The organism is Sphingomonas oligoaromativorans, from assembly GCF_011762195.1.
Lineage (GTDB): Bacteria > Pseudomonadota > Alphaproteobacteria > Sphingomonadales > Sphingomonadaceae > Solisphingomonas > Solisphingomonas oligoaromativorans.
Map to the genome: position 1 here is coordinate 169,789 of NZ_JAASQK010000002.1, position 109,785 is coordinate 279,573.

Consider the following 109,785-nt stretch of genomic DNA (forward strand, 5'->3'; position numbering starts at 1 on the left):
AGCTGGTCCTTCGCGACCTGACCGATGAAGGCGCAGCGCGCGCCCATCATCGCGGCGCCCGCGACGGTGTTGCCGGCCGAACCGCCCGAAATCTCACGGCCCGGCCCCATGCGACCGTAGAGCGCGGTCGCCTGCGCGGCGTCGATGAGCTGCATCGCGCCGGCGGTCAGGCCCTCTCCGGCGAGGAAGGCATCGGTGGTGGGCGAGAGCACGTCCACAAGGGCGTTGCCGATCGCGATGATGTCGAGCGTGGTGTCGGTCACGAAAATCTCCTGGAGAATTGGCGCGCGGTTAGCGGGCGACGGGCCGGCGCGCAATCTTTGCGACTCGCGGAGCCCGGACAGCTCCCCGGTTTGCGCGCGCGATTTCCCGTGGCAGATCAGGCGCATGATTCGTCGCGGCCCTCTCCTCCTTCCGCTCGTGCCGGCGCTTTTGCTCGCTGGTTGCGCCACGCCCGCGCCCAAGCCGGCAACCGCGCCGCCGCCCGTCGCGCCGAAGCCCGTGAAAATCCACGAGGCCGGGCTGGAACGCGTGATGGGCAAGACGAAGGCGCAACTCGTCGCCCTGTTCGGCGAAGCCGATCTCGACGGACATGAGGGGCAGGCGCAGCGGCTCCAGTTCGTCGGCCCGGCCTGCGTGCTGGATGCCTATCTCTATCCGGCCAGGGCGGGAAGCGAGCCCGTCGTCACCTATGTCGACGCGCGCACGCCATCGGGCGAGGACATGGACCGCGCTTCCTGCATCGCCTCGCTCAGCCGCCGCTCGGCCGCGCCATAAGCGCCGCCGCCCACTCCTCACGCACGCTCTCGTCGGTTTCGGCCCCGGCCCGCGCGGCGTAAGGCTCCAGCGCACCGAGCCGATCCAGCGCCCACACCGCCGCGCCCCGCACCACCGGCGCCTCATCCTCGAGCAGCGCCGCGAGCGGAGCGGCCAGCGCCCTCTCCCCGCTATTGCCCGCGACGATCGCGGCGTTGCGGACCATCCGATCGCGCCCGATGCGCTTGATCGGCGAGCCCGAGAATATCTGGCGGAAGCTCGCATCGTCGAGCGCCAGCAGGTCCGCGACATCCGGCGCCGCCAGCTCCGCGCGCGGCGCGAAGGCGAGATTGGCGTGTCCCGCCACGGCGAATTTGTTCCACGGGCAGACCGACAGGCAATCGTCGCAGCCATAGACATGGTTGCCGATCCCCGGCCGCAGATCGCGCGGGATGGGACCATGCAGCTCGATCGTGAGATAGGAGATGCAGCGCCGCGCATCGATCCGATAGGGCGCGGGGAAGGCCCCGGTCGGGCAGGCCTCCTGACAGGCGTTGCACGAACCGCAAGTGTCGCGGGAACGCGCATCCGGCTCCAGCTCCAGCTCGGTGAAGAGCATTCCCAGCAGCAGCCAGCTCCCATGCTCGCGGCTGACCAGATTGGTGTGCTTGCCCTGCCAGCCGAGCCCGGCGGCCATCGCCAGCGGCTTTTCCATGACGGGCGCGGTGTCGACGAACACCTTGAGCTGCCCGCCCCCTTCCGCCACCAGCCAGCGGGCGAGCGCCTTCAACGCCTTCTTGACGGTGTCGTGATAGTCCTGCCCCTGCGCATAGACCGAGATGCGCGCCGTCTCGGGGCTGTCCGCCAGCCGCAGCGGGTTCTCGGGCGGGGCGTAGCTCATGCCGAGCGCCACCACCGATCGCACCTCCGGCCACAGCGCGGCGGGCGAGCGCCGCCAATCGGCGCGCGCCTCCATCCAGCCCATGTCGCCATGCGCGCCTTCGCCCAGCCATTGGTGCAGCCGCTCGCCGGGCAGCGGGTCGTCCACCGTCCGCGTCACCCCGCACGCGACGAAGCCGAGCCGCGCGGCTTCGGCTTTCAGGCGTTCGGTGAGCGCGGAATCGGGCATCCCACCCAGATAGCGCCCCGAGCGCCGGCGCCAAGGGGCGGCGATCATCCCGCCGCCCCCGAAGTCCCCATCATTCGCAGACGAGCTGGCCCTCGCGATTGCCCGCACGCCCGCTGCGGCAGCTCCGCATGTTGAGGCGCGTATCCTGCCAGCGCTTCAACCCCTTGCACTCGGCATAGAGGGTGGAGCCACGCATCCCGGAGTTGCGGCAGCTCCGCGTCCACGAGCCGCCCGGCAGCGAGGCATTGCCACCCCAGCCGTCGCCCGGACGCCCATCATTCCATCCACCGCCATTGCCGGGGCCGCCATGGTCCCAGTCATTTCCGGGCCGGCCGTCGCCGCCACCCCAGCCCCCGCCATTGCCCGGACGTCCCCCGGTGCAGGTGAGCCGGCCATCCTGATTGCTGATCTCGCCCCGGCAGTCACGATAGCGAAGCGAGCTGTATTGATAGCGGCCGTCGCGATCGCGGCACTGGGCGCTCAGCGTCCGGCCGTCATCGCGGACATTCTGGCAACTCTGCATGTAGCTGCCTCGCGGAGCGGCGCTTGCCGGCATGGCGGGAAGCACGACGGCCATCGCAGCCGCGGCGAACCAGAGCGAAACACGCATTCGGACCCCTCCCCTTTTCAGGTGGCACACCGTCTCATGACGGCCGCGCAACGGCAAGGCCGGCACTCGCTCAGCCGAACGGCAGCAGCGCCTCATAGGTCGCCAGATCCGGCTTGCCCGCCACGGGCGCGCCCTGCCGCATCAGGAAGGCGTGGCGGACGATCTCGGCCTGCTGCTCGACGCCGTAGCGTCCGAATGGCCGCCCCGGCACCAGTTCGTAGCGATAATGGCAGAAGGGATGGCGCGCGAGCGGCAGGAACCAGCGCCCGCCGCGCTGCGCCTGCCAGACATGGGTCAGCTCGTGGATCAGCAGCCCCTGCGCCGAAAGCGGCGCCTCGGCGAAATCCTCGCACCAGACGCTATCGTCCGGGTGGAACCAGATGTCGCCGTCGGGCGCCATCACCACGCCGTTGGGCTGGAACGGCCACCAGCAGGCGCGATGGAGCCGCACCGCCGAGCCGTCGATCGCATCCCCGAACATCCTGTCCGCCAGCGCCTGCTCGCCGGAGGTCAGCGGTCGTCCGGGATCGCGCGCCATCGGCTCAGTAGGGCGCGTCTTCGCCCGCGCCGACCACCTTGGCGTCGAGGGTGAGCGGCGGCCCCTTGGCGAAGCGGACGGTGAGGCCGATGCGGCTGCCCGGCTTCACCTGCGGATTCACGCCGAACAGCATGACATGATAGCCGCCCGGCGCGAACTTCAGCTCGCCCTTCGCCGGCAGGTCGACCCCGTCGAGCCGCTGCATCGACATCACGCCGCCCTGCATGGCCATGCTCTGATGCAGCTCGCTGGAGCCGGCTTGCGGGCTTTCGACCGCGAGCAGCCGCGCGGGTTCCGGCCCGCCGTGGATCGTCAGATAGGCCGCCGCCGGCCGCCCCGGCACCGCCGCCAGCCGCACCCAGCCATGATCCGCGTGCAGCGCGTCCCCCTTGCCGTGGCACGCCGCCAGCGCGAGCAGAAGGGCGGGTGAGGCGCGAAGGGCGTGGGAAAGGCGCATCGACAGATATGTCCCCGATCGTGGCAGTTTCAGGATTAGAACGGCCACCCGCTTGCAGCAAGCGCAGGCATTCTTATATCGCCGACCGGAGCATTCCGTCGGCCGCCTGCTTGACGAGGGGGGGCAGGCGGCTCGTCGAACGATTCGAGAGTTTGTGGGGATAATGAATGGCTAAGGTTATCGGTATCGATCTCGGCACCACCAATAGCTGCGTCGCAGTGATGGAGGGCGGCAAGCCCAAGGTGATCGAGAATGCGGAGGGTGCGCGTACCACCCCGTCCATCGTGGCGTTCACCAAGGATGGCGAGCGTCTCATCGGCCAGCCGGCGAAACGCCAGGCTGTGACCAATCCGGCGAACACGGTCTTCGCGGTGAAGCGCCTCATCGGCCGCCGCTTCGACGACCCGATCACCCGCAAGGACACGGAGCTGGTCCCCTATCACATCGTGAAGGGTCCGAACGGCGACGCGTGGGTGCAGGCCGGCGGCGAGGATTATTCGCCCTCGCAGATCAGCGCCTTCACCCTTCAGAAGATGAAGGAAACCGCCGAGAGCTATCTCGGCGAAACCGTCACGCAGGCCGTCATCACGGTTCCGGCCTACTTCAACGACGCCCAGCGTCAGGCGACCAAGGACGCCGGCAAGATCGCGGGCCTCGAAGTCCTGCGCATCATCAACGAGCCGACCGCGGCCGCGCTCGCTTATGGCCTCGAGAAGGACAACAACAAGACGATCGCGGTCTATGACCTCGGCGGCGGCACGTTCGACATCTCGGTTCTCGAGATCGGCGACGGCGTGTTCGAGGTGAAGTCCACCAACGGCGACACCTTCCTCGGCGGTGAAGACTTCGACGCCAAGATCGTGTCCTACCTCGCCGAAGGCTTCCAGAAGGAAGAGGGCATCGATCTCACCAAGGATCGCCTCGCCCTTCAGCGCCTGAAGGAAGCGGCCGAGAAGGCGAAGATCGAGCTGTCGTCGGCCCAGTCGACGGAAGTGAACCTCCCCTTCATCACCGCCGACCAGAACGGCCCGAAGCACCTCGTCAAGACGATCACCCGCGCCGATCTGGAAAAGCTCGTCGAGGATCTGATCCGTCGCACGATGGAGCCGGTGAAGAAGGCGCTCGCCGATGCCGGCATGAAGGCCGACCAGATCGACGAGGTCGTCCTCGTCGGCGGCATGACCCGTATGCCGCGCGTCCGCCAGGCCGTGAAGGACTTCTTCGGCAAGGAGCCGCACACCGGCGTGAACCCCGATGAGGTGGTCGCGATCGGCGCCGCCGTGCAGGCGGGCGTGCTCCAGGGCGACGTGAAGGACGTGCTCCTTCTCGACGTCACGCCGCTGTCGCTGGGCATCGAGACGCTGGGTGGCGTGTTCACCCGCATGATCGATCGCAACACCACGATCCCGACCAAGAAGTCGCAGACCTACTCGACCGCCGAGGACAATCAGAACGCGGTGACGATCCGCGTTTTCCAGGGCGAGCGCGAGATGGCGGCCGACAACAAGATGCTCGGCCAGTTCGACCTGATCGGCATCCCGCCGGCCCCGCGCGGCGTGCCGCAGATCGAGGTGACGTTCGACATCGACGCGAACGGCATCGTCAACGTCCACGCCAAGGACAAGGGCACCGGCAAGGAGCAGCAGATCAAGATCCAGGCCTCGGGCGGCCTCTCGGATGCCGACATCGACACGATGGTGAAGGACGCCGAGAAGTTCGCCGAGGAGGACAAGAAGCGTCGCGAGGCGGCCGAGGCGAAGAACAACGCCGAAGGCCTGATCCACTCGACCGAGCGCCAGCTCGAAGAGCATGGCGACAAGGTCGATGCGTCGCTCAAGTCCGAGATCGAGGCCGCCGTCGCCGAGGCCAAGACCGCCGTCGAGGGTGGCGATGCCGCCGCGATGTCCGAGAAGGCGCAGGCCCTCGCGCAGGTCGCGATGAAGCTCGGCCAGGCGATCTACGAGAAGGAGCAGCAGGCTCAGGCCTCGCCCGGCGCCGAAGCTCCGAAGAACGACGATGTGGTCGATGCCGAGTTCTCGGAAGTCGACGACAACAAGGCGTAAGAAGTTGGCGTCCCGCGCGCATCAGGCTCCTGTCGGGGCTGGGCGCGCGCGGGCACCCACGGGGGCTTGAGCTTGGATATCGATTATTACGAACTGCTCGAATGCGAGCGTACCGCCGACGACAAGACGCTGAAGACGTCCTATCGCCGGCTCGCCATGCAGTTCCACCCGGATCGCAATCCCGGCGACCATGAGGCCGAGGCGCGCTTCAAGGCCATTTCCGAGGCTTATGACTGCCTGAAAGACCCGCAGAAGCGCGCGGCTTATGATCGGTTCGGCCATGCCGCCTACAAGAATGGTGGCAATGGCGGCTTCGGCGGCGGCGCACAGGGCTTCGAGGGCTTCTCGGACATTTTCGAAAGCGTGTTCGGCGAGTTCATGGGCGGCGGCGGCCGTCAGCGCAGCGGCCCGCGGCGCGGCGCAGACCTGCGCTATGATCTGGAAATCACGCTCGAAGAGGCCTTCCACGGCAAGAGCGAGACGATCCGTTTCGATGTGGCCGCCAATTGCGAGCCGTGCGGCGGCTCGGGCGCCAAGCCCGGCACCGCGGCCCGCACCTGCCAGACCTGCGGCGGACGCGGTCAGGTCCGCGCGCAGCAGGGCTTCTTCGTGGTCGAGCGCGCCTGCCCGTCCTGCCATGGCGCGGGCCAGGTGATCGCGGACCCCTGCCCCAATTGCCGGGGCGAGGGCCGCATCGACCGGGAGAAGACGCTCGAGGTGAAAATCCCCGCCGGCGTCGACGAGGGCACGCGCATCCGCGTGACCGGCGAAGGCGAAGCCGGGGGTCGTGGCGCGCCTCCGGGCGACCTCTACATCTTCCTCCATGTGAAGCGGCATTCGATCTTCGAGCGCGACGGCACGACGCTGGCGGCGCGTTGCCCGATCAGCTTCACCACGGCGGCGCTCGGCGGCGAGATCGAGGTGCCGGGGCTCGACGGCGAGATCATCACGGTCAAGATTCCGGCGGGCATCCAGTCCGGCAAGCAGCTCCGCCATCGCGGATCGGGGATGCCGGTGCTCAACAGCCGCGGCCGCGGCGATCTGGTGATAGAGATCGCGGTCGAGACGCCGACCAGGCTCTCCGCCCGCCAGAAGGAGCTTCTCGCCGAATTCCGCGAGACCGAGACGGGCGAGGAATGCCCCGCCTCCAGCGGCTTCTTCGCCAAGCTCAAGGGCATGTTCGGGGAGTAGGCGATAGGCCGCTCCCCCTCTCCCCTTTCCCGAAAATCAGCCCGCGTCGTGCGGCGCGCGTGGGGTGAAATCGAAGCGGATACGCACCCACGCGCCGACCTGCGGCCTGCCCCCGATACGGGGCGGCCGCACGAGGAACTGCCACGCCGCCTCCCGCAGCGCGCGGGCGAGGCCGGAGCCCGGCGTCTCACCCAGCTCGTGGCAATTATCGACATGATAGCGCTCGATCGTGCGGCAGGCGATCATCGCCCAGCCGGTCGAGGGGCCGCTCTTGGGCATGTAGAAGGCCAGCTCGGCGTCGCTCGGCCGGCGATACCATTCCGCATTGAAGAGCTGTTCGCCGCCCGGCCCATCGCCGGGGCCGTAGGTCGCGACGCTGTCATGGCCGCTGTCGTCGCTGTTGGCGCCCTGCGTGGCGGCATCGGCGGTCTGCGCACGCGTCGGCTTGTTGGAGATGTCCGCCGAGGTCATCTCGTCATGGGTGAGCGGGATGACGTTCCACGGCACCGGCGGCGACGGCGTCTTCGCCTGCTCGGTGGGCTTGGGCTGCGGCGTCGGCGCGCGGGGGGAGGCGCCGCTCGCGGCGTGGCTGGTCTTGGCGACCGAATGTTTGGGGATCGGCGAGGCCTGCTCGGGGAAGAGCGTCAGCGTGATCGCCTTGTGCGCGTCCTTCAGCACGGGCGGCAGCGCGCCCATGGCGATCAGCATCCATACGATCAGCAGCGCGAAGCCGAACGCCAGAAGGAAGGAAACGGCCCGACTCTGGACCGACGCCTCGGGGCGATACGACGAGGACTGATAGGACGCCGAACGCATGAGGCCCCCATCTATAGGCCGACATTACCGGCGGCAATCCGAATGGTGTCCGCCCGGTAATGTTCACGCCGCCCCGGCCGAAACCGGGGCGGCGGAACGGGAAATCAGGCCTTGATGTCGATGCCGACACCCTCGGGCGCCTTGGCGACGCCGACCATCGCGGGGCGGAGCAGACGATCCTTAATCATCCAGCCGGACTGCATCTCGTGGATCACGGTGCCCGGCGCGGCATCCGCCGATTCCATCTCCATGATCGCCTGATGCTTGTTGGGATCGAGCGCCTGCCCGATCGCCTCGATGCGGGTGATGCCGTTGCGCTGGAAGACGGTCTCCAGCTCCTTGCCGGTCATCTCGATGCCGGTGACGAGCGGCTTCAGCTTCTCGTCGGCGCGCAGATCGGACGGGATCGCCGCCAGCGCGCGGACGAGATTGTCCGCCACCGACAGCAGATCGCGCGCGAAGCCGGTGGTGGCATAGGCCTTGGCATCCGCCATCTCGCGCTCTGTGCGGCGGCGGAGATTCTGCATCTCGGCCTGCACATAGAGCACCTGGTTGCGGGTCTCCTCCAGCTCGGCCTTGAGCGCGTCATGCTCGGCAAGCTCGGGCGCGACCGCCGCCGTTTCGGCGCGGAGGGTGTCGTCGGTTTCGTTCATCTTGTTTTCGTCAGTCATGCCATCAACCTGGAAAGCGCGTGCGCGGTGAAATCCACCATGGGAACCACGCGAGCATAGTTCAACCGGGTCGGGCCGATCACGCCGACCACGCCCACCACCCTGCCCTCGCGGGCTCTGTAGGGGGCGGCGATAATCGAGGAACCCGACAGGGAAAAGAGCTTGTTCTCCGATCCTATGAAGATCTTGGTCGCCGATCCGTTCCGTGCGCCGTCGAGCAGACGGGAGATTTCCTCCTTGCCCTCCAGCTCGTCGAGCAACTGGCGGACGCGCTCCAGATCCTCTGCGGCGCCCGGATCGATCAGGTTCGCCTGACCGCGCACGATCAGCACCGGTCGCTCGGCGCCGTCGGTGGACCAGACGGCGAGCCCGCGCTCGACCAGATCGCGGCTGACGCGATCGAGCGCCGCGCGGCCGAGCCCAATCTCGGCGGAAAGCCGCGCCTGCGCCTCGCCGAGCGTCAGCCCGGTCATCTCGGCGCTGATATAGTTGGCCGCCTCGATCAACGCGGAAGATGTCGTCCCCGGCGGCACCGCCACCACACGGTTCTCGACCGATCCGTCCGCGCCGACCAGCACCGCAAGCGCCTGCGTCCGGCTGAGCGGCACGAAGGCGAACTGGCGCAGCACCGGCTCCTGCTTGGGCACCAGCACCAGCCCGGCGCAGGCCGAGAGCCCGGAGAGCACCGCCGAGGCCGCCGCCAGCGCATCCTCGATCGGGCCGTTCGTGCCGATCCCGCGCTCGATCGCGGCGCGCTCCTCGTCGGAGGGCTCGTCCGCCTGCATCATGCCGTCGACGAACAGGCGCAGGCCCACCTCGGTCGGCATCCGCCCGGCGGAGATGTGGGGCGCCGCGAGCAGGCCCGCCTCCTCCAGATCCTGCATCACGTTGCGAATCGAGGCCGGCGACAGGTTCAGCCCCGAAAGCTGCGAGATCGTCCGCGAGCCCACCGGCGCGCCCGAACGCAGATAGGATTCGACCACCACGCGGAACACGCTCCGCGCGCGGTCTGACAGTTCGGGGACGGCGGGTCCGGGCATCACGGGGAATGTAGGGAGAAGCGGCGTGATGCTCAACAAATTGGTGTCTTTCTTCCGCAACGGTGGCGCTCGGGGCCTCGTGCAGCTAAAGCGCCCGCACCCATTTCACAGGAGCTTCCATGCGTCCCTCCGGCCGCGCGCCCGATCAGATGCGCCCGATCACCATCGAGCCCAACGCCACTCGCCACGCCGAGGGGAGCTGCATCATCTCCTTCGGCGACACGAAGGTGCTCGTCACCGCCTCGGTGGAAGAGCGCGTGCCGCCGTTCCTGCGCGGCAAAGGCCAGGGCTGGGTGACGGCGGAGTACGGGATGCTGCCCCGCGCCACCCACACCCGCGGCAACCGCGAGGCGGCCAAGGGCAAGCAATCCGGCCGCACGCAGGAAATCCAGCGCCTGATCGGCCGCTCGCTGCGCGCCGTGGTCGACATGACCGCGCTCGGCGAGCGCCAGATCACCATCGACTGCGACGTCCTCCAGGCCGATGGCGGCACCCGCACCGCGTCGATCTCGGGCGCGTGGGTGGCGCTGCGCCTCGCGGTGGACAAGCTGCTGGCCGACGGCAAGCTCGCCACCGATCCGATCAGGACGCAGGTCGCCGCCGTGTCGTGCGGCGTGCATGAGGGCACCCCGGTACTCGACCTCGATTATATCGAGGATTCGGCCGCGCATGTGGACGGCAATTTCGTGCTCCTCGCCGGCGGCAACCTTGCCGAGGTGCAGGCCACCGCCGAGGGCGCGGCCTATGACGAGGAAGCGCTGCTGCGGATGCTCCGCCTCGCGCGCATCGGCTGCGACGAGATCTTCGCCGCCCAACTCAAGGCCACCGGACGGTGAAGCGCAAGCTGGAGCCCGGCAGGCTGGTGATCGCCAGCCACAACAAGGGCAAGATCCGCGAGATCGCCGCCCTGCTCGGGCCGTATGGGATCGAACCGGTGTCCGCCGGCGATCTCGGCGTGCCCGAGCCCGAGGAGACGGGCACCAGCTTCGCCGCCAATGCGGAACTCAAGGCCCGCTTCTCGGCCGACCTGACCGGCCTCCCCGCGCTCGCCGACGATAGCGGCCTGTGCGTGGAGGCGCTGGGCGGCGATCCGGGCATCTTCTCCGCCCGCTGGGCCGGGGAGACGAAGGATTTCGGCCTCGCCATGGAGCTGGTCGAGAAGAATATCGCCAAGCAGGGCGCCAATGCCGGCCGCGACGCGCATTTCGTCTGCGCCCTGTCGCTGTGCTGGCCGGATGGGCATATCGTCACGGTCGAGGGCCGGGTCGACGGCCACCTCGTCTGGCCGCCGCGCGGGGACAAGGGCTTCGGCTATGATCCGATGTTCCAGCCCTGGCATCACGACATCACCTTCGGCGAGATGGACCCGGAGAAGAAGCACGAGATGAGCCACCGCGCGGATGCGTTCCGCAAGCTGGTGGCCGCGGTGTTCTGAGGCCGCATGGCCCAATCTGAAAAACGTCGCTCCCGCGCAGGCGGGAGCCTATCTCTGCATCGGCAAACGATGTGACCGATAGCGAAAGACATGGGCTCCCGCCTGCGCGGGAGCGACGGACAATGGAAAACGACACCGCAAACCCGCTGGCGCTCTACGTCCACTGGCCGTTCTGCGTCTCCAAATGCCCCTATTGCGACTTCAACAGCCATGTCCGCGCCGAGATCGACGAGGCGGCGTGGCGGGACGCGTTGCTCGCCGACCTCGCGCATGAAGCCGCGCTGACGCCCGGACGGCCGCTCGGCTCGATCTTCTTCGGCGGGGGCACGCCTTCGCTGATGGCGCCCTCGACGGTCGCGGCCGTGCTGGACGCAGCAGAGCGCCACTGGGGCTTCTCCGACGACATCGAGATCACGCTGGAGGCCAACCCCTCCTCGGTCGAGGCGGCGAACTTCCATGCGCTGGCGTCGGCGGGCGTAAACCGTGTCTCGCTGGGCTTGCAGGCGCTCGACGACGAAGCGCTGCACTTCCTCGGCCGCGCGCATGGCGTGGCGGAGAGCCTCGCCGCGCTCGATGTCGCGCAGGCGGCGTTCGGGCGAGTCAGCGTCGATCTGATCTATGCGCGGCCGTACCAATCCGAGGCCGAGTGGCTGGCGGAACTGAACCGTGCGCTCGGCTTCGGCACCGAGCATCTCTCGCTCTACCAGCTCACCATCGAGCCCGGCACGCGCTTTGCGGCGCTGGCGGCCAAGGGCGAGTTGCCGACGCTCGACACCGACGAGGCGGCGCATCTCTTCGAGCTGACCCGGCAGGTGACGACCGAAGCGGGCATCCCGGCCTATGAAATCTCCAACCACGCCCGCCCCGGCGCGGAAAGCCGGCATAACCTCGCTTACTGGCGCTATCGCGATTATCTCGGCGTCGGCCCCGGCGCGCACGGTCGGCGGGGGCAACTCGCCAGCTTCCGCCGCAAGAAGCCCGAGAACTGGCTCTCGGCGGTCACCCGCAACGGCCATGGCATCGAGAGCGAGGAGCCGCTCGACGGCCCCACCCGCGCCGAAGAGGCGCTGCTGATGGGCCTGCGCCTCGACGATGGGCTGGACCTCGCGGCCGTCTCCGCCGCTACCGGCGTCGCCATCGACGCGATGGTCGACGCGGCGGCGATCGACCGCCTCGCCGGCCACGGACTCCTTGCCCGCGAAGGCGATCGCCTCACCGTGCGCGAGCCCGGAATGCTCCTCCTCGACGGCATCCTCGCGGAGATCGTCCGCTAGGCGCTCCGTCGTCGCCCCGGCGAACACCGGGGTCCAGAGCTGCGAACGGAAACGCCTGAAGCCCTGGATCCCGGATCAAGTCCGGGATGACGAGGAACGCGGGATGAAGAGGAAAGGCGGAGAAAACCTCATCCCTCGTCAGTATCGAAGATCGGCTCGAACCCGCCGAAGATCATGCGCTTGCCGTCGAAGGGAATCGGCTCTTTCGGCTCCATCCGGGGATCGGCCATCATCTTCGCGTGAGCCGCTTCCTGGGTCGCCTTGTCCGGCCAGACGATCCAGGCGAAGACCACCTCCTCGCCCTCCTGCGCCTGCACCGCCTTGCGGAAATCGGTCAGCTTGCCGTCGGGCACGGCGTCGCCCCAGCACTCGACGATCCGCTCGGCGCCATAGTCCCGGAAGAGCGGCCACACCTTGGCGCACATCGCCCGATAGGCCTCCTTGTTCTCTGCGGGGACCGGGATCACGAAGCCCTGAATATAGCTCATCGCGTCACTCCTCCTGGCCCCCGCCCGAGATCAGTCCTCGAAGCCCCTCGCCGCCGCGGAGACGACCGTGACGCCGCCCGCTCCGATCTGCTTCACCTCCAGCACGCGATCGGCGACGCCGTCGCGATCGAAGCGGAAGGCGCCGTCCACGCCCGAGAAGCCGCCCTTGTCGGTGAGACGCCCCTCCGGGAAGGGCGTGCCCGGCTTCCAGTCCGCCGAGATGCGGACCGCCAGCAACACCGAATCATAGCCGAGGCTCGACAGGCGGAACGGGCTCTTGCCGAAGCGGGCGCGGTATTTCGCCGCGAACTGGGTGTAGAGCCCGTCCGACACGGCGGCGAACCAGCTTCCGCTCAGCGCCTTGGCGGCGGCGAGCTGCGGCTCGGTGTTCCAGAGTTCGGTGCCGAGCAGGCGCGCGCCGCTGCCCGACTTGCGCACCAGCGGCGCCGCCACCAGCGCGATGCGGCCACTGTCCGCGATCAGCAGCGCGTCATAGCCCTTGGGATCGCCCAGCTTGCGGATCGCCGTGCCCAGCGAGGCGGCGCTACGGTCATAGCCCTGCATCGAGACGACGGTGCCGTGCGCCTCCTGCGCCGCCTTCAGCATCGCGTTGGAGGCGCGGCGGCCGTAAAGCCCGTTGGGCACCAGCGCCGCGAAGCGCGTCAGCCCGCGCGACTTGGCATAGTCCACCACGCGCTCGATCGACTGGGTGGGCGTGAAGCCGAGCAGATAGACGCCATGCCCCGCCACGTCGATGTCGTTGGAGAAGGACAGCACCGGCACGTGCGCGGCCCCGGCCACCGGCGCGACCTGCCGCACATCCTCGGATAGAAGCGGCCCGAGGATGAGCTTGTTGCCCTCCGCCAGCGCGGTGCGGGCAGCCTGCGCCGCGCCCGTGCCGGTGTCGTACATGGTGAGGCGCACGCCCGCGCCGCCGCTGTCGATCAGCGCCATGTTGGCGGCGTTGGCGATCGACTGGCCCACCGCCGCGTTCGGGCCGGAGAGCGGCACCAGCACGGCGACGCGATCGCGCGCTTCCTGCGGCAGGCGCCCTTGCTGCGGCACGGGCTTCTGCGGCACAGGCCTGCCCGCGCCCGTATTGGGCTTGTGCGGCACCACGCCGGCGCAACCCGCCAGCAGCATCGCTGCCATCAATCCACCAAAGCGCACCGTCTTCGAGGCGATCCCCGGTTGCGATGCGCGTAAGCCCTCTGCCATGAGATCCCCTATGACCGATCCTCTCCCTCCCGGGCTCTACATCGTCGCGACCCCGATCGGCAATCTTGGCGACCTGACGCCCCGTGCGGCAGACGTGCTGAGCCGCGCGAACCTGATCGCCGCGGAAGATACGCGCGTGACCGCCAAATTGCTCCGTCACATCGGCACGGAAACGCCGATGACCCCTTATCATGACCATAATGCCGACCGGGTGCGCCCCGGATTGGTCGCCCGACTCGGCGGGGAGGCGATCGCGCTGGTGTCGGACGCCGGCACGCCGATGATCTCGGACCCCGGTTTCAAGCTGGTCCGCGATGCGCGCGCGGCGGGGCATCGCATCGTCACGCTGCCCGGCCCGAGCGCCGCCATCGCCGCGCTGACGCTCGCCGGGCTTCCGACCGATCGCTTCCTGTTCGCGGGCTTCCTGCCGCCGAAGGAGAAGGCCAAGAGCGAAACCCTCGCCGAGCTGAAGGCGCTCCGCGCGAGCCTCGTCTTCTATGAGAGCGGCCCCCGCCTCGGCGCGACGCTCGCGGTGATGGCGGCCGTGCTGGGCCGACGCGACGCGGCGGTCGCGCGCGAGATCAGCAAGGCGTTCGAGGAATGCGTCACCGGCACGCTCGAAGAGCTGGCCGCGCGCTATGCCGAGCACGCGCCCAAGGGCGAAATCGTGATCGTCGTCGGACCGCCCGGCGAGGCGCCTCCTCCGCAGGCCGCGGACATCGACGCGATGCTGACCGATGCCCTCTCCCGCCTGCCCATCGCCAAGGCCGCGCGGGAGGTGGCGGACGCCACCGGCATCCCGCGCCACGAGCTTTACGAGCGCGCGCTGGAACTCAAGGGTCAGGCATGAAGCGTCAGGCGGCGGAAGCCAGCGGCCGGCAGGCCGAGGCGATCGCCGCCACCTTCCTGCGCGGGAAAGGCTGGACCATCCTCGCCGAACGGGTCCGCACGCCGCGCGGCGAGGTGGACCTTGTGGCGCGCCGCCCCGGCCTCCTCGCCTTCGTCGAGGTGAAGGCCCGGCGCGACGCCGCCGCGCTCGCCCTGGCGCTCGACCGGCAGCGACTGGTCCGCGTCGCGGCGGCGGCCGAGATTCTCATCCCCCGCTATGCCGAGCCCGGCGACGATATCCGCATCGATGCCGTGCTGATCGCGCCCGGCCGCCTGCCTGTTCATCTGGAGCATGTCTGGCAGGGGTGAGCCGTCTCCCGTCATCCTGACGAACGTCAGGATCCAGGGCTCCATGCGGCACGCCTGAAGCCCTGGATCCCGGATCAAGTCCGGGATGACGCAAAGGCGGGAGGTGACGAACGCGCGTCGGCCCCCTATCTGCTGGTGGCATAATCTCAGGAGCGTAATGACATGGGCCTTCGCGTCGCCGTCCAGATGGACCCGATGGAGACGATCAACATCGCGGGGGACAGCACCTTCGCGCTGATGCTCTCGGCGCAGGCCCGTGGCCACACGCTCTTCCATTATGCCGCCGGTGATCTGAGCTACCGCGACGGGCGCGTCACTGCGCCGGTGCGCCCGGTGACGGTGCAGCGCGTGGCGGGCGGGCATTTCCAGTTCGGCGATGTCGAGACGTTCGATCTCGGCGCCGACACCGACGTGGTGCTGATGCGGCAAGACCCGCCGTTCGACCTCGCCTACATCACCGCGACGCACCTGCTCGAGCGCATCCAGCACGAAACGCTGGTGGTGAACGACCCGGCCGCCGTCCGCAACGCGCCGGAAAAGCTGTTCGTGCTCGATTATGCCGAGTTCATGCCGCCGACGATGATTACCCGCCGCCTGGAGGATGCCCGCGCCTTCCATGCCGAGCATGGCGAAGTCGTGGTGAAGCCGCTCTACGGCAATGCGGGTTCGGCGGTGTTCCATGTCGGGCGCAAGGACGCCAACCTCGCCGCGCTGACCGAGCTGTTCGGTCAAGTGTGGCGCGAGCCGTTCATGGTGCAGGCCTTCCTCCCCGACGTGTCAAAGGGCGACAAGCGCATCGTGCTGGTCGACGGCAAGCCGGCCGGCGCGGTCAACCGCCTGCCCAAGGCGGGCGAAATCCGCTCCAACCTCGCCGTCGGCGGATCGGGCGCGCAGACCGAGCTGACGCCGCGCGAGCTGGAAATCTGCGCGAAGCTAGGCCCAGAGCTCGCCAGGCGGGGTCTGGTCTTCGTCGGGATCGACGTGATCGCGGGCTACCTCACCGAGATCAACGTCACCTCGCCCACGGGCATCGTCGCCATCGACAAGTTCAACGGCACCGACACCCCCACCCTGATCTGGGAAGCGATTGAAGCCCGCGCGGCGGCGCGGGGCTGAACGCTTCGTCTTCTCGCGCCTGTCAGGCGTCGGCGTCCTCGCCGCGACCGGGAAAGTCGAGGGCCAGCATCTTAGCCGCGATAGCGTGCTCATCGATGGGATAGGCGCCGGACGCGATCAGCGACCGGATGACCTCGACCTTCTTGGTGTCGATCGGCGGCGCCGAGCCCGCCAGAAGCGAGATGAGGTTCGCCACGTCGCTCGACGTCACCGGCTTTTCCGGCGTGGCGGGCGCCACGGGGGCCGCCGGCGTCGTCGACGAAACAGGCCGAAGCCGGATCGGCTCAGCTCCTCCCGCCTTCTCGATGCCATCCATTGTCGTGCTCCAGTCCCGTGGGTGCTTCACGACGGGTAACGACCGCTTCCCGGCAAACTTAAATCGGCTTCAGCAAATTTTTACGCTCGGGGATGCGCCGCCCTGTAAACGTCCATCAGGCGGGCAGCGTCGACGGCCGTGTAGATCTGCGTGGAGGAGAGGCTCGCATGGCCGAGCAGCTCCTGCAACTGGCGCAAATCCGCGCCTCCGGCCAGCAGATGGGTGGCGAAGCTGTGGCGCAGCGCGTGCGGCGTCGTCCGCTCCGGCAGCCCCAGCCGCACGCGGGCGGCACGCACCGCCCGGCGGACGATCCCGGCATCGAGCCCGCCGCCCCGCGCTCCCCGGAACAGCGGCGTGCCGGGGGTCAGCGGATAAGGACATTCCTGCACATATTCCGCAATCGCCTCCCGCACGACGGGCAGCAGCGGAACGACGCGCTGCTTGGAGCCCTTGCCCGTCACCATGATCGTCTCGCCGAGCGGGAGGAGACGCGCGTCGAGCGCCATCGCCTCGCCCACGCGAAGCCCCGCCCCGTAGAGCAGCAGCAGCACCGCGAGGTCGCGCCTGGCAAGCCAGGGCTTGTCCTGCGCGTCGGCGGCGTCATGGGCCAGCGCCTTCGCCTCAGCGGGCGCGATTGGGCGTGGCACGCCCTTCTTGACGCGCGGCGCGCGGATGCGGGGCGTCGCCGCCGGGCTCCCGTTGGCGAAATCGAGAAAGGCACGCACCGCCGACAGCTCCCGCGCGGCCGACGCATTGGTGAGCCCGCCGACATCGCGCCGCCGCGCCAGATAGGCCCGCAGGTCCGCCGCGTCGAGCGCGGCGAGCATGGCCGCGTCCACCGCCTCGCCGCGATGCTCGCCGAGGAAGGCGACCAGCCGGTGCGCCGTCGCGAGATAGGCGCGCACCGTATGCGCCGAGCGCAACCGGGTGCGGGCGAGATGTTCTCCGAAGGCGGCGGCGATGAGGCGGGCCGGATGATCGGCTAGGGTCAGGGAAGCAGCCACCGCCCCACCATACGCGCCAGCGTCGCGCCGAGGAAGGCGAGCAGCTCGGACCCGTGGCGCGTCTCGAAACGCTGCTCCGCCCGCTGGCCGAGCGCGATCAGGCCGCAGGCGTGCGGCGCCGGATGATCGAGCCGCACCAGCGCCTCCGCCCGGATCAGCGGCGCGGCCGGGCCGAACAGCGGATGCCCCTGCTCGACGCCGCGCAGGACGACCCCCTCCAGCCCGCGCATGATCCGCCCGATCACCCGCCGGTCGACATAGTTGAGCCCGTTGGAATCGGCGCGCAGCCCCGTCTCTCCGACATGCAGCGCCAGTGCGACGGCATCGACGCCGAGAATGTCCGGCCAGTCCTGCGTGACGATGTGGACGAGATGTTCGAGGCTGTCCGCCTCGATCGCGGCGAGCACGGCGGCATGGATCGCCGCCACCGCGCCCGAATGGCCGCGCGCGAAGGCGATGAGATCCTGGTTCGCCTCCTCGACCTCCGCGACGCGCGCGCGAAGGCTCGCGACGGTCCAGTCCTGGAAATCGATGACGATACCCATGAGAGGAGCTTAGCGCAGGCTGGTTAAAAGGAAATGGCCCCTCTGGGCGGCGGCCTAACCTTCCACGAACAGGCGGCTTTCCCCACCGTGCTGGGGCAATGTCACCCGCCCCTCCTCGCGAAAGCCGAGCCGCAGGAGCAGCGCCGCCGACGCCGCGTTATGAGGCGCGGTGATCGCCAGCAGCGGGCCGATATGCAGTTCGCGCCGCGCCCAGGCGATCAGCGCCTTCGACGCCTCGCGGCCATAGCCCTTGCCGGTATGATCGGCGAGGAAGGCGAAGCCGAGATCCGGCCCGTCCAGCCCCTCGCGCCGCACGAAGCCGACGGTGCCGACCGGCTCGTCCCCCTCCTTCAGCGCGACGCGGAACATGCCGAAGCCATGCGTCTCGTAGGAGGCGAGCACCCGGACGCGGATATATTCCTCCGCCTCCGCCACGGTGCGGACGCCGCGATCGCCGATATTGGCGAGGAATCCCGGATCGTTCAGGATCGCCAGCATGAAGGGCGCATCCTCCAGCCCGATCCGCCTGATCGTCAACCGCTCCGTCTCCAACATCCGCCTCTCCCTGTCCCGCGACAATGAAGCATCTCCCGGCGCGGCGCGAAAGCCCTCCCCTGTTGCGCGGCCGCCTTCGATCCTAGATGGGAGGGAGCGATGTCCCGTGCCCGCGTCCTGCTCCTCAACTCGGCCCTCGGCCCGCTCGACTATCGCGTGCCGCACGGCATGGCGGTGGAGCCGGGCTCGATCGTGCTGGCCCCGCTCGGCCCGCGCCAGCTCGCCGGCGTGGTGTGGGAGGCGGAGCGGATGCCCTCCGACGCGGAGGTGGGCGACAATCGGCTGCGCAATCTGCTCTCGGTCTACGATCTGCCCCCGATCGCCGCGCCGCTCCGCCGTCTGATCGAGTGGACCGCCAACTATTATCTCGCGCCGCCCGCGGCCGTGCTGCGCATGTCGCTGGCGTCCGCGAGCGCGCTGGAGGGCGGGCGCACCGTCGTCGAATATCGCGCGACGGGTGTGGTGCCCGATCGCCTCACGCCCCAGCGCGCTCAGGCGCTGGAGCGGATCGGCGAGCGGCAGGGGCTGGTCCGCGAGCTGGCCGCCATTGCGGACGTCACCGACGCGGTGATCCGGGGCCTTGTGAAGACGGGCGCGATCGAGGCGGTGGAGGTGGCGGTGGACGCGCCCTTCATCGATCCCGATCCGTCCTTCGCGCCCCCCGAACTCTCCCCCGAACAGCGTGAAGTGGCGGACAGCATCGTCGAGGCGGTGGACGCCCATCGCTTCGACCCCATGCTGCTCGACGGCGTGACGGGATCGGGCAAGACCGAGGTCTATTTCGAGGCGGTCGCGGCGGCGATCCGGGCGGGGCGGCAATCGCTGATCCTGCTCCCCGAGATCGCGCTGACCGAGCCTTTCCTCAAGCGTTTCGAGAAGCGTTTCGGCCATCTTCCCGTGGCGTGGCATTCGGACCTGCGCCAATCCCAGCGCCGCCGCGCATGGCGCGCCATCGCGACTGGCGAGGCGAAGGTGGTGATCGGGGCGCGCTCCTCGCTGTTCCTGCCCTATCGGAACCTCGGCCTGATCGTCGTCGACGAGGCGCACGAGACCAGCTTCAAGCAGGAAGAAGGCGTGATGTACCACGCCCGCGACGTCGCCGTGATGCGCGGGCATTTCGAGAGCATCCCGGTGCTGCTCGCCTCCGCCACGCCGGCGATCGAGACGCGCCAGATGGTGGCGGCGGGGAAGTATCGCGAGCTGAAGCTCCCCGGCCGCTACGGCCCGGCGCAGATGCCCGCCATCTCGATCATCAACCTCACGCAGGATGTGCCCCCCAAGCAGCGCTGGATCGCGCCGACGCTGGTCGCGGCTTTGCAGGAGACGATGGAGAAGGGCGAACAGTCGCTGCTCTTCCTCAACCGGCGCGGCTATGCGCCGCTAACCTTGTGCCGGACCTGCGGACACCGCTTCCGCTGCCCGAACTGCACGGCGTGGATGGTGGAACACCGGCTGATGGCGCGGCTCGCCTGTCACCATTGCGGGCATGTGATGCCGCCGCCCGCCGCCTGCCCCGAATGCCATGAGGAGGACAGCCTCGTCGCCTGCGGCCCCGGCGTCGAGCGCATCGCCGACGAGGTGGCCGCCATCCTCCCCGACGCGCGCACCGCCGTGGTGACGTCCGACACCATCTGGTCCCCCGCCAAGGCCGCCGAGTTCGTCAACCGGATGGAGGCGGGCGACATCGACGTGGTGATCGGAACCCAGCTCATCACCAAGGGCTATCACTTCCCCAACCTCACGCTGGTCGGCGTGGTGGACGCGGACCTCGGCCTGTCGGGCGGAGACCTCCGCGCCGCCGAGCGCAGCTTCCAGCAGATCGCGCAGGTCGCCGGGCGCGCAGGTCGCGGGGCCAAGCCGGGGCGCGTCTTCCTCCAGACCCGCGAGCCGCAGGCACCGGTGATCCAGGCGCTGGTGACGGGCGACGCCGACAGCTTCTACGAGGCCGAGACGGACAGCCGCCGCGAGGCCGGCGCGCCGCCCTTCGGTCGCTACGCCGCGATCATCGTCTCCGCCGAGAAGCAGGACGAGGCGGTCGCCACCGCCCGCCTGATCGGCCGCAGCGCGCCGGAGGTGGAGGGGATGATGGTGTTCGGCCCCGCCCCCGCCCCGCTCGCCATGCTGAGGGGGCGGCATCGCCAGCGCCTGCTCGTCCACGCCCGGCGCGCGCTCGACGTGCAGGACGTGATCCGCGGCTGGCTCGGCGCGCTCGAATGGCCGCGCGGGGTGCGCGTGGCGGTGGACGTCGACCCGTACAGCTTCATGTGAGCCGGCGCATTCCGCTTACCTCGCCGGGGTTCCATACCCCTTTGGCGACAAACCCATACGGTGAAATTCCTCTGGTAATGTAGGATTTCCGCTGCCAGCATCCGGGCGATTGCGCAGGGAGGGGGCCGGCGATGGCGACGAAACACATGCACGCGTGTCAACTTCGCCGCTGGCGGATGCCGATCGCCGCCGCGCTGCTGCTGTCGACAGGGCCTGCCTTCGCCGAACTGCCGATCGCCGAGACGCGGATGATCGTGACGCTGCCCGAAAGCTGGAAGGGCGATGCGTCCGGTCGGCTGCTGGTCTTCGCCAGCCCGGTGAAGCCGGGCGAGGCCGATCAGGCGGATGTCGACACCTCCACCTTCGATCCGCAGGCCGTCTCGGTCGCCGCGCGGGACGTGGCCACCTTCGGCGTGGCGCGCACCGTGCAGATCAACACGCAGGAAACCGCCTTCCCCGCCGGCTTCGCGGCGCTGCCCGCCGGCGACTATCGCGTGCAGGCGGTGCTCGATCGCAACGGGGATTATAATTATGGCGGGCGCGGCCCCGGCGATCTCGTGTCGAAGGTGGTGACGATCCACTGGCCCGAACAGTCCCCCGCCACGCTCCCGCTCGACCGGACGATCCCGGACCGGGCACTGTGGGATTTCTCGGATGCGCCCAGGGACGTGCAGCAGGCCGTCGCCGATGCCAAACCGCATCTCCACGAGGAGTTGTTCCAGAGCCCCGCGCTCAGCGTCTTCTGGGGCCGCCCGATCACGATCAAGGCGTGGGTACTCACCCCGCCCGGCTACAGCCCCGACGCGCGCCAGACCTACCCCACCGTCTACGAGACCGGCGGCTTCGGCTCGACGCACAAGCGCGACATCGCGATGGCGGGCCGCATCTGGGGGCTGGAGGCGACCAAGGACATCCCGCCGATGATCTGGGTGTTCCTCGATCAAAGCTCGCTCGGCACCGGCACCACCGAGTTCGCGGACAGCGTGAACAACGGGCCATGGGGCCACGCGCTCACCGCCGAGCTGATCCCCTCGCTGGAGAAACAGTACCGGATGGACGGCAAGGCGTCCGGCCGCTTCCTCACCGGGCACAGCTCGGGCGGCTGGGCGACTTTGTGGTTGCAGGTGCGCTACCCCAAGGTCTTCGGCGGCACATGGTCCACCTCGCCCGATCCGAGCGACTTCCACGATTTCACCGGCGCCGATCTCTACGCGCCGGGCGCCAATTTCTATCGGGATGCCGCCGGCAAGCCACGCCCGCTGATCCGCGACCATGACAAGCTGATCGCCACCATCCCGGATTTCGCGAAGCTGGAGGCGGTGCTGGGCCATGACGGCGGCCAGTTCCGCTCGTTCGAATGGGTGTTCAGCCCGCGCGGGGCGGACGGCACGCCGATGGAGATGTTCGACCGCACCACCGGCGCGGTGGACCCGGCCGTCGTCTCCTACTGGCGCGATCATTACGACATCGCCCATATGATCGAGACGCGCTGGCCCGAGCTGAAGCCCGATCTCGACGGCAAGGTCCATCTGATCGTGGGGACGGCGGACACCTTCTATCTCGACGGCGCCGCCCACCGGCTGGACGCCGCGATGAAGAAGGTCGGCGCGCACGCGCAGATCAGCTTCCTGCCCGACAAGACGCATTTCGATCTCTACGAACGGGGCGGAGACAAGCGCGCGCTGACCAGGGATATCGCCAGGGCGATGTACGCGACGGCACGCCCCGAAGCGGCGCCCGCGAAGAAGCGGCCGGCGCGGAAATCTTCCCGGCGGCACTGATATAGCCCCGCTCCGGGGCTATATTCCGCATCACCGGACTGGCACTTCCGGGCATGAGGATGGAAGGATGCGCGATGCGAAAGCGTCGTGGGGGGGGGGCTGTAATGCGTAAGCCGTTCATGGGGATATTGCTGGGCGCGGCGGCCGCGCTCGGCGCGCCGGCTCATGCCGCGTGGTATGAGGCCAGCACCGATCATTTCATCATCGATGCGAATAGCAGCCCGGCGCGCATCCGCGACTTCGCGGTGAAGCTCGAGCGCTTCGATGCCGAAATGCGGACGCTTTACGGCGTGCAGGACGATCCCAGCCGCCGCTCCAACCGCATCCATATCTACGCGACCGATGTCGGCACGATCCAGAGCCTGTGCAACTGCGGAAGCTCGGTGCGGGGCTTCTACACGCCGCGGGCCGGAGGCTCAGCGATCTTCACGCTCTCGCTGTCGAATCCGGGCAGTAATGATTCCTATGACCTCACCGCGCAGGACGCGCTGCTCCACGAATATAGCCATCATTTCATGTTCGCGAATTTCACCGCCGCCTATCCCATGTGGTACATGGAGGGGTTCGCGGAATTCAACGCGAACGTAAAGTTCGAGGACGATGGCTCGGTGCTGGTCGGCCGACCGGCCGATTATCGCGCTTACGGCCTGTTCTCGCACACAACGCTGTCGATCCGCGAATTGCTCGATCCGCCGCCGCGCATCCTGCACGACCCCGCGATGCTCGACATGATCTACGCGCGCGGCTGGCTGCTCGTTCACTACCTCATGATGAACAAGGATCGGCGCGGCCAGCTCGACACATATCTGGCCGAGATGAACAAGGGGAAATCGAGCATCGATGCCGCGACCCTCGCCTTCGGCGACCTGCACAAGCTCGACGGGGAACTGAGCGCCTATCTCGCCGAGAACCGCTTTGCCGAGATGCGCGTCCCACCGCCGGCCACGACTCCCACCGTGGACGTGCAGCCCCTTTCTCCGGGCGCGGCGGCAATGATCTTCGTCCACATGCGCTCCACCAGAGGCGTCGACGAGAAACAGGCCAAGGCGCTGCTCCCCGAAGCGGAGAAGCGTGCCGCGCCCTATCCCGGCGATCCGCGCGTGCAGGTCGAGCTGGCCGAGGCCGAATTCGATGCCGGCAATGACGATGCGGCGGAGGCCGCCGCCGATCGGGCACTCGCGGCCGATCCCCATCAGCAGCGGGCCATGCTCTACAAGGGCAGAGTGGCTGTCCGCCGCGCGGTGAAGGCTCATGCGACCGATGCGCAGACCTGGTCGGCCGCGCGAAGCTGGTATGTGAAGGCCAACCGCGCGGACACCGAGGCGGCGTTGCCGCTCATCCTCTATTACGAGAGCTATCTGGCGCAGGATGTGCGCGCGCCCGATCTCGCCGTGCAGGGGCTGCAAAAGGCGGAAGCGCTCGCGCCCGAGGATTCGGGCGTCCACTTCCTGCTCGCCGGGCGGATGCTCGACGATGGCAAGACCCAGGCGGCACGCGCGCTGCTGGCTCCCATCGCCTATTCGCCGCATGGTATGCGCGGCGCGGGCGCAGCGCGCACGTTGATCGACCTGATCGACAGCGGCAAGATCGCGGACGCCAGGACGAAGCTGGCGAACGGCCGGCCCACCAACGACGACAAGGCCGCCGGGAACAAGAGCGGCAAGGATCAGCCGAAAAGCTGAGCCTGCCGCCCCTCGCCCGCTTCGCGCTCCAGCAGCTCGGCCTTCATCGCCAGCCCCCACGCATAGCCGCCCGGACTGCCATCTCCGCGACGGGCGCGGTGGCAGGGGATGAGGATCGCCACCGGATTCGCGCCGCACGCCGTTCCGGCCGCACGCGCCGCGCCCGGCTTGCCGGCCCGCGCCGCGAGTGCCGCATAACTCACGCTCTCCCCCGCCGGCACGCGGGAAAGCTCGCGCCACACCGCTTCCTGGAAGGCGGTGCCGCGCACGTCGAGCGGCAGGTCGTGCGCCCGCCCCGGCTCCTCCACCACCGCGACCGCGCTCGCCACCAGCGCCGCCATGTCCGCGCCGCCCGGCTCCAGCGTCGCGTTGGGGAAGTCGCGACGGAGCACCTCCTGCGGATCGCCGAAGGTGAGCCGGCAGATGCCCCGCTCGGTCGCGGCGACCAGCATCCGGCCGAAGCTGGTCGGCGCGGTGGCCCATCGGATCGTGGCGCCCCGGCCGCCGTCGCGCCAGGCGGACGGCGCCATGCCGAGCCGCCCCTCGGCCTCCTCGTAGAAACGGCCCGGACCCGAATAGCCCGCCTCGTAGATCGCGTCGGTCACCCTGTCCTCCTGTCGCAGCGCCTGTTCCATCCGTCGCGCGCGGACGCCGCGGGCATAAGCGGCGGGCGTCACCCCGGTCCGCTTGCGGAACAGGCGATGGAAATGATGCGGCGCATATCCGGCCGCCCCGGCCATCTCGTCGAGCGTGGGCGGCGTGTCGGAGCGTTCGATCAGCGCCACCGCACGGGCCACGCCCTCGGCATCGCGGGCCACCGCGTCGGGCTTGCAGCGCAGACAGGGCCGCAAGCCCGCCGTCCGCGCCGCCTCACCATCGGCGAAGAAGCGCACATTCTCGCGCTTCGGATGCCGGGCCGCGCAGGACGGGCGGCAATAGATGCCGGTGGAGAGCACGCCGGTGACGAAGTCTCCATCCGCCGCACGATCGCGGCGCAGCACGGCCGCCCAGCGCTCCTCGTCCCGATCAGGCATCATCGCTCCGCTCCGCCCGCGCCAGGAAGCATCCCCACGCGGCATTATGGACATCCACATAAGCGATCTCCCGATCGTCCAGCAGCCCCCGAATCCCCGCATCCGCCTCACCCGGCTCCGCGACCGTCGCCGCGCGCAGCATCCCCACCGCATCGAAGGCGCGCAGGCTCAGCCTCCGCCGTTCGAGCAGCGGCGGCGCGACATCCCGATAGCGCGGCGCCCGAGCGGCCCCCTCGCGCACGAAGATGGCGTGCGAGGCACGGAACGGCGTCGCCACGTCGGCCGAGACATGGTTGACGAGCAGCACGCTCTCGCCCGGCTCGGCATCCTCCAGCGTCACGCGACAGGGGAAGGCGCCCGGCTTGTCCACCGTCATGCGAATCGCCCCGGCGGAGAGCAGCGCCTCCACATTGGCGAAGCGGGCGGGGTCGAGCCCCTCGATGCGATAGGTCATGATCGTCACTCCTTCGTGGCCATGGCTCCTTATTCCGCAGATCCACGCCGGCCCGCATCCCGCCGCTTGCTCTCAAACCGCTTTCCGCCCGGAAGCCGACGATCGGCCGCGCTACGCTTGCATCATCCCCCCTCCCCTGCTAACCGGCCGGCGACCCATGCGGGGACGTCTCTGGGCGCCCCCTTTTTTTACATGGGCTTTGCAGCTTCCGGGGGATTGAGCGCGCGTGGACATTTCCGGCGGTATTCAAGCCAGCCTCAGCGGCCGTTATGCGATGGCCCTGTTCGAGCTGGCGCGCGACGAGAAGGCGATCGACGCCGTCTCGGCGGATCTTGACCAGGTGAAGGCCGCTCTGGCCGAAAGCGCCGATTTCCGTGCCCTGACCCAGAGCCCCCTCGTCGACCGCGCGGCCGCCAGCAAGGCGATCGCCGCGGTGGCCGAGGCGATGAAGCTCGGCAAGATCACCAGCAACTTCCTCGGCGTCGTGGCGCACAATCGCCGCCTCGCCGATCTCGCGGCCATGATCCGCGCCTTCAAGGCGCTGGTGGCCCACCATCGCGGCGAGACGACCGCCGAAGTCACCTCCGCCCATCCGCTCGACGCCGGGCAGATCGGCGCGCTGAAGGACAAGCTGCGCACCCGCTTCGGCCGCGATGTCGCGATCGAGGCGAAGGTGGACCCGGCGATCCTCGGCGGCCTGATCGTGAAGATGGGCTCGCAGCAGATCGACGGCTCGATCCGCACCAAATTGAACACTCTCGCGCACGCGATGAAAGGCTGAACATGGATATCCGCGCCGCAGAAATCTCGAAGGTCATCCGCGACCAGATCGCCAACTTCGGCACCGAAGCCGAGGTGTCCGAGGTCGGCCAGGTGCTGTCCGTGGGCGACGGCATCGCGCGCATCTTCGGCCTCGACAACGTCCAGGCGGGCGAAATGGTCGAGTTCGCCAACGGCACGCAGGGCATGGCGCTCAACCTCGAGGCCGATAATGTCGGCGTCGTGATCTTCGGCTCGGACGCCGAGATCAAGGAAGGCGACATCGTCAAGCGCACCGGCACCATCGTGGACGTACCGGTCGGCAAGGGCCTGCTCGGCCGCGTGGTCGACGGCCTCGGCAACCCGATCGACGGCAAAGGCCCGATCGAGTTCGAGAAGCGTTCGCGCGTCGAAGTGAAGGCTCCGGGCATCATCCCGCGCAAGTCGGTGCATGAGCCGGTGCAGACCGGCCTCAAGGCGCTCGACGCGCTGGTGCCCGTCGGCCGTGGCCAGCGCGAGCTCATCATCGGCGACCGCCAGACCGGCAAGACCGCCGTCGCGATCGACACCTTCATCAACCAGAAGACCGCCAACGCCGGCACCGACGAGAAGCAGAAGCTCTACTGCATCTACGTCGCCGTCGGCCAGAAGCGCTCGACCGTCGCCCAGATCGTCCGCCAGCTCGAAGAGAATGGCGCGATGGAATATTCGATCGTGGTCGCCGCGACCGCGTCGGACCCGGCGCCGCTCCAGTTCCTCGCGCCCTACACCGGCTGCGCGATGGGCGAGTATTTCCGCGACAACGGTATGCACGCCGTGATCGTGTATGACGATCTCTCGAAGCAGGCCGTCGCCTACCGTCAGATGTCGCTCCTGCTGCGCCGTCCGCCGGGCCGCGAAGCCTATCCGGGCGACGTGTTCTATCTCCACTCGCGCCTGCTGGAGCGCGCCGCCAAGATGTCCGACGCGCATGGCGCCGGCTCGCTGACGGCTCTCCCGGTCATCGAGACGCAGGCGGGCGACGTGTCGGCCTACATCCCGACCAACGTGATCTCGATCACCGACGGCCAGATCTTCCTTGAGACGGACCTGTTCTATCAGGGCATCCGTCCGGCCATCAACGTCGGCCTCTCGGTGTCGCGCGTCGGCTCGGCCGCGCAGACCAAGGCGATGAAGAAGGTCGCGGGCTCGATCAAGCTGGAGCTGGCCCAGTATCGCGAAATGGCTGCGTTCGCGCAGTTCGGCTCGGATCTCGACGCCTCGACGCAGAAGCTGCTCAACCGCGGCGCTCGCCTCACCGAGCTGCTGAAGCAGGCGCAGTTCTCGCCGATGCCGTTCGAGGATCAGGTGGCGTCGATCTTCGCCGGCACTCAGGGCTATCTGGACGCGCTGCCGGTCAGCGAAGTGACCCGCTTCGAGGCTGCCCTGCTCGCCGACCTCAAGGCGAACCACCCCGACGTGCTCAAGACCATCCGCGAGACCAAGGATCTCGGCGACGAGGTCAAGAGCAAGCTCAAGGCGGCGCTCGACGCGTTCGCCAAGACGTTCGGCTGATAGGTTCGAGCCCCCGCTCCGGCGGGGGCCAACGGGGAAGTAGATGGCCAACCTCAAGGCTCTCAAGATCCGCATCGGCTCGGTGAAGTCGACGCAGAAGATCACCAAGGCGATGAAGATGGTCGCCGCCGCCAAGCTGCGCCGCGCGCAGGACGCGGCCGAGGCCGGTCGCCCCTACGCCGAGGAGCTCACCAAGGTGATGGCCCGCCTCGCGTCGGGCGTCACCGTCGGCCCGCAAAGCCCGAAGCTGCTCGCCGGCACGGGCAAGGATCAGGTCCATCTGATGGTGGTCGCCACCTCGGAGCGTGGCCTGGCGGGTGCGTTCAACTCCAACATCGTGCGTGCGGCCGTCCGCAAGGCGCGCGAGTTGGAGGCGCAGGGCAAGACGCTGAAGTTCTACCTGATCGGCAAGAAGGGCCGCGCGGTCATCAACCGCCTGTTCCCCGGCAAGATCGTCCATCAGGTCGACCAGTCGCACATCAAGAACGTCTCGTTCGACGATGCCCATGTCGTGGCCGAGGACGTCATAGCGCGATACGAGGCGGGCGAGTTCGATATCGCCCACCTGTTCTACGCCAAGTTCCAGTCGGCGCTGGTGCAGATCCCGACCGAGCTTCAGCTCATCCCCGTGCCGATCCCGGCAGCCGAGGGCGAGAAGCCGAACGGCCCGGTCGCCGCGTTCGAATATGAGCCCGACGAGGAGGGAATCCTCGCAGCCCTGCTGCCGCGCAACGTCGCGGTGCAGCTCTTCCGCGCGTTCCAGGAGAATGCCGCGTCGGAGCAGGGCAGCCGCATGACCGCGATGGACAATGCGACGCGCAACGCCGGCGACATGATTAATCGCCTGACCATCGAATATAACCGCAGCCGTCAGGCCGCGATCACCACCGAACTCGTCGAGATCATCTCGGGCGCTGAAGCGCTCTGATAGGCTAAGAAGGCAAGGAACCCGTCATGGCCACCGCCACCACCACCAATAATGTCGGCCGCATCAGCCAGGTGATCGGCGCCGTCGTCGACGTCGCCTTCGAAGGCCCGCTGCCCGCGATCCTCTCGGCGCTCGAGACGCAGAACCAGGGCAACCGCCTCGTTCTCGAAGTCGCGCAGCACCTCGGCGAGAACACCGTCCGCACGATCGCGATGGACGCCACCGAAGGCCTCACCCGCGGCCAGGAAGTGCGCGACACCGGCGCGCAGATCCGCGTGCCCGTCGGCCCGAAGACGCTCGGCCGCATCATGAACGTCGTCGGCGAGCCGATCGACGAGCGTGGCCCGATCGGCACCGATCTCACCGGCCCGATCCACGCCAAGGCGCCCGAGTTCATCGATCAGGCGACCGACACCTCGATCCTCGTCACCGGCATCAAGGTGATCGATCTCCTCGCGCCCTACGCCAAGGGCGGCAAGATCGGCCTGTTCGGCGGCGCGGGCGTCGGCAAGACCGTGCTCATCCAGGAGCTCATCAACAACATCGCCAAGGGCCATGGCGGCACCTCGGTGTTCGCCGGCGTCGGCGAGCGCACCCGTGAAGGCAACGACCTTTATCACGAGTTCCTCGACGCGGGCGTCATCGCCAAGGACGCCGATGGCAACGCCATCTCGGAAGGCTCCAAGGTCGCCCTCGTCTACGGCCAGATGAACGAGCCCCCGGGGGCGCGTGCCCGCGTCGCTCTCTCGGGCCTCGCGATCGCCGAATATTTCCGCGATCAGGAGGGTCAGGACGTGCTCTTCTTCGTCGACAACATCTTCCGCTTCACGCAGGCGGGCGCCGAGGTGTCGGCTCTGCTCGGCCGTATTCCGTCGGCCGTGGGCTATCAGCCGACGCTCTCGACCGACATGGGCGCGCTTCAGGAGCGCATCACGTCGACCAACAAGGGCTCGATCACCTCGGTGCAGGCGATCTACGTTCCCGCCGACGATCTTACCGATCCGGCGCCGGCCACGTCCTTCGCCCACCTCGACGCGACGACCGTTCTCAACCGCGCGATCTCGGAGCTGGGCATCTACCCGGCGGTCGATCCGCTCGACTCGACCTCGCGCGTGCTGACCCCGGCCGTCGTCGGTCAGGAGCATTACGACACGGCCCGCGCCGTTCAGGAGACGCTCCAGAAGTACAAGTCGCTTCAGGACATCATCGCGATCCTCGGCATGGACGAGCTTTCCGAAGAGGATAAGCTCACCGTCAGCCGCGCCCGCAAGATCCAGCGCTTCCTGTCGCAGCCGTTCCACGTCGCCGAGGTGTTCACCGGCATCTCGGGCAAGTTCGTGTCGATCGAAGACACGGTGCGCTCGTTCAAGGCGGTCGTGAACGGCGAGTATGACCATCTGCCGGAAGCGGCGTTCTACATGGTCGGCTCGATCGACGAGGCGGTCGAGAAGGCCCAGAAGCTGGCCGAAGCCGCCTAAGCCTTACGACCCGGAACTTCCCCTCTCCCGCATCCCGTGCGGGAGAGGGTTCAGGACAAGACCATGGCCGATCTGAACTTCGAACTCGTCACCCCGGAAAAGCGCCTCTTCTCGGAGAGCGCCTACATGGTCGTGGTTCCCGGCACCGAGGGCGACTTCGGCGTGCTGGCCGGCCACGCGCCCTTCATGACGACGGTGCGCGACGGCGAGATTCTCGTCTATTCCGCGCCGGCCACCGTGATCCAGCGCGTCCGCGTGCAGGGCGGCTTCGCGGAAGTGACCGCCAGGGGCCTCACCGTGCTGGCGGAACATGCGTCAATCGTCGGCTGACGACATCGGACATTGCCGGCAAGCCTGAAGGCGTCGCGCCATCGCGGCGCCTTTATGCGTAACGGGCCATTAAGCAAAACCGCATAAGCCGAAGCCCTGTTCACCGGGGCGTCGATGACTTTCTTCCTCCAGGATATTGGCGGCTTTCTTCTCGGCACCCTGATGACGCCGTTGCTCGGGGTGCTGCCGGGCTTCGCCCTGCTCGCGCTGCTGGAGCGCGCCGGTGGCTGGCGCGGCGGGCAAGGCTGGGAGCGGACCGGATGGGCATTGCTGCTGGCCTTCTCGGCTCTGCCGGCCATCGATGCGCTGGCGATCCGCTTCCTCGGCGTTCCGGCGGCCTTGGCCCTGCGGATCGTGCTGGCGCTCGTGGCGCTCCACCCGCTGATCGGGGCCTTCCGCCCATTCGACCACATCCCTCGCCCGATACTCGCATTCGCCGGTCTGTGGTGGCTGGCGGTGGCCATCGCCTATGTCGATGTCGACTGGCGGGGCAGCCTCTACCAGAGCCTTCTCGTCGTCGATCTCGTCAAACATGCGGCGGTGGTGGAATCGATCGCGGACCACGGCCTGCCGCTGCGTGACAGCTTCTTCGCCCGCGCCCAGCCGGCGGGCTATTATTACTATTTCTACTGTCTTCCCGCCGAGATTCGCTGGATGGTGGGCGGCCTGATCGGCGCGCGGATGGCGTTCGCCTCCACCCTGTTCTGGACGGGTTTCGCGCTTCCCGCCATTCTCTGGCGTGTCGGCGCGGAAGCCGGGCTGATCGCCGAGGGCCGCGAACGGCGCTTCCTGCTGGCGGCCACCTTCCTCTGCTTCATCGCGGGCGCGGACGTGCCGCTGGCGCTGATCGAACATGCGCTCAACGGCTACACCCTCTCCCAGGTCGAGCTGTGGAGCGAGGAGGTCCGCTTCGCGCTGACCTCGATGCTGTGGGTGCCCCACCATATGAGCGCGCTGATCGCCTGCTGGACGGGCGCGGTGCTGATCTGCCGGCGGGAAGAGGAAGGGCCGCGGGCGACCATCCTTCGGATCGTCACGGCGGGGCTCTGCTTCGGCTCGGCCTTCGGGCTGTCGCTCTGGATCGCGCTGACCGCCGTGCCGATCCTTGCCGTCTGGAGCCTCACCCGCCTCTGGCGCGGGGAGCGCACTCTGGCGGCATGGCTCGTCCTCGCGGGTGTCGTGGCCGTTCTCGTCTGCCTCCCGCAGATATCCGACATCCTTCAGGGGCGGAGCGATCAAGGCTTCCCCGTCGGGCTGACGGTGCGCAGATTCGCCTTCTGGTGGATCGCCCCCGGCCAGCCGAACGTGACGCTGGCGCTGATCCTGCTTCTGCTGTTGCCGGTCGGCTATGCCATCCAGTTCGGCGCCTTCGCGGTCGGCGGCCTCCTTTTCCTGCGCGGGCATCCGGGGGAAATCCGACAGGCGAACGCCATGCGCTCGCTTCTCCTGATCGCCGCGGTCGTTTCGCTCATCGTCGCGAGCTTTTTCCAGTCCACGATCATCAACAACGATCTGGGATGGCGATCGATCTGGTTCGCGCAGTTCGCGGCGATCGTCTGGACGGCGAGCGTCGTCCACACGCTTCCCAGCCTCTTCATGCCGCGTGCGGGCTTCCGCATCCTCCTGATGATCGGCATCGCCGGAAACCTGTGGGACATGGCCGGGCTCCGCATCATCCGGCCATCGCTTTTCCGAATGCATGGCCTCACGCCCAACACCCACCCCGCCACCGATCTGGGCGAACGGGAAGCCTATGACTGGGCCACCCGCCATCTCGACGGGAATGCGGTGATCCAGCATAATCCCGGCCATCGTCGTGCCTTCAATTTCGGGCTTTATGGGCGCAACCGCCCGGCCATCGCCGACAAGGACGCCAATCTCTTCGGCGCCAGCCGGCAGCAGGTCGCCCAACGCCTCCATGCATTGCAGCCGATCTTCGATATGCCCATGCCGCTCGCGGACATGCAGGCACGGGCGCAGGCGCAGGGCGTCGATTTCCTCCTGATGGCCGACAGCGATCCGAGCTGGCGACGGCAGGGATCGCCCTCCTTCCTCGGGCACTGCGCCTATCGGAACATGCATGTCTGCCTGCTGCCGACAAAGGGGACGACATCATGAGCCCGCTTCTCCGCACGCTCGCGCTGCTGGCCTTCGCGCCGCTCCTCGGCTTCGCGCTCTATCTGGGCCTTACCTGGACGCCGCTGTTCGCGGGCGTTCACATCCTCTTCTATCGCGGGCTGTTGCTGTGCGGATCGAGTGCGGTGCTGCTCGGCCTCATCCTCGCCCTGATCGGCAGATGGCGGCCGATCGAACCCGTCGCGATCGTCGCGGCGGCGGCGATCTCGCTCAGCGCCAATCTCATGTTCCTGATCGTGCTGCCCGTCACCATCGACCGGTCGATCAGCGTCTTCCTGCTGGCCGAGATCGACGCGCATCGCGCGTCTCCGCTCACCACGGCGCAACTGGAGCAGGCCTTCGTCCAGCATTATGTCCGCGACATGCACCAGATCGACCGCCGGGTGGCCGAGCAGACGACCTCCGGCACCATCTCGACCGAGGGCGGCAAGATCCGCCTCACGCCGCGCGGAGAACGCTTCCTGCGGCTGGCGCGCACCCTGTCGGGGCCGTTCCGCACGGACCCTCGCTTCGTCGGCCTCCCCGCCGATCCAGCGCCGCCCGCCCGAGTGGTTAAGTAATTTTCAAACCTTGCCGCCTAAGCCTGTGAGCATCCGGCGACATCATGAAGAGCAGCCACCAAGATGAACGCGTTCGGCAAGCGAAATGGTATCGGCGGCCCCGGCCAGAGGCCCGCGTTCGGCGTGGCCCGCCCGATGCATGGCCCTGACGGCGGCGCCGTTCCGGCCGTGGTCGAACCCGCTCCGCCGCCGCCCGAACCCGCCCCCACCGGCGATGCCATGGCGCGGCTCGCCAGCCGTCAGGCCGGCTCCGGCGAGGCCGCCTCGCACAAGGCCGAGGGCTTCGATGCCTCGGTCCACAAGATCAAGGAGCAGGTGCTCCCGCGCCTGCTGGAGCGCGTCGATCCCGAAGCCGCCGCCACGCTCACCAAGGATGAGCTGGCCGAGGAATTCCGCCCGATCATCTCCGAAGTGCTGGCCGAGCTGAAGATCAACCTCAACCGCCGCGAGCAGTTCGCGCTGGAGAAGGTGCTGGTCGACGAGCTGCTCGGCTACGGCCCGCTCGAAGAGCTGCTGGCCGACCCGGACGTCAGCGACATCATGGTCAACGGCCCGGAGCAGACCTTCATCGAAAAGAAGGGCAAGCTCCAGATCGCGCCGATTCAGTTCCGCGACGAGCAGCACCTGTTCCAGATCGCGCAGCGCATCGTGAACAAGGTCGGCCGCCGCGTCGACCAGACGACGCCGCTCGCCGACGCCCGCCTGCCCGACGGCTCTCGTGTGAACGTCATCGTGCCGCCGCTGTCGCTGCGCGGCACCGCCATCTCGATCCGCAAATTCTCCGCCAAGCCGATCACGCTCGACATGATGGCGGGCTTCGGATCGATGTCGGCCAAGATGGCCACCGCGCTCAAGATCGCGGGCGCGAGCCGCTTCAACATCGTCATCTCGGGCGGCACGGGCTCAGGCAAGACGACGATGCTGAACGCGCTCTCCAAGATGATCGACCCCGGCGAGCGCGTGCTGACGATCGAGGACGCGGCCGAACTCCGCCTCCAGCAGCCGCACTGGCTGCCGCTCGAAACCCGCCCGCCGAACCTGGAGGGTCAGGGCGAGGTCTCGATCCGCGATCTCGTCAAGAACGCGCTGCGTATGCGGCCTGATCGCATCATCCTCGGCGAAATTCGTGGCGCGGAATGTTTCGACATGCTCAGCGCCATGAACACCGGCCACGACGGATCGATGTGTACGCTCCACTCCAACTCTCCGCGCGAGGCGCTCGCCCGTATGGAGAACATGGTGATGATGTCGGACATCAAGGTGCCCAAGGAAGCGATCAGCCGCCAGATCGCGGACTCGGTGGACCTCATCATCCAGGTGAAGCGCCTGCGCGACGGCTCGCGCCGCGTGACCAACATCACCGAGGTGATCGGCATGGAAGGCCCGGTGATCGTCACGCAGGAGCTGTTCAAGTTCGAATATCTCGACGAGAGCGCGGACGGGAAGATCGTTGGCGAATATCGCTCGATGGGCCTGCGCCCCTACACGCTGGACAAGGCCAAGCAATACGGCTTCGACCAGCCCTTCCTCGAAGCCTGCCTGTAACGCGAGACGGCTTGTCTTCGGATCAAGGGCGCGCCAGCATCGGCGTATCCCGTTTTTCGGAGACGAGCCACCATGCGTTCCGCCCTGATCGTACTCCCTGCCCTCGCGCTCGCCGCCTCGCCCGTGCTGGCGGCCAAGGCGCCGGTGCGCCATGCCGCCCCCAAGGCGGCCGTCCAGCACGTCACGGTCGATCCCGACATCGCCAGGGCCGTCGCGGACACCGGCCGCAAGGCGGAGAACCGCGCCCGCGACAAATATCGCCATCCCGCCCAGACGCTGAGCTTCTTCGGCCTCAAGCCCGACATGACGGTGGTGGAGATGCTGCCGGGCGGCGGCTGGTACAGCGAGATTCTCGCGCCCTATCTGGCGGCGGACGGCCATTTCGTCGCGGCGGTGCCGCCGGGCAAGTCGACTGACAAATATCAGGAGCTGCTCGCCTCCGACGCGGTCCGTTACGGCAAGGCGCAGGTGACGCCCTTCATCGACGGCCAGCCCAACCAGCTCGTGCCGGACGGCACCGCCGACATGGTCGTGACCTTCCGCAACATCCACAACCTCCTCGGCTCGCCCGAGCAGGCCGGCGACGGCAACGCCCCGCAGGCCTTCGCCGACTGGTTCCGCGTGCTCAAGCCCGGCGGCGTGCTCGGCATCGAGGAGCATCGCCTGCCGGAGACGATGGACAGCGCGCGCGAGAAGACCACCGGCTATGTGAAGCGCTCCACCGTGATCCGGCTCGCGATGGCGGCGGGTTTCCAGTTCGCGGGCGCCAGCGACATCAATGCCAATCCCAGGGACGATCACGATCACCCCAAGGGCGTGTGGACGCTGCCGCCCACCTATGAGCTGGGCGATCAGGACAAGGCCAAATATGCAGCGATCGGCGAAAGCGACCGCATGACGCTCAAGTTCGTGAAGCCCGATCCCAACGCGCCCGCCCCGGCCGCCCCGGCGCCCGAAGCACATTGAGGCGGCGACCGCCGTGGCCACGTCCGGCCACGGCGCGTCATGCCGCAATGTTCGCGCCGCTTCTTCAGCCTGTAACAATCCGGCGTGATGAGGGGGGCCATGGCCCTCCCCTTCGACGATCGCGCTCAGTGGCTCGCTGACTGCATCCTGCCCCACGAGCGTGCGCTCCGGGACTGGCTGGCCCGATCCGCCTTCCTGAGCGGGGATCGGATCGACGATCTGGTGCAGGAGACCTACGCCGTCCTCGCCCAGCGCGCCGACGTGGCCTCGATCCGCAACCCGCGCAGCTATGCCTTCCAGGTGGCCAAATCGATCCTGTTGCAGGATCTGCGACGCTCGCGCGTGGTGGCGATCGGATCGGTCACCGATCTGGAGATGCTCGACCAGCCCGCCGACATGCCGAGCCCCGAGCAGCAGGCCATCGGGCGCGACGAGCTGGCCCGTGTCGCCACCGCCATCGCCGCCATGCCGCGCCAGACGCGCCGCGCCTTTCAGCTCCGCCGCGTCGAAGGCCTTTCGCAACGGGACGTCGCCGCCGCGCTGGGCCTTTCGGAAAGCACCGTGGAAAAACATATCGTCCGCGGCATAAAATTGCTGATGCAGCAGTTCGGCCGTGGCGGAAAAGCATCGTCCGATGCATCCATATCGAGTGATGAAGGACGAGCGTTTGCCGAAGACCGGGCGCGAAACCGCGCAGAGCATTGACGAGGCGGCCGCCATCTGGACCGCGCGGCTCGATCGCGGCCTGACGGAAAGCGAACAGACCGAACTGGAAGACTGGCTCAGCGGCGACAGCCGCCGCATGGGTGCGCTCGCCCGCGCCAGGGCGATCTGGGCTCATGCCGACCGCGCCCGTTCGCTCGGCGCCCTCGCCACCGAAGCGCCGCCGCCCGAACCCGTCTGGCGACGCATCGACCGCCGCACCGTGATGATCGGCGGTGGAGCGCTGGCGGCGTCGATCGTCGCGGCCGCCTCGATCCCCGCTTATCTGCACCGGCCCAAGCGTCTGGTGACGGCGATGGGGGAGATTCGCCGCGTGCCGCTCGGCGACGGTTCGGTGGTGACGCTCGACACCCACAGCGTCGTGGAAGCCTCGTTCAGCGAGCAGAAGCGCTCGATCCATCTCGTCTCGGGCGTCGCCTATTTCGAGGTGGCGCACGATCCCTCCCGCCCCTTCGTGGTGGAGGCGCGCGACACCAGCGTGCGCGCGGTCGGCACGGCCTTCTCGGTCCGCAATATCGAGGGTTCGCCCGTGGCGGTGGTGGTGAGCGAAGGCAAGGTCGCGGTCGGCCGCCTCGCCGCGCCCGGCGCGGACGAGGTGCAGCTCGCCGCCAACATGCAGGCCGAGATGCCGGACATCGCGCCGCTCGCGCCCGTCAATATCGCGCGGCCGCTATCGCCCGACGATCTCAGCCGCGCGCTGTCGTGGCGCGACGGGATGCTGGCGTTCGAAGGCGACACGCTGGCGGAGGCCGCCCATCGCTTCGGCCGCTATGGCGGGCCGAAGATCGAGATCGACGGCGCGGCGCTCGCCCGCCAGCCCATCTCCGGCCTGTTCGCGGCGAGCGATCCGCGCGGCTTCGCGCGCGCCATCGCGGTCAGCCTCGACGCCACCGTGGACGATGAGGGCGACATCGTCCGCCTGAGCCCGGCCCGCCGCTCCTAGAAGATCGATGTAAAAATTCACGGCGCGGGTGGAGGAGATTGCCGCCCGCCGCATCTACCCCATGAACGGCCCGTCAGCGGCGCCGCCAAAAGAGTGGGAAAAAGACTCATGCGTTACAAGGGCTTGACCGCCGTTTCGGCGGTTGCGATCGCGTGCGCCGCGCAGGCGGCCTCGGCACAGGAGCGCAACTTCGATGTGCCGGCGCAACCCGCCGTCACCGCCATCCCCACCTTCGCGCGCCAGGCGGGCGTGCAGATCGTGGCGCCCGCCGCGCGCCTCAAGGGCCGCATGGCGCAGACTGTGAAGGGCCAGATGGAGGTCGACGCGGGCCTCGCCCAGCTCCTCGCCGGCACGGGCCTCAGCGTCGCCGCGCGCACCGGCCAGACGATCAGCCTGCGCGTCGCGGACGAGGCCTCTGCCGCCGATGCCAGTCCTGACGGCGAAGCGGGTTCGGCCGCGGACAACAGCATCATCGTCACCGGCCGCGCCGGCACGGGCGGGCGCACCAAGGCGCAGACCAGCTACGCCGTCTCCACGCTGAGCGCCGACTTCCTGCGCACCCGCGCGCCGTCGAGCGTCACCGAGGCGTTGAAGTCGGTCCCCGGCTTCTGGGTCGAGGCGTCGGGCGGCGAGGCCAGCGGCAACATCCGCGCGCGCGGCATCCCGGTGGACGGCTTCGGCTCGATCAACCTGCTCGAAGACGGCCTGCCCGTGCAGCATGACCCCGCGCTCGGCTATCTGAACGCGGACCAGACATTCCGCGTCGACGAATCCATCGATCGCGTCGAGGTGGTGCGCGGCGGCCCGTCGTCGATCTTCGCGTCGAACGCGCCGGGCGGATCGGTCAACTTCATCATGCGCAAGCCGGGCGACGAGTTCTCCGGCCTCGCCAAATATGAATATGGCCCGACGGCCAATCTCAACCGCTTCGACGGCTGGTTCGGCGGCCCGATCGGCGACGGCTGGAAGTTCGACGTGGGCGGCTTCTACCGCACCGAGGACGGCGTGCGCGATCCGGGCTTCACCGGCAATCGCGGCGGCCAGATCCGCGCCGATCTCACCAAGGATTTCGCGCGCGGCCATGTGAGCCTCAGCTTCAAGCGGCTCGACGATCACACCATCCTCTACACCGGCATCCCGCTCACCAAGAATGCGAATGGCGACATCGTGGCGGTCAACGGCTTCGGCGGCCATTACGGCACGCTCGCCAGCCCCGAGACGGCGCATCTGACGCTGCGCGACGGCCATGGCGGTTTCGTCAGCTACGACAACACCGACGGCACGCGGGTGAAGCTCAACCAATATTCGGCGATGGCCGATTATGAGATCTTCGACGGCTGGACGCTCTCGAACAAGGCGCGCTACCGGACGAGCGACACCGTCCGCAACGGCATCTATCCCTCCGCGCTCGCCAAGGCGACGGACTATGTGGGTTCGGTCCAGAACGCGCTGCTCGCCGCCTATCCCGGCGCCACCAGCGTGCAGCTCCGCTACACCGATACCGGCCAGGCCTTCGACATGGCGAACCAGAACGGCAACGGCCTGATCGTCCAGAACAGCGCCCGCCCCGTGACGATCAGCGAAAACGAGTTCGTCGACGATCTGCGCCTGACGCACGAGTTCGAAATGGGCTCGATGAAGCATAATTTCGCGATCGGCGGCTATTTCGCGCACATCAAGGAGCATTTCGGGCGCTATTCCGCCGCCACGCTCCAGGATGTCTCGGACGATTCCCGCCTTCTCGATCTGGTCGCGCTCAACGCCGCCGGTCAGGTGGTGGGCAGCCTCACCCAGAACGGCGTGACGCGCTACTCATCGGAGTTCGCCAACGGATCGGGCACCAGCGACACCTTCGCCTTCTATGCCTCGGACGAGTGGCAGATCACCCGCCAGCTCCGCCTCGACGGCGGCCTGCGCTACGAGCATGTGAACCCGACCGGGGCGGCCGAGGGCTCCGCCACCGTCGATCTCGGCGATCCCTCGACGCTCGCCGACAACAGCGCGCTGATCGGCAACGGCGTGTTCAGCCGCTTCAACCGCAACTTCCACCATCTCGGCTGGACGGTGGGCGTGGATTATCAGTTCACCCCGCGCATGGGCGTGTTCGCGCGCTATACCTCGGCCTTCCGCCTGCCGGGCGTGGGCGACTTCATCACCAACGCCACCGCGACGCCCGTAGTGCAGAAGATCAAGCTCTCCGAAGGCGGGTTCAAGCTCTCGTCGGACAAGATCAATCTCTACCTGACCGGCTTCAACACCGATTATTCGAGCTACGCGATCGGCAATTACACCTTCAACCCGGTCACCGGCATCATCACCCAGAGCACGCAATATGCCGACACGCGCACCTACGGCGTCGAGGTGGAGACGGTGGTGCGCCCGGTCCATTGGTTCGACCTCGCGCTCGAAGGCACGTTCCAGCAGCCGAAATTCCGCAACCTGAAATATTCGGAAGTGGTGAACGGAGCGCTCGTGGCGCGGGATTATGACGGACACCAGTTGCTTCGCGTCCCCAAGGTGTCGCTCCGCGCGACGCCGGAAGTGAACCTGTTCAACGATCGCTTCCACGCGCAGATGGACGTCGAGCATTATGGCAGCCGCTATGCCGACGCCGCCAACACGCAGAAGCTGCCGGCCTACACGGTCATCAACGCGAGCGTCCGTTTCGCGCTGACACCGAAGATCACGCTCTATGCCTATGGCGACAATCTCAACAACTCGCTGGGGCTGACCGAGGGCAATCCGCGCTCGGGCGAACTGACCAGCGGGCAGGCGAGCGACCAGTTCTTCATTGGCCGCCCGATCCTCGGCCGGTCGTTCCGCTTCGCCGCCATGTATCAGTTCTAGGGATGACGGCGGCTTCCCCCCCGGCCGCCGTCCTGGTGGCGGCCATCGCCTTGGTTGCCACCCCGGCAGCCGCCACGCCTCGCGGCGTGGCGGCGCCGGATGTCGTCCTCACCGGCGACATCACCGGACAGGACCACCAGACCTATCGCGAGGCGCCCTTCACCGTTCCGGCGGGCGTCACGCGGATCACGCTGCGCTTCGAGTATGACAGGAGCGCCCACACCGTCATCGACTTGGGCCTGCTCGACCCGGAGCGTTTCCGGGGCTGGAGCGGCGGGTCCAAATCGCTGGTGACGATCGCGCCGAGCGACGCCACCCCATCCTATCTCCCCGGCCCGGTCGTGGCCGGCCGCTGGCGGCTGCTGATGGGCGTACCCAACGCGCGGCCAGGCAGCCGCAGTCATTACACCGCGCGCATCTGGTTCGATCGAGGCGACCGCCACGCCGCCACCGACGCCGCCACCCCGCCGCCGCTCCGCACCGGCTGGGGCTGGTATCGCGGCGACCTCCACATGCACGGCGCCCACAGCGACGGAAGCTGCGCCAGCCAGTCGGGCGTGCGCGTGCCCTGCCCGACCTTCCGCACGGTGGAGGCGGCGGCCGCCGCCCGCCTCGATTTCATTGCGCTCAGCGATCACAACACCGTCTCGCAGATGGACGACATCCGCGAGCTTCAGCCCTGGTTCGACAAGCTGCTGCTGATGCCCGCGACCGAGATCACCACCTTCCACGGCCATATCCAGGCGATCGGGCTGCGCCGCTTCGTCGATTTCCGCCTCGGCACGCCGCATGTGCCGACCATGGCCGCCCTCGCCGACGATGCCGCGAAGGCCGGCGCGATCCTTTCGATCAACCATGCAGACCTGCCCTCGGGCGAGCTTTGCATGGGCTGCGGATGGACGGCGCCCGGCACGCCCTACGATCGTCTCGCCGCGATCGAAGTGGTGAACGCGAAGAATGCCGAAGGGCCGCTCTCCGGCTTCGCCTTCTGGTACGCGCGGCTGAACGAGGGCCACCACCTCACCGGCATCGGCGGCAGCGACAGCCACGACCCCGATGCGCCGGACGGCCGCGCGCCGGTCGGCCGGCCGACGACGGTGGTCCATGCCCGCGAGTTGTCTGAGGAGGCGATCATCGAGGGCATCCGCTCGGGTGACGTGTTCATCGATGTGGAGGGCAAGCCCGGCCGCCTGCTCGAAGTCGAGGCGGAGGCCGGTGCGACACACGCCTCGATGGGCGGCACGATCGCGCTCGGGGAGGGCGCGCTGACGCTCGATATCCATGCGGCCGGCGTCGACGGCGGCGTGGTGGAGATCGTCCACAAGGGCCAGCCGCTGCCCGAGACCATGCCCGTATCCGGCGCTGACGCCCGTACCCGCGTGACGCTGCTTCGCGAGCAGGCCTGCGGGTGGGTCGCCGTCAATATCCGCGACGGCAAGGGCGCGCCGCTGCTGGTCGGCAATCCCGTCTATGTGGAGTGCCGATAGCGCTCAGAGTTCCTGTGCGATCAGGCGAAGCTGCCGCTCGAACTCCTCGGGCGGCTGCCCGCCCGAGATGAGATAGCGGTTGTTGACGATCACCGCCGGCACGCTGTTGATGCCACGCCCCTGCCAGAGATTTTCCTCCGAGCGGACGGCATCGGCATAGCGATCCGATTCCAGCACCGCGCGCGCCGCCTCGCCGTCGAGCCCGGCCTTCCCGGCCGCCGCGATCAGCACGGCATGGTCGCCGGGATCGCGCTGGTCGGTGAAGTTGGCGGCGAACAGCGCGCGCTTCAGCTCGATCTGCCTGCCCTCTTCCGCCGCCCAGGCGAGCAGCCGGTGCGCATCGAACGTGTTGTAGATGTGGCTGGTGTCCGACGTGTTCATCGTGAAGCCGACCGAGGCCGCCCGCGCCTTGATATTCTCGCGGTTGGTGCGCGCCTGATCGGCGGAGATGCCGTATTTCTCGCCGACATGCTCCAGCATGTTCTGGCCACCGGCGGGCATGTGCGGGTTCAACTCGAAGGGATGGAAGGCGATATCCGCCTCCACCGCGTCCCGCGCGTTGTCGAGGGCGCGCTCCAGCCCGTTGAGCCCGATCACGCACCAGGGGCAGGCGATGTCGGAAACGAAATCGATCTTGATCTTCTTGGCCATGAAGCGGCTCCTCAGGATTCCATACGACCCTTCTAGGCCCGGCCGCGGCCCGCGCGAATAGCCGCCTGCCGATACCCACTCTTCCATCGAACGAAAGGGCGGACGGGAATTTCCCTCTACCCCCTTCCGATTCTATCGCATCCGATCTATATGGAGGTGGCAGCTTATGAGGACAGCCATGGCCCGTACCGATCCCCCCTCCCCCGCCAGCTCCCGCAAGCTCGGGGATTTCCTGTGCTTCGCCACCTATTCCGCCAATCTCGCCTTCGGACGCGCGTACAAGCCGATCCTGGAGGAACTGGGCATCACCTACACCCAGTGGATCACGATCGTAGCCCTGTGGGAGGAGGACGACATCACCGTCGGCACGCTCGGCGAGAAGCTGTTCCTCGAATCCAACACCCTGACCCCGCTGCTCAAGAAGCTGGAGACGCTGGGCTATATCAGCCGCCGCCGCGATCCTGCCGACGAGCGGCAGGTTCGCATCCTGCTCACCGACGCCGGCCGCCAGCTCCGCGAGAAGGGCGGGCAGACCTCGCTGGTCAAGCCCACCGGCCTCGCCCCCGACGAGTTCGCACGCGTGCAGAAGGAATTGGTGCGCGTGCGCGACAATCTGCTGAAGCACGTCAAGGAAACGAGCTGAGCACTCCTCATTCGTTCGCCAAACGGAAGAGTATCTCCCGAATAGCATATATTCGCGCGACTCATGATCGGGTCTAGATGGAATCCCATGCGGCGCACCCCCGCGCCGACCTTGGAAACATCGAGGATTACGTCATGGGTACCGAACAGAAAGTCGCCGTCATCACCGGCGCGTCGCAGGGCATCGGCGAGGCGCTGGTGAAGGCCTATCTCGACCGCAACTACCGCGTGGTCGCCACCTCGCGCTCGATCAAGCCGTCGACCCATCCCGACCTGCTCACCGTCGCCGGCGACATCGGCGATCCCGAGACCGGCCCGCGCGTCATCAGGGAAGCGCTGGAGCGTTTCGGCCGCGTCGACACGCTGGTGAACAACGCCGGCATCTTCATCGCGAGCCCATTCACGAAGTATACGGCCGAGCAGTATCACCAGAAGCTCGCGACCAACCTCAACGGCTTCTTCTTCATCACGCAGGCGGCGATCGCCGCGATGGAGAGCCAGGGCCGCGGCCATGTCATCAACATCACGACCAGCCTCGTCGATCAGGCGAACTCCAACGTGCCATCGGTGCTGGCCTCGCTCACCAAGGGCGGCCTGAACGCCGCGACCAAGAGCCTCGCGATCGAATATGCCAAGCGCGGCATCCGCGTGAACGCCGTCTCCCCCGGCATCATCAAGACCCCGATGCACGCCCCCGAGACGCACGAGTTCCTCGCCGGCCTGCACCCGGTCGGCCGCATGGGCGAGCTGGCGGACATCGTGGGCGCCGTCCTTTATCTTGAGACCGCCTGCTTCGTGACGGGCGAGATCCTGCACGTCGACGGCGGCCAGAGCGCCGGTCACTGATCCTCCAGACCCCAGGAGACCCATCATGCCCATCGTCACCGTCCAACTCACCCGCGAGGGCACCGAGCCCGGCGTCGATCATGTCACCGCCGAGCAGAAGGCCGCGATCTACAAGGGGATGAGCGAAGTCCTGCGCGACGTCCTCGGCAAGCCGCTCGACTGGACCTGGGTGGTCTTCCAGGAGGTCGAGATGGAGAATTGGGGATGGGGCGGAATGCCCGTCGCCCAATATCGCGCCAAGATGGCGGAAAAGGCCGGCTGAAACCCCTGAGCCCGCGAGGAGATAGCTTATGACCAAGTCCCTGCTGGACCGGCTTGGCATCCGCCTGCCGATCATCCAGGCACCGATGGCGGGCATCTCCTCGCCGGCGATGGCGGCGGCGGTGAGCGAGGCCGGCGCGCTCGGCTCGCTCGGCGTCGGAGCTACCGATGCCGAGGGTGCCCGGACGATGATCCGGGCGGTGCGCGAGCGCTCCGCCGGCCCGCTCAACGTCAATCTCTTCACCCATCGCCCGGCGATCGCGGATGCGGCCGTCGAGGCGGCGTGGATCGAGCGGCTGCGCCCCGCCTTCGAGGCGCTCGGGGCCACCCCGCCCACCGCGCTCCACGAGATCTACAAGAGCTTCGTCGAGGACGACGCCATGCTGGCCATGCTGATCGAAGAGCGGCCGGGCGTGGTGAGCTTCCATTTCGGCCTGCCCCGACCCGCCACGATCGCGGCGTTGCGCGAGGCGGGCATCACGCTGCTCGCGTCCGCCACCAGCCTTGCCGAGGCCCGGCGGGTCGCGGCGGCGGGCATAGACGCGATCGTGGCGCAGGGCTGGGAAGCCGGCGGCCATCGCGGCAGCTTCGACCCACAAGCCCCCGACGATCGCCTCGGCACGTTGGCGCTCACCCGTCTCCTCGCCCGCGAGATCGACCTGCCGGTGATCGCGGCTGGCGGCATCATGGATGGCGCAGGGATCGCCGCCGCGCTCAAGCTCGGCGCCTCGGCCGCGCAGCTCGGCACCGCCTTCCTGCTCGCCGACGAGAGCATGGCCGACGCCGGCTACCGCGCCGCGCTCGTCAGCGAGGCGGCGCACCACACGACCATGACCCGCGCCATCTCCGGCCGCCCGGCGCGGAGCCTCGCCAACCGCTTCACCGCTTTGGGCGAGCATATCGCACCCGGCGAGGTGCCCGCCTATCCGATCGCCTATGATCTCGGCAAAGCACTCCACGCCGCCGGCAAGGCGAAGGGCGAGTTCGGCTATGGCGCGCAATGGGCGGGGCAAGGCGCGCCGCTCGCCCGCGCCATGCCCGCCGCCCGCCTGATCGAGACGCTGGCCGCCGAACTGGACGCGGCTTCGCGATAAACGGGCCTCGCCAGCGCGGCCTGCCCCGCGCTAGGAGGCCTCTCCCTGCCCCGCAGCCCGAGGTCGATCCGCATGACGCTCCCGCCGCTTCCCGAAGCGCTCCAAACGCTCCGCACCCGCCCGCTCTTCACGCTTCAGGTGGCGGTCGACCCGCCCTACACCCCCGGCGGCCCCGCCGGCACGGAGACTCGGATCGGCGATATCCCCGGCGGCCGCTTCGAGGGCGAGCGCCTCTCCGGCACCGTGCTGCCCGGCGGCAGCGACTGGCAGACGCTGCGTGGCGATGGCTCGGTGCTGCTGGACGCGCGCATCGTGCTGCGTACCGCCGACGAAGCACTGATCGCGATGAGCTACACAGGCTTCCGCCACGGCCCGGCCGAGGTGATGGCGCAGCTCGCGCGTGGCGAGGAGGTGGACCCGGCGGCCTATTATTTCCGCATCCTGCCCCGCTTCTCGACCTCGGTGCCGGCCTATGCCTGGCTGAACGGCATCGCGGCCGCCGGCATCGGCCATCGCCTGCCGTCGGGGCCGGTCTACAGCGTCTTCGAGATCCTGTAACCGCCGGCGCGCAGGCCGCGAACCTCCACCGGAGGGCGCGCTCCGCCCTCTCCCCCTTCGCTCAAGCAGTATGCTTACCGTCCGAAAGACCGCCCCCATGAAAATCCTCGTCGCCGGCGCCGGCATCGCCGGCCTCGCCATGGCCCTCGCCCTGCGCGCCCGGAACATCGATTGCGACATCATCGAGCGGGAAGCCGCCGTCACGGCGCGCGGCGCGGGCATGTATCTGCCCGGCAACGCGGTGCGCGCGCTGGGCCAGCTCGGCGCGCTCGACCGCGTGCGCGCGACCGCCTCCCCGATCGACCGCCAGCGCATCTACGAGAGCAGCGGCCGTCTGCTCAACGAGGTGGACCTCAAGGCCTTCTGGCAGGCGTGCGGCGGCTGCCTCTCGCTCTCGCGCGCGGGCTTGCAGGGCATCCTCGGGGACGCGCTCAGCGGGGCGCCGATCCGCCATGGTCTCGCGGTCGCGGGCGTCCATTCGGATGGCGTGGGCGCGCACGTCACCTTCAGCGACGGCTCTACGCAGACCTACGACCTCGTGATCGGCGCGGACGGCATCCAGTCGACCATCCGCGATCTCGTCTTCGGGGCGGAGGCGCCGCGCGATCTCGGCATCGCCTGCTGGCGGACGATCGTGGACAACCGCTTCGGCCTCACCGGCTGGACGGCGATGCTTGGCCCCAAGCGGACGCTGCTTGCGATCCCCGTCGAGGAGGGCAAGCTCTACATCTATGGCGACGTCGCGGCGGCGGAAGGCGCGCATGACCGCGTGCCGCCGGCCCGCATCCTCAGCGATCTCTTCTCCGGCTTCGCGGAGCCGCTGCGCCCGATCATCAGAAGCCTCGACGAGGCCCAGCCGATCCATGCCGCCCGCCTGCGCGAGATTCCGGCGCAAATCCGCCACAAGGGCCGCGTCGTGCTGATCGGCGACGCCGCCCACGCCACCTCGCCCAGCATGGCGCAGGGCGCGGGCATGGCGCTGGAGGATGCGCTGGTGCTGGCCGAGACACTGGCAGACGCCGGATCGGTTCCGGCCGCGCTGGAGGCCTTCTCCGCGCGCCGCCTCGGCCGCGTCCAGTGGGTGCAGAAGCAGAGCGGCAAGCGCGACAAGGTCCGCACCCTGCCGGGCTTCCTGCGCAATGTGGCGCTCTCGCGCTTCGGCACCCCGCTCTATGCCAAGGCCTTCACGCCGCTGATCGGGGCGATCTAGAGCGATTTCGAAGCGGATGGACTCATCCGCTGACTCGGAAATCGCGGCAATCGGAGATCAGAGCCCCTCGCCCTCGACCCAATGCGAATTGGCGAGGCGGCGGGCGATGCTCCAGGCCTGGCGGCGGATGTCCGGCACGGCGACGATCTCCCAGAAGGCGCCGCGCGTCATCGGGCCGATCACGAGCAGTTCGTCCGACGCCTTGCCGTCGCGGTCGATGGCGCGCGAGTCCTGATCGACGTCGAGGCCGATGCCGAGCGGGTCGGCCCGCAGCCGCCCGCGATCGCGCAAGGCGCGCAGCAGCGGTTCGCGGGCACGGCCCAGATCGCCCTGCGGCCCGGTCGCGTTGACGAGCTTGGCGGCGACCAGCTCGCGCACCTCCGCGCTTCCGCGCGGGCGATAGCGGATGGTGAGCCCCTCCGCGCAGGGCTCCACCGAGACGAGGCGTCCGGCCTCGATGGCAAGCCGGTTCTCGGCCTCCATCCGCTCCAGCTTCCCGGCGACGAGCGGCGAGATGCGGTGGCGATGCACATCCCACCACGGCCGGAGGTGGCGCAGGAAGCGCGCGCGATCCGTCCTCGACATCGCCCGCCAAAGGCCCTGCGTATAGGGGCGCAGCTCATCGACCGCGACGCGCCACGGCACCTCCCGCGCGCGCTGACGGAGCGCCCGGAGCATCCCCACCGCATCGGTCGGCGGCCGCTCGGTGCGCGACGGCTCCACCACCTCATGACGATGCGGCTGCGGCGTGAAGCCATGCCGGGACAGCGCCAGCGCCCGGCCGCGAAAACCCTCGGCGTCGAGCAGCAGCGCCACGTCGACCATGGTGAGCCCCGTGCCGATCACCGCCACCATGCCCTCCGGCGGCAAGCCCTCCATCAGCGAGCCGTGCCAGGGATCGGCGATATAGCGTTCATCGGCCAGCGCCGCCTCGCCGATGCCGGGCGGAGTCGTCGGCGGCAGGTTGCCGACCGCCAGCGCCACCACATCCCCCTCGACCGACGAGCCGTCCGCCAGCAGCACGCGCTGGCCGTGGCCGGAAGGCTCGATATCCACCGCATCGCCACGGACGACCGCGAGACGCCCCGTGCTCCGCTCGATCGCCTCGTGGAGCATCTGCTCCAGATAGTCGCCGTAGATCTGGCGCGGCACGAAATGCGAGCCGTCATACTCCGAACAGCCCGCCAGCCAGCGGGTGAAATGATCGGGATCGTCCGGGTAGGCGCTCATGTTCGCGGCGCGGACGTTCAGCAGATGCCGGGGATGCGCGGTCGAATAAGCGGTGCCGCGCCCCGGCACCGAGCGCCGCTCGATCAGCGTGGCGCGCGGCCCGTCATGACGCACCAGATTGATCGCGAGCAACGCGCCCGAGAAACCGCCACCGACAATCACGACATGAGACAAAACGCATCTCCCTTGCGGCGTCTATGCGCCTTGGCCTGCCTGCATAGCGGCGGCGCGACGACAACGGAATGCGTGGCGGCTCCCGAACGGGAACCGCCCTCTCAACCGGTCACTCGACCGTGACACTCTTGGCGAGGTTGCGCGGCTGATCGACGTCGGTGCCCTTGGCCACCGCGACATGATAGGCGAGCAACTGCACCGGGATCGCATAGACGATCGGCGCAATCAGCGGGTGGACCTTGGGCATGGTGATGGTGGCGATGCAGTTCTCGCCGGCCGCTTCCACGCCGTCATAGTCCGAGATCAGGATCACCTGACCGCCGCGCGCCTGCACCTCTTGCATGTTGGAGACGGTCTTCTCGAACAGCGGCCCCGAGGGCGCGATCACGATCACCGGCACATGCTCGTCGATCAGCGCGATCGGGCCATGCTTCATCTCGCCGGCGGCATAGCCCTCGGCGTGGATATAGCTGATCTCCTTGAGCTTCAGCGCCCCTTCGAGCGCCAGCGGATAGTCCGGGCCGCGGCCGAGATAGAGCACGTCGCGCGCCTTGGAGATCGCGCCCGCCATCGCCTCGATCGCCTCGTCATAGGCGAGCGCGCCGTTGATCGCGGCGGGCGCCTCCGAGAGATGGCGGACGATGCGCTTCTCTTCCTCGCGATCGATGCGGCCCTTGGCGCGTGCCAGATTGGCGGCGAAGGCGGCCAGCACCGCGAGCTGACAGGTGAAGGCCTTGGTCGAGGCGACGCCGATCTCCGGCCCGGCGTGGGTGGGGAGCAGCAGGTCCGCCTCGCGCGCCATCGTCGAGGTGGGGACGTTCACCACCACCGCGATCTTCTGGCCCGACGCGCGGGCATGGCGGAGCGCCGCCAGCGTGTCCGCCGTCTCGCCCGACTGCGAGATGAAGAGCGCGAGGCCGCCCTCCTCCATCACCGGCTCGCGATAGCGGAACTCGCTCGCCACATCGATGTCGACGGGGACGCGGGCGAACTGCTCGAACCAGTATTTGGCGACCATGCCGGCGTAAAAACTGGTGCCGCACGCGACGATGGTGACGCGCTTGACGCCGGCGAGATCGAAATCCTCGGTCGGCAGCGCCAGCTCGCCCTCGAAGCGGCGCAGATAGGCGCGCAGCGTCTGGGCGACGACGGTCGGCTGCTCGTAGATCTCCTTGAGCATGAAGTGGCGGTAATTGCCCTTGGAGATCATCGCGCCCGACGCGCCCGAGACGGTGACGGCGCGCTCGACCGGCTGATCGTCGCGATCATAGACCTGCGTCTTCTCGCGCGTGATGACAACCCAGTCGCCCTCGTCGAGATAGGCGATCTGCTGGGTGAGCGGCGCCAGCGCCAGCGCGTCGGAACCGAGATAGGTCTCGCCGCCCCTTTCTCCTTCTGGGCCATAGCCCACCACCAGCGGCGAGCCGAGGCGGGCGCCGATCAGCAGGTCCGGGTTCGAGCGGAACAGGATCGCCAGCGCGAAGGCGCCATGGAGGCGCTTGAGCGTCAGCCGCACCGCCTCGACCGGCTCGACGCCCGCTTCGATCTGCTCGGAGATCAGGTGGGCGACCACCTCGGTGTCGGTCTGCGACTTGAAGCTGCGGCCGCGGGCGATCAACTCGTCGCGCAGCGGCTTGAAATTCTCGATGATGCCGTTGTGGACGACGGCCACTTCGTCGGTCGCGTGCGGGTGGGCATTATCCTCGGTCGGCGCGCCATGGGTCGCCCAGCGGGTGTGCGCGATGCCGACGACGCCCGGCAGCGGATCCGCCTCGAGCACGCGGGCGAGATTGTCGAGCTTGCCGGCCGCGCGGCGGCGATCGATCGCGCCATCATGGATGGTGGCGATGCCAGCCGAATCATAACCGCGATATTCGAGCCGCTTGAGCCCGTCGAGCAGACGCCCGCTGACCGCTTCGTTGCCCAGAATGCCGATGATGCCACACATAGATGTTCACTCCCCGGCCCTTCGATCGCGAAGGGACGCCGCCTACTAGGCAATCCGCGCTGAATCGTCGCTTACTCGTTCATGACCATGCGGTCATGTGCCGGTTATGCGCCGGCCTTCTTCTCCGCCATCCGCGCACGGAAGCGAGCGGCCCAGCCGGGCTTCTCCTCCTGTCCGGGGCGGACGAGGGCGAGCGCATCGGCGGCGACGTCCTTCGTCACCACCGATCCCGCCGCCACGATCGCGCCCTTGCCGATCGTGACGGGCGCCACCAGCGCGCTGTTCGAGCCGACGAACGCGCCCTCGCCCACCACGGTGCGGTATTTGAAGAAGCCGTCATAGTTGCAGAAGATCGTGCCCGCGCCGATGTTCGCGCCCGCGCCCACATCGCCATCGCCGATGTAGGAGAGGTGGTTGGCCTTGGCACCCACGCCCAGCGTCGCCTTCTTCACCTCGACGAAGTTGCCGACGCGCGCCTTCTCGCCGATCACGGCCCCCGGACGGAGCCGCGCGAAGGGGCCGATGTCGGCCTTCGTCGCCACGGTCGCGCCTTCGAGATGGCTGAAGGCGTGGATCACCGCCCCGTCCGCCACGCTCACGCCGTGACCGAAGACGACGTTGGGCTCGATCGTCACATCCCGGCCGATCTGCGTGTCCCATGCGAACCACACCGTCTCGGGCGCGATCAGCGTGGCGCCGTCGGCCATCGCCTGCGCGCGGCGGCGGGTCTGCCAGGCGGCCTCCATGCCGGCCAGTTCGGCGCGGCTGTTGACGCCCGCCACTTCCCACGCCTCGGCCTCGATCACGGCGGACGGGCGGCCATCCTCCGCCGCCAGCATCACGATGTCGGGGAGGTAATATTCAGCCGCCGCATTGGCGTTGCCGACGCGCTTGAGAAGTGGCCACAAATCCGCCCCGCGCACCGCCATCAGGCCTGAATTGCAGAGCGTCACGGCGCGCTCTTCCTCGGTCGCGTCCTTATATTCGACCATCTTGGCGATGGTGCCCTTCTCGTCGGCGATGACGCGGCCATAAGCGAGCGCGTCGTCCGGGCGGAAGCCGAGCACCACCACCGCCGGGCGATCCGCCTCGTGCAGGCGCGCGAGCATCCGCGCCATCGTCTCGGTCTGGACCATCGGCACGTCGCCGTAGAGGATGAGGACATCGCCATCGAAGCCCTCCAGCGCCGCCTCGGCCTGCTGGACGGCGTGCGCGGTGCCGAGCTGCGGCTCCTGAAGCGCCACGCGCGCGCCGCGCGGCTCGACCGCCTTCTCCACCTGCTCGCGACCGGCGCCGACGACGACCACCTCCGCCACCGGCCCCAGCGCCTCGATGCCGGCCAGCAGATGCATCAGCATCGGCCGCCCCGCGACCGGATGGAGCACCTTGTGCAGATCGGACTTCATGCGGGTGCCCTTGCCGGCGGCGAGGATCACGGCGGCGAATGGGCGGGGCGTGGCGATCGGTTGGGTCATGGCCCGGCTGATGCCACGGCGCGCTTGCTTATTCCAGCACCCGCCGCCATTCGATCGCGCCATGAGCGCCTTCCAAACCTCCCGCTTCCGCACCGTCGTGTTCGATCTCGACGGAACGCTGGCCGACACCGCGCCGGACCTCACCGCCTCGCTGAACCACACGCTGGGCAAGCTCGGCCGTCCGGCGGTTCCTGCCGAGGATGTCCGCCACATGGTCGGCCATGGCGTGCGCGCGCTGCTGCGCAACGGGCTCGCCGCGACGGGCGAGGTGTCGGAAGCGCTGATCGACGAAGGCTTCCCGATCTTCTTCGCCTATTACGAAGCGCATATCGCCGATCACACCCGCCCCTTCCCCGGCGTGGAAGAGGCGCTCGCCGCGCTGGAGGCGGACGGCGTGAAGATCGCGGTCTGCACCAACAAGCTGGAGGCGCTGACCTTCGACCTGCTGGCCGCGCTCGGCTGGAAGGATCGCTTCGCGGCGGTGGTCGGCGGGGATACGCTGCCGGTGCGCAAGCCCGATCCCGCGCCGCTGTTCGAGGCGATCGCGCGGGCGGGTGGCGAAGGCCCGGCGGCGTTCGTTGGCGATTCGATCACCGACACCGATACCGCGAAAGCGGCTGGCCTCCCCTGCGTCGCGCTGAGCTTCGGCTTTTCCGACCGCCCGCCGAGCGAACTGGGCGCGGACCGGCTGATCGACCATTGGGACGAGCTGATCCCGGCGCTGGCCAGCCTCTAAGCCGGTTTGCGCGTCGCCTTGGTCCAGAGGTGGCGCGCGAGCATCAGCGGCGGCATTCGTAGCCAGTGCGAGCGGATGTAGAAGCCAAGGCGGGTGAAGCTGTGCCCCTGCCGCCCCCAGCCATCGCGGGCGAGCAGGCGGCGGCGGTAGAGCGGATCGACGGTGAAGCGCGCGCGCCAGCCATCCGGGATCGGCGCGCCGTAGAGGTCCGCCGCCTGCCGCAGGGCGCGACGAACGGCACCGGCCAGATCATGCCGTCGCGCCCGCTCGTCGAGTTGCCTCCAGAAATCGTCGCTCGCGAACTCGCGCAGCAGCCGGTCGATGTCCCACAGGTTGCGCAGGCCTCCGGCCAGATCGCCATCCGCGTAGAGATGCGCAGCCGCGTGGACCACCATGTCCGCCGGCGACAGGATCGACAGCCCGTTCCCCAGCGGCACCGCATCGGCCAGCAGCGCCTCGGCGTCGGGCGTGGGCCGAGCGGTCGGCGGCAGGATGGTGTGGTGGACGTCGATCATCCGATCCCGCTCGCGGTGGATCAGCGGCGGAAGCTCATGCATCCAGCGGCGATAATAGGCGTCGTCATAGGCGTCTTCCTTGACCGGCTCCCAGCCGAAGGCGCGCAGGGCCTGCTCCACCGCATCAAGGGCATCACGGGGCACGAGGATGTCGAGATCGCCGATCGAGCGCCCCTGCCCCGCATCGAGCCCCGCCGCCGCGAAGGCCGTGCCCTTGAGCAGCACCACCGGCAAATCGAGCGACGCCAGCGCGCGGCGCGCCATCTCCGCTTCCCAGAGGGCCGCCCGGCGTTCCTGCTTCGCGCCCTCCTCGGCATCGGCGAGGATGCGGGCGACCGCCTCCGGCACGCTCCGCCGATCCAGCCGATGCGCCAGCGTGCCGATCAGCCGCTCCGCGCGCGCCGCCGTGAGGAGCGCCGTCCATTGCTCCGCCGAGAGCCCCGCGACGCTCCCCGGATCGCGCAACGCCGCGACCAGCAGGCGAGCCGCCGTCATGCCTCGCTCCACAGGCGCTCAGCCAGCGCCATGCCGGTCGCGCTGTCGGGATAGTCGATGGTGAGCGCGGGCACCGTCCGCACCAGCCGCGAGAGGGCCGTGAAGCCGGCTTCCCCCAGCGCCACATAATTGGTCGAAGCCTGCGTCAGCCGCATGAAAGCCTCGCTCGGCGCCATCGGCTCGACCGCTTCCGCGAAACCGAAGCGCGGGAAGAGCAGCAGCGCAGGCGGCGCCGTCTCGGCCATCCGCGCGAGGGCATCGGCGGGTGGACGCCAATAGCCGATGCGGCCCTTGGGCGTATCCTCGATCACCGGGCCGACCGTGCCGCCCGCCTGGCGCACCGCCGCGATCGCCTGGTTCTTGAGGCTCGCCGCACGCGGGAACGGGTGGATGCGGCCATCCTCCAGCGAGACGAAGGCGAACTCGTCGCCAAGGAACCGCCAGCCATTCATCGCCAGCAGCGTCGCCAGCGTCGACTTGCCCGAGCCCGACGCGCCCGACATCAACAGCACGCGCCCGCCCCGCTCCACCGCCGAGCAGTGCAGCAGCAGATGCCGCCGCCAGCCGAGCGCGACCTGAAGGTTCATCCCCATCTCGGCCGCGAGCAGCCCCTGCTCCAGCGGCAGGGGCGCGGCGTCGGGCAGCCAATAATCCCCCGAGATCGCCACCGAAGGCCGCAGCCAGCGCCTCCACGGCCGCTCAGGATAGAGGCGGACGGTCAGGTCGGGGATCGCGCCCTCGGGCTCGGGATAGCCTTCGTAGAGCGCCGCCAGCGCCTCCACGGGCGCCCGCCACGCCGCACCGACGCGAAAGCCCACCGGGCCGACCCGGACCGCGTGCGCGTGCCTCATGCCCGCCAGACGAGCCCGGCGGTGACGAGTTCCTCCATCCGCGCCTCGATGGCATCGGCTTCGGAACCGATCAGATCATAGCGACGGGAGAGCCGCTCCAGCAGCGTGCGCGCGTCGGCCGGCCCCTCGGCCAGCGCGTCGAGCAGTTCGGGGGCGGGCGATGCCAGCAGATGCGTCGCGCCCGAGGGGCGATGGAGCACCGCCACCAGCTCGTCCAGCTCCACCACCGCGCGCGCCGAGGGCGGATCGGCGGCATAGACGGGCGTCGTCATCCCCGGTTCAGGGGCGCGGCATCTGAAGCGAGGCGTAGCAGGTGAAGCCGCTCGTGCCCTGCTGAAGCCGGCGGATATAATTGACATAGGCCTGCCGCGCCGAGGGATCGAAGCCCGGCGGCGACATGCCGTTTATCATCTTCTTCGCTTCCTCGCCGGTCACGGCGCGCGGCGCGGGGCGGAAGGCGCCCTTGGTCTCGGGCGGCACCAGACGGCCGTCGGATGCGATATACTCGCCCGCATGGCCGGGATCGGGGATCGGGATGCGGCAGTTCAGGACGGACGCCGCCGTCGACGCCAGCGCCGGGCGGATCGTGACGACCGACGAAGCGGCCACCGCGCCGAGCATCAGCGCCGCGCGACGCCCCGGCAACGCGGGAGAACCGGGGCTTCCCGCCTCCGGCTCTTTCTCCGGCTTGTCATAATCCTCAGCCATCAAGCCCCCACATAGGTCGTTCAGCCTTTCTTATCCGTAAACATCGGCCATCATAAGGGGGCGGATGCGCGTATGACGGGCAAAGCGGCACAAAGCGGGACGAGGTGGTGTTGATGGAGCGTATCGGGCTGATCGCGATCATGGGGGCGCTGGCCGTCATCTGCGGTCTGGCGCTGGCCATCGCGTCGGCCGGCGACGCCGTCGTGCTGCTCGCGGGCATTCTCGCGGGCGTGGGGCTCACTTTGTTGCTCACCGCCGCCCGCCGCTGGAGCCGGGGCGATCTGGAGCCCGAGGAAGAGCCCGCGATCCAGCCCGTCCCCGCCCCCACGCCGGGGGTCGACGATCTGCTGGGCGCGCTCGACGAGCCGCTGCTGCTGGTCGAGGGGCGGATGGTGGTGCGCGCCAACGCCGCCGCCGTCGCCATGCTGGGCGAGCATATGGTGGGCGAGGATGTCCGCGTCGCCGTGCGCTATCCCGCCGCGACCGAACTGCTCACCCGCGAGGGCAACACCGCCGGCAGCGTCGAGATCATCGGCATCGGCCACCCGGATCGCCACTGGACGCTCTCGGTCCAGCCGCTTGGGCCGGCCACGCGCGTCGTCCGCCTCACCGATCGCACCGCCACCCGCGCCACGGAGCGGATGCGCGTCGATTTCGTCGCCAACGCCAGCCATGAGCTGCGCACCCCGCTCGCCAGCCTGATCGGCTTCATCGAAACGCTGGAGGACGCCAACGGCCCGGACGACGCCGCCGTCCGCGAGCGCTTCCTCGGCATCATGGCGGGCGAGGCGCGGCGGATGCAGCGGCTGGTGGACGATCTGATCTCGCTCTCCCGCATCGAGGCGGACAAGCATCGCGCGCCCGCCGACGCGGTCTCGCTGGTCGCGCTGGCGAAGGAAACGGCGGACACGCTGCGCGGCGATCGCAGCGGCCGGTCGCGCGTGGAGCTTCAGATCGAGGAAGGGCTCCCGCCCGTCGCGGGCGACCGCGCGCAGCTTTCGCAGCTTCTCCACAATCTGGTCAGCAACGCGCTGAAATATGGCGATCCGGTGCGCCCCGTGCGCGTCGTGGTGGCGCGCGGCGGGCCGACCATGCTCCGCCTCGCGGTGATCGACGAGGGCGAGGGCATCGCGCCGCAGCACCTCCCCCGCCTCACCGAGCGCTTCTATCGCGTCGACGCCGGGCGGAGCCGCGCGGTGGGCGGCACGGGGCTCGGCCTCGCCATCGTGAAGCATATCGTCGAGCGCCATCGCGGCCGGCTCGACATCGCCAGCACGCAGGGCGTCGGCACCACGATCACGGTGCTGCTGCCCATCCTGCTCGACAGCAAGGCGGCCGCCGCCGAATAGCTGGCGGGGCGGCCTGTGGCGGGCTAGGCAGGGCGCATGTCGCGCACGCCGTCCCTGCTCGCCGCCGCCCTGCTCCTCCTCTCCGCCGGGTGCAGCCGCACGCCGGATGCCGGGCCGGCGCCGCACCAGATCCACGTCGTCGGATCGAGCGCGGCCTATCCTTTCTCGACCTACGCCGCTGAGCGGCTGATGCGCGAGGAGCCCGACGCCATCGCCCCGCTGGTCCGCGCCGGGGGCAGCGGCGAAGGCATCGCCCGCTTCTGCGACGGACCGGGGCGGCTCCACCCGGACATCGTCATCGCCACCCGCGATCTCACGCCCGAGGAGGCGCGGCGTTGCGCCGCCAGGGGCGTCGTGCGGATCGCGCGCGTGCCGCTGGGCTTCACCGCCTTCGTCATCGTGACGGCCCGAGGCGCGCCGGACTGGGCGCCCACCCGCGCGCTCCTCACCCGCGCGCTCACGCAGACCGCGGCACGCTGGAGCGATCTCGACCCCACCCTGCCCGCCGCGCCGATCAGGATCGAAGGCCCCGCGTCCGATCCGGCCATCGCGGACGGATTGTTCGACCTCATCCTCCTCCCCGGCCATGGCGCGATCCGCCGCGACGGCGGCTACAGCGGCCATGGCGCCGACGCGGAACTGGTGGCGCAAGCCGTCGCCGCGACGCCGGGCGCGATCGGCATCCTTCCTTATGCGCAAGCCGTCGCCCATGCCGACACGCTGAAGATGCTTCCCCTCGACGGGATCATGCCGACGCCCGGCAGCATCGCCTCCGGCCATTATCCGGCGAGCGCGCCGCTGCTGCTGATCGGGAAGGCCAGCGAAGCCCCCGCCGTGCCGCACCTGCCCCGCCTGCTTGATTATTACGCGGATGCGCTGGCGCCCGGCGGCGCCTTCGCCGCGCGCGGGCTGGTGCCGCTCCCCGCATCAGCGCTCGAGGACGCGAAACATCGCCTGCTGTCACTGGAAGGTCACTGATTCGGGGCGGATTCTGTTGCAAATCCCATGCTACTCGCAATTGTAACAATTGGCGTGCAGAGCGCTCGCGAAGCCATACGTCCAGCTTGACGCCCGCGCTCTTTGCAGGCGGGCTGGGCGGTGCCGACTGGGGATATGAGATGGCGACCACCGGCCACACCGTCAAAGCGTTCGACAGCGATCTGGGGCAAATTCGCGGCCTCGTGTCCGAAATGGGCGGTCGCGCGGAAGCCGCGATCACCGAAAGCATCCAGGCGCTTTCGCGCCTCGATCTGGAAGCCTCGTCCGCCGTCGTGCAGGAAGATCGCAAGATCGACGAGCTGGAGGCCGAGATCGAGCGCCAGGTGATCCGCCTGATCGCGCTCCGCGCCCCGATGGCCGACGATCTGCGCGACGCGGTCGCCGCGCTCAAGATCTCGGGCGTGATCGAGCGCATCGGCGATTATGCCAAGAACATCGCCAAGCGCGTCCCCCTCCTCACCGACATGCGCAACAGCGAGCCGATGGCGATCCTGCCGGCGATGGCGCGTTCAGTCTCCGACATGGTGCGTGGCGCACTCGACGCCTATGCGGCGCGCGATGCAGCGGCGGCAGTGGCGGTGCAGGAAGCCGATCGTCATGTCGACGATTTCTACAACAGCCTGTTCCGCACGCTGCTCACCTACATGATGGAGAACCCGGCCAGCATCACGCAGTCGGCGCACCTGCTCTTCATCGCCAAGAATCTGGAGCGTATCGGCGATCACGCGACCAACATCGCCGAGATGGTGTTCTTCGCGGCGACCGGCGAGCAGCTCGTCGACCGCCCGCGCGGCCCGGACCCCCTCGCCGCCGCCGCCCAGCAGGGAGCCGAATAAGCGATGCCGGGCCGCGTTCTGCTCGTCGAGGACGACGCCGCGCTCGCCGAACTCGTCTCCTGGCATCTCGAGCGGGAGGGTTTCGAGGTCGAGCGCACGCCCGACGGCGAGGAGGCATTGCTCCTCGCCACCGAGAACACGCCGGACCTCGTGCTGCTCGACTGGATGGTCGAGGGGCTCTCCGGCATCGAGGTGTGCCGCCGCCTGCGCCGCCGCGCCGAGACGGCGAACCTCCCCATCATCATGCTGACGGCGCGCGGCGAGGAGGAGGATCGCGTGCGCGGTCTCGAAACCGGCGCGGACGATTATGTCACCAAGCCGTTCAGCCCGCGCGAGCTGCTCGCCCGCGTGTCGGCGGTGCTGCGCCGCGTGCGGCCGGCGCTGGCCGGCGAGCGGCTGGAATATGGCGGCATCGAGATGGACCTCGTCGGCCACAAGGTGCGCCGCGACGGCAGCCATATCGCGCTCGGGCCGACGGAATTCCGCCTGCTCCGCCATTTCCTGGAGCATCCGGGCCGCGTCTTCTCGCGCGAGCGGCTGCTTGATTCGGTGTGGGGCCGCGAGGCGGACATCGAGCCGCGCACCGTGGACGTCCACATCCGCCGCCTGCGCAAGGCGATCAACAATGACGGCGTGATGCCGGATATCATCCGCACCGTCCGCTCGGCCGGCTACGCGCTCGACGCCGACGGCCGCGCCTGAGACCTGACAAACGAGGGGTTGCGCGCCCCTCGCCTCTTCCCGCGCGGCGTCCTAGAAGGCGGGCAGCAGGCCTTTGGGGAGAGCTCGATGCGCTACGACATTTCCGGCACCGTCATGCAGACCGTCTCGATCGATCTCGATCGCGGCGAGCGCATCTTCAGCCAGACGCACGCCATGGCCTGGATGTCGGACGGCATCGCCATGGACACGCACACCGGCGGCGGCCTCTTCGCCGGCCTGAAGCGCGCCATGGGCGGCGGCAGCCTGTTCATCACCGAATATAGCGCCGAGCAGGCCGGGCACATCGCCTTCGCGCCGCGCTTTCCCGGCAAGATCCTGCCCGTCCGGCTCGCATCCGGCCAATCGCTGATCTGCCGCAAGGAGACCTTCCTCTGCGCCGAGGCCTCGGTGACGCTCGACATCGCGCTCCAGCAGCGTCTGGGTGCGGGCGTGTTCGCAGGCGAGGGCTTCATCCTCCAGCGCGTCACCGGGCCGGGAACGGTGTTCCTCGATCTCTCCGGCGAAGTGATCGAGAAGGTGCTGGCGCCGGGCGAACGCCTGCGCGTCCATGCCGGGCATATCGGCATCCAGGAGCCGACCGTCTCCACCGACATCCAGATGGTGCGCGGCTTCCGCAACGTCCTGTTCGGCGGCGAAGGCCTGTTCCTCGCGACGCTGACCGGGCCGGGCCGCATCTGGCTCCAGTCCATGCCGATCCTCAACCTCGCCGAGGAGATCGCCCGCCACCTGCCCAACGGCGAAAACGCACGGGGCGGCGGCAATGTCGGCGCGGCGCTGGGTGGAGGTGCGGCCGGCGCGGCGCTGGGCGGGCTGCTCGGGGGCATTTTCGGCAACGAATGACGGGCGCCCGCCCGCCGCCTCCGCAATATTTCTCCGACATGTCCCAAAGGGCCTTGCCCCTGCAATCCCATGGAAGGATTGGGAGGCTAAGGGGCCGGCAAGGCATATGCCTTTCGAGTGGGGGAAATTCGCGTGAAGACGAGTGGGGCGGCTTTCCGGCGCCGTCTATATGCTTCCGTGCCGCTGTTGCTGGGCACGCTTTCCGCCTTTCCCGCCCTCGCCTATCCAGCGGCCGGCAAGGCCCCGCCCCCGCCCGAAATCTCCGCCGACGATGAGGAGATCGTCGTCAAGGGCGCGCACCTGCCGGGCGCGGTGGTGGGCGACATCCCCGCCGAGCTGCAATACAGCCCCGCCGACATCCGCGCCTATGGCGTCAGCTCGGTCGCCGACCTGCTCAGCGAACTCGGCCCCGAAGTCCGCAGCGATCGCGGCCGTGGCGGAGAGGCGCCGGCGGTGCTGCTCAACGGCAAGCGCATCTCCAGCTTCAGCGAAATCCGCGATATCCCGACCGAGGCGATCCTGCGCGTCGACATCCTGCCGGAGGAAGTCGCGCTCAAATATGGCTATTCGGCCGATCAGCGGGTGGTGAACATCGTGCTGCGCCGCCGCTTCCGCGCGGTCACCGGCGAGGGCGGCGGCAGCAGCACCACCGACGGCGGCGCCGAGAACGGCACGGCCAGCCTCGACCTGCTGCGCATCCGTGGCGACAGCCGCGTCAACCTCGACCTCAAATATCAGGACACCGCCTCGCTGCTGGAGAGCGACCGGGGCCTGATGTCCGCCGCCACCGGCCGCCCCTATGACCTGACCGGCAACATCACCGGCATCGGCGGCGCGGAGATCGATCCGGCGCTGAGCGCCGCCGTCGGCCGTCCGGTCACAGTCGCGGGCGTCCCCGTCTCGGCCGCGAACGGCGCGCCCGGCCTCAACGATTTCGTCGGCACGGCGGGCACGCCCAACGTCACCGACATCTCCCCCTACCGCACGCTGGCGCCCTCGAAGCGGGACTTCACGGTCAACTCGGTGCTCGCCCATCCGCTCACCCGGAAGATCAGCGCCACCGTCAACGGCACGTTCGACCTCACCGACAGCGACAGCCTGCGCGGGCTTCCCGGCAGTCAGTTCCTCGTGCCGTCGACCGATCCCTTCTCTCCGTTCGGGCAGGAGATCGCGCTCTATCGCTATCTCGACACCGATCCCCTGAAGCAGAGCACACGGACGCTGACCGCCCATGGCGGCTTCAGCCTCAACGGCGATTTCGCCAAGTGGCGCCTGTCCTTCACCGGCAATGTCGATCATGGCGACACGCGCACCATCACCCAGACGGGCATCGACGTCTCCGCCGTGCAGGCCGCGCTCAGCGCCGGCGATGCGAGCCTCAACCCGTTCGGCCCCATCCCCGCGAACCTGCTCGGTGCGATGCAGAAAGCGCGGGCGCGGGCGATCTCCAACACCGGCAATATCCAGCTCGTCGCCAACGGGCCGCTGGTGAATCTGCCTGCGGGGCCGCTCTCGTCGAGCGTCAAGGTCGGCTGGTCGGACAGCGGGTTCGACTCCAGCTCGGTGCGCGGCGGGATCGTGCAGAGCGCATCGCTCTCGCGGCGCGATGCGAGTGGGCAGCTCAACCTCGACCTGCCGCTGACCAGCCGCAAGAACCACATCCTCGGCGCGATCGGCGACCTCTCGGCCAATTTCAACGTCGCGGCGGATCATCTGTCGGACTTCGGCACGCTCACCACCTATGGCTACGGGGTGAACTGGAGCCCGCGCGACGGCATCAACCTGATCGCCTCCACCACGCACGACGAGGGCGCGCCGACGGTGCAGCAGCTCGGCAATCCGGTGATCGTGACGCCGGAGGTGCGCGTGTTCGACTATCGCACCGGGCAGACCGTGGACGTATCGGAGACGGCGGGCGGCAATCCGGCGCTCCAGGCGGATCATCGCCATGTCGACAAGATCGGCCTGACGCTGAAACCGATCCACAACACCGATCTCACCATCACGGCCAATTACATCCATTCGAGCATCCGCAACGCGATCGCGGGCTTCCCCTCGCCGACGGCGGCGATCGAGGCGGCCTTCCCCGATCGCTTCACCCGCGACGAGGACGGCACTCTCGAGCGCATCGACGTCCGCCCGATCAACTTCGCGCGCGAGGATCGGCAGGAGCTGCGCTGGGGCTTCAACTTCACGAAAAAGCTCAAATCCTCGCAGAAGCTGATCGACGCCTATCGCGCGCTGAGGGCAGCGGGCGGCTTCGGGCGCTTTGGCGGCGGCGGAAGCGGAGGCTCCGCCGCGGGCGGGCCGGGCGGCGGCAACACCAACAGCGCGACGAGCGGCGAAGGCCCGCGCAGCGGCGGCGACGGCAATGGCTTCCGTGGTGGCGGTGGCGGCGGCGGGCACGGCTTCGGTGGGCGCGGAGGCGGCGGACAGGGCGGCGGCCGGCTCCAGATCTCCTTCTATCACACCTGGTTCTTCCGCGACGACATCCTCATCAAGCAGGGTGGCCCTCGCCTCGACCTGCTCGACGGCGGCACCACCGGATCGGGCGGCGGACAGCCCCGGCACGAGCTGGAGCTTCAGGTCGGCATGACCAACAACGGCATCGGCGCGCGCTTCAGCGGCCAGTGGGAGAGCGCCACCACCGTCACCGGCGGCACCGGCACCGCGACCGGCGACCTGCACTTCTCCTCGCTCGCCACCGCCAACTTCCGCCTGTTCGCCGATCTCGGCCAGCAGCCTTCGCTGGTGAAGCATCGCTGGGCGCGCGGGATGCGCGTGACGCTGGCGGTCACCAACATCTTCGACAGCCGCCAGCACGTCCGCGACGCGACCGGCGCGACCCCGCTCAGCTATCAGCCCGCCTATCTCGATCCGCTCGGGCGGACGGTGAAGATCAGCCTGCGCAAATTGTTCTTCTAGCGGCGGCACCGCACCAGGCGGGCGAGGCGACCAAACGCTCCGTCTGCCTTCGCGTGGCGTTCGGCGCGCGGAGGGAACCAAGACGGCCCCTCCCGCTTTGAATCAGCCTGTGCTTCGCCATGGGACAGGGTCATGCGCCGGCTGCTCGGCCTTTCTCTGCTGCTCTGCGCCGGTGCCGCTCAGGCGGCGCCATGGCATGGCGGCGGGCGGCCGGTGGCCAGCCATTTCGACCTGTCGCGCCTGTTCAGCGACCGCATCGCCTTCAACACCGCGCCCCGCGCGGCAAGCCTTACCGGGCGGTGGACCTTCCACGAGATCGAGGCTCCGCCCGGACCACCGCATGATCCGCCGACGGTCCGCCTGCGCGGCAAGCATGTGAAAGTGCGGATTCCGCTCTAATCCTCGATCAGGCGGAGCAGCTTGCGCTCCACCGGCGCAAGCACCGGCCCCAGCTCGATGCCGCGCTTCAGCACCACGCCATGCTCGCCGAGCAGCGCCCACATCCCCTGCCGGTGGCGGAGCGCGGGGCGCTTCTCGATGCGATATTCGGGCCGCTCGGCCGCGCGGCGGAAGGCGGAGAAGGTGGCGACGTCGCGCTCGAAATCGATCGCATAGTCCTTCCAGTGCCCCGCCGTGACCATCCGGCCATAGAGATCGAGGATTCGCATCAGCTCGATCCGGTCGAACCCGACCTGCCCGGCCGCGCGAACCGCGCCGCCCGGAAAGGGCGTGACGATGCCGCTCACGCGCTCTCCCGATCGGGATCGACGCGCCGGAGCGTCGCGCGGGCATCGTCACGCTCGCGCATCACATCGTCGATGCGCTTGCGGAGCTGGTCGATCTCGCAGCGCATGATCTCCAGCTTTTGCGTCGCGGGGTCGAGCTGTTCCCCACAGGGCGTGCCATAGGGCGTGAAGCGGTTGTAATCGGCGGCGTCGACCAGCGTCTGCTTGGCGGGGATGCCCACCATCGTGGCGCCCGCCGGCACGTCGCGCGTGACGACGGCATTGGCGCCGACGCGCGCGCCCTCGCCCACCGTGATCGGCCCCAGCACCTGCGCGCCCGATCCGATCACCGAGCCGTCGAGCAGCGTCGGGTGGCGCTTGCCCGCCTTGCCGTTCACCGGATTGGTGCCGCCCAGCGTGACGCACTGGTAGATGGTGACATTGTCGCCGATCACCGACGTCTCGCCGATCACGCTGAAGCCATGATCGATGAAGAGGTTGCGCCCGATGGTGGCGCCGGGATGGATGTCGATCGCCGTCCACATCCGCGACCAGTGATTGACCGCTCGGGCCAGGAAAAAGAAGCGCGCCTTGAAGAGCGCGTGCGCGATCCGGTGGAAACCGAGCGCCCACACGCCCGGATACAACAGAATTTCCCAACGCGACCGGGGCGCAGGATCACGCGCCTTGATCGAATCCAGATAGGCGACCAGACGGCCGGGCATGGGCAGCTCCCCTTGACTTGCGGCCTATTTAGGACGCTCGTCCGGGGATTGCGAGGGGGCGGGCGCGTTAGCCCATGCTGGCCCCACTCCGTGCCGCCCGCCGCCCTGCCGTGCGGCATTGCTATCATGCCGACTGATCGATTATTCTTGGCTTTATGATCGAAAAGTCCGCTGGATGAGCATTTACCTTCCGACGCTGAAACAGCTCCAATATCTGGTGGCTTTGCAGGAGCATGGCCATTTCGGGAACGCCGCGGACGCCTGTTTCGTCACCCAGTCGACCCTGTCGGCGGGCCTGCGCGAACTGGAGTCGCTGCTCGGCCTGACGCTGGTGGAGCGGACGCGGCGGGTGGTGCGCTTCACGCCGGTGGGCGAACGCATCGCGGCGCAGGCGCGGCGCGTGCTGGCCGAGGCGGATACGCTCGCCGATCTCGCGCGGGCGGCGGGCAAGCCGCTGTCGGGCGAGCTGCGCATGGGCGTCATCCCCACCATCGCGCCCTTCCTGCTGCCGAAGCTGCTGCCCCGCCTTCGTGCCGAATGGCCGGACCTCAAGCTCTATCTGCGCGAGGAGGTGACGTCGGCGGCGTGCGATTCGCTCCAGCGCGGGCGGCTCGACTGCGTGCTGCTCGCCCTCCCCTATCGTTGCGGCGAGGTGGAGTCGGAGGATCTGTTCGAGGATCGGCTGCACTTCGCCTTCCCCGGCGGCCAGAGCGAGTTCGTCCCCGATCCGGTGCCGGCGGACGCGATCGACGAGCACAGCCTGCTGCTGCTCGAAGACGGGCATTGCCTGAAGGACCATGCGCTCGCCGCCTGCAACCGGCCGGAACTGAGCGCCGAAGCCTCGATGCTGGGCACCTCGCTCCACACGCTGGTGCAGATGGTGGACAATGGGCTCGGCGTGACGATGCTGCCCGAGATGGCGATCGAGGCGGGCATCCTGAACGGCACCGGCGTCATCACGCGCAAGCTGGATGCCGAGCGCCCTTCCCGCCGCATCGCGCTCGCATGGCGCAAGGGGAGCCCGCGCGCCAAGGAGTTCCGCCTGCTGGCCGACGCGCTGAAGAGCGCCGCCTAGGGGCGGCCATGCTCCGCGCTGGAGTCCCAGGCGGCGGCGGCGACGTCATCCTCCGGCCGGGCCTCCACCCAGCGCGTGACGCCGTCGGCGAACAGTTCCTGCTTCCAGAAGGGCGCGCGCGTCTTGGTCCAGTCGATTAGGAAGGCGCAGGCCTCCAGCGCAGCCGCCCGGTGGCGCGAGGCCGTCCCCACCAGCACGATGCGCGCGCCGACGGGCAGCGTGCCATGGCGGTGGATCAGCGTCAGGCCCGTGAGCGGCCAGCGCCGCTGCGCCTCCTCCGCGATCGTCTCCAGCGCGGCCTGGGTCATGCCGGGATAGGTTTCCAGCCGCAGCGCCTCCAGTCCCCCGCCGCCGCGCACCACGCCGGTGAAGCTCGCGACGCCGCCGCCGCCCAGCGTCTCTAGCCGGGCCAGTTCGGAGGCGATGTCGAAATCCGCCTCCTGCACGGACACGCGGGCGCTCATCCGCCCGTCACCGGCGGGAACAGCGCGATCTCGCGCGCGCCCGCGATCGGGGTCGCCAGCGAAGCGAAGCTCTGGTCCACAGCGCAGCGCAGCCGCATCGGCTCGGCCAGCGCCTCGGCATAGCCGCCGCCGCGCGCCGCCAGCCAGCGGACCAGCGCGGCCACCGTCTCCACGCCCTCGGGCGGATCGATCGTCTCGCCGTCGCGCCCGATCGCCTCGCGCACCCAGGCGAAATAGAGGAGATTGAGCGCCATCTCTCAGTCCATATGCCTCAGGCCGACGCGCAGATAATCCCAGCCCGTCAGCAGCGTCAGCCCCGCCGCCAGCCACAGGCAAACGAGGCCGAGCGCGTGGACCCACGGCCATTCGGGCAACGCCCCCGCCAGGATCAGCGCGCCCAGCGCCACCATCTGGAAGGTCGTCTTCCACTTGGCGAGCCGGCTGACCGGCACCGATACCGACAATTGCGCCAGAAACTCGCGCAGGCCCGACACCGCGATCTCGCGCAGCAGGATCACCAGCGCCGCGACCACATGCCAGCCCGCGATCACGGGGTGGCCGCCGATCGCCTGCTCGGTGGAAATCAGCATCACGATCACGGCGGCGACCATGATCTTGTCCGCGATGGGATCGAGGAAGATGCCCAGTTTCGACACGGTGCCCTGCGCGCGCGCCAGATAGCCGTCGAAATAATCGGTGATGCCGGCGAGGCAATAGAGCAGGAAGGCCAGCACATAACCCACCCAGCCGGGGTGCCACAGCAGGGCCACGAGGATCGGAACCGCGAAAATTCGCGACAGCGTCAGCAGATTGGGAAGCGATAGCATCGGCGCGGCATATCCGATCGAAATGTCAGGCACGAACAGCCTAGCCGATCGGACGAACGGTTTGAACCACCTCGGCACATGCCGGTTTCATGTTGGGATTTGGTACTCGGGCCGTGCTGGGCTATGTGCTGCCCTCACCGTGGGGAAGGCGGGTCGTCGCGTTCACATATGCAAGCATCCTTGAAGCTCCTGACACGCAGGAAATTCCTGCCTCTGTTCTCCACTCAGTTCCTGGGTGCCTTTAACGACAACCTGTTCAAGACCGCGATGGTGATGCTCGTCACCTACCGGATCTTCTCGGACAATCGGCTCGAAGCGGCGTTCAATGCGGCGGCCAATGCGCTGTTCATCCTGCCTTTCTTCCTGTTCTCGGCACTCGCCGGGCAGCTCGCGGATTGCCGCGACAAGGCGTGGATCATCCGCATCGTGAAGACGGTGGAGATCGGCATCATGCTGGTCGGCGCGTCAGGGCTGCTGCTGCAATCGGTGCCGCTGCTGCTGACCGCGCTGTTCGCGATGGGGGTGCATTCCACCTTCTTCGGGCCGATCAAATATGCCCTCCTGCCGCAGCATCTGGATTCGGACGAGGTGCTGGGCGGCACCGGCCTGATCGAGGCGGGCACCTATGGCGGCGTGCTGCTGGGCATCATCGTCGGCGGCATCATCCCGGCGGAGGCCGCCGCGGCCACCGTGCTGGCGGTGGCGCTCGTCGGGCGCATCGTCGGCCAGCAGGTGCCCCCCGCCCCGCCGGTGATCGAGGATGACAGCGTCGATCTCCACGTCGTGCGCGCCTCGATCCGGCTGGTGTCGGAAACGCTGCATGTGCCGCGCCTCTTCCTCGCCATCCTCGCGATCAGTTGCTTCTGGATGCAGGCGGCGATCCTCGGCACGCTGTTCGTGCCGCTGGTCAAGAATGTGCTGGGCGCGGATCAGGAGGTGGCGACGCTGTTCCTCGCCGTCTTCTCGGTGGGCGTCGGCATCGGCTCGGTCGCGATCAACCGGCTGCTCGGCGGCACCGTATCGGCCCGCTACGCGCCGGCCGCCGCGATCCTGATGGGCCTCTTCCTGCTCGATCTCCATCATGTCGCCGAACATTGGGACGCGCCGGATGCGATGGTCGGCTGGAAGGCCTTTCTCGAACTGCGGGGCGCCAAGCATATCCTGGTCGATCTGTTCGGCGTGGCGATGTCCGGCGGGATGTTCGTGGTGCCGCTCTACGCCTTCCTGACGACGACGGTGGACAAGCTCCATACCGCCCGCACGGTGGCGGCGAACAACATCGTCAATTCGGGCGCGATGGTGATGGGCGCGCTGCTGTTCGCGGCGCTGATCCGGGTCGGCGTGCCGGTGACGGGCACGCTGCTGGTGGTGGTGGTGGGCAGCCTGCTGGCGGCGGCGATCGCCTGGCGGCTGCATCGCGCCGCCGACCGCGCGCTCAGCTCAGCATGATGAGGAAGAAGACGAGCCCGGCCGCATAGCAGGCGGCGAAGAACGCCAGATCCTCACGCGCGAGGCCCCAGCGCGCGCCTTCGGCGATGGCGGGCACGGACGGAACGGCTTCCGGCGGCACGAGGAAGCGCGGACGGGGGCGATAAGCGAACGCCGGACGAAGCGGCGTGGCGGACAAAGTGCGCGATGCCTCGATCATGGGCACAGATTAATAATCTGTTTACTTTTGGCGCGAGTCCCTGACGCACTCATCCGAATGCGCCTGTGCCGAAGCGAGACGATTCAGCATCCGGCAGGCGGGAAGCGAGGCAGGCGCTAGGAGGGCAGCCCCTGCTCCAGCGCCGCCAGCCACGGCGCGGCGGTGCCGTCCGCAGGCGCCCGCCAATCGCCACGCGGGCTCAGCGCGCCGCCGGTCGAGACCTTCGGGCCGTTCGGGATGGCGGTCCGCTTGAACTGGCTGATCTGGAAGAAGCGCCACAGGAAACGCTCCAGCCAATACCGGATGGTCGGCAGATCATAGGCGACCCGCGCCGTCTCCGGCACGCCGACGGGCCACTCGCCGGCCGCCGCATCACCCCACGCATGGAGCGCGAGGAAGGCGATCTTGGTCGGGTCCATCCCCCAGCGGACGATATAATGCAGGAAGAAGTCGTTGAGCGCATAAGGGCCGATCTTCGCCTCGGTCGACTGGATCGCGCCGTCCGCGCCCGCCGGCACCAGTTCCGGCGAAATCTCAGTGTTGAGGATCGCGTCGAGCACCTGATCGGTCGCGGGATCATACTGGTCCGTGCGGATGCACCAGCGGATCAGGAACTGGATCAGCGTCTTGGGCACGCCGGCATTGACGGCGTAATGGCTCATCTGGTCGCCGACGCCATAGGTACACCAGCCGAGCGCCAGCTCGGACAGATCGCCCGTGCCGATGACGATCCCCTCGCGCTGGTTGGCGAGGCGGAAGAGATAGTCGGTGCGCAGGCCCGCCTGCACATTCTCGAAGGTGACGTCATAGACCGGCTCGCCGCCCGCGAAGGGGTGGGCCATGTCCTCCAGCATCCGCGTCGCGGCGGGGCGGATGTCGATCTCCGCGCCGGTGACGCCCAATGCGTTCATCAGCGCCCAGGCGTTGGCCTTGGTGCCGTCCCCGGTCGCGAAGCCCGGCATGGTGAAGCCGAGGATGTCCGAGCGCGGGCGGCCCAGCCGGTCGAACGCCTTGGCCGCGACGATCAGCGCATGGGTCGAATCGAGGCCGCCCGACACGCCGATCACCAGCCGCTTCGCGCCCGACGCCGTGATCCGGCGCGACAGGCCCTCCACCTGGATGTTGAACGCCTCGTAGCAATCCTCGTCGAGCCGCGCCGGATCGGCCGGCACGAACGGAAAGCGCGCGACCGGGCGCTTCAGGCCGATATCGGCATGATCGGGCCGATGCTCGAACGACACGCGGCGGGTGCGCGTCTCGGGATGGCCGGCGAAGGCCGCCGCATCGTTGAAGGTGCCGACCCGCATCCTCTCGGCGCGCAGCCGCCCGACATCGACATCCGCCACCAGCAGCCCCGGCTCAGCGGCAAAGCGGGGAGATGTGGCCAGCTCGAAGCCCAGCTCGTGGATCAGCGCCTGCCCGTCCCACGCGAGATCGGTGGTGCTCTCCCCCGGCCCGGAGGCGGCGAAGACATAAGCCGAGCATGTCCGCGCCGACTGGGCGGCCGCCAGCATCGCGCGCTCGCGCGCCTTGCCGATGACGATGTTGGAGGCCGAGAGATTGCAGAGGATCAACGCGCCGGCCAGCGCCGCCATGGTGGAGGGCGGCGTCGGCGACCAGAAATCCTCACAGACCTCGGCGGCGAAGGTCAGGTCCGGCAGGTCGCGCGCGGCGAAGATCAGGTCCGTGCCGAACGGCGCCGTCTCGCCCGCCACATCGATGGTGAGGCCGGTGAGCCCCGCCCCGGAGGCGAACCAGCGCTTCTCATAATATTCGCGATAGTTCGGCAGGAACGTCTTGGGCACCACGCCCAGCACGCGCCCGCGCGCCACGATCACCGCGCAGTTGTAGAGCCGCCCGTTGCGCATCAGCGGCGCGCCCAGCACCAGCACCGGCCGAAGCTTGCCCGTGCCGGCCACCACCGTGCCCAGCGCCCGCTCCACCGCATGGCGGAAGCCGTCCTGCAAATGGAGATCGTCCACCGCATAGGAGGAAAGGTTCAATTCGGGGAAGACGACCAGATCGACATGATCCTCGTGCGCGGCCCGCGCGAGGTGCAGCGCCGCCTCGGCATTGGCGGCGGGATCGCCCGCCGTCGCCGCCGGCGTCGCCGCCGCGACACGCACGAAGCCATGCGTGTGGATCGAGGAAAAATGCCTGGCCGCCTTGGTCACTCGCCGGTCCCCGGAAGATTTGTCACATGTCTGCCTTAGCCCCTGTCAGAGGCCAGCACCACCGCTGGACACGCCGCCCCCGATCGGGCGACCCTGCTTCGCCAGTGGGAGACTCGCGATGCCTGACGTCGACACGCATTCCCTCACCGACCGCCAGCGCAACTGGTTCGCGTCGCTCCGCGAGGGGCTTGAGCGGGATACCGGCCGCTCGCTGGACCAATGGGTCGAGATCGCCCGCACCTGCCCCGAGACCAAGCACCGCGCCCGCCTCGCCTGGTTCAAGGCCGAGCATGGGCTGGCGCAGAATCGCGCCTCGCTGGTGCTCTCCACCGCTTTCCCGCCGGAGGTCGGCTGGACCGATCCCGAGACGCTTGCCGACACGCTCTGGAAGAGCCCCGAGGCGCGCGCGCTGCTCGATGCGGTGAAGGAGGCGATGGCGACGCTCGACGATGTCGTGACGGGCCAGCGCAAGGCCTTCACCGCCTTTTCGCGCAACTATCAGTTCGCCGCCGCGCGGCCCGATGGCGACGCGCTGATCCTCGGCCTCGCCGTGCCGCCCGAGGCGGCCGCCCAGCTCGAACCGCCGACCCGCGCGAGCTGGTCCGAACGGCTGAGGAGCCAGACCCGCATCACCGCGCCCGACGAGATCGCACCGCTGATCCCCGCCATCCGCCGCGCCTGGCAGGAATCCTGACGCCGCTCCGCGGGATGGTGCAACATTTCATGGCATTCTTGGTGCTTTTCCCCGGCGCATAAAAAGCAGACAAGGCGTCATCCCCGATTGAAAGGACATATCGATGTCGCAGCGCATGGATTACAACAAGGCCACCCCAGCCGGCATGAAGGCGCTGGGCGGCGTCTATGGCCACATCCTGCACAGCGGCCTACCGGGCGCTCTCGTCGATCTCGTCTTTCTGCGCGTGAGCCAGATCAACGGCTGCGCCTTCTGCATCGACATGCACAGCCGTGACCTCCTCAAGGGCGGCATGGCCGTCGAGAAGCTCGTTCTCGTCCCGGCGTGGCGCGAAGGCGGCAAGCTGTTCGACGACAAGGAACGCGCCGCGCTGGCCTGGGCGGAGAGTGTCACCAACGTCTCCACCACCGGCGTGCCGGATGCCGACTATCAGGCCGCTGCCGTGCAGTTCAGCGAGACCGAGCTTGCCGACCTCACCATCGCGATCGGCCTGATGAACGCCTATAACCGCATGGCGATCAGCTTCCGTGCGACCCCGGCTGCTGCCGCCTGAGGAGATCGGCGCGGCGATTATTGCGGCCTGCGCAACACTGATGTGTCCGCAACGGCGCTAGTCGATCGCCGCGCTTTTCTCTAACGGAGGCCGCACGCACCCGCCCGGCCCCTGCCCCCCTCCCCGCCGGGCGGGTGCAACGCTTCCCGATTTCAGGCCTTCCAGCCGTTCAGCCTGAGCGGCAGGCGCAGGATGCGATCCGACGACGCCATGTAGAGCGTCGATCCGTCATCCCCGAACGCGCAATTGGCGATCGGCATTCCGTCCTCGATCACGCCCAGCGGCTCGGCCTCCGGCGTGAACAGCCACATGCCGCCCGGCGACGAGCAGAACAGCGTGCCGTCGGCCGCCACCTTCATCCCGTCCGGGTTGCCCGGCCCCGGCATCGCCGAGGCATCGAGGAAGACGCGCGAGCCGGTCGGCATCCCCTTCGCGTCGAGATCATAGACCATGATCCGCCGCGCCTTCTCGTCCGATACCGAGACGTAGAGCTTCTTCTCGTCCGGCGAGAGGGCGATGCCGTTGGGCCAGGTCAGGCTATCGTCCACCAGCACGGCCTCGCCGCCTTCCGTCCAGCGATAGACGCCGTTGAAGGGCAGTTCCTTGATCGGCGACTCATTGCCGTTGAGCAGGCCATAAGGCGGATCGGTGAAGTAGATCGCGCCAGACTTCGCGACATGCATGTCGTTCGGGCTGTTGAAGCGCTTGCCCTTGTAGCGATCGACCAGCACCGTCCGCTTGGCGCTGGCGAGATCGACGCGATCGAGCGAGCGGCCGCCCGAATTGGCGATCAGCAGCCGGCCCTGATGATCCATGGCCATGCCGTTGGAGCCCGCCTCGCGGACCAGCTTCGGGTCCGGGTTGGGCAGGCCCGAGGGCTCCATGAACACCGACACGCCGCCCTTGCGCGACCATTTGCGCATGATGTTGGCCGGCGGATCGGAGAAGAGCAGATAGCCGCCCTGGCGCACCCATACCGGCCCTTCGGCCCATTTGATGCCGGTGGCGATCACCTCCACCTTCGCGTCCGGCGCGATGATGCGGTCGAGCTTGGGCGAGACGCGGCGGACGGTGGGCGCCACGGCTTGCGCGAAAGCGGGCGCCGCCAGCAGCGCGACGCCGGACGCGAGGAAGGCGCGGCGATCGAACGCGATGCTCACAGCTTCACCACCTGGCCGCTGGCCGCCGAACGATAGATCGCCTCGATGATCCGCAAATCCCGCAATCCTTCCTCACCCGGCACGATCGGAGTAGCGCCCGTCGTCATGCACTCCGCCATATGGTCGAGCTGCGCCGCGAACATGTTGGCGCCCGGCCCCGGAGGGGGCGTCACCTCATGCTCGTCGTCCTTCACATGGACGCGCATCTTCTGGTCGCGATAGCTCGTCGCCGGCTCCAGATCGACCCAGCCCTTCGTGCCCGTCAGCCGGATATGGTTGTGGCCCGAGCTGTAGGACGACATGCACGCCGCCATCGCGCCCGACGGGAAGGTCAGCGTCCACTCGATGAGATCCTCCACCTCGTGGAAGCGCGGATCGCTGCGGTCGGTGCTTTCGCGCGCGAAGACGGAGGTCGGCTCCTCGCCGGTCATGTAGCGGGCGGCCTGGAGGCTGTAGATGCCCATGTCCATCAGCGAGCCGCCGCCCGACAGCGCCTTCTTGAGCCGCCACTTGCTCGGATCGCCCTGCACGAAGCCATGCTCCGAATGGACGTAGCGCGGCTTGCCGAGCGTGCCGTCCTTGACGAGCTTGATCGCCGCCAGATTGTGCGGCTCGAAGTGGCAGCGATAGCCGATCATCAGCTTCTTGCCCGCCGCCTTGCACGCCGCGATCATCGCCTCGCACTCGGCCGACGAGATCGCCATCGGCTTCTCGCACAGCACATGCTTGCCGGCCTTGGCGGCGCGGATCGTATATTCCGCGTGCATCGAGTTGGGCAGGATGACGTAAACGACGTCGATATCCGGGTTGTTACGGATGCTGTCGTAATTCTGGTAATTGTAGATGCCGTGGTCCGGCACGCCATATTGCTGGGCGACGCGCTTGGCCTTGGCCGGATCGCCGCTGACCAGCGCCACCACCTTGCTATGCTCGCAGTTGACGAACTGCGGCAGGATCACCTCCAGCGCATAATAGCCGAGGCCGACGATGGCATAGCCCACCTTGCGGCCCGGCGCCGCGCCCATAGCGCGCGCCTCCAGCGAAGCGGCGGCGAGGCCACCCGCAGCGATCAGCACATCCCGACGGCTCAACTCGATCATGATACGCATCCTCCCACTGGCTCTGCGGCCCGGCCGGATCATGATAACGCTGTCCAATGTTAGCGCAACCGTACTGGCGATCGCACACCGCCATCGCCATATCGAATCTCTTTGGTTGGGGAGAGGGACCGTGAGTGTCGCGTTTCGTCGCGAGAGCGACGATGAACATATGGAGCCGAAATTCGAGCTGCCGCTGCCGCCGGGGCCTAATCTGGTCACCGAGCGCGGACTGGCGCTCATCCAGGCGAAGGTGGACGAGCTGGAGGCCGCGCCCACCGAGGGGCTGTCCGAGGAGGAGCGCACCCGCCTGCGCCGCGAGCTGCGCTACTGGCGCACCCGTCAGGCGACCGCGCAACTGATGCCGCAACCGGCCGACGACGAGGTGGCCTTCGGCTCGCGCGTAAAATTCAAGCTCAACGGCCAGAAGCGCCAGATCGATATCGTCGGCGACGATGAGGCCGAACCCACGGCGGGCCGCCTCGCCTTCTCCGCCCCGCTCGCCCGCGCGATGATGGGCGCCTATGACGGCGAGCGCGTCGATTTCGGCGGCAAGGCGGGCGCGATCGAGGTGCTTTCAACCGGCCCGATCCCGGCCTAAGCCTTTGTTGTACCGCGATTTCCGAGTCAGCAGGCGATTCCGCCTGCTTTGAAATCGCTCTAGTTCGACCAGGCGGCGATGTCGTCCTCCTGCCCGACGAGCGCGAGCCCGTGGGCGATGGAGGTCAGCTCGCCGCCGGTCGCGATGCGGTCCGCGCCGAAGCGATCGAGGAAGATGCGGCGGATCGCCGGGATCAGCGACGAGCCGCCGGTCAGGAACACGCGGTCGATATCCCCTTCCGCAACGTTCGCCGCCGCCAGCGCCTGATCGACGGTCGCGGCGATGCGCGCGACATCCTCCGCGATCCAGCCTTCGAAGTCGGCGCGCGTCACCTCGGCGTCGATGGTGAGCCCCGCGCCCGAGAAGTGGAACGCGGCCTGCTCCTGCGAAGAGAGCGCCTTCTTGAGGCCGCCCACCGCGTCATAGAGCGGGTAGCCGAGTTCATTCTCGATCAGCGCGATCATGCGACCGATGGCTTCGGGTTCGACGGCGGTCTTCTGGAGCCGCGCCAGTTCCTCCATCGTCCGCCGGTTGCGCATCAGCGCGAGGCGGGACCAGTCGGCGAAGTCGGCGAACCAGCTCCGCGGAATCTCCAACTCCTTGTCGAAGGAACGGTAGGAGCCGCCCTTGCCCAGCATCGGCAGGATCAGCTTGTCGACGATACGGTAATCGAAGCGGTCGCCTGCGATGCCGATGCCGGCGTGCCCCAGCGGCTCGCAGCGCCGCTTCGCCCCCGGCGCCGCCACGCGCACCACCGAGAAGTCGCTGGTGCCGCCGCCGAAGTCCGCGACGAGGATGGTCGCCGGCGCGTCCAGCCGCGAGGCATAGCTGAACGCCGCCCCCAGCGGTTCGTAGACATAATGGATCTCGGCGCCGAAGCCCTGAAACATCGCGTCATAGCGCGTGCGGGCCAGCGCCGGATCGGGCCGCCCGCCGGCATATTCCACCGGCCGCCCGACGATCACCCGCTCCGGCCGCTTGTCGAGCCGGCCCGACGCATGGTCGGTGAGCTTGGAGAGGAAGAAGCGCCCCAGCTCCTCGAAGCGATAGCGCTTGTCGAACACCGAGGCCGTCTCGAAGCTGGCGCTGGCCGCGACCGACTTGAACGACTGGATGAAGCGGCTGTCCTCGGGATATTCGAGATATTCGGCGATCGCGAACGGCCCCGCCTCGACCGCGAGGCCACCCTTCACCGCATCGTCATGCCAGAAGCAGAGCGCGGAGCGGAACACCGAATCGGTCGCCCCTTCGGGCGCCGCGAAGGAGAGGAGTTCGGATGTGCCACCCGCCGCGCCCGCGAGGGCGGCGACGCTGTTGGTGGTGCCGAAATCGAGCCCGAGGGCGGCGTGCATCTTTCTCTCCGGTGGCGCGAGGGCGGGCGGCTATGCCGGGGAAGCGCCGCCTCCGCAACCCATCTTCAGAGCGAGATGCGACGCGTGATCTCGCTGCGCCGGGCGCTGATCTCGGTGCGGGCGCGCTCCATCGCCTCCATCTCGGTGGCGGCGAGGACATCCTCGATCACGCGGCGCAGATGGCTGTGCATCGCGGCGCGGGCGGCGTGCGCATCGCCGCTCTTCAGCGCGTCGAGGATGGCGCGATGCTCGTCGATGCGCGGATTGATGCCGCTGCGCGCCGCCTTGGCGAACATGTGGACGCAGAGCGGCGAGCGATAGCGCAAATCCCACAGCATCTCGATCACGCCGCGAATCGCGCTGTTGTCGGTGCAGGCGGCGATCTCGACATGGAAGCGGCGGTCGGCCTGCTCGGTCCGCATGTCGGGATTGGGGCCGGACATCTCGCGCATCAGCGTTTCGAGGCGGGCGAGCTTCTCCTCGGTCATCACCGTCGCGGCGAGCGCGGCCGTCTCGCCCTCGAACAGGATGCGCGCCTCGGTCAGCTCGAAGGCGCCGATGTCGAGTTCGAGCGCGGCGACCTCGGCGGGCGCGGTGTTCGTCACATAGAGGCCTGACCCGTGGCGCGCCTCGACCAGCCCGCGAATCTCGAGCGCGATCATCGCCTCCCGGATCGTCGGGCGGCTAACCGAGAACTCCTCGGCGAGGTCGCGCTCGCCCGGAAGCCGCGCTCCGGGGGCATATTGACCACTCTCGATGGCTTCACTGATGGCGGCGGCAACGCGCTGGTAGAGCTTCTGTCCGATGGCTGGCATGGCCAAGCTCTCCCACAAAGCCTCCGGCCGCACAAGGCAAACGGGACGACCGGCCTGACCAATATCGCCGATGGCGCGGCGCCTCTCCCGCGCGATAAGGCAGGCCGAAGAAGGAGCCCCCTCATGGACGATTTCCGCATGATGATCCGCCGCACCGGCGGCCCCGAGGTGATCGAGCGGGAGGCCGTCGCCCCCTCCGCCCCCGGCGTGGGCGAGGTGCGGGTGCGCCATCGCGCGATCGGCCTCAACTTCATCGACACCTATCGGCGCTCGGGCCTCTATCCGGTCGAGCTGCCGGCCGGGCTCGGGTCCGAAGCGGCGGGCGTGATCGAGGCGGTCGGCGACGGAGTCGAGGGCTTCGCGCCGGGCGATCGCGTCGCCTATGCCACCGGCCCGGTCGGCGCCTATGCCACGGTGCGGACGATGCCCGCGAAGGCATTGGTCCACCTCCCCGACGATATCGACGACGAGACGGCCGCCTCCGCCATGCTCAAGGGCATGACCGCCGCCTTCCTGATCGAGCAATGCGCGAAGGTGCGGCCGGGCGACACCGTGCTCGTCCATGCGGCGGCGGGCGGCGTCGGGTCGATTCTGGTCCAGTGGCTGAAGGCGATCGGCGCGGCCGCCATCGCCCATGCCGGATCGCCGGAGAAGGCCGCGCAGGCCAAGGCGCTGGGCGCGGCGCACGCGCTCTCCTGCCCGATGGACGCGCTGGCCGCCGAAGTCCGCGCGCTGACCGGCGGGCGCGGCGTGCCGGTGGTGCTGGACGGCGTCGGCAAGGCGAGCTGGGAGGCCTCGCTGGGCTCGGTCGCGCGGCGGGGGATGATCGTCAGCTATGGCAATGCCAGCGGCCCGGTGCCGCCCTTCGACGCGCTGACGCTGATGAAGACGGGTTCGATCTTCGTCACCCGCCCGACTCTCGGCGACTATGCGCACTCCCCCGAGGAGCGCCGCGCGCTGGCCGACCGGCTGTTCGCGATGATCCGCGGCGGAATCGCCGTTCCGGTCGGCCAGAGGCTCGCTTTGGGGGATGCGGCGGAGGCCCACAGGCGCCTCGAAGCCCGCCAGACGACCGGCGCGACGGTCCTTCTGCCCCGGAATTCGTGAAAAAGCGCGGAAACGCTGGACCTTCTTCATTTTGAACGGCTATGACCCGCCTCTCGTAAAGGAGGAGACGAGTTCCATGAACAACACTGAGCTCGCCGAGCAGATCGCTGCCGGCCACGGCCTGTCGAAGGCGGACGCCCGCAAGGTCGTCGACGCCGTTTTCGCCGCCATCACCGACGCCGCCGCCAAGGGCACCGAAGTTTCGATCAGCGGCTTCGGCAAGTTCAAGGTCAAGGACAGCCCCGCTCGCGAGGGCCGCAACCCGGCGACCGGCGAAGCGATGACCATCGCGGCGTCCCGCAAGCTCGGCTTCGCCCCGGCGAAGGCCGTGAAGGACAAGCTCAACGCCTGATCGTGAGCCTTGATTCGGTCCGCGCCTTCCTTGCGAGGAAGGCGCCGGATATCGCGATCATCGATCAGGGCGCCAGCACGGCCACGGTTTCCGAGGCCGCGCAGGCGCTGGGGGTCGAGCCAGGGCAGATCGCCAAGACGCTTTCGATCCGCATCGGCGATGCCGTCATGCTGATCGTCGCGCGCGGCGATGCCCGGCTCGACAACCGCAAGACCAAGGATATTCTCGGCGGTCGCCCCCGGATGCTGGGCGCCGAGGACGTGGAAGCGCTGACAGGCCATCCCGTCGGCGGCGTATGCCCCTTCGGCCTCGCCACGCCGCTTCCCGTCTATTGCGACATCTCTCTCAAGGATTTCGGCGAGGTCTATCCCGCCGCCGGATCGCGCACCAGCTCGGTGCGCCTCACGCCCGATCGCCTGGCGGAGCTGGTCGACGCGACATGGGTGGATGTCTGCTCGCTGCCCGTCGAGGCCGTCTAGGGCCGACCTCCCTCCCCCGGAAGCCGAGGGAGGGGATCGGAAAAGTCAGGACGCCGGCTTTTCCGCCGCCTTCGCCTGAGCCACCTGCGGCGCCTGCTGCTGCCAGCCGCCACCCAGCGCCCGGAACAGATCGACCTGCGCAAACGCGATGCGCGCGTCCGACGCCGCCAGATCGGCCTGGGCGTCCGCAAGCGTGCGCTGGGCATCGAGCACGGTCAGGAAGTCGGTCGTGCCCTCCTTCTGGCGGGCGAGGACGACATTCGCCGCCCGCTGCGCCTCGTCCCGCGCCGCGACCAGCGCCTGATGGCGGTCGATCTCGTGGGCATAGCCCGAAAGCGCCGTCTCGGTCTCCTGCAACGCCGTCAGCACCGTGCCGTCGAAGGTCGCCAGCGAAGCCTTGGTGTCGGCCTTGGCGCCCGCGATCTTGGCGCGGGTGGCGGCGATGTTCGGGAAGTTCCAGCTAATCAGCGGACCCGCCAGCCAGCGGAACGGGCCGCCGGTGAACACGTCCGAGAGGCCGGCGCTGGTCTGCCCGATCTGCCCGCCGAGCGAGATATGCGGATAGAGATCGGAGGTCGCGACGCCGATCCGCGCCGTGTCCGCCGCCAGCCTGCGCTCGGCCGCGCGCACGTCCGGGCGGCGTGCGATCAGCGCCGCGCCATCGCCGACCGGGATCGGCTGGGCGATCTTCGGCAACACCGTCGCATCGCGCGCCGCCTGCGGGAGATCCTGCGGCGTGCGGCCGGTCAGCGTCGCCAGACGGAAGAGCGCGGCATCGCGCTCGGCCTCCAGCGGGGCGACGTCCGCCTTGCGCTGATCGCGGAGCGCGGTGATGCGGATCAGGTCGAGCTTCTCCGACCGCCCCGCCTCGACCCGCGCCGCCGTGACGCGCGCCGACTTGTCGAGCAGCGCCACCGTATCGTTGGCGACCGCGATCTGCTGGGCGGAGGCGGTGGCGTCGGCATAGGCGCGCACGGTGTCGGCGACGACCGCCACCATCACCGCGTCGCGATCCGCCTCGGCCGCCTGCCAGTCGCCCCGCGCCGCCTGGACGCTGCGCTTCACGCGGCCGAACAGGTCGACCTCGTAGGAGACGTTGAGGCCGGTATCGAGGCTCCACTCCTCGCGCTTGGTGCCGGGGAAGACTTCGTAGCCCGGCACGCGCTGATAGTTGGTCGAGGCGCTGATCGACGTCTGCGGCAGGCGATCCGACTTGGCGCCGCGCAGGTTCGCCCGCGCCCGCTCCAGATGCGCCACCGCCACGCGGAGGTCCGTGTTGGCGGCGAGCGCATCGGCGATCAGGCCGTTGAGCACCGGATCATTGTAGAGATGCCACCACTGGTCGTCGGCCTTGGCGGTGGCGTCCACCGCCGGGTTGGCCGCGCCGATGAAGGGCTTGGCCGCGCTCGCCGCCGTCTGGGGCCGGTGATAATCCGGCCCCGCCGCGCAGGCGGTCAGCATCGTGGTCGCGGCGAGGAGCAGGGCCAGCCCGCCCCTCCCCCGTTCGCCCTGAGCCCGTCGAAGGACGTGCCCCGTGCGCGCCGCTCGCGGCCCGTGCTTCGGCAAGCTCAGCACGAGCGGATCTTTTGTGGCTCGCGAAATGAAAGATGTGGTCATGACGAACCTCATTCGGCCGGCTGGAGGACGGGGGCGGCCTCGTCCCCGCCACGACGGCGGAGGCGCGACAGCCGGTCACCCAGCGCACGGCACACGACATAGAAGGTCGGCGTGAAGAGCAGGCCGAAGCCGGTCACACCCGCCATCCCGAAGAACACCGCGGTGCCCAGCGCCTGCCGAAGCTCGGCGCCCGCCCCCTTCGCGATCACCAGCGGCACGGCGCCGAGGATGAAGGCGAAGCTGGTCATCAGGATCGGACGCAGACGGGTCCGCGCCGCCTGCACCGCCGCGTCGATCGGCGACAGGCCGTCCTTCTCCTCCGCCTGCTTGGCGAACTCCACCACGAGGATCGAGTTCTTGGCCGCGAGTGCGATCAGCACGACCAGGCCGATCTGGGTGAGGACGTTATTGTCCATCCCCCGCAGGTTCACGCCGGCCATGGCGGCCAGCAGGCACATCGGCACGATCAGGATGATCGCGAGCGGCAGCGTCAGGCTCTCATACTGGGCAGCCAGCACGAGGAAGACGAACAGCGTGCCCATGGCGAAGACGAGGCCCGCCGTGTTGCCGGCCGTCTTCTGCTGATAGGCGATGCCCGTCCACTCATGGTCGTAGCCCGCCGGCAGAGCGTCGCCGAGCTTCTCCATCACCTGGAGGGAGTGGCCCGTCGAGTAGCCCGGCGCGGTGTCGCCATCGACCTCGACCGCCGGCATCAGGTTGTAGCGCACCACGCGATACGGCCCGTTCTTGTCCTTGAAGGTCGAGACGGCGCCGATCGGAACCATCGCGCCGGAGTCCGAGCGGGTCTTGAGGTTGGCGATGTCCGCCACCGTGTTGCGGAAGGGCGCGTCGGCCTGTGCGGTCACATGGAAGGTGCGGCCGAGCAGGTTGAAATCGTTGATGAACGCCGAGCCCAGATAATCCTGAAGCGTCTCGAACACGCGCTCCGGCGGCACGCCCAGCAGGGCGGCCTTGCGGCGGTCCACGTCGGCGAAGATGCGCGGCGTGCCCGTCTCGAAGAAGGTGTAGATCTGCTTCAGGCCTTCGGTCTTGTTGGCGTCGCCGATGAGCTTGGCCGAGACCTTGGCGAGTTCCTGATAGGAACGGCCCTCACGATCCTCGACCATCATGCGATAGCCGCCGGCCGAGCCAATGCCCTGCACGAGCGGCGGCGGCACCAGCAGCACGCGCGCCTTGTCATAGCCCGCGACCGCCTTGTTCGCCTGATCCATGATCCCGGCGTAGGTGGCGCCCTCGGCCTTACGCTCCTCGAAGGTCTTGAAGGGGAAGTAGATGGCGGCCGAGTTGGGGGCGGCCGTCTGCGACGGGCCGTCGAAGCCGGCGAACATCACCGCGCCGCGCAGGCCCTTAATGGGCAGGATCTTCTGCGCGATCTCCTGCGTCACCGCGTCGGTCCGTTCGAGCGAGGAGCCCGAGGGGAGCTGCACGATGGCGAGGAAATAACCCTGGTCCTGCGCCGGGATGAAGCCGCCCGGCGTGATCCAGAACAGCCCCAGCGTCGCCGCGATCAGCGCGGCATAGACGGCCAGCATCTTCTTCGGCCGCTGCACCAGGAAGTGGGTCAGCCGCGCATAGCCGTTGCCCAGACGATCGAAGCCGCGGTTGAACTTGTCCGCGAAGGTGCGGCCGGCGCGCTGGAAGGCGTTGCCGCCCTCCCCGCCATGCTGGCCCTTGGGCTTGAGCAGCATCCCCGCCAGCGCCGGCGACAGCGTCAGCGACAGGATCAGCGAGAACACGGTGGCCGACGAGATCGTCACCGCGAACTGCTTGTAGAAGGCGCCCGAAAGGCCCGTCAGGAACAGCGTCGGCACGAACACGGCGCAGAGCACCAGCACGATGGCGACGAGCGCGGTCGATACCTCGTCCATGGAGACGCGGGACGCCTCCTTGGGGTTGAGCCCATGCTCGATGTTGCGTTCCACATTCTCCACCACGACGATCGCGTCGTCGACGACGATGCCGATGGCGAGCACCAGGCCGAACAGCGACAACGTGTTGAGCGAATAGCCCACGCCCGCCAGCACCGCGAAGCTGCCGATCAGCGACACCGGGATGGCGATGATCGGGATGACCGCCGCGCGCCAGCTCTGAAGGAAGACGAGGATCACGATCACCACGAGGATCACCGCCTCGCCGAGCGTGTGGTACACGGCATCGATCGACTGGCTGATGAACTCGGTCGGGTTGTAGATGACCTTATATTCCAGGCCCTTGGGGAAGCGGGCACCGAGCTTCTTCATCTCGGCGCTGATCGCGATGGCGGACGAGAGCGCGTTGCCGCCCGGCCGCTGCATCGCCGCCACGATCACCGACGGCTTGCCCGAGAGATAGGCGTTGGTGCCATAGTCGGCGGCGCCCAGCTCGACGCGGCCGATGTCGGAGACGCGCACCTGACGGCCGTCCGGGTCGGTGCGGATGACGATGTTGGCGAACTGCTGCGGATCGGTGAGGCGGCCCTGCGTCTCGATGCCGATCTGGAAGGCATCATGCGTGTTGTAGGGCGGCGCGCCGATCGAGCCGGCGGCGACCTGCACGTTCTGCGCGCGCAGAGCGGTGACGATCTCGTCCGCCGTCAGGTTGAGTGCTGCGGCCCGGCCCGGATCGATCCAGATGCGCATCGCATAGTCGCGCGCGCCGAAGATCGTCACGTCGCCGACGCCGTCGATACGCGACAGGCGGTCACGCACCTGCGTCAGGGCGTAGTTGGAGATGTAATCCGGCCCATAGGTGCCGTCCGGCGACTGGATGTTGATCGCCATCAGGAAGTTGGGCGACGTCTTGCGCGTCACGACGCCCAAGCGCTGCACCTCCTCGGGCAGGCGCGGCAGCGCCACCGCGACGCGGTTCTGCACCAGCACCTGCGCGGCATCGAGGTTGGTGCCGATCTTGAAGGTGACGGTGATCGTCACCTTGCCGTCGCCGGTCGACTGCGACGACATGTAGAGCATGTCGTCGACGCCGTTGATCTCCTGTTCGATCGGCGCGGCGATCGTCTCGGCGACCGTCTCGGCGGACGCGCCGGGATAGTTGGCGGCGACCGTCACGGTCGGCGGCACGATGTCGGGATATTGCGAGACGGGAAGCCCGAAATAGGCCAGCCCGCCGACCACCGTGATGAGCACGGCGATCACCGCCGCGAAGATCGGGCGATCGATGAAGAAGCGAGAGAGACGCATGACGTCGTCCTTGCTGAAAGGGGGTGATCCCCGGCCGGAGGGGGGAAAAGGGGCCGGGGATCTTGGGGCAGCCTGGGTAAGCACCGCCCCAAACGGGAATGTCGGTTCGCCTTAGCGGGCGAAGGTGGCCTGCGCGGGCACCGGCGTTTCGGCCTCGGGCGCGCTGGCGGCGGGATCGGGCGCGACCTTGCCGTCGTGCGGCACGACCTTGGTGCCGGGGATCGCCCCCTGCATACCCGCGATCACCACCCGGTCGCCCGGCGTCAGGCCCGAGCGGATGATGCGCAGCCCGTCCACCACCGCACCCAGCGTCACCGGCTTGGCGACGACGCTGTCATCCTTGTCCACGACGAGCACGGTCTTGCGCGCCTGATCGGTCTGGATCGAGGCGTCGGGCACCAGCAGCGCGTGCGTCGTGCCGCCGGTGGCGAGGCGCATGTTGCCGAACATGCCCGGCGTCAGGAACGAGTCCGGGTTGGCGAGCGTCGCGCGGCCGCGGATCGTGCCGGAGCGCGGATCGAGGCCGTTGTCCGTGAAGTCCAGCGTGCCCGTCCACTTGTAGGCGGCTTCATCCTGAAGGCGGATCTGCACCGTGGTTGCGGGCTTGCCCTCCTTCTTGGCGCGCTGCGTCTTGAGGAACAGCGCCTCGGAGGCGTCGAAGGAGAAATAGATCGGATCGAGCGCGTTGATGGTGGTCAGCAGCGTGGCCGACGTCCCCTCCCCGCCCACGACGAGATTGCCGGTGTCGACCCGGCGATCGGAAATGCGGCCCGAAACCGGCGCGCGCACCTCGGTCCACTCCACATCCAGCGAACGCTCGCGCAGACGCGCCTGCGCGCCGGCCAGCGCGGCGTCCGCCGACTGGACCTTCGAACGCAGCGCATCGATCTCGCCCGCCGAAACCGCATCGTCACCGCTCAGGCGGTTGGCGCGGGCAAGGTCCGAGCGGGCGAGCGTCAGCGCGCTCTGGGCGCTGGCGACGCTGGCGCGGGCCTCGGCCTGCGCCGCGAGGAACGGGCGCTGATCGATGGTGAAGAGGATCTGCCCCTTCTTCACCACGTCACCGTCCTTGAAGTGGCGCTGCACCACCTGCCCCGAGACGCGCGGACGCACCTCGACCGACTGGCTGGCGACGAAGCGGCCGACATAATCGTCCCACTCGGTCACGTCGCGGGCGAGCGGGGTGGCGACGGTCACGTCCGCCGGCGGCATCCCGGCGGGCGCGGCCGGGGCGTGGTGGAACACCTTGAAACCGGCAAAGGCGACCAGCGCCAGCGGCACCGCCACAAGGGCGCGCCGCTGCCATCGTCCTTCGCTGGCCGGCGCGTCGATGCGCTCATCCTGGTCTACGCGTGTAAGCATGTTCATGCCGAGGCCCTCCCGGTGCGGCTGGATCGGCCGGCGGCAATGCTCGCCAGCATCAGTTCAAGTTGATCGATATTGAAACCGGCGGCCTTGAAGGCGTGGATCGCGGAGTTCGGCACCACATAACCATGGTGCCACGCCTGCACGGCGAGCCGGCGCAGCGCCTCCAGCCGCGGATCGGCAAGGCGGCGCGCGATGCCGCCGCCGAACAGCCACGCCGACAGGCGCGACAGACGCGTGGGCTCCGACAGGCTGGACAGCCGGTCGCGCCGGGCGAGCCGGATCACCTCCCACTCCACATCCGTGAAGCCGATCGCCTCGACGGACGCCGAGGGGGAGAAGCTCTGCGGGAACAGGGGCTGCGCCGTCATCGTCGCAAACGGTTCCCGCACATCGAGATAGGCCATGACGTCTCCCTTTCAGACAGACGACCGCCACCACGGACGCGCGACACGGGGGCCGCGCCTCACCGGGAGGCCGCAGGGATGCACGAAGCCGCCCCGCGAGCCACACGAAGCGGCCCACGCCAGACGGCGTTGATGGTTCGAAATCGGCGCGCGCCCGATCGGCGGAGGCGCCCGGACAATCAGCGGACGGCGATACCCTCGCCGGCCGGATCACCCGCAATCATGATATCCACGCCGCGCACACCGACGCGGCGCCAGAATTAGTTGCCGTATTGGAGCATGGCGCAAGCTCCCCGTCTGCCCCCGCCGGATGGCGAGCTGTCATTTCATACTGACAGGTATATAATGCAGTGCAGCGAGAGTCGTCAACCTATTTCTATACCGCTTAGTAGTTTTGGTCTAGCGGCTTGGCCACACCATCATCGCGGTATCGACCAGCTTGCTGAGATCCTTGCAGGAAACGCCGCTGCTGGCCTGCACCAGCATACCCTGGATGACGGCGCCGAGATAACGGGCAAGCCCTGCCGGATCGACATGATCGGGCAGATCGCCCTCGTCGCGCGCGCGCTCGAACCGCTGGATCAACGCCGCTTCGGATGATGCCCGGCGCGCGATCACCTCGGCCTTGATGGACTCGGCCTCCGCCCCGCAGGCCAGGCTGGAGATGACACCCAGGCATCCCCTCGGATCGCTGGTGCTCCTCTGCATCTCGAGCGCGCCGTGCAGCAATCGCTCGGCCACCTCGCGCGCGGTCGGCGCATTCAGCGCGGCCCCCATATAAGCGAGCTTCTCCTGCTCGTAGAGATCGAGCGCCTTGCGGAACAGGGATTCCTTGTTGCCATAGCAGGCGTAGAGGCTGGGGCGCGTGATGCCCATCGCCTCGGTCAGCTCGGTGAGCGAAGCGCCCTCATAGCCGCGCAGCCAGAAGACGCGCAGCGCGGCCGCGAGCGCCTCCTGGGCGTCGAATTCACGCGGCCGGCCACGCGGCACGGCGGCGGTGACATTGCTTTCCATACCGATCGATATAGTGAGTTACCGGAGATTCGTCCACCTGGACTCTGAGGCGGGCTGGGAACCGGGAGCCTCCGGCCATCGCCGAAAGCTCCCTTCCCTTACGGCATTCAGGCCTTCTCGATCGTCGAGGAGGTTTTCCACAGATCGATGCCGCCTTCGGTGGCATGGGTGTCGATCTCGGCCAGTTCCTCTGGCGAGAAGGCGAGATTCTTCACGGCATCGAGCGAGTCGTCGAGCTGGGCGACGGTGCGTGCCCCGATCAGCGCCGAGGTGACGCGCCTGTCGCGCAGCACCCACGCGATCGCCATCTGCGCGAGCGTCTGGCCGCGACGCCGGGCGATTGCGTTCAGCGCGCGGATGCGGGCGATATTCTCCTCGCTCAGCAGCTTCTCGCCCAGCGAGCCGCCCTTTGCCGCGCGCGCATCCTCGGGCACGCCGTTCAGATATTTCGACGTCAGCATCCCCTGCGCCAGCGGCGAGAAGGCGATGCAGCCGGCGCCCAGCTCCTCCAGCGTGTCGAGCAGCCCCCCCTCGATCCAGCGGTTGAGCATCGAATAGCTCGGCTGGTGGATGAACAGCGGCACGCGCTCCTCCGCGAGGATGGCGGCGGCCTTGCGGGTCAACTCGGGCGAATAGCTGGAGATGCCGACATAGAGCGCCTTGCCCTGCCGGTGGATCTGGGTGAGCGCGCGCATCGTCTCTTCGAGCGGCGTCTCGGGGTCGACGCGGTGCGAGTAGAAGATGTCGACATAATCGACGCCCATCCGCTTCAGCGACTGATCGAGGCTGGCGATGAGGTACTTCTTGCTGCCGCCGATGCCGCCATACGGCCCCGGCCACATGTCCCAGCCGGCCTTGGTCGAGATGATGAGCTCGTCGCGATGCGCGGCGAAGTCGGTCGCCATCACGCGGCCGAAATTCTCCTCGGCCGAGCCGTAGGGCGGGCCGTAATTGTTCGCGAGGTCGAAATGGGTGACGCCCCGGTCGAACGCGCGGCGCAGCATGGCGCGGCCGGTTTCGAACACGTCGGCGCCGCCGAAATTCTGCCAGAGGCCGAGCGAGATGGCGGGAAGGTCGATGCCGCTGCGGCCGGTGCGGCGATAGGGCATCTGGCCGTCATAGCGGTTGGCGGCGGCGGTGTAGGTCATCACGGCTCCTGATGCTCTCGGGATTTGCGGCGCCTCTTGCCACCACGCGGGCGCGAGTTCCAGCGCTGTCGGATCAGGCGGCGAGCGACAGCGCCGAACCGCCCATCATCCCGTCGGCGAGGAAGACGGAAAGCTCGCGGACCAGCTCGCCGGCCGGCCCGTCCTCGCCCACCACGGTCATCTCCGCGACGGGCAGCGCCGGCCAGCGATCGCCGCGCAGGATGCGGACGCCCTCGTGCAGGAAGGATTGCCCAAGCGCCGTCACCCCCATCCCCGCCGTCAGCGCCGCCTGGAGCCCGGCGAGGCTGCTCGCGGTGCAGGCGGTCACCCAGTCGCGCCGGACGCGATCGAGCGAGTCGGTCATCGCGGCGCGATAGGTGCAGGGCGGCCGCATCACCACGAGGCGGGCGGGCTGGGCGGGATCGGGCTCATAATCCGCCGCCGCGATCCAGACGAGCGGCTCGCGCCACAGCACGCGGCCCGAGCGCACCGGCGTCTCGGGCTGGCTCAGCGCCACCACGGCATCGAGCTTGCCGTCCTTGTGGCGCGCGAGCAGCTCGACGCTGATCCCGGTCGACAGCTCCAGATGCACCGAGGAATGCAGCGCGAAGAAGCGCGAGAGCAGCTTCGGCAACTGCGTCGGCACCAGATTCTCCGAGATGCCGAGCCGAAGCGTGCCGATCTCGCTCGGGCGGCGCAGGCCGCGCAGGAAATCGTCGTTGAGCGCCAGCATCTGCCGCGCCACCACCAGCAGACGCTCGCCATCCGGCGTCAGACGCAGCGACCGGCTGGTGCGCGCGAAGACGCTGCGTTCCAGCATCTCCTCCAGCCGGATCACCTTCTGGCTCACCGCCGACTGCGACCGGCCGACCAGCGCGGCGGCGGCGGTGAAGCTGCCCGTCTCCGCCACCGCGACGAAGGCGCGCAGCAGATCGGTATCGAGGAGGGGCTCGGTCGGCATCCAGTTGCCTCGCAAATGAGTCGACACCGATCTATTCCCCTCCCCGATCGATCGCAAGATCAGGCGGCCTTGCCGATCGAGGCGCCGCCATCGACGAACAGCGTCTGCCCGGTGGTGAAGCTGGCTTCCTCCGAGAGGAAATAGGCGATGGCGGCCGCCAGTTCATCGGGCTGGCCGAGGCGGCCCATCGGCACCATCGAGAGGAAGCGCTTTTCCGCGTCGCTGCCCTTCGGCGTGTTCTGGCGGAACAGCTCGGTCTCCACCGGGCCGGGCGCGACGCCGTTGACGGTGACGCCGGTGCCGGCCAGCTCCAGCGCCCAGGTGCGTGTCATGCTGTTGATCGCGGCCTTGGCGGCGGCATAGGCGGTACGGTCCCGCCAGCCGAGCGACACGAGGCTGGAGATGTTGACGATCCGCCCCCAGCCGCGCGCCTTCATGCCGGGGAGCAGCGCGTTCACGGTCTGCACGGTCGGATGGATGTTGGTGCGGAAGATGTCGTCGACGTCGGTCAGGTCGATCGAGCCGACCTGATGCATCCGCGCGAGCCCGACATTGTTGACCACGCCGTCGAAGGCATGGCGCAGGGCGAGGTCGGCCAGCGCCTCGTCGGTCGCGACGCGATCGCTGAGATCGATCGAGACGAGCGCGCCGGGAAAGCTCGCGTCCGCGCCGCGCGCGATGCCGACGACGCTGTGACCGGCCGCCGCCAGCCGCTCCGAGAGGGCGCGGCCGATGCCCTTGCTGGCGCCGGTAATGAGGAAAGTGCGGGCCATGTCGGATATCCTTCGTTTCTACCGGATGGGGCCGGCTCGCGAAGGCGAATGCGCCCATCGCGCTCAACAGGGAAACGCATAGTTCTTATTCCATCCAGTTGAAGAACTGTTGGATGGCGTCATCCCGGCGCAGGCCGGGATCCAGAGCCAAGGACGGCATCGCTTGCCGCCCTGGATCCCGGATCAAGTCCGGGATGACGAAGAAGATTTAGGACGGCATCGCCCGCCCGATGATCGCACGGACATCCACCGGCGCGTCGAACGCCCCATAGGCCATCCCGCGCTCCGCCAGTCGCAGACGGCAGAACGGCTCCGCCATCGGGCTCTCCCACAGCAGCAGCACCGCCGCCTGCGCCGCCAGCGCCAGCCGCTCGGCCAGCAACCGCGCCCGCCCTTCATCCGCGTTCCGCAGGTCGATGCCGTCGAGCCACGCATCATAGAGCCGATCCCGCCCCCGCGCGCCGTCGAGGAAGCTCCGCAACGCCTCGACGCCCTCCGGCTCGCGGGCGATCGCCCGCAGCAGGTCGAGCGCAATGACGTTGCCCGAGCCTTCCCAGATCGCGTTCAGCGGAGACTGGCGGAACAGGCGCGGCATCGGCCCCGCCTCGATATAGCCGGCGCCGCCATGGCACTCCATCGCCTCGGTCACGAGCCCCGGCGCGCGCTTGCACACCCAATATTTGGCGAGCGGCGTGAGCAGCCGCGCCAACGGATCGCCCTCGTCGAAGGCCTGCGCGATGCGGAGCCCGATCGCCGTCGCCGCCTCGCTCTCCACCGCCAGATCGGCGAGCACGGCTGCCATGGCCGGCTGGTCGACGAGCCGCTTCTGGAAGGCCGAGCGATACGCCGTGTGCCACAAGGCCTGCGCCAGCGCCGCGCGCATCTGGCCGGCCGAACCCACCACGCAATCGAGCCGGGTATGCTGCACCATGCGCAGGATCGTCGCGATGCCGCGCCCCTCCTCCCCGATCCGGCGGGCCAGCGCGCCATGATATTCGATCTCGGAAGAGGCGTTGGAGCGGTCCCCCAGCTTGTCCTTGAGCCGCATCACGCGGAAGCCGGCATTGCGGTTCCCGTCCGGCAGCCAGCGCGGCACGAGAAAGCAGGTGAGCCCGCCCTCCGCATAAGCGAGCGTCAGAAAGGCGTCGCACATCGGCGCCGAGCAGAACCATTTGTGCCCGGTCAGCCGATACCAGCCCGCATCGTCGGCGATCGGCTCGGCGCGCGTGGTGTTGGCGCGGACATCCGAGCCGCCCTGCTTCTCGGTCATCGCCATGCCGATGGTGACGCCCGCTTTCTCCCCCGCCGGGCGGAAGGCCGGATCGTAGCGGCCGGCAAGGATGCGCGGCACCCATTCCTTCGCCACCGCCGGCTCGACACGGAGCGCGGGGACGGAGGCGTAGGTCATCGTCATCGGGCAACTCGTGCCGGCGTCGGGCTGGCCGGTCAGGAACAGGGTCGCGGCGTGGAGGACATGGCCGACAGCCGTTCCGTCCCAGGCGACCGAGGCGAACCCCGCCTCCAGTCCCAGCGCCATCAGCCGGTGATAGGCGGGATGGAAGCGCACCTCGTCGATCCGCCGGCCATAGCGGTCGAAGCTCTCCAGCACCGGCGGGTTGCGATTGGCCTCGACGCCCCAGTCGATCACCTCGGCCGAGCCGATCCGCGCGCCAAGCGCCGTCAGCCGCTCGCCAGCAGCAGCGGCACCCACTCGCGCCACCGCATCGCGGAGCGCATGGTCGGTGGTGAAGAGATTCACGTCCTCGAACGGCGGCGGCTGGTTGAAGACCTCATGCGTATCAAGCTCGGTGATCGGCCGGATGACGGACATGACGACACACTCCCCTCGCTGCGGGGCATAGCATGTCATGTGGTTCTTTCGATAATTGGGCCTTCCGGGAAGCGATGTCGGCACGCTGTCCGTGAAGAACCCGATCGCCGGGGATGTAACCCGGGATGTATCGGCGCGTGTTCAGGAGTAGACACTGACGGCCATGGTCCGCGATGCCAGGTCGGGCGACCTGTGTGATGCGTCCCCCGGCCGGTTTGATCGCGCCATCCGAGGAAGAGAGCCGCCATGCACCGTTTTCCGCACCCCGTCTTCGTCGCTGCCGGCCTGCGCACGCCCTTCGGACGCGGTGGGGGCGCCCTTGCCGACTATGACGCGATCGGCCTCTCGGTGCCGGTCGCCCAGGCAATGGCGGTGCGCGCCGAGCCGGACCTGGTGGTGTGGGGAAGCGTGATCCCCAATATCGGCTGGAGCAATATCGCACGCGAGATGTGGCTCGACGCGAAGCTCAACCCGAACGTCCCCGCCTTTTCGGTCGTGCTCGCCTGCTCGACCAGCATGACCGCCGCCTTTGCCGCCGCGGGCATGTTGGGTGGCGGGACGGACCTTGCCATGGTGGGCGGCGCGGAGGTTATGAGCCGTCCGCCGATCGCGTTGACCGCCGACGCCTCGAAGCGACTGACCGATCTGTTCGGACGGAACCCCGCCGCAGCGCTGGCCGCGCTGCAATCGCTCCAGCCGCAGGATTATCTGCTGCCGGTCAAGGGATGGTCCAACCGCATCACCGGGCGAACGATGGGCGATCATATGGAGGAAACCGCGAAGGCGTGGCACATCGGCCGCGAGGCGCAGGACGACTGGGCGCTCAAGAGTCACCAGCGTGCGGTCGCCGGGTGGAACAACGGGTTCTTCGACGATCTGGTCATCAAGCTGCCCGAGCTTGGGCGCGATGCCAACCCGCGCGCCGATACCTCGGCGGAGAAGCTCTCCGCGCTCAAGCCGGCCTTCGACAGGACCAGCGGCATGGGCACGATCACCGCCGGGAATGCATCGCCGATCACGGACGGCGCCGCCGGCTGCTGGATCGCGAACGAGGCCGGCCTCGCGCGGCTCCCGGAGAATACCCCCTATGCGCGCCTCATCGACTACGAGATCGCGGCCGTCGATCATCATGTCGAGGGGCTGCTGATGGCGCCGTCCTACGCCATTCCGCGTCTGCTTGCCCGTCATGGCCTGCGCTTCGAGGATATCGGCCTCTGGGAGCTGCACGAAGCCTTCGCCGCGCAGGTGCTGGCGAATGTCGCCGCGATCGAGCGCCCAGACTGGATTCACTCGAAGACCGGCATCGCGACGGATTTCGGCCCCTTCCCGTGGGACCGGGTCAATCCCAACGGAGGCTCGGTCGCGATCGGGCACCCGTTCGGCGCCACGGGCGCGCGCGATCTCAGTCAGGCGGTGAAGGAACTCTGGACGCGGCCGGCGGGGACGCGGGCCATCATCAGCGTCTGCGCGGACGGCGGCCAGGGAACCGTCGCGCTGCTCGAGCGCGTCTGAGCGATTTCGCACATGCCGGATCAGGTTCCCGCGTTGCAGGCCGAAGTGGCAGCCTGCACCTTTTGCGCGCCGCATCTCCCGCTGGGGCCTCGCCCGATCACGCAGTTCAGCGCTTCCGCGCGCATTCTCATCATCGGGCAGGCGCCCGGCACCAAGGTGCATATGAGCGGTATCCCCTGGGCTGACGACAGCGGCGATCGCTTGCGCGAATGGACCGGGATCGGCGCGGACCAATTCTACGATCCGGCCAAGGTGGCGCTGGTGCCGATGGGATTCTGCTATCCGGGGAAGGCCGCCGGCGGAGACGCGCCACCCCGGCCGGAGTGCGCGCCGCGGTGGCACGCCCGCATTCTGGATCTGCTTCCCGCCGACCGGATCACGCTCCTCGTCGGATCCTATGCCCAGCAATATTATTTGCCCAGGGATGCGGGCTCCACCCTGATCGCTCGGGTGCGCAGCTTCGAGCGCTTCGCTCCTGCGATCTTCCCGACCCCCCATCCATCGTGGCGCAGCGTCGGCTGGATGAGGCGCAATCCCTGGTTCGAGATGGAGCTGCTTCCGCGGCTGCGCGCGGCGATCGCGGCGCATCTGTCGGACGGCTGAGACCTCCTCGCCTATGAGCATGATCGTTACGGCCGGTAGGCCTGCGTGACCCACGGCGCGCCTCCGAACCGAAAGAAAGTCACTCCCGCTGAAACCGAACGGCGTGGCGCTTCGGCGCAATCGCCGTCGAGCCTTCGGATTGATGCGGCGGGCGCTTCATGACCAGAAGGTCGATCATCTCCTGTCGATCGTCGGCGGTGGCGATCGGAAGCGTCAGGAACATCCCGTCGGGATAAATCTTCGCCCGGTCGTATCGCTCGACCAACTGCGGACGCCAGGTGTAGCGACGTTCCTCGAACTTCTCCCGCTCCGCGCCGCCGAACACGATGGTGACCGAGAAACGCCGATATTCGGGAACGAAGGTGCAGAACGCCCTGATCTTCTTGTAGCGGCGCGACCACCCCCTCTTTTTGCCGTTGAGCCATTCGGGGACGAACACGCCGGGGTAATTCTCGTCGATCCAGCCCTCGAGTGAACGCCACTGCCCGAACGCCTCCGGCCCGAGCCAGTCGCGGACCCTGGCCGCGTCGGGCGCGGCCGAAAGATCGATCAGCCGGTCGCCGATCTGGGGAAACTGTTCCATCTCTTTTGCCTTCCACTATCGTGCCAGCGCGTGCGCGGGATCGCGACGATCTTCGAGCCGATCAGGCCGGTGCCGCCTATGACGACGATCTTCACGGGCTCAATCTCCGCCCTGCGCCGCGATGCGCGGGCTTTCGGCCACCACCGACAGGTCGATCGTGGCGAGCGCCTTTTCGCGCGCCGCCGCCGCTGCTTCGCCGACGAGGAAGGCGGTCGCCTGGATCGACAGGAACTGGATGCAGTTGAGGCCCATGCTGCCGAGCACGGTCGTCAGATAGGGCGTCAGGAAGTCGGGCTGATTGGCCAGATCGCCCGTGAAGGTGCCGCCGGATGCGATGGCGACGTACACCGGGCGGTCCGTGACCATTCCCGTCTTGCCCGTCGGCGTCGTCCTGAAGGTGCGGCCGGCACGCATGATCTGATCGATCCACGCCTTCAGGACCGAGGGGACGGTGAGGTTGTGCATCGGCGTCCCGATGACGATCGCGTCCGCCGCCTCGACTTCCCGGATAAGCTCCTCGGAGAGATCGAGCGAGCCCGGAACAGGCCTCGCCAGCGTCGAGGGCGACGAAAGCGTCGTCGCATAGTCGGCCGTGGCGTGCGGCAACGGACTGGCGCCGAGATCGCGCCGGCTGACATGGCCGCCGGGTGCCGCGTCGAGAAGCATCTCGACGATCGCGGCCGACAGTCCGCGACTGTGCGACTCCTCGCGCGGGCTGCAATCGATGTGCAGGATGTTGAACGTCATGCTGTCGCTCCGTTGCGATTTCGCGATGGCCGGGCTCCGTCGACGGGCGTCGGGAGCGCGATCGCGGGAAAACCCAGGCGCATCCCGAACATCCTGCTCGGTGCGCCTGGGCTCCCGGTTACAATCGCCTCGCCTCAGGCGCCCAAGGAGCGGGAGAGCGCCGGCCTGACGATCGTCACGCTCAGATCGTGCCCGCCGCGGCGACCGCGGGGAAATCCTTGTCGGGATCGAACACGTTGTTGAAGAAGTTGGTCAGCGAATACATCGCGACGAGCGCCACGATCTCGATGATGTTCGCCTCGGTGAAGCCGGCGGCGCGCACAGCCGCCAGATCGGCGTCGCCGACCTTGCCACGGGTCTCGATGACCCTGCGGGCGAACTGGACCGCCGCATCGCGCCTGGGATCGTTCGCGTGGCCCCTGCGGGCGAGCACGATCTCCTCCGGCGACATCTTCGCCATATGCTCGGCGGTGAAGCTGTGCACGGTCAGGCAATAATCGCAGCCGTTCACCTCGGAGACCGCAAGGCCGATGCTTTCGCGCGTCTTCACGTCGAGCGACTTGCTGAGCGAGCCGAGCAGGGCCGCCCAGGCGTTGAACGCGATCGGGCTCTGCGCGAAGGCCGCCATCATGTTCGGGGTGAACCCGATAGTCTTGGTGAACGCATCGAGGGTTCCCCTGGAATCGGCCGGAACCTGATCGGGCGAGAGGACTTCATAACGTGCCATGGTCATTCTCCTTGTGGGGTCGGCAAGCTTGGGTTGAGGGTCAGGCGAACTGGAGGACGTCCAGCACCGGGAGCCGTGGCTTCTGCGGCCAGTTCCCCGGACGCTCCGGCCCGACAGAAAGAAGCATCACGGGGATTTCATTGTCGGCGAGATCGAATTCGCGGGCGACCGCGTCGAAGTCGAAGCCGATCATCGGGGTCGAGCCCCAGCCAAGCGAGCGGGCTGCGTAGATGATCGTGGCGGCGCCGAAGGTGGCGGTGCGGATCGCCTCGTCGCGCTGGAGCTGGACATCGTCGTCGTAAAGACCCCGCGCCGGGTTCTCCCAGTCCGGGATGATGGAGGCCGGCATGATCCCGGCTTCCACGGCCGGCGCGAGGCAGGCCGGAACGGTGCTGGCATCCGCCATCTTGCCGACGACGATGAAGGTCACCGCGGCCTCGGATGTCGCGGGCTGGTCCCACGCGATCGGGCGCAACCGGGCCTTGGCCTCGGGCGAACGCACGGCAATGAAACGCCAGTTTTGCAAGTGGAAAGAGGTTGGCGCGGAAGTCCCGATCTTCACAAGATCACTGATCTGCTCGTCACTTAGCGTCGCGCTCTTATCATAATATTTAGTCGAACTGCGGCTCAGCATGGCATCTATGATAGCATTTTTCATGACTAGCTCCTTTATCTGTGCCGTTGTTGAGATGGTTCTACTGCGATCGATTGCGTCTTTCGAGACGCACAAGGCTCAATTTGCTGCTCGATATGCTCAAACCTGCCTCGATCGCGGGCGTGCATCTTCGCTTGCGCGAACGGGCTCCGGTCGCGCGGGCTTCACATCAGGCTTTATTGAGGAAGAAAAACGGATCGCCGGGGCGGGCCGCGACAGCAGCATGGGGGCCGGCGGTCTGAACAATCGTTCGGTCTGCCGCGCGCCATCATAAGCGCTGCGCCTACTGGCTCGCGCGCGCCTGGCGGCGCCATTGTCCCGCGGTCATGCCCATCTTGTCGGCGAACATGCGGCGGAAGGCCGCGACGGACTGATACCCGACGAGGTCGGCGACCGCCTCGGTGCCCTTTCCGGGCTTCTTCAGCTCGTTCGCGGCGATGCTCATGCGGATGTCGGCCAGCAGGTCGAACGCCGATCGGCCGAGCCTGTCCTGGAAGTGGCGGCTGAAGGTCGCACGCGACATCCCGCACGATTCGGCAAGCTCGGACAGGCTCCAGGCACGCGCTGGATCGGCGAACATGGCCGAGATGGCGGGGCCGAGTCGCGCGTGGCCGGCGAGCGCCAGCAGGCCTTCCGGTGCCTGGTCGGTTTCGCTGGCCGCGCGCAGCACCAGGGCGAAGAGCGCCGAAGAGAGCGCGTTGAGGATGGCGTATCCGCCCGCCTTGTCGCCGGTGGACTCCATCCGCATCATGTCGATGAGGCTGGCCAGTTGCGCCGAGGCCGTGGGCGAGACGCCGGTCTCCGGCCCGGCTTCGGCCGCATGGACCACGAGGTTGGTGGGCAGATAGCTGCGCATCAGCCGATCATGCGGCGGCCCGATGAGGAAGCGGCCGCACAGCATGTCGAGCGGTTCGCCTTCGCTGCCGTTCTCGCTCACCACCCAGCCGGCGGATGTAAGATGCTCCTGCGTCGGCGCCGGCGCGGTTCCGCTGCCGTCGTGGAGCACATGGGGGGCGCCGCTCGGCAGCAGCACGATGTCCCCCCCGACCAGCTTCCGCACGGCCCCGGACTCTGGATCCTCGATGACGACCCGGCCGCGGAGCACGACATGGTAGGGAATCTCGTGCATGGCGGACCGATCCCACGCGACGCGCCATGGCGCGCCATAGGCGCAGCGCACCTCGAGCTTGCCCTTGACCGTAATCATCTCGAGGAGTCGGCTCAGCCAATCGACGGCGGACATGAGACCTCCCACGCCTGAAGTGCTGAACGCCCCGCTCCCGCCGCGCCGCCGCCGCCCCCGCATCGGAGAATATGCTGCACGACCGATGGTCGGGACACACGGCGCTGCCCCATCCTGCGCGAGCCCGAGCGAGCCCGCCCTTACGGACGGACGCGGATGACCGTCTTGCCCGGCCGACGCTCGGTCGGGTTGAAGGCGGCGACGGCGTCGTCGAGCGAGGCGATCGTGCCGATGTTCGTCCTGAGGCGCCCGTCGCGCACGCGGTTGATGATCTCGGTCAGTTGCGCGCGGTCGGCCTCGACGACGAAGTCGATCGCGACGCCGTCCTTCAGAGGCTCCTCGATCGGCCCGACGATCGAGACCATCCGGCCGCCGGCCCGGACGAGCCTGGCGGACCGCTTGCCGATCTCGCCGCCGATCAGGTCGAGCACCAGATCGACCTCACCGACGGCCTCGAGGGACTCATTGTCGAGATCGACGAACTCGTTCGCGCCGAAGCCCAGCGCCACGTCGCGGTCGGCGGCGCGTCCGGTGCCGATGACGTAGCCGCCCAGCTCACGCGCGAGCTGGGTCACGATCGCTCCGACCGCACCGGCGGCGCCGTGGGCGATGATCCGCTGGCCGGGCTCGAGACGGCCGTGGATCACGAGCCCCTGCCACGCCGTCAGGCCCGAGATCGGCAGGCTCGCGCCCGCGGCGAAGTCGACGTCGCCGGGCAGCGGCGCGAGATTGCGCGCCTCGATCGCGATATATTCGGCGAAGCTTCCGTCGCGATACCAGTCGGCGAGCCCGAACACACGCTGTCCGATCGACAGGCCGGTCGTCCCATAGCCGAGCGCGGTGACGACGCCGGCGAGCTCATGGCCGGGGATCGAGGGCGTCCGATCGCGGTCGCGGCGATCGGCCCAGGTCGAGGGCCAGTCAAGCTCGGTGTTGACGAAGCCCGAGGCGTGAACCCGCACGACGACGTCGTTGATGGACGGCTGCGGATCGGGCCGCTCCATCAGCTTCATCCCCTTCGTGCCCGCGGCCTGGTCGGTTACCACGATTGCCTTCACTGGAAGTCTCCTTGGGTCTTCTGTCGGGTCGATCAAATGGCGGCTGCGGCGTGCGTGGCCGATCAGGGGCGGGCGATCCGTGCGGACCGCGTGCCCCCGATCACGTCGTTGATGCCCGCCTCCGGCACGGGTCGGTCCGCAAGCGTCATCCCGCCCGTTCCGGCGGCCTCGTCCGTCACCACGATCGCTTTCATCTGCCACCTCCCTGGGCCGCGCCCGGATGTCACGGGCAGCGGCCGGCGAAACGGCCCGCCGTGGCCGCACGAACGCGGCGCCATGCTCAATGAACCAACCAGCCGCGGCACCTCTTCGGTTACACGCGCGCGCCGATTTTTTTGGGCATCCGCATCGTCGCGGGCACATCGCAACGCCCCGGACCGGCGCCCCACCGAGGCTGCGCCGCCGCGGCCGCGCGATCCGGCCATCATCACCGGCCGGGCACCGACATCATAGCATGATCGCCGATCGAGCGCCTCCGGGATCGGGGATAGGCGCCTCCCCTCTCGTACAGGCCGGCCCGCGATCGATATCGGTATCGGCCTGTCGCTGAGGCGGGCTTCAGCTCCTGCACTTCAGATAGCGGACGAAGCCGAGCACATCGTCCGGGTTCAGCCGGCCGATCGCGCGCGTCGAATAGACGGCGGTCACGATCCGGCCCTCGGCATCGAGGATGAAGCCCGTCGCCTGGAGACAATAGGGCTTCTCGTTGATCGCGGCGCCCGTGACGGCGGAGACCGCCTTCGGGTCCGCGCCGTACCCGACGGGAAAGCTGAGATGGTGCTTTTCGACCAGCGCCTCGGAGGTTTCGCGATCGTCGGCGGAGACCGAGATGACCTTGATATGCTCCCGCGCGAATTCGTGCCCGGCCACCTCATACGCCGCGAGCTATGCGTTGCAGTAGGGGCACCATGCGCCGCGATGGAACAGGATCACGCCGAACCCGCCGGTGAGGTCGCCCGGCAGACGGATCTCGCCGCCGCCGGCGCGCGCGAAGGTGAGCGTGGGAAAGACGTGTCCGTTTTGCAGCATGACGATGATACTCCAGGTGCGAAAGCGACGGCGCCGAAAATACCCGAGCGGGTCCGGCCGCGCCGGTCCTCAGCGCTTCGGGGATTTGACGTGCCGGACCAGATTCAAGACATCGTCGGGGTAGAGGCGCGTGATCGGGACGCTGGACGAGATCGCCGTCACGATGCGATCGTCGACGGCGTCATAGGTCGAATAGACCGAGAACTGGATTCGGCCCTCGGGATCGACGATGAACCCGGTGGCCTCGAAATAGACGCCGTCCTCGTTGATCGGGACGCCGGTGACGGCGGATACCGCGCGCACGTCGGTGCAATAGGCCACGGGAAACGCGAGCTTGTGGCTCTCGACGAGAGCCTCCGAGGTTTCACGCTTGTCGGCCGAGATCGAGACGATCCTGATGCCCTCGCTGAGAAGCTTGTCCGCGTCACGCGAGAAATCGTCGAGCTGGGCCACGCAGACCTCGCTCCACGCCCCCCGATAGAACAGGACCACCCCGAAGCCGCCGGCAAGGTCGGCGGGCAAATGGATCTCGCCGCCGCCGGCGCGCGGAAAGTCGAGCGACGGGAAGATGTCGTTGGCTTGCAGCATCATGGGTGCGCCCCTGGTTTCACGTCCCTCGCGGTCACAGCGCCGAATGATCCCGGACGGCGTCTTCGAGCGCCGGCTTCAGGCCTGCAAAGCGTTCATCTACGGCCGATGGGTCCGCGCGGTTGAGCGCGATCATCTGGAGGCGGGCCTCGCCCCCTCGGACGACCTCGTGCCGATCGGTCTCGATGGCCTCGACGATCGCCTCGGCGACGGCGGAGGCCGGCTCGCGCGAGAAGCCAAGCTCAGCGCCTGCCCGGTTCGTCCGCATCATCGGGGTGTCGGTCCCGCCGGGATAGACCGTCAGGACGTGGACGCCCTCACCCTTGAGCTCGCGCCGCAGCGCTTCGCCGAAATGGGCGAGCCCCGCCTTTACCGCGGCATAGGTCGCGTAGAACGGGGCACCGACGAGCGCGATGCCGGAGGAGACGTTCACCACCACGGCGTCCCCGCTGGCGCGCAGCGCCGGCAGGGCGGCGCGCGTCAGCAGGATCGGCGCGACGAGGCCTACGTCGATCATCGCGAGCAGTTCCGTCTCGTCGATCGTCTCCAGACGCCCGGCCCTGACGCCGCCGGCATTGTTCACGAGCATATCGAGGCCGCCCAGCGCGGACAGGGCCAGTTCGAGTGTGGCGGCACGCCCTTCGTCCGTGGCGACGTCAGCCGCGATCCCATGAACCGCGGCGCCGATCGGATGCAGCGTCCGAACGGCTTCGGCGACGACGTCCGGCCGCCGGCCGCTGATCGCGACATGAGCGCCCCTCAGCAGCAGGACGCGGGCGAGCGCGAGGCCGATGCCGCTCGACCCGCCGGTGATGAGGACGCGCTTGCCGTTGATCTTCATGCCTCGCCCCCCTCCGCGCCCGCCGGATGCTGGTGACGGAGATGGATCGCGGCGACGTGTCGCTCATGGAGCATGGTCGAAGGGTTTTCGGCCGCCGGATAGTTCGACGGGAATAACGCGCGCCGCGCCCCCTCAAGCAGGAGCGCCACCTTCATCGGATTGGGTGTCGGGTAAAAATGGAAGCGGATCATGAGGCTCTCCATTCGGCGCCGGGCCGGTCGAGGCTGGTCCGCGGATAAACCCGCGGATGGAGAAACAGATTGGCCTCGCGCGACGCGGCCGGAGGCCGGGCGGCGCGATCGTCCGTCGAGAGACCGGCATAGGCGCGCGCGAGGCGGCAAACCGTCAGCCAGCGGTCGCGTTCGAGCTCGGCGTCCGCGAGCGGGCGGTGCGCGCGCCTGCGCCCGACGAAGCGATCGCCCGCGGATGCCATGATCTGGCGGCTCGCGCGGTGGACTTGCGATGAGGGCAGCGCCGGCGCGAGGAGCGCCGCGGCAAGTTCGAGGAGAGCCGCATCGGTATCGGCGACGCGGACGGCGCAGGGGGGCAGCCCGCCCGCGCACAGGAGCCGGCTCATCCACCTGGCATCCCAGGAGGGCGCGCTCGTGAGAACCTGATGCCCGGCGAGCTCATCGACGAGGTGCCGTGCGACGAGGGGCGCCGCCACGCCTTCGCGCGCCAGTTGCGCGCGTGAGATGCCGTGAGCCCTCTCGGCGGCCGGATTCCAGTCAGTCCACCCGTCGATCGGCGCGATGAGAAAGGAGGCCGACCGGCCGTCCTCGAAGACCCAGGCGACCTCGATCGGATAGCCATGCGGTCCGAGCGAGGATGCCTCGAAATCGATGAACGCTCGCATGATATACAACCTTCTTCCGTCTCGGATCACGCCATGACCCGGCCGCGATCCCATCCGGCGTGCGCGATCGCCGGTGGGCACTCCTCTTACCGCGCGACGGCGCATTATGGTTACAGTCCGCCGGCGCATCGTCACCGACGGAAGGCTCCGGGATTTTGCCGAGCTGGCCGCCCATGGCCCCGCCTTCTATTGCGGTGGCGAGGCCGGGCGCCGAGACGCCGATGCCCGTGCCCGGCGCCTATTCGGCGTCCACCTTGGAACGCCGGTAGGTCGACGGATCGCTGCCATAATGCTCGCGGAAGAGCCGGCTGAAATGGCTGCGACTGCTGAAGCCCACCGCAACCGCGATGCGCTCGACCCGGATGCCGGTCGTGAGCAGAAGCCGATGCGCAAGGTTCAGACGGACCCGCGCGACGAAATCCATCGGCGTCACGTCGAGCGCATTCTTGAACTCGCGCGCGAAGGCGGAGCGGCTCATGCCGGCTTCCTTCGCCAGGCTCGTGACCGAATGCGGCGCCGCGGGCCGGTCGAGCACGGCCGCGATCGCACGGCTCACGCGCGCATCGTGGAACATGGCGGGCGCGGTGCCGGCTATGCGGCTCGTCTGGAGATGCCGGCGCAGGAGCACGACGAGGCAGGCCTTCATGAGCGCGCTGGTGAGCGCTCTCGTGCCTTCGGTCGGGGCCGCGACCTCCTCGAGCAGCGTGGCGAATGCCGCCGAGACGACCGTGACGTCCGAAAGATTTTCCGACACCGGACGCGTCAGGCTCTGCAACGGGCCATAGGATCCGCTCGGATCGGCCACGACGGCGCCACATGCGATCCGCAACGTGGCTTCCTTGCCGTCCGTCACATCGACGAAGAGCATACCGTCGCGAACGGGCGTGCAGGCGTCCGCCGCCATCCGGCTCTCGCTGCTGTTCCTCGATGCCGCCAGATGCTGCACGACGCCCGGCGGCACGATCAGCATCGAGCCGGGGCCGGCCTCGACGGGCTCGTTGTCCCCGATCGTGAGATGAAGCGTCCCCTCGAGAATATGGTGGACCTCGATCGCGTCGATGGGCGGAAATATGAGCGCGACCTCGTCTCCGATTTCGCAGATCGCGAAGGCCTCGATCTCGACCGCAAGCGCACCGAGCAGCGCATCGAGTGTCGACGTTGCCATTGACTTATCCTTTCACCCCGAAGTCTTTATTTAATCTCGCAATTCCAGACGCTCCGTTGCCCGCCGAAATCTTACCACCCGCGGACCGGCATTGTCTTGCCGGCCGGCTGGTGGGCCATCGATTGTCGGGTGAGTGGCGCTTGCGCGCCCCGGATCGGCCGGCGATCAGATCAGGATCGCTCCCGCCCGCCGTCGTAATGACGCGCGACATAGTCGACGATGCCCCCCGATTCCGCGATCGCGCGGCCATCGTCGGTGATGACCGGCGACTTTCCGAGCGGATGGGCGCCGCGAAGCTCGGCCGGCGCCATCCTGTGTACGTCGCGCCAGTAGAACTGGATCTCGTAGGGCACCGCGAGTTCCTCGAGCAGCCAGAGTATCCGCTGCGATCGGGATTCGTTCAGGTGATGGACCGTAATCATGACAGCCGCCGGCTCTGCGTGAAGGCGTGTCAGAAGACGTCGTGCCAGACGCACCGGACCCCGGCGTCGCGTTCGGCCACCCGGTCGACGTGCCGCGCGACCAAGACCTTGGTCGCTTCGAACCCGTCCTCGCCGGTGCCGATCAGCCGCAATGTCAGGCTGTCGCCATCGGCGGTCATGACGAGCTGCGCGCCCGGAAGCTCGACCTCGGCCGTCAGCGCATCGAAGCGAACGGGATAGGTGTGATTCCACGCCCTTGCCAGCTCCGTCAGATAGCGACTGGATTCGAGGGTGGCGATGCGCGCTTCGGCTTCGGGCAATGCATGTCTCCGGATCAGGACGCTTTCGCCCCTACTCGGGCCACGCCCCTCCAGAGTTACATCAATGGCGCGTCCCGTCGGGCGCCGCGGACCAATCCGGCGGAATGACCTCGACATATGTCCTGCGCCGCCGCCCGAGCAATGCCAGCACGCGCTCCGACGCCCGTTCGAGCTGCTCGCGATCTTCGAAAAGCTCGATCGTGTAGGCACCACGCGCGAATATCCGCAATTCCTCGGGCGCCGCCGCGGCAAGATCGGCCGGCCAGCGGCACAAGAGGACATAGGGCCAGCCGGCTGCCGGTGGGGCGTAATGCGCGATCGCGACCTGCTCGACCTGGAGCGTGGATGGACGCGTATCGAGCAGGTCCGGCGCGCACGGCGCGTCGCGCTCCTGGTCGAGGAACAGCTCCAGCTCGTGCTGTTCCTCGATGGTTTCGACCAGGATCGGATGATGGCGGCCCGGCACCAGCTCGGGCCTGCGAAATTCGGACGGTATCCTGAGCATCACGATGTCGGGCATGGCGCTGATCGGACGCGGATAGATGGCGCGCTCGCGGGCGACGGTGCCGCTCAGTGAGACCATATTCGCTCCAGCCCCTCTATCCGTCGCGACGATCCGCCCATCGGCTTCCAAAGCGCGGATAGCTGAAAGGGCGCCTGCCGTCCCGACGTCACCTGCCGCTCGCCACGCAGCACGCGCCTCCGATCTGGGCGCCAGGCTTCGGTGGCCGCACAACCTTCACGCGCGTTCCCCCCTTTTCGTTACGTCGCCCGCGCAAAGCGTAGGCGCGGCAGCCACCCTATCCGCTCCGAAACGGAACACACCGCACTAATGCCGAGGTGTATCCGCCCCGTTACCGGCCACGAGCGGGCCTGCGGCCCCGGACATGCCGCCGGCGGCGCGAGTCGCTCGCCCGGCCGCGCTTCGGAGATGCGTCCGCATTGGTTCGTGTGCGGTATTATCCATCCCCCGTGCGCTCCCGTCCAAAGTTGCCCCTTGCGCCCGCAAAGCAATGGAAACGACTTCATTCACTGGCCATTATCATCTCAGGACGAACGCGCACGACAAGTTCCCGCGCGCTCCGTCCTATTGGGAAATAGGGTCGTTTTCGGCGACGCTTAGTGTTGGATGCAGTTACAGATTTGGAGCAGCCGGCTCAGCTACTGGGCGCGGGTTGCCGGGTCTCGTCCAACTGACTCCGACCCGCGCCTTGCCGTTCGGCCGAAGGACGAGGGGTTCGAATGGCCGGACTGTTCAAGAGTGCTGCGCCGCGTTCTCCGAGCGAGATCGAAGCCAATCAGCAAAAGCCGGGAAATTCCATCGATGATCGGTGGAATGGACTGATGATCGCGGCCCAGGCCGGCGACGAGCGCGCCTATGCGCAACTGATGGGCGAGGTGAGCCAGTGGCTCTCCCGATATTTCCACAAGAGGCTTCCGCCGGCCGCCGCTGAGGACGCCACGCAGGAAGCGCTTCTGGCGATCCACGTCCACAAGCGGAAATACGAAGCCAATGCGCCGATGACGCCGTGGCTGAAGACGATCGCGCGGTTCAAATGGATCGATCAGTTGCGCGGACATCTGCGTAGCCCGGACAGTCTCGGCGAGATCGAGGTTCCGGTTCCCGATCATGGCCCCGCAGCGCGTGCGGCGATCCTGCTCGACGCCCTCCTTTCCGAGGTGAAGCCGGCACAGGCGCAGGTCATCAAGCTGGTCAAGCTCGACGGCGCCACCGTCGAGGAAGCCGCGAGCGTGTCCGGCCAGTCGACATCGCTGGTCAAGGTGAACATTCACCGCGGCCTGAAGCGCCTTGGGCAGGTCATTTCCGATTGAATGAAAGCATTTTTACGGCTTCGCGTCTGTAACCGCCTCCCTCCAAACGACGAGTGTTGAATCCAGAAGCAGTGAACATGGGGATCGTCGCCCGAGCGTCGATCTTTCCGTTCACCGCATAGTTCGGAGACGGGACAATGGGCTTGATCCAGCGCGGAGCTGTCGGCGATCGTCGTAACTTCCTTGCCGGTGCCGGCGTGGTGACGCTCGGCATCGGCGCGATCGGCATGACGACCGCGCGGGCGGATGCCGCGGATCGTCCCTCGAACGATGTGGGCGTCATCCAGACCGCTCTCGCGATCGAACATGAGGGGATCGCCGCCTACCGGATCGCGGGCAAGAGCGGCCTGCTCTCCGCGAGCACGCTCAAGGTCGCGCTCACCTTCATGGGCCATCACCAGCAGCATCGGGACTCGCTCGCCAAGCTCGTCACGCAGATGGGCGGCCATCCGGTCCAGCCGAAGACGGATGCGGATTATATCGCCGACCTGAAGCTCGGAACGCTCAAATCGGAAAGCGATATCGTGGCGCTCGCGACCACGCTCGAGCGTGGCGCCGCCAGTGCCTATATCGGCCAGATCAACGCGCTGAAGGATCCCCAGATCGCCAGGCTGTTCGGCTCGATCTCGGCGGACGAAGCCGTCCACTGGACGACGCTCAACAACGCCGCCGGAACACCCATTCCGGCCGCCGCCTACCTCTTCGCCTGAGGAGAATCGTGATGCGCCCTTCGTTGTCCCTGGCGCTTCGCCTCAGCACGGCGGCGACGGCCGGCGTTCTCGCGCTCGTCATCGCCGCACGCCCCGGCATCGCCGCCGATGACGCGGCGGCAGGCCAGGCGCTGTTCAAGACCAAATGCACCGCTTGCCACTCGGTGGACGCCGACCGGATCGGGCCGCGGCTGCAGAACGTGGTCGGACGGCCCGTCGCCAGCGTGCCCACCTACAGCTATTCCCCGGCGCTGAAGAAGCTCGGGGGCGGCTGGACTCCGGCCCGGCTCGACCAATGGCTCTCCGGCACCCAGAAGATGGCGCCAGGCAGCAAGATGTTTCTACAGGTCGACGATCCGGCGCAGCGCCGGCTCATCGTCGCCTATCTCCAATCGGTATCCGAGCCTTCGGGGCTGGCCGCGAAGAAATAGGCCGACAAAAGGCGGCGCTGGCGTGTTTCGCCGCCGCCTTCACGTTTGAAAAACAAGTCTGCGGCGTCGAACGCGCCGGATCGATGGACTGCGCGTGATCGACGCGTCGATCATGCCGAGCATCACCAGCGGCAACACCAATGCGCCACCCCAGGCGCTCGCGCGCCACGCTGCTTCCCAACGCGCGGCTGCATCGAACCTATGGCGAGCGCGCATTGGACACCGCCGGACCTGATCCCCATCTTCGCATCAAGGAATTTGAAGGAGGATAGCATGGCCAAATATGAGAAAAGCGAAACGGTGATCGCGCGGCTGACGCCCGAACAATATCGCGTCACGCAGCAAAGCGGGACCGAGCGTCCGGGGACCGGCGAGTATGTGAACAACAAGCAGGCCGGAATCTACGTCGACATCGTCTCGGGCGAACCCTTGTTCGCGAGCAGCGACAAATATGAGTCCGGGTGCGGCTGGCCGAGCTTCACCAAGCCGATCGAGCCGGCGAACGTCGCGGAGCTGCACGACACGAGCCACGGCATGATCCGCACCGAGGTCCGCTCGACGCATGGCGACAGCCACCTCGGGCATGTGTTCACGGACGGCCCGCGTGATCGCGGGGGCCTGCGCTACTGCATCAACTCGGCGTCGCTGCGATTCGTGCCGAAGGCCGAGATGGAAGCCCAGGGGTACGGCGATTATCTGAACCAGGTGGAGGACGTTCAATGAGCACCGAACGCGCAGTGCTGGCCGGTGGCTGCTTCTGGGGTATGCAGGATCTGATCCGCAAGATGCGGGGCGTCGTCTCGACCCGCGTCGGCTATACCGGCGGCGACGTGCCCAACGCGACCTATCGCAACCACGGCAGCCATGCCGAGGCGATCGAAATCCTCTTCGATCCCGAACGGACATCGTACCGCAAGCTGCTCGAATTCTTCTTCCAGATTCACGATCCGACCACGCGCGACCGTCAGGGAAATGATCGCGGATCGAGCTATCGCTCCGCCATCTATTACACGAGCGACGCGCAGAAGGCCGTTGCGGAGGACACGATCGCCGACGTCAACGCGTCCGGGCTGTGGCCGGGCAAGGTCGTGACCGAGGTGGAGCCCGTCGGGCCGTTTTGGGAGGCGGAGCCCGAGCACCAGGATTATCTGGAGCGGATTCCGAACGGCTATAGCTGCCACTTCCCGCGTCCCGACTGGGTGCTGCCGCATCGCTCCGGCGCGGCCGCCTGATCCATGATGGTGCCCGCGGTCGGACAGGCCGCGGGCGCCGACAGGCGATCGGCGAAGGCGGTGAACAGCGGCCGGTGCCATGGACTTGCCGGCGGCGGCGATTGCTCCTTCAGGCCAACCGTCGCCTCGCGACCAGGTGATCGATCGAGAACATGCCCGGCCCGCGCAGCAGCAGGAAGAGCATGAAGCCGGTCCATTGGATATGGTCGGGCCAGGCCGTCGGATAGACGAAGATCTGGATCGTCGCGATCATCCCGAAGAGCCCCAGCACGGAAATCCGCGTCAGAAGGCCGAGGAGGATCAGCGTCGAGCAGCCAAGCTCCATCCCGGCCGCCATATAGGCCGCAAGCTCGGGCGGAAGGACGGGCACCTTATATTCGTCCCGGAACAGCATCAACGTCCCCTGCCAGTCGGACAGCTTCACCAGCCCGGAGCGCAGGAACACGCTGAACGTCGCGATGCGGGCGATCAGCAGCGGAACGCTGAGGGGCACATGGTCGAGCGTGGCGTAGGCGCGATCGACAAGCTTGAGCAGCGAGCTGCCGGTCATGGATCTCCCTTTCAATTCTGGGGTCGGACGCGCGCGAACCGCGACGCGAAAACATGATTGCGGATAACCGGCAAAATGTCGGGGCCATGCTCCCCGACGGTCGACGCGAGCGCATCGTCCGCCGTGGCGCCCGCCATCAGCGCCGTGACGAAGCCCGCCGCCGCGGGCGGGAGCGCGTCGACGAGCACGGCGCGCCCTGATCTCCACACGGCGATGGCGCGCGTGCCTGGAATCATGTCGAGCTCGGCCAGCGCGTGATCGTCGCCCGCGAATATCGCCCATCGGATCTTCTCGACCGGGAAATCCGAAAACAGGAACGCCAGCGACGACGGCAGCTCGATCGACACCGCCGGGTCGATCGCGAAGGGTTCGACGCCATCGCGCGCCATCTGGCAGCGCTCGATCGCGAGATCGAGGCGCGCTGTATCGGGCAGATAGGCCAGCGCGCGGACCGGATCATAGTCCACGAGAAAATCCGCGAAACCGAAGCCGTAGCGGCCGAGTGTCGGCTCGGTCTCGGGTCTGGACAGATGATAGTCGAACGCAATGACCCGGAAGAGTTCCGGCCCGACCAGCGCCTCGACGGTGGGGAAGGCGAGCGCCAGCGCGCGCGCGAAGCCACTCTCGATCGTCGCGCGATGCACCTCGAGCGCGCGCTCGATCGGCACGGGCGCCGCGGCGAACATCGCGGGATCGCCACCGTCGCCGGTGACGATCGCAGCGAAGCGGCTTTGCAGCTCAGCAAGCCGCACGGGCATATTCTGGAATCGCGGAAACGATATGCCGCGCCTTCGAGGCTTCCGCGCACAGCGTCTCGAACGCGGGAATGTTCGTGTCCCACTCCACCAGCACCGGGCGCGCGCCGATCGTCCGGGTCGTCGTGTCGAGCATGTGCCACACGTCGGCCGAAACCGCGGAGCCATGATCGTCGATGCGAAGCGTGCCGCCGCCGGCGATCGGCTCGATCGCATGGCCCGCGACGTGCAATTCGCCGATGGCCTCGGCTGGAACCGCAGACAGGAGACGCCGGAGCTCGGACGCCGGCGACAGGCCGAGGTTCGACGCCGAGACCAGGATGTTGTTGAGGTCGAGAAGCACGCCGCAGCCGGTCCGATCGACAAGCTCGGCAAGAAACTGAGCCTCGGAGAAGTCGGCCTCCGCATAGGCGAGATAGCGCGACGGATTCTCGACGAGGATCCGGCGCCGAAGCCCATCCTGCACCTGCTGGATGGCGACGGCGCAAACGTCCAGGGCTTCTTCGGTATAGGGCAGCGGCAGGAGGTCGGGCACATGACCGCCGCCGGTGTCGCTCCACGAGATATGATCCGAGACCTGCGCCGGTTCCAGCAGCGCGCACAGCCCCGCGATCCGTTCGACATGCTCCCGGCTGACGCCATGGGCCGAGCCGAGCGACAGCCCGGTCGCATGGATCGAGAGCGGGGTGCTCCGCCGAATCTCGAGGGCATCGTCGAGCGCGATGCCGCTCAGATAGTTCTCGGCGTGAATCTCGAAGAAATCGACCGCTCCGGGCGACGCGAGCACCTGCTCGTGATGGGGGT

At 68.3% G+C, this 109,785-nt stretch carries 118 protein-coding genes and 2 pseudogenes (2 of these 120 cut by a window edge); 55 read left to right on the plus strand and 65 right to left on the minus strand.

Going from position 1 to position 109,785, the window contains the following annotated elements:
* Positions 1–263 carry the 5' end (the start) of a PfkB family carbohydrate kinase gene (locus FHS98_RS04785; RefSeq protein ID WP_167100818.1) on the minus strand. The gene continues 733 nt to the left of window position 1, outside the view, so 263 of the gene's 996 nt are visible here — the first part of the coding sequence; the start codon lies at positions 261–263; its stop codon lies off the left edge, out of view.
* A gap of 124 nt (positions 264–387) precedes the next feature.
* Here FHS98_RS04785 and FHS98_RS04790 point away from each other — a divergent pair, with 124 nt between their 5' ends.
* Complete coding sequence (locus FHS98_RS04790; RefSeq protein WP_167100823.1) at positions 388–777, plus strand: hypothetical protein; 390 nt, start codon at positions 388–390, stop codon at positions 775–777.
* Here the strand turns inward: FHS98_RS04790 and queG are convergent.
* From queG to FHS98_RS04810, 4 genes are all read right to left on the minus strand, one after another.
* Entirely contained in the window at positions 752–1,885 is a 1,134-nt protein-coding gene (gene queG, locus FHS98_RS04795; RefSeq protein ID WP_167101725.1) for a tRNA epoxyqueuosine(34) reductase QueG, read from the minus strand. The genes FHS98_RS04790 and queG overlap by 26 nt on opposite strands.
* 70 nt (positions 1,886–1,955) lie before the next feature.
* Positions 1,956–2,495 carry a CVNH domain-containing protein gene (locus FHS98_RS04800; RefSeq protein ID WP_208402021.1) on the minus strand — a complete coding sequence of 180 codons (540 nt, stop codon included), beginning with the start codon at positions 2,493–2,495 and terminating at the stop codon, positions 1,956–1,958.
* A gap of 70 nt (positions 2,496–2,565) precedes the next feature.
* Complete coding sequence (locus FHS98_RS04805) at positions 2,566–3,033, minus strand: vgr related protein (protein ID WP_167100836.1); 468 nt, start codon at positions 3,031–3,033, stop codon at positions 2,566–2,568.
* A gap of 4 nt (positions 3,034–3,037) precedes the next feature.
* A complete protein-coding gene (locus FHS98_RS04810) occupies positions 3,038–3,490 on the minus strand; it encodes a copper chaperone PCu(A)C (RefSeq protein WP_167100841.1) in 453 nt (150 codons plus the stop codon).
* A 167-nt stretch (positions 3,491–3,657) separates the two neighbouring features.
* Between FHS98_RS04810 and dnaK the strand changes: the two genes are divergently transcribed.
* Positions 3,658–5,553 (plus strand): molecular chaperone DnaK, encoded by a 1,896-nt coding sequence (gene dnaK, locus FHS98_RS04815; RefSeq protein ID WP_167100844.1) that lies wholly within the window; start codon positions 3,658–3,660, stop codon positions 5,551–5,553.
* Positions 5,554–5,619: 66 nt separating this feature from the next.
* Positions 5,620–6,744: a molecular chaperone DnaJ gene (dnaJ, locus tag FHS98_RS04820; RefSeq protein WP_167100847.1), complete on the plus strand. Its 1,125-nt coding sequence runs from the start codon at positions 5,620–5,622 to the stop codon at positions 6,742–6,744.
* Positions 6,745–6,780: 36 nt separating this feature from the next.
* Here the strand turns inward: dnaJ and FHS98_RS04825 are convergent, their stop codons facing one another.
* The 3 genes from FHS98_RS04825 to hrcA all read right to left on the minus strand — a co-directional run bounded on the left by FHS98_RS04825 (position 6,781) and on the right by hrcA (position 9,271).
* Positions 6,781–7,560: a hypothetical protein gene (locus tag FHS98_RS04825; protein WP_167100850.1), complete on the minus strand. Its 780-nt coding sequence runs from the start codon at positions 7,558–7,560 to the stop codon at positions 6,781–6,783.
* 104 nt (positions 7,561–7,664) lie between these two features.
* Positions 7,665–8,231: a nucleotide exchange factor GrpE gene (gene grpE, locus FHS98_RS04830; protein ID WP_167100855.1), complete on the minus strand. Its 567-nt coding sequence runs from the start codon at positions 8,229–8,231 to the stop codon at positions 7,665–7,667.
* Positions 8,228–9,271, minus strand: coding sequence for a heat-inducible transcriptional repressor HrcA (gene hrcA, locus FHS98_RS04835; protein ID WP_167100861.1), 1,044 nt, complete (start codon positions 9,269–9,271; stop codon positions 8,228–8,230). Before hrcA ends, grpE begins: the two co-directional genes overlap by 4 nt.
* Before the next feature lie 119 nt (positions 9,272–9,390).
* Between hrcA and rph the strand changes: the two genes are divergently transcribed.
* From rph to hemW, 3 genes are all read left to right on the plus strand, one after another.
* Positions 9,391–10,107, plus strand: a complete 717-nt coding sequence (gene rph, locus FHS98_RS04840) for a ribonuclease PH (protein WP_167100865.1) — start codon at positions 9,391–9,393, stop codon at positions 10,105–10,107.
* Positions 10,104–10,706 carry an RdgB/HAM1 family non-canonical purine NTP pyrophosphatase gene (rdgB, locus tag FHS98_RS04845; protein WP_167100869.1) on the plus strand — a complete coding sequence of 201 codons (603 nt, stop codon included), beginning with the start codon at positions 10,104–10,106 and terminating at the stop codon, positions 10,704–10,706. The genes rph and rdgB overlap by 4 nt, the downstream gene beginning before the upstream one ends.
* A gap of 122 nt (positions 10,707–10,828) precedes the next feature.
* Positions 10,829–11,980, plus strand: a complete 1,152-nt coding sequence (hemW, locus tag FHS98_RS04850; protein ID WP_167100874.1) for a radical SAM family heme chaperone HemW — start codon at positions 10,829–10,831, stop codon at positions 11,978–11,980.
* 128 nt (positions 11,981–12,108) lie between these two features.
* Here hemW and FHS98_RS04855 read toward each other — a convergent pair whose 3' ends face one another.
* Together FHS98_RS04855 and FHS98_RS04860 are read right to left on the minus strand one after the other, a co-directional pair.
* Positions 12,109–12,468 carry a DUF1428 domain-containing protein gene (locus FHS98_RS04855; protein WP_167100877.1) on the minus strand — a complete coding sequence of 120 codons (360 nt, stop codon included), beginning with the start codon at positions 12,466–12,468 and terminating at the stop codon, positions 12,109–12,111.
* A 30-nt stretch (positions 12,469–12,498) separates the two neighbouring features.
* Complete coding sequence (locus FHS98_RS04860) at positions 12,499–13,686, minus strand: penicillin-binding protein activator (RefSeq protein ID WP_167100881.1); 1,188 nt, start codon at positions 13,684–13,686, stop codon at positions 12,499–12,501.
* A 10-nt stretch (positions 13,687–13,696) separates the two neighbouring features.
* On the opposite strand from FHS98_RS04860, the gene rsmI reads away from it, so the two are divergent.
* The 3 genes from rsmI to gshB all read left to right on the plus strand — a co-directional run bounded on the left by rsmI (position 13,697) and on the right by gshB (position 15,999).
* The gene (gene rsmI, locus FHS98_RS04865; protein ID WP_243847864.1) at positions 13,697–14,536 is read left to right on the plus strand and encodes a 16S rRNA (cytidine(1402)-2'-O)-methyltransferase; all 840 of its coding nucleotides are present in this window, start codon (positions 13,697–13,699) and stop codon (positions 14,534–14,536) included.
* Positions 14,533–14,883: a YraN family protein gene (locus FHS98_RS04870; protein WP_167100890.1), complete on the plus strand. Its 351-nt coding sequence runs from the start codon at positions 14,533–14,535 to the stop codon at positions 14,881–14,883. Before rsmI ends, FHS98_RS04870 begins: the two co-directional genes overlap by 4 nt.
* Positions 14,884–15,045: 162 nt before the next feature.
* A complete protein-coding gene (gshB, locus tag FHS98_RS04875; protein WP_167100895.1) occupies positions 15,046–15,999 on the plus strand; it encodes a glutathione synthase in 954 nt (317 codons plus the stop codon).
* A gap of 22 nt (positions 16,000–16,021) precedes the next feature.
* Here the strand turns inward: gshB and flgM are convergent, their stop codons facing one another.
* The 4 genes from flgM to FHS98_RS04895 form a co-directional block, all read right to left on the minus strand.
* Positions 16,022–16,315: a flagellar biosynthesis anti-sigma factor FlgM gene (gene flgM, locus FHS98_RS04880; protein WP_167100900.1), complete on the minus strand. Its 294-nt coding sequence runs from the start codon at positions 16,313–16,315 to the stop codon at positions 16,022–16,024.
* A gap of 80 nt (positions 16,316–16,395) precedes the next feature.
* A complete protein-coding gene (locus FHS98_RS04885; RefSeq protein WP_167100903.1) occupies positions 16,396–17,319 on the minus strand; it encodes a tyrosine-type recombinase/integrase in 924 nt (307 codons plus the stop codon).
* Positions 17,304–17,864 (minus strand): DUF484 family protein, encoded by a 561-nt coding sequence (locus FHS98_RS04890; RefSeq protein ID WP_167100906.1) that lies wholly within the window; start codon positions 17,862–17,864, stop codon positions 17,304–17,306. Before FHS98_RS04890 ends, FHS98_RS04885 begins: the two co-directional genes overlap by 16 nt.
* A gap of 54 nt (positions 17,865–17,918) precedes the next feature.
* A complete protein-coding gene (locus FHS98_RS04895) occupies positions 17,919–18,419 on the minus strand; it encodes a GNAT family N-acetyltransferase (protein ID WP_167100909.1) in 501 nt (166 codons plus the stop codon).
* Between the two features lie 99 nt (positions 18,420–18,518).
* Here FHS98_RS04895 and FHS98_RS04900 point away from each other — a divergent pair, with 99 nt between their 5' ends.
* The 3 genes from FHS98_RS04900 to FHS98_RS04910 all read left to right on the plus strand — a co-directional run bounded on the left by FHS98_RS04900 (position 18,519) and on the right by FHS98_RS04910 (position 24,150).
* Positions 18,519–20,687 carry a primosomal protein N' gene (locus FHS98_RS04900; protein WP_167100912.1) on the plus strand — a complete coding sequence of 723 codons (2,169 nt, stop codon included), beginning with the start codon at positions 18,519–18,521 and terminating at the stop codon, positions 20,685–20,687.
* A gap of 131 nt (positions 20,688–20,818) precedes the next feature.
* Entirely contained in the window at positions 20,819–22,468 is a 1,650-nt protein-coding gene (locus tag FHS98_RS04905; protein ID WP_243847865.1) for an alpha/beta hydrolase, read from the plus strand.
* A 104-nt stretch (positions 22,469–22,572) separates the two neighbouring features.
* Positions 22,573–24,150: a hypothetical protein gene (locus tag FHS98_RS04910; protein ID WP_167100915.1), complete on the plus strand. Its 1,578-nt coding sequence runs from the start codon at positions 22,573–22,575 to the stop codon at positions 24,148–24,150.
* On the opposite strand, the gene ada is transcribed toward FHS98_RS04910, so the two are convergent.
* Positions 24,135–25,187 (minus strand): bifunctional DNA-binding transcriptional regulator/O6-methylguanine-DNA methyltransferase Ada, encoded by a 1,053-nt coding sequence (gene ada / locus FHS98_RS04915; RefSeq protein WP_167100918.1) that lies wholly within the window; start codon positions 25,185–25,187, stop codon positions 24,135–24,137. The genes FHS98_RS04910 and ada overlap by 16 nt on opposite strands.
* On the minus strand, positions 25,177–25,638 hold the full coding sequence (locus tag FHS98_RS04920) for a DUF1203 domain-containing protein (protein ID WP_167100921.1): 462 nt from the start codon (positions 25,636–25,638) through the stop codon (positions 25,177–25,179). The genes ada and FHS98_RS04920 overlap by 11 nt, the downstream gene beginning before the upstream one ends.
* 226 nt (positions 25,639–25,864) lie before the next feature.
* Between FHS98_RS04920 and FHS98_RS04925 the strand changes: the two genes are divergently transcribed.
* The 13 genes from FHS98_RS04925 (at position 25,865) to FHS98_RS04985 (ending at position 41,894) form a co-directional block, all read left to right on the plus strand.
* Positions 25,865–26,419 (plus strand): F0F1 ATP synthase subunit delta, encoded by a 555-nt coding sequence (locus FHS98_RS04925; protein WP_167100924.1) that lies wholly within the window; start codon positions 25,865–25,867, stop codon positions 26,417–26,419.
* 2 nt (positions 26,420–26,421) lie between these two features.
* Positions 26,422–27,951, plus strand: a complete 1,530-nt coding sequence (gene atpA, locus FHS98_RS04930; protein ID WP_167100927.1) for a F0F1 ATP synthase subunit alpha — start codon at positions 26,422–26,424, stop codon at positions 27,949–27,951.
* Positions 27,952–27,994: 43 nt separating this feature from the next.
* Positions 27,995–28,879 carry a F0F1 ATP synthase subunit gamma gene (locus FHS98_RS04935; RefSeq protein ID WP_167100930.1) on the plus strand — a complete coding sequence of 295 codons (885 nt, stop codon included), beginning with the start codon at positions 27,995–27,997 and terminating at the stop codon, positions 28,877–28,879.
* A 26-nt stretch (positions 28,880–28,905) separates the two neighbouring features.
* On the plus strand, positions 28,906–30,357 hold the full coding sequence (gene atpD, locus FHS98_RS04940) for a F0F1 ATP synthase subunit beta (protein ID WP_167100933.1): 1,452 nt from the start codon (positions 28,906–28,908) through the stop codon (positions 30,355–30,357).
* A gap of 63 nt (positions 30,358–30,420) precedes the next feature.
* Positions 30,421–30,687, plus strand: coding sequence for an ATP synthase F1 subunit epsilon (locus FHS98_RS04945; protein ID WP_167100936.1), 267 nt, complete (start codon positions 30,421–30,423; stop codon positions 30,685–30,687).
* A 114-nt stretch (positions 30,688–30,801) separates the two neighbouring features.
* Complete coding sequence (locus FHS98_RS04950; RefSeq protein ID WP_167100939.1) at positions 30,802–32,805, plus strand: hypothetical protein; 2,004 nt, start codon at positions 30,802–30,804, stop codon at positions 32,803–32,805.
* Positions 32,802–33,383 carry a hypothetical protein gene (locus tag FHS98_RS04955; protein WP_167100942.1) on the plus strand — a complete coding sequence of 194 codons (582 nt, stop codon included), beginning with the start codon at positions 32,802–32,804 and terminating at the stop codon, positions 33,381–33,383. The genes FHS98_RS04950 and FHS98_RS04955 overlap by 4 nt, the downstream gene beginning before the upstream one ends.
* Positions 33,384–33,446: 63 nt before the next feature.
* Positions 33,447–34,928 carry a TadA family conjugal transfer-associated ATPase gene (locus FHS98_RS04960; protein WP_167100945.1) on the plus strand — a complete coding sequence of 494 codons (1,482 nt, stop codon included), beginning with the start codon at positions 33,447–33,449 and terminating at the stop codon, positions 34,926–34,928.
* 72 nt (positions 34,929–35,000) lie between these two features.
* On the plus strand, positions 35,001–35,894 hold the full coding sequence (locus FHS98_RS04965; protein ID WP_167100948.1) for a class I SAM-dependent methyltransferase: 894 nt from the start codon (positions 35,001–35,003) through the stop codon (positions 35,892–35,894).
* Between the two features lie 99 nt (positions 35,895–35,993).
* On the plus strand, positions 35,994–36,599 hold the full coding sequence (locus FHS98_RS04970) for an RNA polymerase sigma factor (RefSeq protein WP_167100951.1): 606 nt from the start codon (positions 35,994–35,996) through the stop codon (positions 36,597–36,599).
* Positions 36,547–37,560 (plus strand): FecR family protein, encoded by a 1,014-nt coding sequence (locus tag FHS98_RS04975; protein WP_167100954.1) that lies wholly within the window; start codon positions 36,547–36,549, stop codon positions 37,558–37,560. The genes FHS98_RS04970 and FHS98_RS04975 overlap by 53 nt, the downstream gene beginning before the upstream one ends.
* 108 nt (positions 37,561–37,668) lie before the next feature.
* A complete protein-coding gene (locus FHS98_RS04980) occupies positions 37,669–40,407 on the plus strand; it encodes a TonB-dependent receptor (protein WP_167100957.1) in 2,739 nt (912 codons plus the stop codon).
* A 2-nt stretch (positions 40,408–40,409) separates the two neighbouring features.
* Positions 40,410–41,894 (plus strand): CehA/McbA family metallohydrolase, encoded by a 1,485-nt coding sequence (locus FHS98_RS04985; protein ID WP_208402022.1) that lies wholly within the window; start codon positions 40,410–40,412, stop codon positions 41,892–41,894.
* Positions 41,895–41,897: 3 nt separating this feature from the next.
* On the opposite strand, the gene FHS98_RS04990 is transcribed toward FHS98_RS04985, so the two are convergent.
* Positions 41,898–42,545, minus strand: coding sequence for a DsbA family oxidoreductase (locus FHS98_RS04990; RefSeq protein WP_167100960.1), 648 nt, complete (start codon positions 42,543–42,545; stop codon positions 41,898–41,900).
* A gap of 178 nt (positions 42,546–42,723) precedes the next feature.
* Here FHS98_RS04990 and FHS98_RS04995 point away from each other — a divergent pair, with 178 nt between their 5' ends.
* The 6 genes from FHS98_RS04995 to FHS98_RS05020 all read left to right on the plus strand — a co-directional run bounded on the left by FHS98_RS04995 (position 42,724) and on the right by FHS98_RS05020 (position 47,156).
* A complete protein-coding gene (locus FHS98_RS04995) occupies positions 42,724–43,188 on the plus strand; it encodes a MarR family winged helix-turn-helix transcriptional regulator (RefSeq protein ID WP_167100963.1) in 465 nt (154 codons plus the stop codon).
* 134 nt (positions 43,189–43,322) lie between these two features.
* Positions 43,323–44,033, plus strand: a complete 711-nt coding sequence (locus tag FHS98_RS05000; RefSeq protein ID WP_167100966.1) for an SDR family NAD(P)-dependent oxidoreductase — start codon at positions 43,323–43,325, stop codon at positions 44,031–44,033.
* 25 nt (positions 44,034–44,058) lie between these two features.
* A complete protein-coding gene (locus FHS98_RS05005; RefSeq protein ID WP_167100969.1) occupies positions 44,059–44,295 on the plus strand; it encodes a tautomerase family protein in 237 nt (78 codons plus the stop codon).
* A gap of 28 nt (positions 44,296–44,323) precedes the next feature.
* Complete coding sequence (locus FHS98_RS05010) at positions 44,324–45,388, plus strand: NAD(P)H-dependent flavin oxidoreductase (protein WP_167100972.1); 1,065 nt, start codon at positions 44,324–44,326, stop codon at positions 45,386–45,388.
* A 72-nt stretch (positions 45,389–45,460) separates the two neighbouring features.
* Positions 45,461–45,946, plus strand: a complete 486-nt coding sequence (locus tag FHS98_RS05015) for a DUF3237 domain-containing protein (RefSeq protein ID WP_167100975.1) — start codon at positions 45,461–45,463, stop codon at positions 45,944–45,946.
* A gap of 97 nt (positions 45,947–46,043) precedes the next feature.
* Positions 46,044–47,156, plus strand: coding sequence for an FAD-dependent monooxygenase (locus FHS98_RS05020; protein WP_167100979.1), 1,113 nt, complete (start codon positions 46,044–46,046; stop codon positions 47,154–47,156).
* Between the two features lie 57 nt (positions 47,157–47,213).
* Here FHS98_RS05020 and FHS98_RS05025 read toward each other — a convergent pair whose 3' ends face one another.
* The 3 genes from FHS98_RS05025 to glmU form a co-directional block, all read right to left on the minus strand.
* Positions 47,214–48,560 (minus strand): FAD/NAD(P)-binding protein, encoded by a 1,347-nt coding sequence (locus FHS98_RS05025; protein WP_167100983.1) that lies wholly within the window; start codon positions 48,558–48,560, stop codon positions 47,214–47,216.
* A 109-nt stretch (positions 48,561–48,669) separates the two neighbouring features.
* The gene (glmS, locus tag FHS98_RS05030; RefSeq protein WP_167100986.1) at positions 48,670–50,508 is read right to left on the minus strand and encodes a glutamine--fructose-6-phosphate transaminase (isomerizing); all 1,839 of its coding nucleotides are present in this window, start codon (positions 50,506–50,508) and stop codon (positions 48,670–48,672) included.
* Positions 50,509–50,612: 104 nt separating this feature from the next.
* On the minus strand, positions 50,613–51,983 hold the full coding sequence (gene glmU, locus FHS98_RS05035) for a bifunctional UDP-N-acetylglucosamine diphosphorylase/glucosamine-1-phosphate N-acetyltransferase GlmU (protein WP_167100989.1): 1,371 nt from the start codon (positions 51,981–51,983) through the stop codon (positions 50,613–50,615).
* Between the two features lie 61 nt (positions 51,984–52,044).
* Here glmU and gph point away from each other — a divergent pair, with 61 nt between their 5' ends.
* Positions 52,045–52,719 (plus strand): phosphoglycolate phosphatase, encoded by a 675-nt coding sequence (gene gph, locus FHS98_RS05040; RefSeq protein WP_167100992.1) that lies wholly within the window; start codon positions 52,045–52,047, stop codon positions 52,717–52,719.
* Here gph and FHS98_RS05045 read toward each other — a convergent pair.
* The 4 genes from FHS98_RS05045 to FHS98_RS05060 are packed head-to-tail and all read right to left on the minus strand — an operon-like array spanning position 52,716 to position 55,288.
* Positions 52,716–53,729 (minus strand): nucleotidyltransferase domain-containing protein, encoded by a 1,014-nt coding sequence (locus FHS98_RS05045; RefSeq protein ID WP_167100995.1) that lies wholly within the window; start codon positions 53,727–53,729, stop codon positions 52,716–52,718. The genes gph and FHS98_RS05045 overlap by 4 nt on opposite strands.
* On the minus strand, positions 53,726–54,580 hold the full coding sequence (locus FHS98_RS05050; RefSeq protein ID WP_167100998.1) for an HprK-related kinase A: 855 nt from the start codon (positions 54,578–54,580) through the stop codon (positions 53,726–53,728). Before FHS98_RS05050 ends, FHS98_RS05045 begins: the two co-directional genes overlap by 4 nt.
* On the minus strand, positions 54,577–54,852 hold the full coding sequence (locus tag FHS98_RS05055; RefSeq protein WP_167101001.1) for an HPr-rel-A system PqqD family peptide chaperone: 276 nt from the start codon (positions 54,850–54,852) through the stop codon (positions 54,577–54,579). Before FHS98_RS05055 ends, FHS98_RS05050 begins: the two co-directional genes overlap by 4 nt.
* 7 nt (positions 54,853–54,859) lie before the next feature.
* On the minus strand, positions 54,860–55,288 hold the full coding sequence (locus FHS98_RS05060; RefSeq protein WP_167101004.1) for a hypothetical protein: 429 nt from the start codon (positions 55,286–55,288) through the stop codon (positions 54,860–54,862).
* 113 nt (positions 55,289–55,401) lie between these two features.
* Between FHS98_RS05060 and FHS98_RS05065 the strand changes: the two genes are divergently transcribed.
* The 7 genes from FHS98_RS05065 (at position 55,402) to FHS98_RS05095 (ending at position 63,359) form a co-directional block, all read left to right on the plus strand.
* A complete protein-coding gene (locus FHS98_RS05065; RefSeq protein ID WP_167101007.1) occupies positions 55,402–56,637 on the plus strand; it encodes an ATP-binding protein in 1,236 nt (411 codons plus the stop codon).
* 36 nt (positions 56,638–56,673) lie between these two features.
* Positions 56,674–57,615: a PstS family phosphate ABC transporter substrate-binding protein gene (locus tag FHS98_RS05070; protein WP_167101010.1), complete on the plus strand. Its 942-nt coding sequence runs from the start codon at positions 56,674–56,676 to the stop codon at positions 57,613–57,615.
* 140 nt (positions 57,616–57,755) lie between these two features.
* Positions 57,756–58,472, plus strand: a complete 717-nt coding sequence (gene phoU / locus FHS98_RS05075) for a phosphate signaling complex protein PhoU (protein ID WP_167101734.1) — start codon at positions 57,756–57,758, stop codon at positions 58,470–58,472.
* Positions 58,473–58,475: 3 nt separating this feature from the next.
* The gene (gene phoB / locus FHS98_RS05080; protein ID WP_167101013.1) at positions 58,476–59,174 is read left to right on the plus strand and encodes a phosphate regulon transcriptional regulator PhoB; all 699 of its coding nucleotides are present in this window, start codon (positions 58,476–58,478) and stop codon (positions 59,172–59,174) included.
* 87 nt (positions 59,175–59,261) lie between these two features.
* Positions 59,262–60,035: a TIGR00266 family protein gene (locus tag FHS98_RS05085; protein WP_167101016.1), complete on the plus strand. Its 774-nt coding sequence runs from the start codon at positions 59,262–59,264 to the stop codon at positions 60,033–60,035.
* Between the two features lie 177 nt (positions 60,036–60,212).
* Positions 60,213–62,960, plus strand: a complete 2,748-nt coding sequence (locus tag FHS98_RS05090) for a TonB-dependent receptor (RefSeq protein WP_167101019.1) — start codon at positions 60,213–60,215, stop codon at positions 62,958–62,960.
* A gap of 132 nt (positions 62,961–63,092) precedes the next feature.
* Positions 63,093–63,359 (plus strand): hypothetical protein, encoded by a 267-nt coding sequence (locus FHS98_RS05095; RefSeq protein WP_167101022.1) that lies wholly within the window; start codon positions 63,093–63,095, stop codon positions 63,357–63,359.
* On the opposite strand, the gene FHS98_RS05100 is transcribed toward FHS98_RS05095, so the two are convergent.
* Positions 63,356–63,706 (minus strand): DUF2794 domain-containing protein, encoded by a 351-nt coding sequence (locus FHS98_RS05100; RefSeq protein WP_167101025.1) that lies wholly within the window; start codon positions 63,704–63,706, stop codon positions 63,356–63,358. The genes FHS98_RS05095 and FHS98_RS05100 overlap by 4 nt on opposite strands.
* A complete protein-coding gene (gene epsC, locus FHS98_RS05105) occupies positions 63,703–64,410 on the minus strand; it encodes a serine O-acetyltransferase EpsC (protein WP_167101028.1) in 708 nt (235 codons plus the stop codon). Before epsC ends, FHS98_RS05100 begins: the two co-directional genes overlap by 4 nt.
* A gap of 175 nt (positions 64,411–64,585) precedes the next feature.
* Here epsC and FHS98_RS05110 point away from each other — a divergent pair, with 175 nt between their 5' ends.
* Positions 64,586–65,485 carry a hydrogen peroxide-inducible genes activator gene (locus tag FHS98_RS05110; RefSeq protein WP_167101031.1) on the plus strand — a complete coding sequence of 300 codons (900 nt, stop codon included), beginning with the start codon at positions 64,586–64,588 and terminating at the stop codon, positions 65,483–65,485.
* On the opposite strand, the gene FHS98_RS05115 is transcribed toward FHS98_RS05110, so the two are convergent.
* From FHS98_RS05115 to pgsA, 3 genes are read right to left on the minus strand one after another with little or no spacing between them, the layout of a single operon-like run.
* Positions 65,482–65,949, minus strand: coding sequence for a molybdenum cofactor biosynthesis protein MoaE (locus tag FHS98_RS05115; protein ID WP_167101034.1), 468 nt, complete (start codon positions 65,947–65,949; stop codon positions 65,482–65,484). The two genes, FHS98_RS05110 and FHS98_RS05115, sit on opposite strands and share 4 nt — an antisense overlap.
* A complete protein-coding gene (gene moaD, locus FHS98_RS05120; protein WP_167101037.1) occupies positions 65,946–66,203 on the minus strand; it encodes a molybdopterin converting factor subunit 1 in 258 nt (85 codons plus the stop codon). Before moaD ends, FHS98_RS05115 begins: the two co-directional genes overlap by 4 nt.
* A 3-nt stretch (positions 66,204–66,206) precedes the next feature.
* Entirely contained in the window at positions 66,207–66,776 is a 570-nt protein-coding gene (gene pgsA, locus FHS98_RS05125) for a CDP-diacylglycerol--glycerol-3-phosphate 3-phosphatidyltransferase (protein ID WP_167101040.1), read from the minus strand.
* Between the two features lie 168 nt (positions 66,777–66,944).
* Between pgsA and FHS98_RS05130 the strand changes: the two genes are divergently transcribed.
* Positions 66,945–68,225, plus strand: coding sequence for an MFS transporter (locus FHS98_RS05130; protein ID WP_167101043.1), 1,281 nt, complete (start codon positions 66,945–66,947; stop codon positions 68,223–68,225).
* On the opposite strand, the gene FHS98_RS05135 is transcribed toward FHS98_RS05130, so the two are convergent.
* Together FHS98_RS05135 and FHS98_RS05140 are read right to left on the minus strand one after the other, a co-directional pair.
* On the minus strand, positions 68,212–68,424 hold the full coding sequence (locus FHS98_RS05135) for a hypothetical protein (RefSeq protein ID WP_167101046.1): 213 nt from the start codon (positions 68,422–68,424) through the stop codon (positions 68,212–68,214). The two genes, FHS98_RS05130 and FHS98_RS05135, sit on opposite strands and share 14 nt — an antisense overlap.
* A 116-nt stretch (positions 68,425–68,540) precedes the next feature.
* Positions 68,541–70,598: an NAD(+) synthase gene (locus FHS98_RS05140; RefSeq protein WP_167101049.1), complete on the minus strand. Its 2,058-nt coding sequence runs from the start codon at positions 70,596–70,598 to the stop codon at positions 68,541–68,543.
* 118 nt (positions 70,599–70,716) lie between these two features.
* Here FHS98_RS05140 and FHS98_RS05145 point away from each other — a divergent pair, with 118 nt between their 5' ends.
* Both FHS98_RS05145 and FHS98_RS05150 read left to right on the plus strand, forming a co-directional pair.
* The gene (locus tag FHS98_RS05145) at positions 70,717–71,292 is read left to right on the plus strand and encodes a DUF4287 domain-containing protein (RefSeq protein ID WP_167101052.1); all 576 of its coding nucleotides are present in this window, start codon (positions 70,717–70,719) and stop codon (positions 71,290–71,292) included.
* Between the two features lie 103 nt (positions 71,293–71,395).
* A complete protein-coding gene (locus FHS98_RS05150; RefSeq protein WP_167101055.1) occupies positions 71,396–71,845 on the plus strand; it encodes a carboxymuconolactone decarboxylase family protein in 450 nt (149 codons plus the stop codon).
* A gap of 152 nt (positions 71,846–71,997) precedes the next feature.
* On the opposite strand, the gene FHS98_RS05155 is transcribed toward FHS98_RS05150, so the two are convergent.
* Both FHS98_RS05155 and FHS98_RS05160 read right to left on the minus strand, forming a co-directional pair.
* The gene (locus FHS98_RS05155) at positions 71,998–73,005 is read right to left on the minus strand and encodes an SMP-30/gluconolactonase/LRE family protein (protein WP_167101058.1); all 1,008 of its coding nucleotides are present in this window, start codon (positions 73,003–73,005) and stop codon (positions 71,998–72,000) included.
* Positions 73,002–74,105 carry a Gfo/Idh/MocA family protein gene (locus FHS98_RS05160; RefSeq protein WP_167101061.1) on the minus strand — a complete coding sequence of 368 codons (1,104 nt, stop codon included), beginning with the start codon at positions 74,103–74,105 and terminating at the stop codon, positions 73,002–73,004. Before FHS98_RS05160 ends, FHS98_RS05155 begins: the two co-directional genes overlap by 4 nt.
* Positions 74,106–74,235: 130 nt before the next feature.
* Between FHS98_RS05160 and FHS98_RS05165 the strand changes: the two genes are divergently transcribed.
* Positions 74,236–74,703 (plus strand): GreA/GreB family elongation factor, encoded by a 468-nt coding sequence (locus tag FHS98_RS05165; protein WP_167101064.1) that lies wholly within the window; start codon positions 74,236–74,238, stop codon positions 74,701–74,703.
* A gap of 59 nt (positions 74,704–74,762) precedes the next feature.
* Here FHS98_RS05165 and FHS98_RS05170 read toward each other — a convergent pair whose 3' ends face one another.
* The gene (locus FHS98_RS05170) at positions 74,763–76,055 is read right to left on the minus strand and encodes an Hsp70 family protein (RefSeq protein ID WP_167101067.1); all 1,293 of its coding nucleotides are present in this window, start codon (positions 76,053–76,055) and stop codon (positions 74,763–74,765) included.
* Between the two features lie 65 nt (positions 76,056–76,120).
* Entirely contained in the window at positions 76,121–76,870 is a 750-nt protein-coding gene (locus FHS98_RS05175) for a FadR/GntR family transcriptional regulator (RefSeq protein WP_167101070.1), read from the minus strand.
* Between the two features lie 123 nt (positions 76,871–76,993).
* Here FHS98_RS05175 and FHS98_RS05180 point away from each other — a divergent pair, with 123 nt between their 5' ends.
* From FHS98_RS05180 to FHS98_RS05190, 3 genes are all read left to right on the plus strand, one after another.
* Positions 76,994–77,977, plus strand: a complete 984-nt coding sequence (locus tag FHS98_RS05180) for a quinone oxidoreductase family protein (protein WP_167101073.1) — start codon at positions 76,994–76,996, stop codon at positions 77,975–77,977.
* 76 nt (positions 77,978–78,053) lie between these two features.
* A complete protein-coding gene (locus tag FHS98_RS05185) occupies positions 78,054–78,329 on the plus strand; it encodes an HU family DNA-binding protein (protein WP_019831929.1) in 276 nt (91 codons plus the stop codon).
* A 2-nt stretch (positions 78,330–78,331) separates the two neighbouring features.
* Positions 78,332–78,808, plus strand: a complete 477-nt coding sequence (locus tag FHS98_RS05190; RefSeq protein ID WP_167101076.1) for a YbaK/EbsC family protein — start codon at positions 78,332–78,334, stop codon at positions 78,806–78,808.
* A gap of 45 nt (positions 78,809–78,853) precedes the next feature.
* Here FHS98_RS05190 and FHS98_RS05195 read toward each other — a convergent pair whose 3' ends face one another.
* From FHS98_RS05195 to FHS98_RS05235, 9 genes are all read right to left on the minus strand, one after another.
* Entirely contained in the window at positions 78,854–80,269 is a 1,416-nt protein-coding gene (locus tag FHS98_RS05195) for an efflux transporter outer membrane subunit (RefSeq protein WP_167101736.1), read from the minus strand.
* Between the two features lie 164 nt (positions 80,270–80,433).
* Positions 80,434–83,622: an efflux RND transporter permease subunit gene (locus tag FHS98_RS05200; RefSeq protein WP_167101079.1), complete on the minus strand. Its 3,189-nt coding sequence runs from the start codon at positions 83,620–83,622 to the stop codon at positions 80,434–80,436.
* 111 nt (positions 83,623–83,733) lie between these two features.
* The gene (locus tag FHS98_RS05205) at positions 83,734–84,990 is read right to left on the minus strand and encodes an efflux RND transporter periplasmic adaptor subunit (RefSeq protein ID WP_167101083.1); all 1,257 of its coding nucleotides are present in this window, start codon (positions 84,988–84,990) and stop codon (positions 83,734–83,736) included.
* Positions 84,987–85,394, minus strand: a complete 408-nt coding sequence (locus FHS98_RS05210; protein WP_167101085.1) for a hypothetical protein — start codon at positions 85,392–85,394, stop codon at positions 84,987–84,989. The genes FHS98_RS05205 and FHS98_RS05210 overlap by 4 nt, the downstream gene beginning before the upstream one ends.
* Positions 85,395–85,793: 399 nt before the next feature.
* On the minus strand, positions 85,794–86,408 hold the full coding sequence (locus tag FHS98_RS05215; protein ID WP_167101088.1) for a TetR/AcrR family transcriptional regulator: 615 nt from the start codon (positions 86,406–86,408) through the stop codon (positions 85,794–85,796).
* 107 nt (positions 86,409–86,515) lie between these two features.
* On the minus strand, positions 86,516–87,556 hold the full coding sequence (gene mgrA, locus FHS98_RS05220; protein ID WP_167101091.1) for an L-glyceraldehyde 3-phosphate reductase: 1,041 nt from the start codon (positions 87,554–87,556) through the stop codon (positions 86,516–86,518).
* 73 nt (positions 87,557–87,629) lie between these two features.
* Positions 87,630–88,517 carry a LysR substrate-binding domain-containing protein gene (locus FHS98_RS05225; RefSeq protein ID WP_167101094.1) on the minus strand — a complete coding sequence of 296 codons (888 nt, stop codon included), beginning with the start codon at positions 88,515–88,517 and terminating at the stop codon, positions 87,630–87,632.
* Positions 88,518–88,576: 59 nt separating this feature from the next.
* Positions 88,577–89,290, minus strand: a complete 714-nt coding sequence (locus tag FHS98_RS05230; protein WP_167101097.1) for an SDR family oxidoreductase — start codon at positions 89,288–89,290, stop codon at positions 88,577–88,579.
* A 208-nt stretch (positions 89,291–89,498) separates the two neighbouring features.
* The gene (locus FHS98_RS05235) at positions 89,499–91,121 is read right to left on the minus strand and encodes an acyl-CoA dehydrogenase family protein (RefSeq protein WP_167101100.1); all 1,623 of its coding nucleotides are present in this window, start codon (positions 91,119–91,121) and stop codon (positions 89,499–89,501) included.
* Between the two features lie 246 nt (positions 91,122–91,367).
* On the opposite strand from FHS98_RS05235, the gene FHS98_RS05240 reads away from it, so the two are divergent.
* The gene (locus tag FHS98_RS05240; RefSeq protein WP_167101103.1) at positions 91,368–92,633 is read left to right on the plus strand and encodes a thiolase family protein; all 1,266 of its coding nucleotides are present in this window, start codon (positions 91,368–91,370) and stop codon (positions 92,631–92,633) included.
* A 12-nt stretch (positions 92,634–92,645) separates the two neighbouring features.
* Complete coding sequence (locus FHS98_RS05245; RefSeq protein WP_167101106.1) at positions 92,646–93,236, plus strand: uracil-DNA glycosylase family protein; 591 nt, start codon at positions 92,646–92,648, stop codon at positions 93,234–93,236.
* 79 nt (positions 93,237–93,315) lie between these two features.
* Here FHS98_RS05245 and FHS98_RS05250 read toward each other — a convergent pair whose 3' ends face one another.
* The 18 genes and pseudogenes from FHS98_RS05250 to FHS98_RS05330 form a co-directional block, all read right to left on the minus strand.
* Positions 93,316–93,819 carry a DUF3788 domain-containing protein gene (locus FHS98_RS05250; protein ID WP_167101109.1) on the minus strand — a complete coding sequence of 168 codons (504 nt, stop codon included), beginning with the start codon at positions 93,817–93,819 and terminating at the stop codon, positions 93,316–93,318.
* Positions 93,786–93,914 (minus strand): hypothetical protein, encoded by a 129-nt coding sequence (locus FHS98_RS18955; protein ID WP_279588255.1) that lies wholly within the window; start codon positions 93,912–93,914, stop codon positions 93,786–93,788. Before FHS98_RS18955 ends, FHS98_RS05250 begins: the two co-directional genes overlap by 34 nt.
* A 4-nt stretch (positions 93,915–93,918) precedes the next feature.
* Complete coding sequence (locus FHS98_RS05260; protein WP_167101112.1) at positions 93,919–94,566, minus strand: FMN-dependent NADH-azoreductase; 648 nt, start codon at positions 94,564–94,566, stop codon at positions 93,919–93,921.
* A gap of 181 nt (positions 94,567–94,747) precedes the next feature.
* Entirely contained in the window at positions 94,748–95,293 is a 546-nt protein-coding gene (locus FHS98_RS05265; RefSeq protein WP_167101115.1) for a carboxymuconolactone decarboxylase family protein, read from the minus strand.
* A 40-nt stretch (positions 95,294–95,333) separates the two neighbouring features.
* Positions 95,334–95,951, minus strand: coding sequence for a nitroreductase family protein (locus FHS98_RS05270; protein WP_167101739.1), 618 nt, complete (start codon positions 95,949–95,951; stop codon positions 95,334–95,336).
* 280 nt (positions 95,952–96,231) lie between these two features.
* Positions 96,232–97,191: an AraC family transcriptional regulator gene (locus FHS98_RS05275; RefSeq protein WP_167101118.1), complete on the minus strand. Its 960-nt coding sequence runs from the start codon at positions 97,189–97,191 to the stop codon at positions 96,232–96,234.
* 140 nt (positions 97,192–97,331) lie between these two features.
* A complete protein-coding gene (locus FHS98_RS05280; RefSeq protein WP_167101121.1) occupies positions 97,332–98,249 on the minus strand; it encodes an alcohol dehydrogenase catalytic domain-containing protein in 918 nt (305 codons plus the stop codon).
* Between the two features lie 62 nt (positions 98,250–98,311).
* Positions 98,312–98,443, minus strand: coding sequence for a hypothetical protein (locus FHS98_RS18960; protein WP_279588256.1), 132 nt, complete (start codon positions 98,441–98,443; stop codon positions 98,312–98,314).
* Between the two features lie 364 nt (positions 98,444–98,807).
* Complete coding sequence (locus tag FHS98_RS05290) at positions 98,808–99,119, minus strand: peroxiredoxin family protein (RefSeq protein WP_341786028.1); 312 nt, start codon at positions 99,117–99,119, stop codon at positions 98,808–98,810.
* 15 nt (positions 99,120–99,134) lie between these two features.
* Entirely contained in the window at positions 99,135–99,278 is a 144-nt protein-coding gene (locus tag FHS98_RS19050; protein ID WP_341786029.1) for a hypothetical protein, read from the minus strand.
* 69 nt (positions 99,279–99,347) lie between these two features.
* The gene (locus FHS98_RS05295) at positions 99,348–99,869 is read right to left on the minus strand and encodes a redoxin domain-containing protein (protein ID WP_167101124.1); all 522 of its coding nucleotides are present in this window, start codon (positions 99,867–99,869) and stop codon (positions 99,348–99,350) included.
* Positions 99,870–99,900: 31 nt separating this feature from the next.
* Positions 99,901–100,707: an SDR family NAD(P)-dependent oxidoreductase gene (locus tag FHS98_RS05300; protein ID WP_167101127.1), complete on the minus strand. Its 807-nt coding sequence runs from the start codon at positions 100,705–100,707 to the stop codon at positions 99,901–99,903.
* Positions 100,704–100,898 carry a thioredoxin domain-containing protein gene (locus FHS98_RS05305; protein WP_167101129.1) on the minus strand — a complete coding sequence of 65 codons (195 nt, stop codon included), beginning with the start codon at positions 100,896–100,898 and terminating at the stop codon, positions 100,704–100,706. Before FHS98_RS05305 ends, FHS98_RS05300 begins: the two co-directional genes overlap by 4 nt.
* Positions 100,895–101,563: a transcriptional regulator gene (locus tag FHS98_RS05310; RefSeq protein WP_243847866.1), complete on the minus strand. Its 669-nt coding sequence runs from the start codon at positions 101,561–101,563 to the stop codon at positions 100,895–100,897. Before FHS98_RS05310 ends, FHS98_RS05305 begins: the two co-directional genes overlap by 4 nt.
* A 238-nt stretch (positions 101,564–101,801) precedes the next feature.
* The gene (locus FHS98_RS05315; protein ID WP_167101134.1) at positions 101,802–102,728 is read right to left on the minus strand and encodes a helix-turn-helix domain-containing protein; all 927 of its coding nucleotides are present in this window, start codon (positions 102,726–102,728) and stop codon (positions 101,802–101,804) included.
* A 188-nt stretch (positions 102,729–102,916) separates the two neighbouring features.
* Positions 102,917–103,150, minus strand: a pseudogene (locus FHS98_RS05320) (glutathione S-transferase N-terminal domain-containing protein); the annotation flags it as partial.
* A gap of 29 nt (positions 103,151–103,179) precedes the next feature.
* A complete protein-coding gene (locus FHS98_RS05325) occupies positions 103,180–103,470 on the minus strand; it encodes a DUF2218 domain-containing protein (RefSeq protein ID WP_167101137.1) in 291 nt (96 codons plus the stop codon).
* A 61-nt stretch (positions 103,471–103,531) separates the two neighbouring features.
* A complete protein-coding gene (locus tag FHS98_RS05330; protein WP_167101140.1) occupies positions 103,532–104,053 on the minus strand; it encodes a hypothetical protein in 522 nt (173 codons plus the stop codon).
* Positions 104,054–104,814: 761 nt separating this feature from the next.
* On the opposite strand from FHS98_RS05330, the gene FHS98_RS05335 reads away from it, so the two are divergent.
* The 6 genes and pseudogenes from FHS98_RS05335 to msrA all read left to right on the plus strand — a co-directional run bounded on the left by FHS98_RS05335 (position 104,815) and on the right by msrA (position 107,676).
* Positions 104,815–105,303 carry a sigma-70 family RNA polymerase sigma factor gene (locus FHS98_RS05335; RefSeq protein WP_167101142.1) on the plus strand — a complete coding sequence of 163 codons (489 nt, stop codon included), beginning with the start codon at positions 104,815–104,817 and terminating at the stop codon, positions 105,301–105,303.
* A gap of 137 nt (positions 105,304–105,440) precedes the next feature.
* On the plus strand, positions 105,441–106,013 hold the full coding sequence (locus tag FHS98_RS05340) for a ferritin-like domain-containing protein (protein WP_167101144.1): 573 nt from the start codon (positions 105,441–105,443) through the stop codon (positions 106,011–106,013).
* Positions 106,014–106,024: 11 nt separating this feature from the next.
* Positions 106,025–106,444: a c-type cytochrome gene (locus FHS98_RS05345; protein WP_167101742.1), complete on the plus strand. Its 420-nt coding sequence runs from the start codon at positions 106,025–106,027 to the stop codon at positions 106,442–106,444.
* Between the two features lie 67 nt (positions 106,445–106,511).
* A pseudogene (locus FHS98_RS05350) lies at positions 106,512–106,679 on the plus strand (GMC oxidoreductase); the annotation flags it as partial.
* 38 nt (positions 106,680–106,717) lie between these two features.
* The gene (msrB, locus tag FHS98_RS05355; protein ID WP_167101146.1) at positions 106,718–107,167 is read left to right on the plus strand and encodes a peptide-methionine (R)-S-oxide reductase MsrB; all 450 of its coding nucleotides are present in this window, start codon (positions 106,718–106,720) and stop codon (positions 107,165–107,167) included.
* Complete coding sequence (gene msrA / locus FHS98_RS05360; protein WP_167101149.1) at positions 107,164–107,676, plus strand: peptide-methionine (S)-S-oxide reductase MsrA; 513 nt, start codon at positions 107,164–107,166, stop codon at positions 107,674–107,676. Before msrB ends, msrA begins: the two co-directional genes overlap by 4 nt.
* Positions 107,677–107,785: 109 nt before the next feature.
* Here msrA and FHS98_RS05365 read toward each other — a convergent pair whose 3' ends face one another.
* The 3 genes in view from FHS98_RS05365 to FHS98_RS05375 are tightly spaced (at most 11 nt apart) and all read right to left on the minus strand, a layout consistent with a single transcriptional unit that may run on beyond the window.
* On the minus strand, positions 107,786–108,226 hold the full coding sequence (locus FHS98_RS05365; protein ID WP_167101152.1) for a DoxX family protein: 441 nt from the start codon (positions 108,224–108,226) through the stop codon (positions 107,786–107,788).
* Positions 108,227–108,237: 11 nt separating this feature from the next.
* Entirely contained in the window at positions 108,238–108,984 is a 747-nt protein-coding gene (locus FHS98_RS05370; RefSeq protein WP_208402024.1) for an HvfC/BufC family peptide modification chaperone, read from the minus strand.
* On the minus strand, positions 108,965–109,785 hold the 3' portion of the coding sequence (locus FHS98_RS05375) for an MbnB/TglH/ChrH family RiPP precursor modification enzyme (protein WP_167101158.1). 79 nt of this gene lie beyond the right edge of the window; the window shows 821 of its 900 coding nt (coding positions 80–900); its start codon lies beyond the right edge, outside the window; its stop codon occupies positions 108,965–108,967. Before FHS98_RS05375 ends, FHS98_RS05370 begins: the two co-directional genes overlap by 20 nt.

Coding starts and splice junctions, on each gene's coding strand:
- FHS98_RS05330 (WP_167101140.1), bottom strand. CDS start 104,053: ATGGTCTCACTGAGCGGCACCGTCGCCCGCGAGCGCGCCATCTATCCG.
- FHS98_RS05345 (WP_167101742.1), top strand. CDS start 106,025: ATGCGCCCTTCGTTGTCCCTGGCGCTTCGCCTCAGCACGGCGGCGACG.
- FHS98_RS05020 (WP_167100979.1), top strand. CDS start 46,044: ATGAAAATCCTCGTCGCCGGCGCCGGCATCGCCGGCCTCGCCATGGCC.
- FHS98_RS05010 (WP_167100972.1), top strand. CDS start 44,324: ATGACCAAGTCCCTGCTGGACCGGCTTGGCATCCGCCTGCCGATCATC.
- hemW (WP_167100874.1), top strand. CDS start 10,829: ATGGAAAACGACACCGCAAACCCGCTGGCGCTCTACGTCCACTGGCCG.
- FHS98_RS05235 (WP_167101100.1), bottom strand. CDS start 91,121: ATGTCCGTCATCCGGCCGATCACCGAGCTTGATACGCATGAGGTCTTC.
- FHS98_RS05200 (WP_167101079.1), bottom strand. CDS start 83,622: ATGCGTCTCTCTCGCTTCTTCATCGATCGCCCGATCTTCGCGGCGGTG.
- FHS98_RS05225 (WP_167101094.1), bottom strand. CDS start 88,517: ATGCCGACCGAGCCCCTCCTCGATACCGATCTGCTGCGCGCCTTCGTC.
- FHS98_RS05095 (WP_167101022.1), top strand. CDS start 63,093: ATGCGCCGGCTGCTCGGCCTTTCTCTGCTGCTCTGCGCCGGTGCCGCT.
- FHS98_RS05310 (WP_243847866.1), bottom strand. CDS start 101,563: ATGCGAGCGTTCATCGATTTCGAGGCATCCTCGCTCGGACCGCATGGC.
- FHS98_RS05115 (WP_167101034.1), bottom strand. CDS start 65,949: ATGAGCGCCCGCGTGTCCGTGCAGGAGGCGGATTTCGACATCGCCTCC.
- FHS98_RS04955 (WP_167100942.1), top strand. CDS start 32,802: ATGAGCCCGCTTCTCCGCACGCTCGCGCTGCTGGCCTTCGCGCCGCTC.
- FHS98_RS05195 (WP_167101736.1), bottom strand. CDS start 80,269: ATGCTGACCGCCTGCGCGGCGGGGCCGGATTATCACCGGCCCCAGACG.
- FHS98_RS04970 (WP_167100951.1), top strand. CDS start 35,994: ATGGCCCTCCCCTTCGACGATCGCGCTCAGTGGCTCGCTGACTGCATC.
- FHS98_RS05065 (WP_167101007.1), top strand. CDS start 55,402: ATGGAGCGTATCGGGCTGATCGCGATCATGGGGGCGCTGGCCGTCATC.
- FHS98_RS04960 (WP_167100945.1), top strand. CDS start 33,447: ATGAACGCGTTCGGCAAGCGAAATGGTATCGGCGGCCCCGGCCAGAGG.
- FHS98_RS04800 (WP_208402021.1), bottom strand. CDS start 2,495: ATGCGTGTTTCGCTCTGGTTCGCCGCGGCTGCGATGGCCGTCGTGCTT.
- moaD (WP_167101037.1), bottom strand. CDS start 66,203: ATGGCGCTCAATCTCCTCTATTTCGCCTGGGTGCGCGAGGCGATCGGG.
- FHS98_RS05305 (WP_167101129.1), bottom strand. CDS start 100,898: ATGATCCGCTTCCATTTTTACCCGACACCCAATCCGATGAAGGTGGCG.
- msrB (WP_167101146.1), top strand. CDS start 106,718: ATGGCCAAATATGAGAAAAGCGAAACGGTGATCGCGCGGCTGACGCCC.
- FHS98_RS05315 (WP_167101134.1), bottom strand. CDS start 102,728: ATGGCAACGTCGACACTCGATGCGCTGCTCGGTGCGCTTGCGGTCGAG.
- FHS98_RS05180 (WP_167101073.1), top strand. CDS start 76,994: ATGGACGATTTCCGCATGATGATCCGCCGCACCGGCGGCCCCGAGGTG.
- FHS98_RS05370 (WP_208402024.1), bottom strand. CDS start 108,984: ATGCCCGTGCGGCTTGCTGAGCTGCAAAGCCGCTTCGCTGCGATCGTC.
- atpD (WP_167100933.1), top strand. CDS start 28,906: ATGGCCACCGCCACCACCACCAATAATGTCGGCCGCATCAGCCAGGTG.
- FHS98_RS04985 (WP_208402022.1), top strand. CDS start 40,410: ATGACGGCGGCTTCCCCCCCGGCCGCCGTCCTGGTGGCGGCCATCGCC.
- FHS98_RS05240 (WP_167101103.1), top strand. CDS start 91,368: ATGCACCGTTTTCCGCACCCCGTCTTCGTCGCTGCCGGCCTGCGCACG.
- msrA (WP_167101149.1), top strand. CDS start 107,164: ATGAGCACCGAACGCGCAGTGCTGGCCGGTGGCTGCTTCTGGGGTATG.
- FHS98_RS04890 (WP_167100906.1), bottom strand. CDS start 17,864: ATGGGTATCGTCATCGATTTCCAGGACTGGACCGTCGCGAGCCTTCGC.
- FHS98_RS05000 (WP_167100966.1), top strand. CDS start 43,323: ATGGGTACCGAACAGAAAGTCGCCGTCATCACCGGCGCGTCGCAGGGC.
- FHS98_RS05135 (WP_167101046.1), bottom strand. CDS start 68,424: ATGATCGAGGCATCGCGCACTTTGTCCGCCACGCCGCTTCGTCCGGCG.
- FHS98_RS05145 (WP_167101052.1), top strand. CDS start 70,717: ATGCCTGACGTCGACACGCATTCCCTCACCGACCGCCAGCGCAACTGG.
- mgrA (WP_167101091.1), bottom strand. CDS start 87,556: ATGACCTACACCGCCGCCGCCAACCGCTATGACGGCCAGATGCCCTAT.
- queG (WP_167101725.1), bottom strand. CDS start 1,885: ATGCCCGATTCCGCGCTCACCGAACGCCTGAAAGCCGAAGCCGCGCGG.
- phoU (WP_167101734.1), top strand. CDS start 57,756: ATGGCGACCACCGGCCACACCGTCAAAGCGTTCGACAGCGATCTGGGG.
- ada (WP_167100918.1), bottom strand. CDS start 25,187: ATGATGCCTGATCGGGACGAGGAGCGCTGGGCGGCCGTGCTGCGCCGC.
- dnaK (WP_167100844.1), top strand. CDS start 3,658: ATGGCTAAGGTTATCGGTATCGATCTCGGCACCACCAATAGCTGCGTC.
- FHS98_RS05210 (WP_167101085.1), bottom strand. CDS start 85,394: ATGGCCTATCTCGATGTGCGGGAACCGTTTGCGACGATGACGGCGCAG.
- FHS98_RS05175 (WP_167101070.1), bottom strand. CDS start 76,870: ATGCCAGCCATCGGACAGAAGCTCTACCAGCGCGTTGCCGCCGCCATC.
- rph (WP_167100865.1), top strand. CDS start 9,391: ATGCGTCCCTCCGGCCGCGCGCCCGATCAGATGCGCCCGATCACCATC.
- FHS98_RS05215 (WP_167101088.1), bottom strand. CDS start 86,408: ATGGAAAGCAATGTCACCGCCGCCGTGCCGCGTGGCCGGCCGCGTGAA.
- rsmI (WP_243847864.1), top strand. CDS start 13,697: ATGACCGATCCTCTCCCTCCCGGGCTCTACATCGTCGCGACCCCGATC.
- FHS98_RS05295 (WP_167101124.1), bottom strand. CDS start 99,869: ATGATGCTGCAAGCCAACGACATCTTCCCGTCGCTCGACTTTCCGCGC.
- FHS98_RS05170 (WP_167101067.1), bottom strand. CDS start 76,055: ATGCACGCCGCCCTCGGGCTCGATTTCGGCACCACCAACAGCGTCGCC.
- FHS98_RS04950 (WP_167100939.1), top strand. CDS start 30,802: ATGACTTTCTTCCTCCAGGATATTGGCGGCTTTCTTCTCGGCACCCTG.
- FHS98_RS05265 (WP_167101115.1), bottom strand. CDS start 95,293: ATGGCACGTTATGAAGTCCTCTCGCCCGATCAGGTTCCGGCCGATTCC.
- glmU (WP_167100989.1), bottom strand. CDS start 51,983: ATGACCCAACCGATCGCCACGCCCCGCCCATTCGCCGCCGTGATCCTC.
- FHS98_RS05015 (WP_167100975.1), top strand. CDS start 45,461: ATGACGCTCCCGCCGCTTCCCGAAGCGCTCCAAACGCTCCGCACCCGC.
- FHS98_RS05365 (WP_167101152.1), bottom strand. CDS start 108,226: ATGACCGGCAGCTCGCTGCTCAAGCTTGTCGATCGCGCCTACGCCACG.
- FHS98_RS04870 (WP_167100890.1), top strand. CDS start 14,533: ATGAAGCGTCAGGCGGCGGAAGCCAGCGGCCGGCAGGCCGAGGCGATC.
- atpA (WP_167100927.1), top strand. CDS start 26,422: ATGGATATCCGCGCCGCAGAAATCTCGAAGGTCATCCGCGACCAGATC.
- FHS98_RS05185 (WP_019831929.1), top strand. CDS start 78,054: ATGAACAACACTGAGCTCGCCGAGCAGATCGCTGCCGGCCACGGCCTG.
- FHS98_RS05085 (WP_167101016.1), top strand. CDS start 59,262: ATGCGCTACGACATTTCCGGCACCGTCATGCAGACCGTCTCGATCGAT.
- FHS98_RS04965 (WP_167100948.1), top strand. CDS start 35,001: ATGCGTTCCGCCCTGATCGTACTCCCTGCCCTCGCGCTCGCCGCCTCG.
- FHS98_RS05110 (WP_167101031.1), top strand. CDS start 64,586: ATGAGCATTTACCTTCCGACGCTGAAACAGCTCCAATATCTGGTGGCT.
- FHS98_RS05245 (WP_167101106.1), top strand. CDS start 92,646: ATGCCGGATCAGGTTCCCGCGTTGCAGGCCGAAGTGGCAGCCTGCACC.
- FHS98_RS05340 (WP_167101144.1), top strand. CDS start 105,441: ATGGGCTTGATCCAGCGCGGAGCTGTCGGCGATCGTCGTAACTTCCTT.
- FHS98_RS05005 (WP_167100969.1), top strand. CDS start 44,059: ATGCCCATCGTCACCGTCCAACTCACCCGCGAGGGCACCGAGCCCGGC.
- FHS98_RS04910 (WP_167100915.1), top strand. CDS start 22,573: ATGCGTAAGCCGTTCATGGGGATATTGCTGGGCGCGGCGGCCGCGCTC.
- FHS98_RS05205 (WP_167101083.1), bottom strand. CDS start 84,990: ATGAACATGCTTACACGCGTAGACCAGGATGAGCGCATCGACGCGCCG.
- gph (WP_167100992.1), top strand. CDS start 52,045: ATGAGCGCCTTCCAAACCTCCCGCTTCCGCACCGTCGTGTTCGATCTC.
- FHS98_RS05300 (WP_167101127.1), bottom strand. CDS start 100,707: ATGAAGATCAACGGCAAGCGCGTCCTCATCACCGGCGGGTCGAGCGGC.
- FHS98_RS04860 (WP_167100881.1), bottom strand. CDS start 13,686: ATGGCAGAGGGCTTACGCGCATCGCAACCGGGGATCGCCTCGAAGACG.
- FHS98_RS05335 (WP_167101142.1), top strand. CDS start 104,815: ATGATCGCGGCCCAGGCCGGCGACGAGCGCGCCTATGCGCAACTGATG.
- FHS98_RS18960 (WP_279588256.1), bottom strand. CDS start 98,443: ATGAAAGCGATCGTGGTGACGGACGAGGCCGCCGGAACGGGCGGGATG.
- phoB (WP_167101013.1), top strand. CDS start 58,476: ATGCCGGGCCGCGTTCTGCTCGTCGAGGACGACGCCGCGCTCGCCGAA.
- hrcA (WP_167100861.1), bottom strand. CDS start 9,271: ATGCCCGGACCCGCCGTCCCCGAACTGTCAGACCGCGCGCGGAGCGTG.
- FHS98_RS05275 (WP_167101118.1), bottom strand. CDS start 97,191: ATGTCCGCCGTCGATTGGCTGAGCCGACTCCTCGAGATGATTACGGTC.
- FHS98_RS05270 (WP_167101739.1), bottom strand. CDS start 95,951: ATGAAAAATGCTATCATAGATGCCATGCTGAGCCGCAGTTCGACTAAA.
- FHS98_RS04900 (WP_167100912.1), top strand. CDS start 18,519: ATGTCCCGTGCCCGCGTCCTGCTCCTCAACTCGGCCCTCGGCCCGCTC.
- FHS98_RS04810 (WP_167100841.1), bottom strand. CDS start 3,490: ATGCGCCTTTCCCACGCCCTTCGCGCCTCACCCGCCCTTCTGCTCGCG.
- FHS98_RS04805 (WP_167100836.1), bottom strand. CDS start 3,033: ATGGCGCGCGATCCCGGACGACCGCTGACCTCCGGCGAGCAGGCGCTG.
- FHS98_RS05045 (WP_167100995.1), bottom strand. CDS start 53,729: ATGACGGCGGCTCGCCTGCTGGTCGCGGCGTTGCGCGATCCGGGGAGC.
- glmS (WP_167100986.1), bottom strand. CDS start 50,508: ATGTGTGGCATCATCGGCATTCTGGGCAACGAAGCGGTCAGCGGGCGT.
- FHS98_RS05160 (WP_167101061.1), bottom strand. CDS start 74,105: ATGATCGAGTTGAGCCGTCGGGATGTGCTGATCGCTGCGGGTGGCCTC.
- FHS98_RS05050 (WP_167100998.1), bottom strand. CDS start 54,580: ATGAGGCACGCGCACGCGGTCCGGGTCGGCCCGGTGGGCTTTCGCGTC.
- FHS98_RS04990 (WP_167100960.1), bottom strand. CDS start 42,545: ATGGCCAAGAAGATCAAGATCGATTTCGTTTCCGACATCGCCTGCCCC.
- epsC (WP_167101028.1), bottom strand. CDS start 64,410: ATGCCCGGCCGTCTGGTCGCCTATCTGGATTCGATCAAGGCGCGTGAT.
- FHS98_RS04855 (WP_167100877.1), bottom strand. CDS start 12,468: ATGAGCTATATTCAGGGCTTCGTGATCCCGGTCCCCGCAGAGAACAAG.
- FHS98_RS19050 (WP_341786029.1), bottom strand. CDS start 99,278: ATGCTGCAAAACGGACACGTCTTTCCCACGCTCACCTTCGCGCGCGCC.
- FHS98_RS04920 (WP_167100921.1), bottom strand. CDS start 25,638: ATGACCTATCGCATCGAGGGGCTCGACCCCGCCCGCTTCGCCAATGTG.
- pgsA (WP_167101040.1), bottom strand. CDS start 66,776: ATGCTATCGCTTCCCAATCTGCTGACGCTGTCGCGAATTTTCGCGGTT.
- FHS98_RS04790 (WP_167100823.1), top strand. CDS start 388: ATGATTCGTCGCGGCCCTCTCCTCCTTCCGCTCGTGCCGGCGCTTTTG.
- FHS98_RS04895 (WP_167100909.1), bottom strand. CDS start 18,419: ATGTTGGAGACGGAGCGGTTGACGATCAGGCGGATCGGGCTGGAGGAT.
- gshB (WP_167100895.1), top strand. CDS start 15,046: ATGGGCCTTCGCGTCGCCGTCCAGATGGACCCGATGGAGACGATCAAC.
- FHS98_RS04935 (WP_167100930.1), top strand. CDS start 27,995: ATGGCCAACCTCAAGGCTCTCAAGATCCGCATCGGCTCGGTGAAGTCG.
- FHS98_RS04825 (WP_167100850.1), bottom strand. CDS start 7,560: ATGCGTTCGGCGTCCTATCAGTCCTCGTCGTATCGCCCCGAGGCGTCG.
- FHS98_RS04995 (WP_167100963.1), top strand. CDS start 42,724: ATGGCCCGTACCGATCCCCCCTCCCCCGCCAGCTCCCGCAAGCTCGGG.
- FHS98_RS05230 (WP_167101097.1), bottom strand. CDS start 89,290: ATGGCCCGCACTTTCCTCATTACCGGCGCCAGCAAGGGCATCGGCCGC.
- FHS98_RS05130 (WP_167101043.1), top strand. CDS start 66,945: ATGCAAGCATCCTTGAAGCTCCTGACACGCAGGAAATTCCTGCCTCTG.
- FHS98_RS05070 (WP_167101010.1), top strand. CDS start 56,674: ATGTCGCGCACGCCGTCCCTGCTCGCCGCCGCCCTGCTCCTCCTCTCC.
- flgM (WP_167100900.1), bottom strand. CDS start 16,315: ATGGATGGCATCGAGAAGGCGGGAGGAGCTGAGCCGATCCGGCTTCGG.
- FHS98_RS04980 (WP_167100957.1), top strand. CDS start 37,669: ATGCGTTACAAGGGCTTGACCGCCGTTTCGGCGGTTGCGATCGCGTGC.
- FHS98_RS04905 (WP_243847865.1), top strand. CDS start 20,819: ATGGCGACGAAACACATGCACGCGTGTCAACTTCGCCGCTGGCGGATG.
- FHS98_RS05060 (WP_167101004.1), bottom strand. CDS start 55,288: ATGGCTGAGGATTATGACAAGCCGGAGAAAGAGCCGGAGGCGGGAAGC.
- FHS98_RS05055 (WP_167101001.1), bottom strand. CDS start 54,852: ATGACGACGCCCGTCTATGCCGCCGATCCGCCCTCGGCGCGCGCGGTG.
- grpE (WP_167100855.1), bottom strand. CDS start 8,231: ATGACTGACGAAAACAAGATGAACGAAACCGACGACACCCTCCGCGCC.
- FHS98_RS04945 (WP_167100936.1), top strand. CDS start 30,421: ATGGCCGATCTGAACTTCGAACTCGTCACCCCGGAAAAGCGCCTCTTC.
- FHS98_RS05250 (WP_167101109.1), bottom strand. CDS start 93,819: ATGGAACAGTTTCCCCAGATCGGCGACCGGCTGATCGATCTTTCGGCC.
- FHS98_RS05150 (WP_167101055.1), top strand. CDS start 71,396: ATGTCGCAGCGCATGGATTACAACAAGGCCACCCCAGCCGGCATGAAG.
- FHS98_RS05260 (WP_167101112.1), bottom strand. CDS start 94,566: ATGACGTTCAACATCCTGCACATCGATTGCAGCCCGCGCGAGGAGTCG.
- FHS98_RS04975 (WP_167100954.1), top strand. CDS start 36,547: ATGAAGGACGAGCGTTTGCCGAAGACCGGGCGCGAAACCGCGCAGAGC.